89 protein-coding genes, 5 tRNA genes and 1 other RNA gene (2 of these 95 cut by a window edge) are annotated in these 115,343 nt (G+C 51.1%); 43 read left to right on the forward strand and 52 right to left on the reverse strand.

All coding sequences use genetic code 11. The features are described from left to right. The 11 genes from alaS to luxS form a co-directional block, all read left to right on the forward strand. Positions 1-2,498, forward strand: partial view of an alanine--tRNA ligase gene (gene alaS, locus ABIE10_RS20560; RefSeq protein WP_103766759.1) — the 3' portion only. It extends 130 nt beyond the left edge of the window; the window shows 2,498 of its 2,628 coding nt (coding positions 131-2,628); its start codon lies beyond the left edge, outside the window; it ends in the stop codon at positions 2,496-2,498. A 238-nt stretch (positions 2,499-2,736) separates the two neighbouring features. Then, positions 2,737-2,922, forward strand: a complete 186-nt coding sequence (csrA, locus tag ABIE10_RS20565) for a carbon storage regulator CsrA (RefSeq protein WP_000906486.1) — start codon at positions 2,737-2,739, stop codon at positions 2,920-2,922. Positions 2,923-3,258: 336 nt separating this feature from the next. Beyond that, a tRNA-Ser gene (locus tag ABIE10_RS20570) sits at positions 3,259-3,351 on the forward strand. A gap of 3 nt (positions 3,352-3,354) precedes the next feature. Continuing rightward, positions 3,355-3,431, forward strand: a tRNA-Arg gene (locus ABIE10_RS20575). Between the two features lie 91 nt (positions 3,432-3,522). After that, positions 3,523-3,599, forward strand: a tRNA-Arg gene (locus ABIE10_RS20580). 192 nt (positions 3,600-3,791) lie between these two features. Further along, a tRNA-Arg gene (locus tag ABIE10_RS20585) sits at positions 3,792-3,868 on the forward strand. Between the two features lie 192 nt (positions 3,869-4,060). After that, positions 4,061-4,137 (forward strand) — tRNA-Arg (locus ABIE10_RS20590). A gap of 148 nt (positions 4,138-4,285) precedes the next feature. Further along, on the forward strand, positions 4,286-4,852 hold the full coding sequence (gene yqaB, locus ABIE10_RS20595) for a fructose-1-phosphate/6-phosphogluconate phosphatase (protein ID WP_049270940.1): 567 nt from the start codon (positions 4,286-4,288) through the stop codon (positions 4,850-4,852). Further along, entirely contained in the window at positions 4,849-5,277 is a 429-nt protein-coding gene (locus tag ABIE10_RS20600) for a YqaA family protein (RefSeq protein WP_003839664.1), read from the forward strand. Before yqaB ends, ABIE10_RS20600 begins: the two co-directional genes overlap by 4 nt. Before the next feature lie 77 nt (positions 5,278-5,354). Further along, positions 5,355-6,911, forward strand: coding sequence for a glutamate--cysteine ligase (gene gshA, locus ABIE10_RS20605; RefSeq protein WP_016154161.1), 1,557 nt, complete (start codon positions 5,355-5,357; stop codon positions 6,909-6,911). 149 nt (positions 6,912-7,060) lie between these two features. Beyond that, entirely contained in the window at positions 7,061-7,576 is a 516-nt protein-coding gene (gene luxS / locus ABIE10_RS20610; protein WP_016154160.1) for an S-ribosylhomocysteine lyase, read from the forward strand. Between the two features lie 606 nt (positions 7,577-8,182). Here luxS and emrB read toward each other — a convergent pair. The 14 genes from emrB to ABIE10_RS20680 form a co-directional block, all read right to left on the reverse strand. After that, positions 8,183-9,721, reverse strand: coding sequence for a multidrug efflux MFS transporter permease subunit EmrB (gene emrB, locus ABIE10_RS20615; RefSeq protein WP_016154159.1), 1,539 nt, complete (start codon positions 9,719-9,721; stop codon positions 8,183-8,185). A gap of 16 nt (positions 9,722-9,737) precedes the next feature. Continuing rightward, on the reverse strand, positions 9,738-10,910 hold the full coding sequence (emrA, locus tag ABIE10_RS20620; protein ID WP_047499459.1) for a multidrug efflux MFS transporter periplasmic adaptor subunit EmrA: 1,173 nt from the start codon (positions 10,908-10,910) through the stop codon (positions 9,738-9,740). Positions 10,911-11,041: 131 nt separating this feature from the next. Beyond that, complete coding sequence (emrR, locus tag ABIE10_RS20625; protein ID WP_003037300.1) at positions 11,042-11,572, reverse strand: multidrug efflux transporter EmrAB transcriptional repressor EmrR; 531 nt, start codon at positions 11,570-11,572, stop codon at positions 11,042-11,044. Positions 11,573-11,662: 90 nt separating this feature from the next. Beyond that, positions 11,663-11,998, reverse strand: coding sequence for an L-valine transporter subunit YgaH (gene ygaH, locus ABIE10_RS20630; protein ID WP_016154157.1), 336 nt, complete (start codon positions 11,996-11,998; stop codon positions 11,663-11,665). Beyond that, a complete protein-coding gene (locus ABIE10_RS20635) occupies positions 11,988-12,725 on the reverse strand; it encodes an AzlC family ABC transporter permease (RefSeq protein ID WP_019077531.1) in 738 nt (245 codons plus the stop codon). The genes ygaH and ABIE10_RS20635 overlap by 11 nt, the downstream gene beginning before the upstream one ends. Before the next feature lie 122 nt (positions 12,726-12,847). Next, positions 12,848-14,032, reverse strand: a complete 1,185-nt coding sequence (locus ABIE10_RS20640; protein ID WP_429156902.1) for an MFS transporter — start codon at positions 14,030-14,032, stop codon at positions 12,848-12,850. A 179-nt stretch (positions 14,033-14,211) separates the two neighbouring features. Then, positions 14,212-15,207 (reverse strand): glycine betaine/L-proline ABC transporter substrate-binding protein ProX, encoded by a 996-nt coding sequence (gene proX, locus ABIE10_RS20645; protein ID WP_016154154.1) that lies wholly within the window; start codon positions 15,205-15,207, stop codon positions 14,212-14,214. A 68-nt stretch (positions 15,208-15,275) separates the two neighbouring features. Then, entirely contained in the window at positions 15,276-16,340 is a 1,065-nt protein-coding gene (gene proW, locus ABIE10_RS20650) for a glycine betaine/L-proline ABC transporter permease ProW (RefSeq protein WP_016157302.1), read from the reverse strand. Beyond that, entirely contained in the window at positions 16,333-17,535 is a 1,203-nt protein-coding gene (gene proV / locus ABIE10_RS20655) for a glycine betaine/L-proline ABC transporter ATP-binding protein ProV (RefSeq protein WP_016157301.1), read from the reverse strand. The genes proW and proV overlap by 8 nt, the downstream gene beginning before the upstream one ends. A 354-nt stretch (positions 17,536-17,889) precedes the next feature. Next, the gene (gene nrdF, locus ABIE10_RS20660) at positions 17,890-18,849 is read right to left on the reverse strand and encodes a class 1b ribonucleoside-diphosphate reductase subunit beta (RefSeq protein WP_019077528.1); all 960 of its coding nucleotides are present in this window, start codon (positions 18,847-18,849) and stop codon (positions 17,890-17,892) included. Between the two features lie 10 nt (positions 18,850-18,859). After that, positions 18,860-21,004 carry a class 1b ribonucleoside-diphosphate reductase subunit alpha gene (gene nrdE / locus ABIE10_RS20665; protein ID WP_103847968.1) on the reverse strand — a complete coding sequence of 715 codons (2,145 nt, stop codon included), beginning with the start codon at positions 21,002-21,004 and terminating at the stop codon, positions 18,860-18,862. Then, positions 20,977-21,387, reverse strand: a complete 411-nt coding sequence (gene nrdI / locus ABIE10_RS20670; RefSeq protein WP_016154149.1) for a class Ib ribonucleoside-diphosphate reductase assembly flavoprotein NrdI — start codon at positions 21,385-21,387, stop codon at positions 20,977-20,979. Before nrdI ends, nrdE begins: the two co-directional genes overlap by 28 nt. After that, positions 21,384-21,629 carry a glutaredoxin-like protein NrdH gene (gene nrdH / locus ABIE10_RS20675; protein ID WP_016154148.1) on the reverse strand — a complete coding sequence of 82 codons (246 nt, stop codon included), beginning with the start codon at positions 21,627-21,629 and terminating at the stop codon, positions 21,384-21,386. Before nrdH ends, nrdI begins: the two co-directional genes overlap by 4 nt. Before the next feature lie 225 nt (positions 21,630-21,854). Further along, the gene (locus ABIE10_RS20680; protein ID WP_016154147.1) at positions 21,855-22,286 is read right to left on the reverse strand and encodes a carboxymuconolactone decarboxylase family protein; all 432 of its coding nucleotides are present in this window, start codon (positions 22,284-22,286) and stop codon (positions 21,855-21,857) included. A gap of 90 nt (positions 22,287-22,376) precedes the next feature. Between ABIE10_RS20680 and ABIE10_RS20685 the strand changes: the two genes are divergently transcribed. Next, a complete protein-coding gene (locus tag ABIE10_RS20685) occupies positions 22,377-23,711 on the forward strand; it encodes a PLP-dependent aminotransferase family protein (protein ID WP_429156905.1) in 1,335 nt (444 codons plus the stop codon). Positions 23,712-23,835: 124 nt separating this feature from the next. Next, the gene (locus ABIE10_RS20690; RefSeq protein ID WP_016154145.1) at positions 23,836-24,186 is read left to right on the forward strand and encodes a DUF2002 family protein; all 351 of its coding nucleotides are present in this window, start codon (positions 23,836-23,838) and stop codon (positions 24,184-24,186) included. A 36-nt stretch (positions 24,187-24,222) separates the two neighbouring features. On the opposite strand, the gene alaE is transcribed toward ABIE10_RS20690, so the two are convergent. After that, the gene (gene alaE, locus ABIE10_RS20695) at positions 24,223-24,672 is read right to left on the reverse strand and encodes an L-alanine exporter AlaE (protein ID WP_016154144.1); all 450 of its coding nucleotides are present in this window, start codon (positions 24,670-24,672) and stop codon (positions 24,223-24,225) included. 557 nt (positions 24,673-25,229) lie between these two features. Between alaE and stpA the strand changes: the two genes are divergently transcribed. Beyond that, positions 25,230-25,631 (forward strand): DNA-binding protein StpA, encoded by a 402-nt coding sequence (stpA, locus tag ABIE10_RS20700; protein ID WP_019077523.1) that lies wholly within the window; start codon positions 25,230-25,232, stop codon positions 25,629-25,631. A gap of 36 nt (positions 25,632-25,667) precedes the next feature. Here the strand turns inward: stpA and ABIE10_RS20705 are convergent, their stop codons facing one another. The 3 genes from ABIE10_RS20705 to ABIE10_RS20715 form a co-directional block, all read right to left on the reverse strand. After that, a complete protein-coding gene (locus ABIE10_RS20705) occupies positions 25,668-25,847 on the reverse strand; it encodes a hypothetical protein (RefSeq protein ID WP_016154141.1) in 180 nt (59 codons plus the stop codon). An 80-nt stretch (positions 25,848-25,927) separates the two neighbouring features. Then, positions 25,928-26,455, reverse strand: a complete 528-nt coding sequence (locus ABIE10_RS20710; RefSeq protein ID WP_016154140.1) for a rhodanese family protein — start codon at positions 26,453-26,455, stop codon at positions 25,928-25,930. Between the two features lie 9 nt (positions 26,456-26,464). Further along, a complete protein-coding gene (locus ABIE10_RS20715) occupies positions 26,465-26,764 on the reverse strand; it encodes an ArsR/SmtB family transcription factor (protein WP_016154139.1) in 300 nt (99 codons plus the stop codon). 184 nt (positions 26,765-26,948) lie between these two features. Between ABIE10_RS20715 and ABIE10_RS20720 the strand changes: the two genes are divergently transcribed. Both ABIE10_RS20720 and lysM read left to right on the forward strand, forming a co-directional pair. After that, positions 26,949-27,107, forward strand: a complete 159-nt coding sequence (locus tag ABIE10_RS20720) for a YqaE/Pmp3 family membrane protein (protein ID WP_049270951.1) — start codon at positions 26,949-26,951, stop codon at positions 27,105-27,107. A 96-nt stretch (positions 27,108-27,203) separates the two neighbouring features. Next, entirely contained in the window at positions 27,204-27,653 is a 450-nt protein-coding gene (gene lysM, locus ABIE10_RS20725; RefSeq protein ID WP_016154138.1) for a peptidoglycan-binding protein LysM, read from the forward strand. Between the two features lie 12 nt (positions 27,654-27,665). Here the strand turns inward: lysM and csiR are convergent, their stop codons facing one another. The 7 genes from csiR to ABIE10_RS20760 form a co-directional block, all read right to left on the reverse strand. Then, positions 27,666-28,352, reverse strand: a complete 687-nt coding sequence (csiR, locus tag ABIE10_RS20730) for a DNA-binding transcriptional regulator CsiR (RefSeq protein WP_049270954.1) — start codon at positions 28,350-28,352, stop codon at positions 27,666-27,668. A gap of 45 nt (positions 28,353-28,397) precedes the next feature. Further along, positions 28,398-29,798: a GABA permease gene (gabP, locus tag ABIE10_RS20735; protein WP_016154136.1), complete on the reverse strand. Its 1,401-nt coding sequence runs from the start codon at positions 29,796-29,798 to the stop codon at positions 28,398-28,400. A 153-nt stretch (positions 29,799-29,951) separates the two neighbouring features. Next, positions 29,952-31,235, reverse strand: a complete 1,284-nt coding sequence (gabT, locus tag ABIE10_RS20740; RefSeq protein WP_101700153.1) for a 4-aminobutyrate--2-oxoglutarate transaminase — start codon at positions 31,233-31,235, stop codon at positions 29,952-29,954. 25 nt (positions 31,236-31,260) lie between these two features. Then, the gene (gene gabD / locus ABIE10_RS20745) at positions 31,261-32,709 is read right to left on the reverse strand and encodes an NADP-dependent succinate-semialdehyde dehydrogenase (protein WP_016154134.1); all 1,449 of its coding nucleotides are present in this window, start codon (positions 32,707-32,709) and stop codon (positions 31,261-31,263) included. 23 nt (positions 32,710-32,732) lie between these two features. Continuing rightward, on the reverse strand, positions 32,733-34,001 hold the full coding sequence (gene lhgO / locus ABIE10_RS20750; protein WP_016157289.1) for an L-2-hydroxyglutarate oxidase: 1,269 nt from the start codon (positions 33,999-34,001) through the stop codon (positions 32,733-32,735). Between the two features lie 19 nt (positions 34,002-34,020). Next, on the reverse strand, positions 34,021-34,998 hold the full coding sequence (gene glaH / locus ABIE10_RS20755; RefSeq protein ID WP_016154132.1) for a glutarate dioxygenase GlaH: 978 nt from the start codon (positions 34,996-34,998) through the stop codon (positions 34,021-34,023). Positions 34,999-35,257: 259 nt separating this feature from the next. Next, positions 35,258-35,860: a short chain dehydrogenase gene (locus ABIE10_RS20760; protein ID WP_016154131.1), complete on the reverse strand. Its 603-nt coding sequence runs from the start codon at positions 35,858-35,860 to the stop codon at positions 35,258-35,260. A 98-nt stretch (positions 35,861-35,958) separates the two neighbouring features. Between ABIE10_RS20760 and ABIE10_RS20765 the strand changes: the two genes are divergently transcribed. Then, a complete protein-coding gene (locus ABIE10_RS20765) occupies positions 35,959-36,849 on the forward strand; it encodes a LysR family transcriptional regulator (RefSeq protein ID WP_080859119.1) in 891 nt (296 codons plus the stop codon). Between the two features lie 43 nt (positions 36,850-36,892). Here ABIE10_RS20765 and ABIE10_RS20770 read toward each other — a convergent pair whose 3' ends face one another. The 3 genes from ABIE10_RS20770 to ABIE10_RS20780 are packed head-to-tail and all read right to left on the reverse strand — an operon-like array spanning position 36,893 to position 39,844. Then, a complete protein-coding gene (locus tag ABIE10_RS20770; RefSeq protein WP_016154129.1) occupies positions 36,893-38,407 on the reverse strand; it encodes a tripartite tricarboxylate transporter permease in 1,515 nt (504 codons plus the stop codon). Positions 38,408-38,417: 10 nt separating this feature from the next. After that, the gene (locus ABIE10_RS20775; protein WP_429156913.1) at positions 38,418-38,852 is read right to left on the reverse strand and encodes a tripartite tricarboxylate transporter TctB family protein; all 435 of its coding nucleotides are present in this window, start codon (positions 38,850-38,852) and stop codon (positions 38,418-38,420) included. Positions 38,853-38,866: 14 nt separating this feature from the next. Next, positions 38,867-39,844, reverse strand: coding sequence for a Bug family tripartite tricarboxylate transporter substrate binding protein (locus ABIE10_RS20780; RefSeq protein ID WP_080859118.1), 978 nt, complete (start codon positions 39,842-39,844; stop codon positions 38,867-38,869). A 153-nt stretch (positions 39,845-39,997) separates the two neighbouring features. On the opposite strand from ABIE10_RS20780, the gene tctD reads away from it, so the two are divergent. Then, positions 39,998-40,672, forward strand: coding sequence for a transcriptional regulator TctD (gene tctD / locus ABIE10_RS20785; RefSeq protein WP_049043323.1), 675 nt, complete (start codon positions 39,998-40,000; stop codon positions 40,670-40,672). Further along, entirely contained in the window at positions 40,659-42,110 is a 1,452-nt protein-coding gene (locus tag ABIE10_RS20790) for a sensor histidine kinase (protein WP_235117338.1), read from the forward strand. Before tctD ends, ABIE10_RS20790 begins: the two co-directional genes overlap by 14 nt. On the opposite strand, the gene ABIE10_RS20795 is transcribed toward ABIE10_RS20790, so the two are convergent. The 4 genes from ABIE10_RS20795 to ABIE10_RS20810 are packed head-to-tail and all read right to left on the reverse strand — an operon-like array spanning position 42,103 to position 47,060. Beyond that, a complete protein-coding gene (locus ABIE10_RS20795; protein WP_429156916.1) occupies positions 42,103-43,185 on the reverse strand; it encodes a fimbrial protein in 1,083 nt (360 codons plus the stop codon). The two genes, ABIE10_RS20790 and ABIE10_RS20795, sit on opposite strands and share 8 nt — an antisense overlap. A 10-nt stretch (positions 43,186-43,195) precedes the next feature. Next, complete coding sequence (locus ABIE10_RS20800; protein ID WP_429156918.1) at positions 43,196-45,748, reverse strand: fimbria/pilus outer membrane usher protein; 2,553 nt, start codon at positions 45,746-45,748, stop codon at positions 43,196-43,198. A gap of 13 nt (positions 45,749-45,761) precedes the next feature. Next, positions 45,762-46,433 carry a fimbrial biogenesis chaperone gene (locus ABIE10_RS20805; protein ID WP_047499484.1) on the reverse strand — a complete coding sequence of 224 codons (672 nt, stop codon included), beginning with the start codon at positions 46,431-46,433 and terminating at the stop codon, positions 45,762-45,764. Between the two features lie 54 nt (positions 46,434-46,487). Further along, complete coding sequence (locus ABIE10_RS20810) at positions 46,488-47,060, reverse strand: fimbrial protein (RefSeq protein WP_047499486.1); 573 nt, start codon at positions 47,058-47,060, stop codon at positions 46,488-46,490. A gap of 1,047 nt (positions 47,061-48,107) precedes the next feature. Between ABIE10_RS20810 and ABIE10_RS20815 the strand changes: the two genes are divergently transcribed. The 11 genes from ABIE10_RS20815 to ABIE10_RS20865 are packed head-to-tail and all read left to right on the forward strand — an operon-like array spanning position 48,108 to position 61,232. After that, on the forward strand, positions 48,108-49,523 hold the full coding sequence (locus ABIE10_RS20815; RefSeq protein WP_047499487.1) for an undecaprenyl-phosphate glucose phosphotransferase: 1,416 nt from the start codon (positions 48,108-48,110) through the stop codon (positions 49,521-49,523). Next, positions 49,513-50,799: an outer membrane beta-barrel protein gene (locus tag ABIE10_RS20820; protein ID WP_046274862.1), complete on the forward strand. Its 1,287-nt coding sequence runs from the start codon at positions 49,513-49,515 to the stop codon at positions 50,797-50,799. The genes ABIE10_RS20815 and ABIE10_RS20820 overlap by 11 nt, the downstream gene beginning before the upstream one ends. A 1-nt stretch (position 50,800) precedes the next feature. Continuing rightward, positions 50,801-51,358 (forward strand): polysaccharide biosynthesis/export family protein, encoded by a 558-nt coding sequence (locus tag ABIE10_RS20825; protein ID WP_016154118.1) that lies wholly within the window; start codon positions 50,801-50,803, stop codon positions 51,356-51,358. Between the two features lie 2 nt (positions 51,359-51,360). Next, the gene (locus ABIE10_RS20830) at positions 51,361-53,490 is read left to right on the forward strand and encodes a GumC family protein (protein WP_429156920.1); all 2,130 of its coding nucleotides are present in this window, start codon (positions 51,361-51,363) and stop codon (positions 53,488-53,490) included. Next, the gene (locus tag ABIE10_RS20835) at positions 53,487-54,698 is read left to right on the forward strand and encodes a lipopolysaccharide biosynthesis protein (protein ID WP_049282761.1); all 1,212 of its coding nucleotides are present in this window, start codon (positions 53,487-53,489) and stop codon (positions 54,696-54,698) included. Before ABIE10_RS20830 ends, ABIE10_RS20835 begins: the two co-directional genes overlap by 4 nt. After that, entirely contained in the window at positions 54,695-56,065 is a 1,371-nt protein-coding gene (locus ABIE10_RS20840; protein ID WP_235117333.1) for a capsular biosynthesis protein, read from the forward strand. Before ABIE10_RS20835 ends, ABIE10_RS20840 begins: the two co-directional genes overlap by 4 nt. Before the next feature lie 4 nt (positions 56,066-56,069). Further along, entirely contained in the window at positions 56,070-57,059 is a 990-nt protein-coding gene (locus ABIE10_RS20845) for a glycosyltransferase (protein WP_016154114.1), read from the forward strand. Positions 57,060-57,073: 14 nt separating this feature from the next. Further along, complete coding sequence (locus ABIE10_RS20850) at positions 57,074-58,285, forward strand: glycosyltransferase family 4 protein (protein ID WP_259688195.1); 1,212 nt, start codon at positions 57,074-57,076, stop codon at positions 58,283-58,285. 1 nt (position 58,286) lies between these two features. Beyond that, entirely contained in the window at positions 58,287-59,399 is a 1,113-nt protein-coding gene (locus ABIE10_RS20855; RefSeq protein WP_016157268.1) for a glycosyltransferase family 4 protein, read from the forward strand. Positions 59,400-59,401: 2 nt separating this feature from the next. After that, complete coding sequence (locus ABIE10_RS20860; protein WP_047358835.1) at positions 59,402-59,809, forward strand: hypothetical protein; 408 nt, start codon at positions 59,402-59,404, stop codon at positions 59,807-59,809. Positions 59,810-59,840: 31 nt separating this feature from the next. Beyond that, positions 59,841-61,232: a DUF4832 domain-containing protein gene (locus ABIE10_RS20865; RefSeq protein ID WP_429156926.1), complete on the forward strand. Its 1,392-nt coding sequence runs from the start codon at positions 59,841-59,843 to the stop codon at positions 61,230-61,232. 46 nt (positions 61,233-61,278) lie between these two features. Here ABIE10_RS20865 and galE read toward each other — a convergent pair whose 3' ends face one another. The 6 genes from galE to melR form a co-directional block, all read right to left on the reverse strand. Beyond that, positions 61,279-62,295 (reverse strand): UDP-glucose 4-epimerase GalE, encoded by a 1,017-nt coding sequence (gene galE, locus ABIE10_RS20870; RefSeq protein ID WP_016154109.1) that lies wholly within the window; start codon positions 62,293-62,295, stop codon positions 61,279-61,281. A 67-nt stretch (positions 62,296-62,362) separates the two neighbouring features. After that, complete coding sequence (locus tag ABIE10_RS20875; protein ID WP_429156928.1) at positions 62,363-63,301, reverse strand: glucosamine inositolphosphorylceramide transferase family protein; 939 nt, start codon at positions 63,299-63,301, stop codon at positions 62,363-62,365. Between the two features lie 258 nt (positions 63,302-63,559). After that, positions 63,560-64,195: a carbonic anhydrase gene (locus ABIE10_RS20880; RefSeq protein ID WP_016154107.1), complete on the reverse strand. Its 636-nt coding sequence runs from the start codon at positions 64,193-64,195 to the stop codon at positions 63,560-63,562. 154 nt (positions 64,196-64,349) lie between these two features. Then, positions 64,350-65,522 (reverse strand): MalY/PatB family protein, encoded by a 1,173-nt coding sequence (locus tag ABIE10_RS20885; RefSeq protein ID WP_429156930.1) that lies wholly within the window; start codon positions 65,520-65,522, stop codon positions 64,350-64,352. A gap of 124 nt (positions 65,523-65,646) precedes the next feature. Continuing rightward, entirely contained in the window at positions 65,647-67,107 is a 1,461-nt protein-coding gene (gene nhaC / locus ABIE10_RS20890) for a Na+/H+ antiporter NhaC (RefSeq protein ID WP_016154105.1), read from the reverse strand. Between the two features lie 193 nt (positions 67,108-67,300). Beyond that, positions 67,301-68,239: a transcriptional regulator MelR gene (gene melR / locus ABIE10_RS20895; protein ID WP_016154104.1), complete on the reverse strand. Its 939-nt coding sequence runs from the start codon at positions 68,237-68,239 to the stop codon at positions 67,301-67,303. Between the two features lie 309 nt (positions 68,240-68,548). Between melR and ABIE10_RS20900 the strand changes: the two genes are divergently transcribed. Beyond that, a complete protein-coding gene (locus tag ABIE10_RS20900; RefSeq protein WP_016154103.1) occupies positions 68,549-69,049 on the forward strand; it encodes an anti-virulence regulator CigR family protein in 501 nt (166 codons plus the stop codon). Between the two features lie 79 nt (positions 69,050-69,128). On the opposite strand, the gene ABIE10_RS20905 is transcribed toward ABIE10_RS20900, so the two are convergent. Continuing rightward, the gene (locus ABIE10_RS20905; protein WP_047499506.1) at positions 69,129-70,877 is read right to left on the reverse strand and encodes a sigma-54 interaction domain-containing protein; all 1,749 of its coding nucleotides are present in this window, start codon (positions 70,875-70,877) and stop codon (positions 69,129-69,131) included. 379 nt (positions 70,878-71,256) lie between these two features. Between ABIE10_RS20905 and dpaL the strand changes: the two genes are divergently transcribed. From dpaL to ABIE10_RS20935, 6 genes are all read left to right on the forward strand, one after another. Continuing rightward, positions 71,257-72,468 carry a diaminopropionate ammonia-lyase gene (gene dpaL / locus ABIE10_RS20910; RefSeq protein WP_429156961.1) on the forward strand — a complete coding sequence of 404 codons (1,212 nt, stop codon included), beginning with the start codon at positions 71,257-71,259 and terminating at the stop codon, positions 72,466-72,468. Positions 72,469-72,504: 36 nt separating this feature from the next. Then, a complete protein-coding gene (locus tag ABIE10_RS20915) occupies positions 72,505-73,689 on the forward strand; it encodes a YgeY family selenium metabolism-linked hydrolase (RefSeq protein WP_137366519.1) in 1,185 nt (394 codons plus the stop codon). Positions 73,690-73,756: 67 nt separating this feature from the next. Then, on the forward strand, positions 73,757-75,349 hold the full coding sequence (locus tag ABIE10_RS20920; protein WP_016157258.1) for an N-acyl-D-amino-acid deacylase family protein: 1,593 nt from the start codon (positions 73,757-73,759) through the stop codon (positions 75,347-75,349). Positions 75,350-75,427: 78 nt separating this feature from the next. Continuing rightward, positions 75,428-76,714: an MFS transporter gene (locus tag ABIE10_RS20925; protein WP_047358943.1), complete on the forward strand. Its 1,287-nt coding sequence runs from the start codon at positions 75,428-75,430 to the stop codon at positions 76,712-76,714. Between the two features lie 469 nt (positions 76,715-77,183). Beyond that, positions 77,184-77,798 carry an acid-sensing system DNA-binding response regulator EvgA gene (gene evgA, locus ABIE10_RS20930; RefSeq protein WP_016157256.1) on the forward strand — a complete coding sequence of 205 codons (615 nt, stop codon included), beginning with the start codon at positions 77,184-77,186 and terminating at the stop codon, positions 77,796-77,798. 4 nt (positions 77,799-77,802) lie between these two features. Then, positions 77,803-81,045 carry an ATP-binding protein gene (locus ABIE10_RS20935; RefSeq protein ID WP_429156934.1) on the forward strand — a complete coding sequence of 1,081 codons (3,243 nt, stop codon included), beginning with the start codon at positions 77,803-77,805 and terminating at the stop codon, positions 81,043-81,045. Between the two features lie 74 nt (positions 81,046-81,119). Here ABIE10_RS20935 and ABIE10_RS20940 read toward each other — a convergent pair whose 3' ends face one another. Continuing rightward, on the reverse strand, positions 81,120-81,746 hold the full coding sequence (locus ABIE10_RS20940) for a YfdX family protein (RefSeq protein WP_016154099.1): 627 nt from the start codon (positions 81,744-81,746) through the stop codon (positions 81,120-81,122). Between the two features lie 280 nt (positions 81,747-82,026). On the opposite strand from ABIE10_RS20940, the gene ABIE10_RS20945 reads away from it, so the two are divergent. Together ABIE10_RS20945 and ABIE10_RS20950 are read left to right on the forward strand one after the other, a co-directional pair. Beyond that, positions 82,027-82,623, forward strand: a complete 597-nt coding sequence (locus ABIE10_RS20945) for a DUF308 domain-containing protein (protein WP_049040331.1) — start codon at positions 82,027-82,029, stop codon at positions 82,621-82,623. Further along, the gene (locus ABIE10_RS20950; protein ID WP_429156936.1) at positions 82,623-82,970 is read left to right on the forward strand and encodes an HdeA/HdeB family chaperone; all 348 of its coding nucleotides are present in this window, start codon (positions 82,623-82,625) and stop codon (positions 82,968-82,970) included. Before ABIE10_RS20945 ends, ABIE10_RS20950 begins: the two co-directional genes overlap by 1 nt. 361 nt (positions 82,971-83,331) lie before the next feature. On the opposite strand, the gene ABIE10_RS20955 is transcribed toward ABIE10_RS20950, so the two are convergent. The 5 genes from ABIE10_RS20955 to ABIE10_RS20975 form a co-directional block, all read right to left on the reverse strand. After that, positions 83,332-86,448 carry an efflux RND transporter permease subunit gene (locus ABIE10_RS20955; protein ID WP_153690117.1) on the reverse strand — a complete coding sequence of 1,039 codons (3,117 nt, stop codon included), beginning with the start codon at positions 86,446-86,448 and terminating at the stop codon, positions 83,332-83,334. Positions 86,449-86,476: 28 nt separating this feature from the next. Continuing rightward, complete coding sequence (locus ABIE10_RS20960; RefSeq protein ID WP_047499514.1) at positions 86,477-87,634, reverse strand: efflux RND transporter periplasmic adaptor subunit; 1,158 nt, start codon at positions 87,632-87,634, stop codon at positions 86,477-86,479. Between the two features lie 278 nt (positions 87,635-87,912). Continuing rightward, entirely contained in the window at positions 87,913-88,479 is a 567-nt protein-coding gene (locus tag ABIE10_RS20965) for a Slp family lipoprotein (RefSeq protein WP_103847959.1), read from the reverse strand. A 264-nt stretch (positions 88,480-88,743) separates the two neighbouring features. Further along, positions 88,744-89,256, reverse strand: coding sequence for a hypothetical protein (locus ABIE10_RS20970; RefSeq protein WP_103847958.1), 513 nt, complete (start codon positions 89,254-89,256; stop codon positions 88,744-88,746). After that, on the reverse strand, positions 89,246-90,016 hold the full coding sequence (locus ABIE10_RS20975; RefSeq protein ID WP_103847957.1) for a winged helix-turn-helix domain-containing protein: 771 nt from the start codon (positions 90,014-90,016) through the stop codon (positions 89,246-89,248). The genes ABIE10_RS20970 and ABIE10_RS20975 overlap by 11 nt, the downstream gene beginning before the upstream one ends. A 998-nt stretch (positions 90,017-91,014) precedes the next feature. Here ABIE10_RS20975 and ABIE10_RS20980 point away from each other — a divergent pair. Together ABIE10_RS20980 and ABIE10_RS20985 are read left to right on the forward strand one after the other, a co-directional pair. Beyond that, a complete protein-coding gene (locus tag ABIE10_RS20980) occupies positions 91,015-97,929 on the forward strand; it encodes an autotransporter outer membrane beta-barrel domain-containing protein (RefSeq protein ID WP_429156962.1) in 6,915 nt (2,304 codons plus the stop codon). 117 nt (positions 97,930-98,046) lie between these two features. Then, the gene (locus ABIE10_RS20985) at positions 98,047-99,480 is read left to right on the forward strand and encodes an EAL domain-containing protein (protein WP_429156940.1); all 1,434 of its coding nucleotides are present in this window, start codon (positions 98,047-98,049) and stop codon (positions 99,478-99,480) included. Between the two features lie 58 nt (positions 99,481-99,538). Here ABIE10_RS20985 and ABIE10_RS20990 read toward each other — a convergent pair whose 3' ends face one another. Next, positions 99,539-99,895, reverse strand: a complete 357-nt coding sequence (locus ABIE10_RS20990) for a hypothetical protein (RefSeq protein ID WP_016157245.1) — start codon at positions 99,893-99,895, stop codon at positions 99,539-99,541. A 456-nt stretch (positions 99,896-100,351) separates the two neighbouring features. Here ABIE10_RS20990 and ABIE10_RS20995 point away from each other — a divergent pair, with 456 nt between their 5' ends. Both ABIE10_RS20995 and ABIE10_RS21000 read left to right on the forward strand, forming a co-directional pair. Further along, complete coding sequence (locus ABIE10_RS20995; protein WP_200079740.1) at positions 100,352-101,041, forward strand: helix-turn-helix transcriptional regulator; 690 nt, start codon at positions 100,352-100,354, stop codon at positions 101,039-101,041. A gap of 70 nt (positions 101,042-101,111) precedes the next feature. Continuing rightward, the gene (locus ABIE10_RS21000) at positions 101,112-101,858 is read left to right on the forward strand and encodes an SDR family NAD(P)-dependent oxidoreductase (RefSeq protein ID WP_429156943.1); all 747 of its coding nucleotides are present in this window, start codon (positions 101,112-101,114) and stop codon (positions 101,856-101,858) included. A 190-nt stretch (positions 101,859-102,048) separates the two neighbouring features. Here ABIE10_RS21000 and ABIE10_RS21005 read toward each other — a convergent pair whose 3' ends face one another. From ABIE10_RS21005 to ABIE10_RS21030, 6 genes are all read right to left on the reverse strand, one after another. After that, positions 102,049-102,231, reverse strand: a complete 183-nt coding sequence (locus ABIE10_RS21005) for a hypothetical protein (protein ID WP_259688182.1) — start codon at positions 102,229-102,231, stop codon at positions 102,049-102,051. A gap of 190 nt (positions 102,232-102,421) precedes the next feature. Continuing rightward, positions 102,422-102,785, reverse strand: a transfer-messenger RNA (tmRNA) gene (ssrA, locus tag ABIE10_RS21010). A 72-nt stretch (positions 102,786-102,857) separates the two neighbouring features. Continuing rightward, a complete protein-coding gene (locus ABIE10_RS21015; RefSeq protein WP_085951071.1) occupies positions 102,858-104,021 on the reverse strand; it encodes an HlyD family efflux transporter periplasmic adaptor subunit in 1,164 nt (387 codons plus the stop codon). Between the two features lie 7 nt (positions 104,022-104,028). Continuing rightward, positions 104,029-106,215: a type I secretion system permease/ATPase gene (locus ABIE10_RS21020; protein WP_429156945.1), complete on the reverse strand. Its 2,187-nt coding sequence runs from the start codon at positions 106,213-106,215 to the stop codon at positions 104,029-104,031. Then, entirely contained in the window at positions 106,212-107,621 is a 1,410-nt protein-coding gene (locus ABIE10_RS21025) for a TolC family outer membrane protein (protein ID WP_046275995.1), read from the reverse strand. Before ABIE10_RS21025 ends, ABIE10_RS21020 begins: the two co-directional genes overlap by 4 nt. Positions 107,622-107,721: 100 nt before the next feature. Further along, positions 107,722-115,343 carry the 3' portion of a BapA/Bap/LapF family large adhesin gene (locus tag ABIE10_RS21030; protein ID WP_429156947.1) on the reverse strand. The gene runs 3,667 nt beyond the window's last position, so only the last 7,622 of its 11,289 coding nucleotides appear in the window; its start codon lies off the right edge, out of view — the gene reads right to left on this strand; its stop codon occupies positions 107,722-107,724.

Raw genomic sequence — 115,343 nt, forward strand, 5'->3', positions numbered from 1 at the left:
TGAACCAGTTCAAGGATGTGTTCCTTGGCCTCGACAAGCGTAATTATTCCCGCGCAACCACCTCGCAGCGTTGCGTGCGTGCGGGCGGTAAGCACAACGACCTGGAAAACGTCGGTTACACTGCACGTCACCATACTTTCTTCGAAATGCTGGGCAACTTCAGCTTCGGCGATTATTTCAAACATGATGCTATTCAATACGCATGGGAACTGCTGACCGGTGAAAACTGGTTTGCCCTGCCAAAAGAGCGTCTGTGGGTCACCGTCTATGAAACTGACGATGAAGCCTATGAAATCTGGGAAAAAGAAGTCGGCATTCCGCGCGAACGTATCATCCGTATCGGTGATAACAAAGGCGCGGCTTATGCTTCCGACAACTTCTGGCAGATGGGTGATACCGGCCCTTGCGGTCCGTGCACCGAAATTTTCTACGACCATGGCGACCACATTTGGGGTGGCCCTCCGGGAAGCGCAGAAGAAGATGGCGATCGCTACATTGAGATCTGGAACATCGTCTTCATGCAGTTCAACCGTCAGGCTGACGGTACCATGGAACCGCTGCCGAAGCCGTCCGTGGATACCGGTATGGGCCTTGAGCGTATTGCGGCCGTGCTGCAACACGTTAACTCCAACTATGAAATCGACCTGTTCCGTTCACTGATTGAGTCCGTGGCGAAAGTCACTGGTGCGACCGATCTGAGCAACAAGTCGCTTCGCGTTATCGCTGACCATATCCGCTCCTGTGCATTCCTGATTGCCGATGGCGTTGTCCCGTCGAATGAAAACCGTGGTTATGTGCTGCGTCGTATCATTCGTCGCGCGGTACGTCATGGCAACATGCTGGGCGCGAAGGATACCTTCTTCTACAAGCTGGTTGGTCCGCTGGTGGACGTCATGGGCTCCGCAGGTGAAGAACTGAAGCGTCAGCAGGCTATGGTTGAGCAAGTTCTGAAAACCGAAGAAGAGCAGTTTGCGCGTACACTGGAGCGTGGTCTGGCGCTGCTGGATGAAGAACTGGCAAAACTGTCCGGTGATACACTGGATGGCGAAACCGCATTCCGTCTGTATGACACCTACGGTTTCCCGGTTGACCTGACGGCGGACGTTTGCCGCGAGCGCAACATTAAGGTTGACGAAGCGGGCTTTGAAGCCGCAATGGAAGAACAGCGCCGTCGCGCACGTGAAGCCAGCGGCTTTGGCGCAGACTACAATGCGATGATTCGTGTTGATGGCGCCTCTGAATTTAAAGGCTACGAACACCTGGAACTGAACGGCAAAGTGACCGCGCTGTTTGTTGATGGTAAAGCGGTAGACGCAATTAACGCAGGTCAGGACGCAGTTGTCGTACTGGATCAGACTCCGTTCTATGCGGAATCTGGTGGTCAGGTTGGCGACAAGGGTGAACTGAAAGGCGCAGGCTTCGCGTTTGCCGTGAGCGACACGCAGAAATATGGCCAGGCGATTGGTCACATTGGTAAGCTGTCTGCGGGTACTCTGAAAATTGGCGATGCAGTACAGGCTGATGTTGATGAAACTCGTCGTGCGCGCATTCGCTTGAACCACTCCGCAACGCACCTGATGCACGCGGCGCTGCGCCAGGTACTGGGCACGCATGTGGCACAGAAAGGCTCGTTGGTTAACGATAAAGTGCTGCGCTTCGACTTCTCTCATACTGAAGCTATGAAGCCTGCTGAAATCCGTGCCGTTGAAGATCTGGTGAATGCGCAAATTCGTCGCAATCTGCCGATTGAAACGAACATCATGGATCTCGAAGCGGCGAAAGCCAAAGGCGCAATGGCGCTGTTTGGCGAGAAATATGACGACCACGTGCGTGTTCTGAGCATGGGGGATTTCTCTACCGAACTGTGTGGTGGTACTCATGCCAGCCGTACGGGTGATATCGGTCTGTTCCGTATTGTGTCTGAGTCAGGCACTGCGGCGGGCGTTCGTCGTATCGAAGCTGTGACCGGTGAAGGCGCTATCCAAACCGTGCATGCTGAGAGCGATCGCTTAAGCGATATTGCGCAGCTGCTGAAAGGCGATAGCCAGAATATTGGTGACAAAGTTCGTTCCGTGCTGGAGCGTACGCGTCAACTCGAAAAAGAATTGCAGCAATTGAAGGAACAGGCTGCGGCGCAGGAGAGTGCAAATCTCTCCAGCAAAGCGGTTGATATCAATGGCGTGAAGCTGCTGGTCAGCGAACTCGCGGACGTTGAGCCGAAAATGTTGCGTACCATGGTTGATGATCTGAAAAATCAACTGGGGTCTACCGTTATCGTTCTGGCAACGGTAGTGGAAGGTAAGGTTTCTCTGATTGCGGGTGTGTCTAAGGACGTGACAGATCGCGTGAAAGCAGGGGAACTGGTTGGAATGGTCGCTCAGCAGGTAGGCGGTAAGGGTGGTGGTCGTCCGGACATGGCGCAAGCCGGTGGTACGGATGCTGCGGCTCTGCCAGCAGCGTTAGCCAGTGTGAAAGGCTGGGTCAGCGCAAAACTGTAATAATTATAAGCGTAAGTCGACGCTGCGGACTTCAATCCGCAGCGTTTGTATCAACGCTATCGACAACGATAAAGTCAGGTTGAAGTTGTGTATATCGGCTAAACTTAGGTTTAACAGAATGTGATGCCGTGACTGCTTACACTTAGGTGTTTGTCATCGCTTACTTTTTGGCGTTATATGATGGATAATGCCGGGATACAGAGAGACCCGACTCTTTTAATCTTTCAAGGAGCAAAGAATGCTGATTCTGACTCGTCGAGTTGGTGAGACCCTCATGATAGGCGATGAGGTCACCGTGACAGTTTTAGGGGTGAAGGGCAACCAGGTGCGCATTGGCGTAAACGCCCCGAAAGAAGTTTCTGTCCATCGTGAAGAGATCTACCAGCGTATCCAGGCTGAAAAATCCCAGCAGTCCAGTTACTAAGGTTTTCGCGTCTCACCTTTCTGGTGAGGCGCAACCTGATTGAATTATCCCTTTTCTTCTCTTTTCTTCTTCGTCTTCCTCATTTTTTCGATTCTCATCCGCGCATTGCCTTTCCCTGCGATTTTTCCGTTTGTTCATTGCCTCAGGAAATTGCCAATTTATCTGTTGATAAAACACTCTTTTTGCCGTTTTTGCAGACTAATTGCGCGTGAAATGTGCAAACGATAAAAGCGCTGGAAAAATTGTTTGACTTATAAGTCCCAGAAAGTAATATGTGCGCCACGCAGCGACGATGAGCAGAAACAAGTTCTTCGAAGCACTCGCAAGAGGCGTGTTGGTGAGGTGGCCGAGAGGCTGAAGGCGCTCCCCTGCTAAGGGAGTATGCGGTCAAAAGCTGCATCCGGGGTTCGAATCCCCGCCTCACCGCCATTTGCATCCGTAGCTCAGCTGGATAGAGTACTCGGCTACGAACCGAGCGGTCGGAGGTTCGAATCCTCCCGGATGCACCATCTTCTCTGCAATAGCGCATTAGCGTTGTTACAGAAAATCGATATCACTTTAGCAGTGATATCAAATCTGCAGTAAGTAAGTTTCCCTGATGCATCCGTAGCTCAGCTGGATAGAGTACTCGGCTACGAACCGAGCGGTCGGAGGTTCGAATCCTCCCGGATGCACCATCTTCTCCGAGATAACAGCACAACTGTTGTTTCATGGTCTGCGAGATAATCGCGAGCACCAGGGAGGATAACGTTGCTTCAGCAACGGCCCACAGGGCGAGGCGCAGCCGAGTAATCCTCCCGGATGCACCATCTCTTACTTGATATCGCTCATTACGATATCAATATCGGCAGTAAAGCAAGTTTCCCGATGCATCCGTAGCTCAGCTGGATAGAGTACTCGGCTACGAACCGAGCGGTCGGAGGTTCGAATCCTCCCGGATGCACCATCTTCTCCGAGATAACAGTAAAACTGTTGTTTCATGGTCTGCGAGATAATCGCAAGCACCAGGGAGGATAACGTTGCTTCAGTAACGGCCCGCAGGGCGAGGCGCAGCCGAGTAATCCTCCCGGATGCACCATCTTACTTGATAGCGCTTTAGCAGCGACATCAAGTCTGCAGTAAAGCAAGTTTCCCTGATGCATCCGTAGCTCAGCTGGATAGAGTACTCGGCTACGAACCGAGCGGTCGGAGGTTCGAATCCTCCCGGATGCACCATCTTCTCCGAGATAACTCCCGGATGCACCATCTTCTCTCCTTTGAATCATTTCCACATACTCCCGGAACACCCCTTAATTCGCTGTCAGCGACAAAATCAATCAATTACGATAAAATAACGTCTGGTCATTCGGCTTGTGAGAAGACGATGTACGAACGTTATGCGGGTTTGATTTTTGATATGGATGGCACCATCCTGGATACCGAGCCAACGCACCGTAAGGCGTGGCATGAGGTATTGGGGCATTATGGGTTACGTTTTGATGAACAAGCCATGGTCGCCCTCAATGGCTCCCCAACGTGGCGTATTGCTCAGTCGGTAATTGAATTGAATCATGCCGATCTTGACCCTCATGCCTTGGCGCGTGAAAAAACCGACAAGGTGAGAAGCATGCTGCTGGATAGCGTCCAGCCTTTGCCATTGGTTGACGTCGTGAAAGCCTGGCATGGTCGTCGTCCTATGTCGGTAGGTACGGGGAGTGAAAGCGCGATTGCGGAAGCTCTGCTCGCACACCTTGGGCTGCGTCGCTATTTTGATGCTGTAGTCGCAGCCGATCACGTACAACACCATAAACCTGCTCCTGATACGTTTTTGCTCTGTGCCGAACGTATGGGTGTTGCTCCGGCGCGCTGTGTCGTGTTTGAAGATGCCGATTTTGGACTGCAGGCGGCGCGTGCCGCAGGAATGGACGCGGTGGATGTCCGGTTATTGTGAGTGATGGACTATCGCTCCTGTCACTGTTTGCCAGCAGTTTTCTCAGCGCTACGCTATTACCCGGCAATTCTGAAGTTGTTTTAGTTGCTTTGCTGGTCTCTGGGATAAGTCATCCCTGGGTCTTAGTCTTAACAGCAACAATGGGTAATAGCCTTGGAGGGTTAACTAACGTTATCCTTGGGCGTTTCTTTCCATTGCGTAAAACATCGCGCTGGCAAGAAAAAGCCACTGGCTGGCTGCGGCGCTATGGCGCTGTCACACTATTATTAAGCTGGATGCCGGTTGTGGGTGATTTACTGTGCCTGTTAGCTGGATGGATGCGCATCTCGTGGGGTCCAGTACTTTTTTTCTTATGCCTTGGCAAGGCGCTGCGCTATGTAGTTGTCGCAGCGGTTACGACGCAAGGCATTATGTGGTGGCACTAATTGTGTTGTGAGATAGCCTTCAGGGTAACCAATACCATTATGCTAATTAAAACGATTTTGACAGGCGGGAGGTCAATTTGATCCCGGACGTATCACAGGCGCTGGCCTGGCTGGAAAACCATCCTCAGGCGTTAAAGGGGATTCAACGTGGGCTGGAGCGCGAAACGCTGCGCGTTAATGCAGATGGGTCATTAGCAACGACAGGCCATCCTGAGGTGTTAGGCTCAGCGCTAACGCATAAATGGATAACCACTGACTTTGCCGAAGCGCTGCTGGAGTTTATTACGCCTCCAGGCGACGACATTGAGAAAATGCTCACATTTATGCGCGACCTGCATCGGTATACCGCCAGGAACCTGGGCGACGAGCGTATGTGGCCGCTGAGCATGCCTTGCTATATTGCCGAAGGCCAGGATATCGAACTGGCACAGTACGGTACGTCGAATACCGGTCGTCTGAAAACGCTGTACCGTGAAGGCCTCAAAAACCGTTACGGCGCGCTGATGCAGACTATCTCCGGCGTACACTACAATTTCTCATTGCCGATGGCTTTCTGGCAGGCGAAATGTGGCGTAACGGACGGCGAAGATGCTAAAGAGAAGATCTCCGCGGGTTACTTCCGTCTGATCCGCAACTACTACCGTTTTGGTTGGGTGATCCCGTATCTGTTTGGCGCCTCTCCGGCCATTTGTTCCTCTTTCCTGCAAGGAAAACCGACAACCCTGCCGTTTGAAAAAACCGACTGTGGGATGTATTACCTGCCGTATGCGACGTCACTGCGCCTGAGTGATTTGGGCTATACCAATAAGTCGCAAAGCAATCTCGGAATTACGTTTAACGATTTGCATGAGTATGTGGCAGGATTAAAGCGCGCGATTAAAACCCCTTCCGAGGAGTACGCGGCGATCGGTCTGGAGAAGGACGGTAAGCGTCTGCAAATCAACAGCAACGTTCTGCAGATTGAAAATGAGCTGTATGCGCCTATTCGCCCGAAACGCGTCACTCGTCGTGGCGAAACGCCTTCTGACGCGCTTCTGCGTGGCGGTATTGAGTACATCGAAGTTCGCTCACTGGATATCAACCCGTTCTCACCGATCGGCGTGGACGAGCAGCAGGTGCGTTTCCTCGATCTGTTTATGGTCTGGTGTGCGCTGGCCGATGCCCCGGAAATGAGCAGCGATGAATTGCTGTGTACGCGTAAAAACTGGAATCGGGTGATTCTTGAAGGTCGTAAGCCTGGGTTGACGTTAGGTATTGGCTGTGAAACAGCCCAGTTCCCGCTGCCTAAGGTAGGGAAAGATCTGTTCCGCGATCTGAAACGCGTGGCACAAACGCTGGACAGCATCGATGGGGGAGAGGAGTATCAAAAGGTCTGTGATGAACTGGTTGCCTGTTTTGACAACCCAGAACTGACTTTCTCTGCCCGCATCCTACGGTCTATGATTGATGAAGGCATTGGCGGCACGGGTAAAGCGCTGGGTGAGGCTTACCGAAATCTGCTGCGTGAAGAGCCGTTAGAAATATTGCAGGAAGCGGAATTTATTGCTGAAACCGAGGCTTCAAAGCGTCGTCAGCAGGAGATCGAAGCGGCTGATACTGAGCCGTTTAGCGTGTGGCTGGAAAAGCACGCTTGATACAAAAGAAAAAGGCCACTCGGGAGTGGCCAAAATTTCATCTCTGAAAACAGGGATGATGATAACAAATGCGCGTCTTTCATATACTCAGACTCGCCCCGGAACAAAGAGTTCAGATTATTTTCAAAAAATTTATCGGAGGTGGCTAAATGCCGTTGTTAGATAGTTTTACTGTCGATCACACCCGGATGGAAGCTCCCGCGGTCCGGGTTGCAAAAACGATGAACACCCCGCATGGCGACGCAATCACCGTGTTTGATCTGCGTTTCTGCATTCCGAACAAAGAAGTGATGCCTGAGAAAGGTATCCACACGCTGGAACACCTGTTTGCAGGTTTTATGCGTAACCATCTCAACGGCAACGGCGTGGAGATTATCGATATCTCTCCGATGGGATGCCGCACTGGCTTTTACATGAGCCTGATTGGTACGCCAGACGAGCAGCGTGTTGCCGACGCGTGGAAAGCGGCGATGGCGGACGTGCTGAAAGTGCAGGATCAAAACCAGATCCCGGAGCTGAACGTTTACCAGTGTGGCACGTATCAGATGCACTCTCTTAGCGAAGCACAGGATATCGCACGTCATATTCTGGAGCATGATGTACGCGTTAACAGCAATGAAGAGCTGGCGCTGCCGAAAGAGAAACTGCAGGAACTGCATATTTAGTCATACTGATTAGTTGTTCCAGCATTTAAATTAACCCCGGCTTATAACCGGGGTTTTTTATTGTCCCTCTCCCCTAAACCACCTCCTTGGTAGGTAATGCCAGTCAGTTAAGCATTATGGAGAACATGTGATTTCGGCTCAGGGTTCCGTTCACCTCAGTGGCATCACTTTTCTGAAGCGCAGATACCCGTGAACGCGCAAGGGAGGCTCACCGCCGCCTCCCTTGCAACCCAGGCTCCCGGCGGGAAAATCGTCGCAGTGCGATTCATTCGTCTTATGCCGTCTGCCTGTCGGGTCGGGGCCGGGCCTGCGTCCCTGCAGGCCGTCCCCTCTGCCCGCATCCCTGCGGGCAGACCCGGTCAGCCGTCAACGCCTCATCGATTTTCCCGTCGGGAGCCGGGATTGTTAAGGGTACGGCGATAGTACCCTTAACACGTTCACAGGTCGTATTGCCTCAGAGAAGTGACAAACATAAGGTGAACGTAGCAATACGCCGGAGGCAACAGATTCATTACCTCTGTATGTGCCACTCATCCTCGTTAACTAACAAGCATTACTCCTAGGGGGCAATAAAAAAGGGATCCGCAGATCCCTTTTATCAGATATTTAGTGCGCGCCACCGCCGCCGCCGCCCGCACCGAAGGGTGGTTTGGCAAACCACACCAGGCCAAGCAAGACCAGGAAGATCCCCGCCGACATCCAGAAGATTTCGTTGGCGGAAATAATCAGCCCCTGATTGGTGATCTGCTGGGCTATCCAGCCTGACGCCTGCTGGTGCGTCATCCCTAAATCTTGCAGCTTATCGTACATTGCCTGCGCATTTGGATTGTAGGGATTAACGGATTCCGTTAACTGCGCATGGTGAAGTGACTCGCGGTTAGTCCACATCGTCGTCGTAATTGATGTGCCAATAGAGCCGGCCAGCGTTCGCGTAAAGTTCGACAAACTTGATGCCGCGGCCAGACGCTCAGGTGGTAAGCCGGACAGCGTGATAGTCGTCAGCGGCATAAAGAAGCAGGCTACCGCGAACCCCTGAATAAACTGTGGCCAGGCCGATGCGCCAAAGTCCATACCCGGTTCGAACGTCCACGCACGCCAGTAGAAACAGACGGCGTACATAATAAAACTGAACGTGACTAACCGACGCATATCAAGCTTGTGCGCGAAGCGGCCGATAATCGGCGATAAGATCACCGGAATCACCCCAACCGGCGCTGACGCCAGACCGGCCCAGGTTGCCGTATAGCCGTATACCTCCTGCAACAGCTGCGGCAGCAGGACGATTGCGCCGAAGTAGAGCATATAGGCCAGACTGATACACAGACAGCCGATGGTAAAGTTGCGCGACTTAAACAGTGAGAGGTCGACAATGGGGTGCTCGTCGGTAAGCTCCCAGACGATCAGGAAGCTGATGGCGACAACGGCGACCACCGTCAGGATGATAATCTCCTGAGAGGCGAACCAGTCCAGCTCTTTGCCGCGGTCGAGCATAATCTGCAAACTGCCGATACCAATGACCAGCAGGGCCAGACCAATGGCATCGATGCGCCGCTGCTCGGTTTTGGTTTCCCGACCGCGCAGGGTTTGCAGGGTCATTAATACCACCGCAGCACCGATTGGCACGTTGATGAAAAATATCCAGCCCCAGTGATAGTTGTCGCTGATATAGCCCCCAAGAATAGGGCCGCATATCGGGGCAACAATCACCGTCATCGACCATAGCGCCAGGGCGATGGAACGCTTGGCGGGAGGATAGTTATTCAACAACAAGCTTTGTGACAGCGGAATTAATGGACCGGCGACAATCCCCTGGATTACGCGGAAGAAAATCAGCATGTTCAGGCTGGTGGACATCCCGCATGCCCATGACGCAATGACGAAGGCGATAGTTGACCACATGAATAGCCTTACTTCGCCAAAACGCTTTGCCAGCCAGCCGGTGATCGGAATCGAGATAGCGTTCGCCACCCCGAATGAGGTGATCACCCAGGTTCCCTGGCTCAGTGAAGAGCCGAGGTTCCCGGCGATAGTGGGGATCGCCACGTTAGCAATGGTGGAGTCCAGCACCTGCATGAATGTCGCCAGGGACAGCGCGATCGTCATAATGACGAGCTGCGCGCCTTCCAGCGGTTTTTGCTGTTGCATCACACGCACCTTTGAATTAGCCCGCGTTGGCCTGCACGATCTCTTCGATCATCTTATTGACCGGAGCAAGGTTGATTTCCCGTGCATTACTTTCTGATACCGGCGTGGTGCGAACCTGGCTTGCCAGAATTTGTCCGTCACGATTTGAGGTATCTACCGTAACCAGCGTAGATAAACCGATACGCAGCGGATGCTGCGCCAGCTGCTGTGCATCCAGTTCAATACGCACCGGCAGACGCTGGACGACTTTGATCCAGTTACCCGTCGCGTTTTGTGCTGGCAGCAGGGAAAAGGCGCTGCCCGTACCCATATCCAGCCCGATAACCTTACCGGTATATTTCACGTCATCGCCGTAAATATCGCTGATCACGGTCGCCGGTTGACCGATACGCATGTGCGCGAGCTGTGTTTCTTTGAAGTTGGCATCCACCCACAGGTTCGTGGCTGGAACGACCGCCATCAGCGGCGTGGTCGGGCTAATTTGCGCTCCCGGCTGCACGGAACGACGGGAAACATAGCCAGTCATTGGGCTGACGATTCGGGTTCGTTCCAGCGCCAGCCAGGCATTGCGCACTTCAGTGGCCGCCTGTTGCACGGCGGGCTGGTCTTCCAGCTTACTGCCGAGAATCATCGCCTGGTTGGCATTATATTGTTGGATAGCAACATCAAGCTGAGCCTGAGCGCTGGCGACGGCATCACGCGCATGTTGCAGCTCTTCGCGGCCAATCAGGTTGGCGTTGCCCAGCGGGACACGGCGATTAAAGTCGCTTTGTGCCTGCGCCAGCGCGGTTCTCTGCACTTCAATGCTTGCCTGCAACTGCTTGCTGTTGATCATCAACTGGTGCGTCTGACGCACGCTGGAAGCCAGCGCAGTTTTGGCTTTTTCAAATGCCTGCTTTGCGTCCGTCTGGTCGAGGGTGACCAGCACATCGCCTTGTTTTACAAAGTCAGTGTTATCAGCCCAGACTTTCGTCACGCTGCCTGATACCTGCGCCATGATTTGAACCTGGTTCCCTGCCACGTACGCATCGTCTGTCTCTTCGACATGACGCAGTACTAAAAACCAATAAATCCCATATGCCACGGCAATGATAATAAAGAGCAAGGTCAGAAGGAGCAGCATACTTTTACGTTTGCCATTCTTCTTGACCGGTTGCTGCGGGGTTTGAGTCTCCGCATTTGCGCTCATGTTGTTCTCCACGATCTTCTTTTTTTTTCACATCGGCTGAGCCGACCTGTTTATCAGACAGGCCAGCAGTATGCGTGCTGGCCTGTCGGTTTTTTCATTTATAAATCTGGATTTCTGAGCGAGTCGGCGCGTTAGCGCAACGCTTCTAATACCGCGCCATCCTGCTCCATCTGGTCAAGACGGGTCAGAAGTTTACGGGTAATTTGCTCAAGCTGATCTTTTTCGGTGGTGCTGAGAGATGACCAAAGCTGATGCAGGCAGTTATGCTGAGGCGGTAACACCTCTTGCAAAAATGCGTGGCCTTTCTCGGTCAATTGCAGATGCAGACAGCGGCGATCGTTATCGCTTTCACGACGTTCGATCCAGCCACGTTTTTCTAACTCATCCGCAATGCGGGTTGCGTTAGTGCGTGACGAGCCAAGCGCGCAACTCAGTTCAGAAGGCTGAATACTGTGGTTTTCCTGAGACTCCAGCGTAATCAACGCCATAAACAATGTCTCGTTAATCCCTTGAGCTTTCAGCATCTTATTGCGGTTTTCCAGCAGCTTGCCCTGCATGTGCATGCATAGACGAGTCAGAAGCACTTCCTGATAAGGGAACTCTTCGTAGCGGCTGGCGCGAAATTTTAGCATTTGTTCAATGGGCGTAAACGAACTATCCATTTGGGTATAACCTCATTAATTTCAGCCGATATAGTAACGACAGTGACAAATAAAGTAAATGTATTATTTATTTAAAATGATTGTTTTTATCTATAAGACAATCAGCATTTTCCAGGCTAATCCATAGCCCAGAGCACTCAGTAAGGTTGGAATGATGATGCTGCGGGTCTTATAGAAGCTTGCGCCCAGTATGACAAACCCCACCAGCGTAGGCACGAACCGACGAGAGTCGTGCATCACTTCTGGCGCGGTAGACACCACCAACAGGGCGCAAATTGATGCAATGCCAATGGTGTCGAGTAATATGCCCGTCGCGCCGCGCTTCGTCGGGCGAACATTCCCCACTCCAAGACGGAGCGGCAAATAACGAAAACAGTAGTTAACGCAGCCGACCAACAGGCCAAGCAGCAGGACCTCATAGCTCATCGGGACCTCCCTGCCAAAATGACTGGATAAGAGCCGTCAGACATCCGCAGACAATGCCTGCAAGGATGGCGGCAGGAATGGAAAACAGCATGACGCCAGCCAGCGCGCCGGCCAGTGCTGCAGTTACACAAAGTGCTTGTTGACGTTGGAAAGAGGCGAGCAGGAAGCTCATGAACAGCGCCGGGAGCATGAAGCCCAACGCCGCTTCAACTGCCGGGTAATCCTTGAGTAAACCACTGCCGGAAAACGCGCCGATCACCGTGCCAAACACCCAGGAGGCCCAGGAGCATAGCGCAATGCCGATCATCCAGTTTTCACTCCAGCGCCGGTTATCCCGTACCAGCTTCGCCGTGGCGGCGGCAAAGACTTCATCGGTGAGGCCAAAGGCCCACAGCGCGCTTTTGGGTTTGCTCAGTCGCTGGGCGATTCGGCTACGCAGGGAAGGTCCGTACAAAACATGGCGTACATCCATGGCCATGACGGTCAGTGCGGCGACCCACAAAGAACTGCCTGCGGCGAGCATTGTGGTGATGACAAACTGGCTGGCTCCCGCATAGATAATGCAGGAGAAAAACACGCTTTCAACCGGAGTAAAGCCAAGGCGAGTGGCATTAAGACCAAATGCAAAAGCGACCGGAATATAGCTGATGACTATTGGCAGGCTGTCTTTGAATCCTTCAGTTAGCGTTGCAGAACTGGGTTCAGACTGGGATATCGGGCTTTCCATAGGGTTATAGGTTTCATTACCGAAATTAATATAAATTGGTTCAATGAGTTATAACCTTAGCAGACTGATGGGCTCCTTAACACCCTGCGGAGCCCAATCAGCGGTAAACATACGCTATATGCTTAATTTACGGCTTCCTGACGGTGATATCCTCGCCACCAGACCAACAGGTTGAGTAGGGCAACGGTCGTACCGGCCAGACAAACGCCAGCCCAACCGGCATGCTGCCAGGCGGAGGCCGAAATCAGCGAACCTGCCGCCCCGCCAATAAAATAGCTGGTCATGTATCCGGCGGTCAGGCGATTACGCGCGTCCGGATGAATGCGATAGATAACCGTCTGGTTGGTGATATGTACACCCTGAACGGTGAGGTCCAGGACCAGGATACCGATAATCAGCATTGGCACGGAACTATGCCCTAACCAGATAGCCCACCAGGAGAGCAGCAGTAATAACAGACCTGTGGTCGTGGTGAGATGTGATTTTCCCTTATCGGCAAAACCACCTGCCGGACGCGCGCCTAACGCCCCTGCGGCCCCTGCCAGGCCAAACAGCCCGATCGTTCCTTCGGAGTAGTTAAACGGCGGCGCGGCGAGCAAAAACGCCATAGAGGTCCAGAGAATACTGAAATTGGCAAAGGTCAGGCAGCCCAACATCGCGCGGGTACGCAGCAATTTATCATGGATAAACAGGCTGAATACGGAGCCTAACAGTTGCGGATAGTTGAGATGAGTATCTGATTTCATCTTCGGCAGACCGCGCCACAGCGCAATCGCCATCAGCGCCATTAATATCGATGCGACCCAAAATACGGTGCGCCAGCCGCCAAGATTGGCCAGTAATCCCGCCACGGTGCGCGCCAGCAGGATACCCAGCAGCAGGCCGCTCATAATGGTGCCGACAACTTTACCGCGCTTATCCGGCGTGGCAAGCGTCGCCGCCAGCGGAACCAGAATCTGTGCCACTACCGAGAACAATCCGGTAAGGGCGGTGCCGAGGATCAGCATGCCCAGCGACTGGCTGCTGGCGGTAATAAGCATGCCGCCTGCCGCTAACAGCGTCATGGAGACGATCAGCATCCGACGTTCAAACATATCGCCAAGCGGTACTAAAAACAGCAGGCCGGCGGCATAGCCGAGCTGGGCCGCGGTGATGATAAAGCCAGCGGTACTGGCCGATAGCGAAAAGTTACGTGCGATGGTGTCGAGCAGCGGCTGCGCGTAATAGTTACTGGCGACGGCGAGGCCGGTGGCGATAGACATTAACAGGATCAGCGAAGGGCTAAGTCCCTGAGTGGTTTTCGTCATGGTTTTCAACTGAAAAATGGGTTGCAGAAAACAATCATAACGTAAGTGATTAAATGTTGCTGATTTGTTGGGTGATGGATTGTGCGGTTGGGAGGAGGGCGTGTAGGCCGGATAAGGCGCATCGCGCCACCATCCGGCATTGGTGTGATGGCGCTACGCTTATCAGGCCTACGAGGGGGTTATTTCTGCGCAGCCAGCGCTTCTTTCACCCAGCCATCAAACTGTTGCTGGTGGGCTTTGATCCAGCCGTCAACGTGACCCTGCACGTCGGCTTCAGATGCTTTCCCGTCGTGCATCATCGCGTTCTGCGCGTTGATATCCGCCAGCGGCAGCTTCATGACGGCAAACAGTTTCGCCGCAGCCGGGTTTTTCTCCGCCCAGGCTTTGTTGGCGACGATATGCATAGTGTTCACCGGGAAGCCGTAGTTGGCGCCGTTTGGCAGCTTGGTATCAATGTCTTTCTGCTCGCCTGGCAGGGAAGAGAACGGCACCTGCAGCCAGACCACATCTTTACCCGGTTTCATTACGTCGCTCACCCAGTACGGTGTCCAGGTGTAGTAAAGAATGGGTTTGCCTTCTTTAAAGCGGGTAATGGTGTCAGCCATCATTGCCGCATAGTTACCGTGGCTGACCTCGACGGTTTTTTCCAGATCGAAGGCTTTGTTCTGGTGGTTGATCACCGCTTCGCAGCCCCAGCCCGGCGAGCAGCCCATCATGTCTGCTTTTCCGTCGCCGTTGGTGTCAAAGATTTTGGCGATCTTCGGATCTTTTAACTGGGCAATGTTGGTGATTTTATACTGCTCAGCGGTTTTTTTATCGATCAGATAACCTTGCGCGGCACCCGTAACGAATACCCCCTCGCGATAGAACTTTTTGTCTCCGCCCGCTGCGGCATACATATCATCATGCAGCGGCTGCCAGTTCACAGCGGTAAAAGTTGCATCGCCAGAGGCAATGGAGGTATAGCCGACGTTGTAGTCAACTTCGCTTGTTTTGTTAACGGTATAACCCAGTTTCTCCAGCGCACGGGCGACCAGTTGCGTCTGGAAGGATTCTTCAGAGATAGTGCTCTGGATTGGCTGTACAGTGATGCCTTTGCCTGGCAGATCGGCAGCGAAAGTGCTGGTGGAGACAAGGGTGGCAAACGCTGTGGCAATAATGACGTTCTGTCGCATCGTTGTTCCTTAATTATTGGAGGGACGTATAGGCCCGGTAAGCAATACGCCACCGGGCAGCGGGTGAATTACTTCGTGAATGGGCGAGTGATAAGCCCAACGGGACCGGTGGTGTACCAGCGACGGTTGCCACGGCTACGGGCGTCGCGACCGACAGCCTGCGTCAGGCGGTCGAGAATGATGGCGAGGATCACGATCCCAACCCCGCCGACGGTGGCAAGCCCCATATCCAGACGACCGATTCCGCGCAGAACCATCTGACCCAGTCCGCCGACGGCGATCATCGACGCGATGACGACCATTGAGAGCGCCAGCATCAGCGTCTGGTTGACCCCGGCCATAATGGTAGGCATCGCCAGCGGGAGCTGGACTTTAAACAGCATCTGACGCGGGCTGGCGCCAAATGAGCGCGAGGCTTCAATCAAGTCGGCTGGCACCTGGTTAATCCCCAGAATGGTCAGACGCACGATTGGCGGCAGGGCGAAGATAATCGTCACCACCACGCCCGGGACGTTGCCGATACCAAACAGCATGACGATCGGCACCAGATAGACGAACGCAGGTGTGGTTTGCATGGCGTCCAGCAGCGGACGAACAATTTTTGCTGCCCGTGGACTGCGCGCCAACCAGATCCCCATCGGTAGACCGATCACCACGCAGAACAGCAGCGCGGTAAGTACCAGCGCCAGGGTGATCATGGCCTGCGACCACGCGCCGATGGCCCCGATTGCAATCAATGAAATCAGCGTAGCAACGCCCATTCCAACGCCGGAAATCTGCCAGGCAATCAGAGCGAACAGGATAATCGCCACCGGGGCTGGCATACCCAACAGAAGCTGCTGGAAGCCGTTGAGAATATAATCCACCGGGACTCGAATGCCCTGGAAGACCGGACGGAAATGGGTAACGACCCAGTCGATCCCTTCTGTGACCCAGCTATCCAGCGGGATCAGCGTTTTATGGAACGGATCCATAATATTGAAATGCTCTGGCGCCGGCGCGGGTGCGCTGGTCAGCCAGTCTGCGCCACCGCCGTCAGCTGGCGCGCCTGATGGCGTACTCCAGGCATCGGCGGTTTGTGCGGCACTGTCGGCCGCTGGTGTGGTATCCCACGGATTGGTTTGATCAGCCATTGTTTGCCCCCTCACGATCTAAAGCCTGTAACAGCATGCGTTTTGAAATGATGCCCACATACTGTTGTTCCTCATCAACAACCGGCACCGCGCACGGGGCCTGGCCGACATGAGAAAGCAACTCGCTGAGAGGAGTTTGTGCATCCACGGCTAACGGCTCATCGATCAATGCTGCTTCAATACCTTGCGCCTGACTTAATGCTGTTTTTAAAGAGTCGATAGAGACAACGCCGACGAATTTATTGCCGCGCTCGATCACGTAACCATATTCGCGATCTTTGTCCTGCAATAATTGCAGCGCTGAACGTGGACCGACCCCGGGCGTTTTACGAATTAAACCTTCAGGGCTACGACGTGAAATATCCTTGGCACTAAAGACCTGGCTAATATCAACGCCGCGGAAGAAGGTGCGTACATAATCATTGGCCGGATTATTCAGGATTTCATCTGGCGTGCCGACCTGGACCACTTCACCGTTTTGCATAATGGCAATTCTGTCGCCAATACGCATAGCTTCGTCGAGATCGTGGGAAATAAAGACCACGGTACGTTGATGTTTCGCCTGTAGTTTTACCAGTTCATCCTGCATCTCGGTACGAATTAACGGATCGAGGGCAGAAAAGGCCTCATCCATTAATAAGATGTCAGGGTTAATGGCTAATGCACGGGCGAGGCCCACACGCTGGCGCATCCCTCCGGAAAGTTCATCCGGGTATCCGTGAGCATAATTCTCCAGACCAACCTGACGCAGCGCATCTAACGCTTTTTCACGACGTTCATCCGCGCCAACACCGGCTAATTCCATGCCGAATGCCGTATTGTCCAGGACCGTCATGTGCGGCATCAGGGCAAAGGACTGGAAAACCATCGCAATCTTTTTTCTGCGCACCTCGCGAAGCTCAGCATCGGATATCCGGGCGATGTCTACGCCGTCAATCAATACTTGCCCGCGGGTGGGTTCAATCAGGCGATTGAGAAGGCGTACCATTGTGGATTTACCCGAACCGGATAATCCCATGATGACAAATATCTCGCCTTCTTCAATGGCCAGACTGGCGTTCTTAACGCCAAGCGATAGCCCTGTTTTATCCAGAATCTGCTCTTTTGAAAGTCCTTTTTCAATATATTTGAAGGCTCTCTGCGGATGCTCTCCAAATATCTTATAGAGATTTTTAACTTCTAATTTAATTGCCATGCAATAGAATGATTCCTGTTATTTGTTTATATCGATATATTACCTGATGGAAATAGTGACCTTTTTCTACCCTAACATACTGAGAATCTGAGACAACCCTGAATTTGTTTGTGGCACGAATATTGCCGAAGGCCATGTGGCGGGACTTCCCGTGATATAAGGGCTGAGCGCGAATGTGAATGGGGTAATATTTTTTGTAAATGGCAATGAAAAGTCGCCTGAATTGCTGAAATGCAGGCGAATAATGCGTCTGATATTGAGTGTAGATCACACAATTATATTTGCACGACAAAAGTGTGATCCTGTTAAAATATTTCCGCGAAAAATGTACGGTATTTCCCGCGGAAATGAGTGCTAGAAATTCCAGTCGTCGTCTTCGGTTTCGACAGCTTTTCCCATCACGTATGATGAGCCGGAACCCGAGAAGAAATCGTGGTTTTCGTCAGCGTTGGGCGACAGCGCAGCAAGGATTGCCGGGTTAACCTCCGCCATTTCTGGCGGGAATAATGCCTCATACCCCAAATTCATTAATGCCTTATTGGCGTTGTAGCAAAGGAAGGCTTTGACGTCATCCACCCAGCCGGTTTCTGCATACAATTCTTCCGTATAACGCGCTTCGTTATCATACAATTCCATCAGCAGATCGAGGGCAAAATTCTTTAACTCCTCGCGTGCGGATTCAGAAATGTGCTCCAGACCTTTTTGATATTTATAACCAATGTAATACCCGTGAACGGCTTCATCACGAATGATCAGACGAATGAGATCGGCGGTATTGGTCAGTTTTCCTCGGCTGGAGAAATACATTGGCAACCAGAAGCCGGAATAGAACAGGAAGGATTCCAGAAATACGCTGGCAATTTTTTTCTTCAACGGTTCGTCGCTGGCGTAATGTGTCAAAACGATCTGTGCCTTGCGCTGGAGTGGGGTATTTTCTTCACTCCACGCGTAAGCCGCATCCACGTCTTTGGTCTGGCAAAGAGTGGAGAAAATTGAGCTGTACGAACGGGCGTGCACCGCTTCCATAAAGCTGATATTCGATAGCACCGCCTCTTCATGCGGCGTTAACGAATCGGCCATCAATGCTGGCGCACCGGCTATGTTCTGAATAGTGTCGAGCAGCGTCAGCCCGGTAAAAACGCGGATAGTCAGCTGCTGTTCGGCGGCGTTCAACGTTTGCCAGGCCGGGATATCGTTGGAGAGCGGGACCTTTTCCGGTAACCAGAAGTTACTGGTCAGGCGATTCCAAACCTCGAGATCTTTATCATCCTCAATCTTGTTCCAGTTGATGGCACTCACGCGGGATAATGTCATGTTGTCCTCCTTACAGCGCGCATGACACGCAACCTTCGATTTCGGTTCCTTCCAGCGCCAACTGGCGTAGTCGGATGTAATACAGCGATTTGATGCCTTTACGCCAGGCGTAAATTTGCGCTTTGTTGATATCGCGAGTGGTGGCGGTATCGGGGAAAAAGAGCGTCAGTGAAAGCCCCTGATCGACATGCCGCGTTGCTTCAGCGTAGGTATCAATGATTTTTTGTGGACCAATCTCGTAGGCATCCTGATACAAGGCCAGATTCTCATTGGTCATAAACGGGGCAGGGTAGTAAACGCGCCCGGTTTTGCCCTCTTTGCGAATCTCCACTTTTGACACGATCGGGTGAATGCTTGATGTCGCATGGTTGATGTAGGAGATAGAACCCGTTGGCGGAACCGCTTGTAAATTCTGGTTATAAATGCCGTAGCGCATGACATCTTCACGCAGCTGCGACCACATTTCGCGCGTTGGCAGCGTAATGCCGCTGGCGGCAAACAGTGTGCGAACCTTGGCAGTTTTTGGCTGCCAGTCGCCCTGCAGATACTGGTTAAAATACTCACCGCTGGCGTAGCGGGACTGTCTGAATCCGGCAAAGGTTTTGCCGCGTTCCCGGGCGAGCTTCATCGACGTATTCAGCGCATGCCAGGTGATGGTGTAGAAATAGAGATTGGTGAAATCCAGCCCTTCAGGTGAGCCGTAGGCGATACCTTCCCGCGCCAGATACCCGTGCAGGTTCATCTGCCCAAGACCGATAGCGTGCGATGCGCTGTTCCCGGCCTCAATTGAGGGTACGCTGCGGATATGGCTCATGTCCGAAACGGCCGTTAAACCGCGAACCGCCGTTTCCACGGTGCGTCCAAAGTCTGGCGAATCCATGGTATGAGCGATATTCAACGAGCCGAGGTTGCAGGATATATCGTGCCCTGTTTGTGCGTAATTGAGGTTTTCATCGTAGGTGGAAGCGCTATTAACCTGCAAAATCTCCGAGCACAGGTTGCTCATATTGATTCGACCGGCAATCGGATTGGCGCTATTCACCGTGTCTTCAAACATGATGTAAGGGTAGCCGGACTCGAACTGGATCTCGGCCAGCCGCTGGAAGAAATCGCGGGCGTTAATGTATTTTTTGCGCACTCGTTTGTCGGCAACCAGTTCGTCATACCGTTCAGTTACGGCGATATCACCGAATGGTTTGCCGTAAATTCGTTCCACGTCATACGGTGAAAACAGCGCCATTTGGGCATTTTCTTTGGCTAACTGGAAGGTGACATCCGGGATCACCACTCCAAGCGAGAGCGTTTTGATACGGATTTTCTCGTCGGCGTTTTCACGTTTGGTATCGAGAAAACGCAAAATATCCGGATGATGCGCGTGCAGATACACCGCGCCCGCACCCTGACGCGCCCCTAATTGATTCGCATAAGAAAACGCATCCTCCAGCATTTTCATTACCGGGATCACCCCAGAGGACTGGTTCTCAATGCGCTTAATGGGCGCACCCGCCTCACGCAGGTTAGAGAGCAAAAATGCCACGCCGCCGCCGCGTTTGGAGAGTTGCAGCGCCGAGTTGACCGCCCGTCCAATTGACTCCATGTTGTCTTCAATGCGTAACAGGAAGCAGGAAACCAGCTCGCCGCGTTGCTGTTTACCGCAGTTTAAAAAGGTTGGCGTGGCGGGTTGAAAACGCCCGGAGAGCATTTCATCGGTCAGTTGCAGAGCGAGCGCTTCATCGCCCTGCGCCAGCGTGAGCGCCACCATCGTTACGCGATCCTCAAAGTCTTCGAGATAGCGCTTCCCGTCGAACGTTTTCAGCGTATAGCTGGTGTAGAACTTCCATGCGCCGAGGAACGTCTGGAAACGGAATCCGCTGGCGTGGGCGTGGGCGAATAGCTTCAGCACAAACGCGCGATCGTAGCGGGCTAACACGCTGGCATCGTAATAGCCTTCATCCACCAACGTGTCCAGACGCGCCTGCTGGCTGGCAAACGCCACCGAGTTGGGGCGGACGTGGGCGGTAAAGAATGCCTCCACCGCCTGATGGTCTTTGTCGAACTGAATGCGCCCGGCCTTATCGTACAGATTCAGCATGGCGTTCAGGGCGTGATAATCCAGCGTCTGCTGTTCTACACGTTCTGCAGTTGTCGTTGCCAAAATTCGCTCACTCCTTTTTGCACGTTGTCGATATCGCTTTGGGTGCCCATCAGCTCAAAGCGATAGAGCCACGGCACGCCGCATTTTTGTGAGATGACATCACCCGCGCGACCGTAGGCGTCTCCGAAATTGCGATTGCCGGAGGCGATCACTCCACGGATTAACGCCCGGTTGTGCGTATCGTTTAAAAAGCGGATCACCTGTCTCGGGACCGCGCCAGCTGTACCGCCGCCACCGTAGGAGGGCACGATTAAAATGTAAGGTTCGTCTACCCGGATCCGCTCGCGTTCGTTAAGCGGAATGCGGATGGCAGGCAGCCCCAGACGCTGCATGAAGCGGTGCGTATTTTCGGAGCTGCTGGAAAAGTAGACGAGCTGACTCATGCGCTGGCCACTTGAGGGGCCGAGCGCAGACGGTTGATCATGTCCGGGCGAAATCCTGACCAACTGGTTTCCCCTGCGACCACGACCGGTAACTGACGAAAGCCTTGATCGCGCAGGCGATCAGCCATATCGGGGTGTAAATCGACGTTTACCATCTCAAAGTCAAACCCGCGGCTTTCCATCGCCCGCTTAGTAGCGTGGCACTGAACACAGTTGTTACGAGTGTAAATAACAATGCGCATGATTCGTATTTCCATCTAAAAGTAAAAGAATGACGCGATAGAGGGCGTCAGGTTGTGTGTGTCTTGATAGAGGAGATACTAGATGTAGTTTTAAAAAGATTCAACCATACAAGATATGGTAATTTTAGATTGATGAGGGCATGGGTGATGAGCCTGACGGAGGAAGTGATAGGAACTATGGCAGGTTGCCGGATGGCGTTTATGTCGCCATCCGGCAGCGCAGAATCACATGCGCATCCCTACCGCCAGACGGTTAAAGCAGTTCATCAGGCTAATAGCAAACGTCAGATCGCTAATCTCTTTCGCGCTAAAATGGTCGAGCAGCGGCAGATAAACGTCATCTTCGGCATGGGTGCTGGCTATATGGGTGACGGATTCGGCCCACGCCAGCGCCGCACGCTCCTGCTCGCTGAAGTGATGACTCACCCGCCAGCCTGCCAGCGCGTCCAGTTTGGCCTGCGCAACACCGGATTTGCGCAGCGCCTTACTGTGCATTTCCAGGCAAAAGGCGCAGCCGTTGATTTGCGAGACTCGCAGGTAAATCAGTTCCGTCAGCGTAGGTTCCAGCGCGCAGTTTTCCAGCGCTTTGCTGGCCTGAACCAAAGCGTTATAGATTTCAGGACTGAGTTCATAATAGGGCTGGCGTAACATTGTCATGGTATTTCTCCTCGTTTGGATGACCCGCAATGTAGCACTATAATGGACTGCTACAGAGAGCCATATTGTTGCCAAAAAAGCAGACCATAAATGCCACGCTATCAGCAAATCGCCCGTCAGTTAAAAAACGCCATTGAGAAAGGTGAACTAAAGCCAGGCACAAGATTGCCCTCCAGTCGGACCTGGGCCCAGGAGCTGGGGGTATCACGTTCGACGGTGGAAAATGCCTATGCAGATCTGGTGGCGCAGGGCTGGCTCGCGCGACGCGGGCAGGCAGGAACATTTGTCAGTGAGCAACTGCGACCGGAAAACGCACCTGTGTCTCCCGCCATCTTCGCCGGAGAAAACCCCAGGCCGCAGCCTTTTCAGATGGGATTACCCGCACTCGATCTCTTCCCGCGGGACGTCTGGGCGCGGGTGATGGGGCGGCGTTTACGCACCCAAACGCGTTTTGACCTGGCCGTGGGCGATGTTTGCGGCGAACGGGTTTTACGTCAGGCGATTGTCGATTACCTGCGCGTCTCACGCAGTATTGAGTGCCAGCCGGAGCAGATTTTTATTACTTCAGGCTACGCGGCATCAATGACGTTAACCCTGCGCGCTCTGTCTCAACCCGGTGAGGGGATGTGGGTCGAAGCTCCTGGCTTTCCGTTGATTCACCCTGTGGTGGCTCAGGAGCGCATTGAGCTGATGCCGGTGGCAGTTGATGCCGATGGCCTGGATGTCTGCGCTGGGATCCGTGACTACCCGCAGGCGCGTTTTGTGCTGCTCACACCCGCACACCAAAGTCCGCTGGGCGTCGCCCTGTCATTAGACCGTCGCCACCAACTGCTTGAATGGGCGACTCGGGCACAGGCGTGGATCATTGAAGATGATTACGACAGTGAATTTCGCTATCACGGTAAACCGTTGCCGCCGCTAAAAAGTCTGGATGCGCCCCAGCGGGTGATTTATGCCGGAACGTTCAGCAAATCGATGTTTCCGGCTTTGCGCACGGCATGGCTGGTGGTACCCCTGACTCAGGTCGAACATTTTCGTCAGCAGGCGGCGCTAACGGCCTGTAGCGTTCCGGTTTTATGGCAGCAAACGCTGGCGGATTTTATGCAAGATGGCCACTTCTGGCGCCACTTAAAACGTATGCGCCAGAATTATGCCCTGCGACGTCAATGGATGGAAAACGCGCTGAGCGAACAAGGATTTAACGTCATTCCTCAGGAAGGAGGGATTCAGTTGGTGATAACTGTCGACGGAGATGATGTTGCGCTAGTGCGCAAAGCGAATCAGGCCGGGCTGGCGGTTCAGGCGTTAAGCCGCTGGCGAATAACTTCAGCAGGAAAGGGGGGAATATTGCTGTCGTTTACCAACATCAGCTCGGTGGAAATGGCGCAGCAGGCGGCGTATCAACTGCGGATGTCGCTGACATAATTCTGCGCGGTTCTTAAGATATTCGTCCCACCATCGCCACTCGTTTATGGACTTTTCTGAAAGCGTTGCTAATGCTGAATCAGGTAAGGTAAGCCCGCAGTAAAAAAGATAACGAGGAAAATATATGTATTTACGACCTGATGAGGTGGCGCGCGTACTTGAAAAAGTGGGCTTTACCGTCGATGTAGTGACGCAAAAAACGTACGGCTATCGTCGTGGCGAAAATTATGTGTACGTTAACCGTGAAGCACGTATGGGACGTACCGCATTAGTTATCCATCCCACGCTAAAAGAGCGCAGCTCTTCGCTGGCGGAACCTGCGACGGATATTAAAACCTGCGATCACTACCAGCAATTCCCGCTATATTTAGCCGGAGAGACTCACGAACATTATGGTATTCCGCACGGCTTCAGTTCGCGAATTGCGCTTGAGCGTTATCTGAGTGGGTTGTTTGGCGACGTTAGTTCAAACTAATAATGCGACTGGCAGGGCCAGTCGCGAAGAGATCTGTCAGGCTTTAGCCTGGTGATAGCTGCTGACCTTAAACAGGCGGCGGCAATAATCAAGAAAGTAGCCATAGACTGCGCCCATCAGCATTGATACCACGATGTTCGAACTTACTGCAGCCGTAATCTGGTGCCAGTCGGCGCCAACCGTCAAAAGAATAATCACATACACTGGTGACTGGAAGGTGACATAAGCCAGCACGTCCGCCAGGTTTTTCCCCCATCCTGCTTGCGTGGCTTTACGCGCTGCGCGCATAAACAAATCGCGATACATGCCGTATGGCCACGCGATCAGTATGTTGACGGGGATAGCCACCAGTCTGGAGTACAGAGACTGTTCGAAGCTCATTCCAGAAAGGAATATTTCGATCAACATGTTCACGACAGAACAATAAACAACCATCGCGAACGTGTCTGCTACTGCATGACGCAAGCGTGACTGCGGAGAGAACATGTTAATGCTCCTTGTAATAAGGGAAAAAAAGGTTTTGAATACCTTCTTGCTAGTGATTTGTCTTGCTGCTTTCGCGTTTGAATAGGATATCTGCCTGGATAATAACTAGCAACTAGCTTAAAATTTTTATTTATTACTTTTTTGTCGATAAAATGCTCTGTGGTGGTTTGTTTTTTGTTCGTTTTGGTATTTTCGTTGCTTATTTAATTAAAGGCATTTTAGATCAATGGGTTATGGGAATTTGTTTTTCTGAATTTTTTGCGCTCCTTTTCTCAATGTTGACTAATGTGCAATATGTATACGCACCGGTTCCGCGCGATGTTGTGGCCTGTTTCTCGAGTGATACCCTGAGACTCCTTGCAAGTATATTTATAGCGACTAGCAGAGGAATAGAATATATCGCATAGGCGATATCAAAATGGATGCGATAAATACACGAATTAGCTTTTTTGATTAGTAATATGCGAATAAATTAGACTGGAAATATAATAAGCAGTTGCATACAATATTTAGGGTAATACCGTTTTTATGTTTTACGTTAAAGAGGTTTTGTTAATATGAGTTCAATGTTAAAAAACTTAAATAATATCCGCTCGCTGCGTGCAATGGCTCGTGAATTTTCCGTTGACGTGCTGGAAGATATGCTTGAAAAATTCAGGGTAGTGACCAAAGAACGCCGCGATGAAGAAGAGCAACTACAGCGCCAACGTGCAGAACAGCAGGAAAAAATTAATACTTTGCTGGCGCTGATGCAGGCAGACGGGATCAATCCGGAAGAGCTACTGAGCATGACGCCTGCGACGGCACGTTCAGTTAAAAAACGTCAGCCGCGCCCGGCGAAATATCGTTTTACCGATCTCAATGGTGAAACAAAAACATGGACCGGACAAGGTCGCACACCGAAGCCAATTGCCCAGGCACTGGCTGCCGGTAAATCTCTTGATGACTTTTTGATCTGATTATTAATGCGGTGAGGGCGACCTCACCGCTTATTTTCAGCAAACGCCAAAATCACCCTCTTCGGTATATCGCGTCACGTCAGCTGCTTTTAGCGTGAATTTTTCGCCGCTTTCATTACTGGCGTGTACCGCCACAATGTGATCGCCATTGACTTCGACAACTTTCAGTTTAGGTCCACCCATGCGTGGTTGAACCAGATCGCCAGGTTTAAACATATTGCTCTCCTTTATTTATCGCAGAACTCACCATAGATCACGTCAATCAGCGGGTACAGCGCAGTTTCAATGATTACCGCTTAATGAGTACGTCGGTTCCAGGGCATGATATCCAGCAATCGCGCCATGCCGCAAAAGCCGGTCACGCCAGCGAGTATTAGCCCGGCGCCCACGAAACCGCTCAGCAGGAAGAAGGCGCTGCTAACGGTGTAGCCCAGAATGACGCCGAGTAAGGCAAGGCTGCCGGCGGCTATCTGCACCTGGCGCATCAGCGGTAACGGTTGTGAACGATCTTTTGCCACCGGAAAACCTGCGGCTTTCCAGCCGTCAATACCACCTTCCAACAACCAGACCTGCGCAGGCGCGGCAATAGCGTTCAGTTTTGTCGCCGCGTTTTGTGTACGTTTGCCTGACTGGCAGTGAAAAATCACCTGCCCGGCGCGTAAATTCGCAGGCAGCGATCCCTGCTCTAGCGTAGGTAATGGCGCCAGATGCGCCTCCGGAATATGCTCGTACAGATACTCGTCAGCATCGCGGATATCAATCAGTTTTGCGCCTTGTGCGACCAGCGTCTGCGCCTCGCGCGGGGAAATCGTCCCAATGGTCATGATGGCTCCTTATGGGCAATACAGTGTTTTTAATGTGGCGATCAGTGAATTCACGGCCGCATTTTTGATGGAGTACAGGATGCGCTGGGCATCGCGTTGGCTGTCTATCAGGCCCTCTTCACGCATACGCGCCAGATGCTGCGAAGTGGCGGAAGGACTCAGGCCGGTAACACGGGCTAATTCGCCCGCGCTGGTACCGGGTGAGCCGCAGAGCATGCACAAAATCAGCAACCTTTTCGGGTTACTCATCGCTTTTAGCAGGGCGGCAGCCTGCTCAGCGCTGGCCTGGAGTTGTTCAAGTTCAGTCATATGTATTTAAGCATGTTCTAAATTAAGCTTATTCTAAAATAAACGGTCAACGTACGCCAGCGTAAAGAGCGTAAAGGAGGGTAAAACAGCAGGGGAAGGCTGGCAGAGTTAGGTACACTGACTATGCTTAGAGATAAAATCTCTTTTTAAACAATGAGTAACTTTTTGCTTGTATGGAGTGTGTATGGGTTTCTGGAGAATCGTTTTTACTATTATTCTGCCCCCGCTTGGCGTGCTGCTGGGGAAGGGCTTCGGCTGGGCATTTATCCTCAATATTGTTCTGACGCTGCTGGGCTACATCCCGGGTCTGATCCACGCCTTCTGGATACAAACGCGTAGCTAATTACCTTTCTACTACGGCGCTCTGGCGCCGTTTTCTTTGCGCTTCTTTCTCCTCTGCTACACTTCCTGGTGTTGATTGTTAACTACCGAGGTGGATATGGGACTCTTTAATTTTGTAAAAGATGCGGGTGAAAAACTGTGGGATGCGGTTACTGGCAACCATGACACTGCCGATCTGGCAAAAAAGGTACAGGAACACCTGAACAAAACGGGCATCCCGGATGCGGATAAAGTGAACGTCCAAATTAACGAAGGTAAAGCCACCGTTTCTGGCGATGGATTAAGTCAGGAAGCGAAAGAAAAAATCCTGATTGCGATTGGTAATATCTCTGGTATTGCCAGCGTCGACGATCAGGTAAAAACTTCTGCACCGGCGAGTGAAAGCCAGTTTTATACCGTAAAATCAGGAGATACCCTGAGCGCTATTGCCAAACAGGTATACGGTAACGCCAACCTGTATAACCAGATATTTGAAGCGAATAAACCGATGCTTAAAAGCCCGGATAAAATTTATCCAGGGCAGGTTTTGCGTATTCCAGAACAATAAGAATGTTCAGGCTTATTGCGTCAGCAATTTGCCGGACATCGCTTGTTGAATAATCGGAATGGGCGTCAGCAGGTGCTGGCGCATTAATTCGCTGGCACGTGCAGCATCGCGTGCCAGAATTGCTTCGGTCAGCGTTTGGTGCTGATCGTGTTTATCTTCCAACATCTCCACCGACAGCACCGTCTTTCGCAGCCAGATAAACCGGTAGCGCGCCGCCAAATCGAATAGCCGTTCGCGCATTTGCAGCAGATACTGTGAACCGCAGCCAGCGACAATTGCCGAATGAAAAGCCTGATGGCGCTGATCCCACTCGTCGAGCATCTGTTCACTGGCGTCAACGGCTTCAAGCTTGCCGAGCATATGCGCCCGCGCCAGAATTTCAGCTTCCCAGGCGTCGTCGCCGCGTTCAATGGCCAGCGCGACCAGCATGGCTTCCATATTGGCGCGGGCATCGAAAATATCGAGCAACTCCTGTTCGGACATTGGGGCGACACGATACCCTTTCTGATTGACCACCGTGACCAGCCGCTCGGCAACCAACTGCGAAAGCGCTTCGCGTAGCGGTCCCACGCCAAGCTCATAGCGTGAGGTCAGCAGGCTCATACGCAGTTTTTCATCAGGCTGATACACACCGCGGATGATGTCGTTTTTCAGCCAGCGGTATCCATCAATGGCCGTCGGTTGGGGAATGGCGGTCATGGTCTTACTCCTGAACGGTTTTCCCGGCCTGCGCCGGGAAAAGGTTTAATGCGTATTTTGCAACGGTGCTTTTTGCCACGATAGCAGTTTTTTCCAGCGTGACATAATAGGCACGGTGCAAATAATTCCTATGGCTAACAACCCGGTAGAGATAACTTCCAGTTGTTGAGCCGGGCGAAAGAGCATCACCACCAGCACAAAGATAATAAAGGCGATTACCAGCCAGGTAAGCCACGGATAGAGCCACATTTTCAGTTTAATTTCACCGCCTCGCGCCAGCAGGATTTTGCGCATCCGCAGTTGGGAAATTGCAATCACCAGATAAACCAGCAGGGCGATGGCACCGGAGCTGTCGATCAGGAATTTGAACACCTTGGCCGGGGCGTAATAGTTGACCACCACGGTGAGGAACGCGGCACCCGTAGACAGCAGCACCGCCACATAAGGCGTTTTACTCCGGTTCGTTTTACCCATAAAGGCGGGAGCATCGCCACGACGGCTCAGGGAGTAAAGCATACGCGAGGACGTATACAGCGCGGAGTTCAGACAACTGGTTACCGACAGCAATATGACACAGTCCATGATCAGCTTCGCGTGTGGGATATGCAGTAACTCCAGCACCGAGCGGTAAGAGCCCACCTCTTTCAGTCCCGGCATGTTCCACGGAATCAGCGCGACGACCACGAAAATAGAGCACAGATAGAAGATGGAGATACGCCAGATAACCGAGTTGGTGGCGCGGACGATGTGCTTATCCGGGGTATCGGACTCGGCGGCGGCGATGGTAACAATCTCTGCGCCCATAAAGGAGAACATGGTGATTAGCATCGCGCTGATCACCGCGCCAAAGCCGTTGGGCATGAAGCCGCCCTGATCCCACAGGCGCGAAACTCCGCTGACCTCGGCATAGGGGTAGAAACCGCTAATCGCCACCGCGCCGAGAGTGATAAACGCCAGTATGGCAATCACTTTGCACAGCGCCAGCCAGAACTCGAACTCACCGTAATTTTTGACGCTCAGCAAATTACTGCCGGTTAATGCCAACGTGATAACCAGAGAAAACAGCCAGATAGGAATGCCTGGAACCCAGGAGTGCAGAATGATGGCGGCGATATTCGCTTCCAGCGGGATAACCAACACCCAGAACCACCAGTACAGCCAGCCGATGGTATAACCCGCCCACGGCCCGATGGCCTTATCGGCGTAGGTGGAAAAGGAACCGGTATCCGGGGTGGCAACGGCCATTTCGGCCAGCATGCGCATAATCATCACCACCAGCAATCCGGCGAACAGATAGGCCAGTAATACTGCGGGACCGGCTTCTGCAATCGCCACGCTTGAACCCACAAACAAACTTGCGCCGATAACCCCGGCAATAGACAGCATGGTGACGTGGCGTGATTTCAGCCCGCCCCCTAAATCATGTGATTGTGACACTTGCCCCATCTTTTAAACCTCTCGAAAGTATTTCACTTGGGAGAGCACCCCGGCATTCCCGCGCCGGGGCACGCGTATTTATTGTTATTGACCCTGTCTGCCGGATGGCGGCTCCGCCTTATCCGGCCTGAGGATTGCGTTTTTTATTGGTCGAATGCGGTGTTAACCCTGCTTCGCTTCGGCAAAACACTGAGCGATAATGTCCAGCCCCTGGCGGATTTGGGCATCTTCAATGGTCAGTGGGACAAGAATGCGCAGTACGTTGTAGTAAGGTCCGCAGGAGAGCAGAATCAGCCCTTTATCGCGCGCACGCGCGACGATTTCCGCGGTCAGTTTGGCGTCTGGTTTCGTGTGATCGCCGTCTTCAAACAGTTCGATTGCGATCATCGCTCCCAGCCCGCGTACATCGCCAATCTCGCGGTGGGTTTCCGCGATAGCCAGCAGGCCTTCGCGCAGGGTTTGCCCCAGCTCGTTGGCTTTTTGCAGCAGATTTTCCTGTTCGAAAATATTCAGTACCGCCAGTGCGGCGGCACAGGCAATCGGGTTACCGGCATAGGTACCGCCCAGACCGCCCGGTGGGATTGCGTCCATGACTTCGGCGCGTCCGGTCACTCCCGCCAGCGGGAAGCCACCGGCGATAGATTTGGCGAAGGTGGTGAGATCGGGCGCAACGCCCATCTGCTCCATAGCGAACAGCGTACCGGTACGGCCCGCGCCGCTCTGTACTTCATCGGCAATCAGCATGATGCCGTGCTCGTCACAAATGGCGCGTAGACGTTGCATAAAAGCAGGAGAGGCGGCGTAAAAACCACCTTCGCCCTGGACGGGCTCAATCACGATGGCGGCAACGTCTTCCGGAGCGGCATCATTTTTGAAGATACGGTGAATGCTGGCGATAGCATCGTCTTCACTGATGCCGTGCAGCGGGCAAGGATAAAGCGCACGATACACGTGGCCCGGCATTAACCCCATTCCTGCAGAGTACGGGTTTACTTTCCCGGTCAGCGACAGGGTGTAGTGGGTTCGACCGTGGTAAGCGCCGCTGAAGGCGATAGTGCCGGTTCGTTTGGTGGCGGCGCGGGCGATTTTCACCGCGTTTTCCACCGCTTCCGAGCCGGTTGTCACCAGCAGGGTTTTTTTGGCGAAATCGCCCGGCACTTTCTTATTCATGATTTCGCACAGCTCCAGGTACGGCTCATAGGCCAGCACCTGGAAACAGGTATGGGACAGCTTTTTCAACTGTGCTTCTACCGCAGAGACGATCTGCGGGTGCAGGTGGCCGGTGTTCAGCACCGCAATACCGCCAGCAAAATCGAGGAATTCACGGCCTTCAACGTCCCAGACTCGACAGTTTTCTGCACGCTCGGCAAAAATAGGGTGGATTTGTCCTACGCCACGGGGAACGGCGTTGCTGCGACGTTGCATAAGTTCTTTGTTGGTGCTCATCAGGTGTTCTCCAGTATTTATTTTATTAAAGGCCGATGCACATATATTTGATTTCTAAGTAGTCTTCGATGCCGTATTTCGATCCTTCACGGCCAAGACCGGAGGCTTTGATTCCCCCAAACGGGGCGACTTCGTTGGAGATAATGCCGGTGTTAATCCCGACAATGCCGTATTCCAGCGCTTCGCCAACGCGAAAGACGCGGCTCAAATCACGGGCGTAGAAATAGGCGGCCAGACCAAACTCGGTGTCATTGGCCTGAGCGATGACGTCAGCCTCGTCCTTAAACCGGAACAGCGGAGCCAGCGGGCCGAATGTCTCTTCTTTGGCGACCTTCGCGTTATCAGGCACATCCACCAAAATGGTGGGCTGGAAGAAGTTGCCGCCGAGTGCGTGAGGTTTGCCACCCGCGATAATGCGCGCGCCTTTATCCAGAGCATCGGCGATGTGTTCCTGCACTTTGGCTACCGCTTTCTCGTCGATCAGCGGCCCGGTAGTGACGTCAGGCTGCAGACCATCACCGAGGTGCAGTTTGCTCACTGCCTGCTGGAGTTTTTCGGCAAAACGGTCATACACGCCGTCCTGCACGTACAGGCGGTTGGCGCAGACACAGGTTTGGCCAGCGTTACGGAACTTCGATGCCAGTGCGCCTTCTACGGCTTTATCGAGATCGGCATCGTCAAAGACGATAAACGGCGCATTGCCGCCCAGCTCCAGCGACACTTTTTTGATGTCTTTGGCGCACTGCTGCATTAACTGACGGCCAATTTCGGTTGAGCCGGTAAATGACAGCTTGCGTACCAGCGGGTTGCCGGTCAGCTCGTTGCCGACTGCGCTCGCTGAACCGGTCACCACGCTGAAAACGCCTGCCGGGATCCCGGCGCGATTGGCAAGCTCTGCCAGCGCCAGTGCGGAGTAGGGGGTCTGGCTGGCCGGTTTAAGCACCATTGTGCAACCAGCCGCCAGCGCCGGACCGGCTTTGCGGGTAATCATCGCCGCGGGGAAGTTCCACGGCGTAATCGCGGCGGTAACGCCGATCGGCTGTTTGATGACGATTAGGCGTTTGTCGGCCTGGTGGCCGGGGATCGTATCGCCATAGATACGTTTGCCCTCTTCGGCAAACCACTCAATAAAGGAAGCGGCATAGGTGATTTCACCTTTGGCTTCTGCCAGCGGTTTACCCTGTTCCAGGGTCATCAGACGGGCGAGATCGTCCTGATGCTCAATCATCAGGTTGAACCAGCGGCGCAGGATGTTGGCCCGCTCTTTGGCGGTCAGCGCACGCCAGGCGGGCAGAGCGCGGTTAGCGGCGTTAATCGCTTCGCGGGTTTCATCCGCCCCCATTTTCGGTACGCTACCTAATTGCTGACCGTTGGCGGGGTTGGTCACCGCGATGGTCTCGCCGCTGTTGGCGTCACGCCAGTTGCCGTCGATCAGTGCTTGCTGGCGAAATAAGGTTGGATCGTTAAGTTGCATAATTGCGTCCTGTCTAAATCGTTTTAACGGGTGAATGCGGCGTGTAATGTTTCCACGCTACGTGCCGCACGCAGCGTGCGTCCGGGATTACTCTGGTTCTCCAGCAGCGCATGAACTTTGCTGACAATATGCGCGCCGATAGGGATCGCCGACGTTGCTGCCGGAGAAGGCGCGTTACAGGTGTGAATTGAGCGTGGCGTGGTGACAAACAGGAAATCGTCGATTAGCTTGCCGTCCGGCGACACAGCCTGTGCCCGCACGCCTGCAGGCCAGGGCTGCAGATCCTTGAGCGTCAGACTCGGGCAGTACTTTTGTACCAGCCGCAGATAACCGCTTTTGCACAGCGAATTCTTCATTTCGCCAAGTCCTGAGCGCAGGTTGTTTTGCAGCACGCGACGAATGCCGGAAGAGCTGAGGATCTCCAGCGTATCGCTGAGCGAGAAGTCGCGTTTACGGTAGCCTTCACGTTTAAATGCCAGTACCGCGTTGGGGCCCACGGTGACGCTGCCGTCAATCATCCGGGTCAGATGAACGCCGAGAAACGGCATCGCCGGGTCGGGGATGGGGTAGATCAGATGGTTGACTATCTGGTTATGTTCTGACGCCAGACGGAAATATTCGCCACGGAACGGACAGATGATAAAGCCGGGTTCAACGCCGAGCATTTTCACTAGTCGGTCCGCCATCAGGCCAGAGCAGCTGATCAGCGTCGCTCCCTCAAATTCCTGACCCTGACGGGTATGTACGACAACGCCCGCAGCGTGCTCTTTTAGCGCGCTGACCTCAGCGTTGTAGATAATCTCACCGCCTTTGGCCTGAAATATCTTCGCCATCGCAGCGGTGACTTCGCGGTAGCTGACGATCCCGCTCGACGGAACAAAAATACCGCCCAGCCCGGTGATGTTGGGTTCACGCTCGCGAAGCTCCTGCGCATTCAGCCATTCGCGCTCAAGGCCGTTAGCGGCGGTGCGATCCCACAGCGCGCGCATGCGCTCCATTTCCAGTTCGGAGGTGGCAACCAGCATTTTTCCGCAGACGTCGTAGCGGATGCCGTTTTGATCGCAAAAGGCTTTTGTGGCGCGATTTCCGGCCAGGCAAAACTGCGCCTTCAGGCTGCCGGGGGTGTAATAGACCCCGGCATGAATTACGCCGCTGTTGTGGCCCGTCTGATGACAGGCCGGGCCGGACTCTTTTTCCAGCAGCGCGATTCTGGCGTCCGGATAGACATCAATCAGCTGCATGGCGGTCGACATGCCGATAATGCCGCCGCCAATAATCACAAAATCATACATCCGCTTTATTCCTTCGCGCTTACTGATGGGTCTGGTAGTGGTTTGTCGCGTAAGCGAAATAACCACGCTGGCGCATCAGTTCGCGGCGCAGGTCAGGATGCGAGGTGAAGCGATCGCGACCGTGCAACCAGAACAGGTTGTTGATTAACAGGAATTTACCGACTGAAACCGGAACGGAAATAATGGCCTTGCTGGTTTCCAACGCATCGGACAAATCGCTCAGCCAGACGCCTTCTTCATAATCTTTTGGCTGGACGAACTGGTCGATGTAGCGCATCACCGGGCGGCCCTGCTGGTCAACGTCAAACACCGGATGGAACACTTCCTGGCTGACGTTTTTGCTTGGCGGTGCGGCAAAGCGCATGGCGCGACGCGCCAGCGGGTGGGTAAAGTACTGATCCAGATGTTCCCAGTCGTCGAGGTGCAGCAGCAGCGAGTTACCGCCGGTCATGTTCTGCTCGTCAATCTTCATCATCAGCACATAGTCGGTGATTTCTTCGAGGTAGGTTCCGTCGTTATGCAGCTCCATTACACGGTGCGGCTGGCGCAGATAGCTGTCTGAGTTATCAACGTTTTTCACCACAAAACGGGCATAGTATTGACCGCTCATCGCATCAAAATTGGAGCGCCCGATAAGATGCGCTACCGCCGTCGCCAGCTTGACCATCTCTTCAGCCTGTGCCACATCATCCACGCCAACGGCGTTGATCAGTAGTGCGCCTTCGGCACGATCGAGCAACGTTTTCAGCAGCAAAGGCTGCAACTGATTACCGCACAGGTCGTCGAGGATCTTGCCCACTTTGAAGCGCAGGAAGGATTTGTATTCCAGTGCCTGCACCGGCCACTGCGCTACGGCTTTCAGAAATTGCTCAGTGGTCTCAGCGGAAAAAGTCAGCTCCAGCAGGCGTGGGGACTGGGCTGATGGTTTCAACGTGAAACCGCTGTAGTGCTGGGCTGGATCATCAGCGTTCGGTTTTACGGCAGTCAGTGCGTTCATCAAATCGTTCCTCTCAGTAGATTGTCAGGGAGATATGGCGCAGCTCGTTTCGTAGCCATAAATTAAAAATATCTACATTTTTGAAAAACGCGCACAGAATGGGCTTATTTGTTTATTATTTGTGATCAAAAACAACAATTATTTAACATTATAAAAAGTGAGGTTAAGTGCGGGGAGGAGAAGGGATGACAGGTAATGTTATTTTAAAACAAAGAGTTAATTATGCGCCGCTGAGGGTAACTCAACGGCAGCAGCAAAGTCAGTAACCGACTTTATAAATGCGTCCGGTTTGGATGCCTTCCACGCTGCGGCGATAGGCGTTGGCAACGGTAGCGGCGGGGACGCTTTCAAAGCCTGGGAAGAAACCATCGTATGCTTCGGCGGATTCACTGAGTACGGTTGGGCTTATCAGGTTTATGCGCTGACCACGACCTAGCTCACAGGCAGCAGCGCGCACAAATCCTTCCAGCCCGGCATTGATCGTTGCCGCATTCGCCCCTTGTGCGATGGGTTCATGGGCGATAATGCCGCTAATTAGCGTAATCGAGCCGCCATCATTGAGGAAATGTTGCCCGGTTAATGCCAGACGTATCTGGCCTAACAGCTTATCCTGTAATCCCTGATTAAAGTCCTCGTCGGTCATTGTCGACAGCGGGCCAAAGAACAGGTTGCCGGTGGCGGAAACGATCGCATCTACCCGACCGACTTTTTCAAACAATGCCCCGACACTCTCCTGCGAGGTGATATCGACCTGGTAATCTCCCTGCGTGCGACCTACGCGGATCACCTCATGTTTACGGCTTAACGTTTCTGTGACTGCGCGCCCCACTGTACCGCTGGCACCAATAATGACGATTTTCATAACCACCTCCAGAATAGTGTGAGCCACTATTCTTTAATGAAAATGAAATCGGATAAACTGGCTATAAGTTAGATGATTACTAACCAGGGGTTTGTAATATGGATAAGCTGCGCGGCATGGAAACGTTTATCGCCGTGGTGGAGAGCGGAAGCTTTACCTCTGCGGCAACAAGACTCGAGATGTCTGCGGTGATGGTGGGAAAATATATCACCCAACTGGAAGCACAGCTTGGCACGCGTCTGCTGGAGCGCAATACTCGCCGCCAGAGCCTGACCGATGCCGGGCGTGTCTATTTTGAAGAAGCCCGCCGCGTGCTGGAGCAGGTGTCGATAGCCGAGCGTTCGGTAGAGCGTCTGCGGCTGGCCCCTGCGGGGACGCTGCGCATTAGCGCGCCTACTTCTTTTGGCGCTTGCGTTATCTCGCCGCTGGCCGCTGCGTTTTTACAGGCATGGCCGGAAGTGCGCATTGAGCTGGATCTGACCAACCGGATGGTTGATCTGGTGAATGAAGGCGTCGACCTGGCGATCCGTATTGGCGATATCCATCAGACTGATGTGGTGGCGAAATACCTGTGCCCTTACCGTATGGCGATCTGTGCATCAAAGGATTATCTTGCCCGTCATGGCACGCCCCTTACGCCAGCGGATCTGGTTGATCATCTGTGCCTGTCCCATACCGTGTGGACGGCTCGCAACGAATGGATACTGCCTGGCGTGACGGGTGAAGTCAGATGGAAGCGTGATGCGATCCTGCGCTGTAACGATGGTCATGGCCTGCGTATGGCGGCGGTAGCGGGGGCCGGACTGTTATTGCAACCGGAGGTGCTGCTGGCGCAAGAGTTGGCTACCGGGAAACTGGTTCGGATACTGGAAAAGTTTACGCCGCAGCCGCGGCCGATTCATCTACTGTGGCGACAAGATTTGCGTCCGCTGCCTAAGCTGACGCGGTTTGTTGAGCACGTACTCAGTGCCGTTCAGGAATTAAGATGAAAATGCCGGATAAGACGCGTCAGCGCCGTTATCCGGCATATTATTAGCTGATATCCACCTGTGGTTTGCTGTTACGTTTACGAATCAGGCGTAGCACTGGCGGGACCACGATAACCAGTACCGCCATCACCAGCAGCACTTTCGCCACGCCGCTGGCCCACAGAATATCCATATTACCGTTACTGATAGACAGCGCCCGACGCAGGTTCTGCTCCAGCATTTCCCCCAGAACGAAGCCTAAAATCAACGGCGACATCGGGAAGTGCATTTTGCGCAATATGTAGCCCAGCACGCCGAGGGCAACCATCAGCACCAGATCGAAAGTGGTGCTGTGGACGGCATACACGCCCACCGCGGAGACTGCCGCGATAGCCGGTACCAAAAACCACAAGGGGATGGTCAGCATACGGGTAAACAGGCCGATCAACGGGATGTTCATCACCAGCAGCATCACGTTAGCAATCAGCAGCGCCGCAATCAGCCCCCAGACGATGTCCGGCTGTTCGGTGAACATGGCCGGACCCGGGGTGATATTGTACAGCGTCAGCGCGCCCATCATCACCGCCGTGGTGCCGGAGCCCGGTACGCCGAGCGTCAGCATCGGGATAAAGGAGCCACAGGCCGAGGCGTTGTTGGCGGCTTCGGGGGCCGCCACGCCGCGTATATCCCCTTTGCCGAAGCTGTCGCTATTGCCGCTGAGCTTTTTCTCGGTCATATAGGTGATAGCGCTGGCAATGGTTGCGCCCGCGCCAGGCAGGACGCCGACGAAAAAGCCAATCACCGATGAACGCAGGGTTGCGCCAACGCACTGCGCACCTTCTTTGGCGTTAAATAACATGCGGCCCGTTTTACGCACCAGCGTCTGGCCACTGCTGGTATGTTCCAGCATTAACAGTATTTCAGAGACTGAGAACAGCCCAATCACTACCACGATAAACTGCACACCGTCGGAGAGATGAACGCTGTCAAAGGTAAAGCGATAAACCCCGGTATTGGCGTCTACGCCGACGGTCGCAAGGCCGAGACCGATAAGCGCTGCCAGAAATGATTTCAGCGGGTTTTGCGCCATCATGCTGCCGAGGCAGGCAATGGCGAAAACCATTAAGGCAAAGTATTCCGCCGGACCGAAGGCCAGCGACCATTGGGCTAACGCCGGGGCAAACAGAATGATGCCGCCAATAGCGATAAGCGAACCAATGAAAGAGCTGACCGCCGAGATAGAGAGCGCAACGCCGCCGCGGCCTTGCTGCGCCATCGGGTAGCCATCCAGCGCGGTCATAATCGCCGCCGCATCGCCGGGAACATTCAGCAAGATGGAGGAGATACGTCCGCCGTATTCGCAACCTATGTAGACCGTAGCTAGCAGGATCAGCGCAGATTCTGCTGGCAGATGCAAAGCGAAGGCCAGAGGCAGCAGGATCGCCACGCCGTTAATGGGTCCAAGACCAGGCAACAGCCCGACAATGGTACCGACAAAACAGCCAATCAGGGCGATGACCAGGTTTTCCGGCGTCATGGCCACCGCGAAACCCTGAGAAAGATAAATCCAGGTATCCATCGTTTCTCCGTTAACCCAGCCAGGCGCCGAGTGGTAAGGTGACGTCAAGCAGCCGGTCAAAGGCATACCACAGCAGAATGCCGAGTACCGCGCCGGAAATCCCCGCAGCCGGAATCGTTGCGCCGAACAGCATGCCAATCACCACGGTGAGAATGGCGGTGGCGATGGGAAAACCGAGCCATTCGAAACCCCAGGCGTACATCAACAGAACAATCACCATCGTCAGCAGCTTTTGCAGCACGTGACGGCGGGGCCAACTGATGGTGTCGGGATGGCGCAACAGCAGCGCCACGGCGCATACCAGCATCAGGCTGATAATGCCAAGCGGAAAGGGACGCGGCCCAACCGGCTCATAGCTGTATTCGCTGGTGATTTGCCAGGCCACGAACAGCCCGGCTATACAGAGCAACAGCCAGATACTTGCAAAAATACGATCGCTCATCATCTTTGCCTCTGCGCTTATTTCGCCAGACCGAAGGCTTTCGCCTGCTCACGGTAATCCGTGACCTGCTTTTTCACGTATTCGTCGAGCTGCTTACCGCTCATGTTGAATTCAAACAGGCCGCGCAGATCGCGCTGCTTTTTAAACTCATCGGTCTGCTGGAGTTTGTTAAAGGCATCAACCCACCACTGATACTCGGCGTCGCTGACTTTTGGTCCAACGTAGAAGCCACGAATGATGGGCCACACGAGGTCGTAACCCTGCTCTTTGGCGGTTGGTACGTTAGCTAACTGGCCTGGCAGACGTTCATCAGAGAACACGGCGAGCACGCGGATTTTGTCGCCGCTAAGATAAGGCACCATCTCGCTGAGATCGCCGGAAACCACCTGTACGTGATTCCCCATCAGCGCGGTGACCGGTTCGCCGCCGCCCTCAAAGGCCACATAGCGCATCTTGTGTGGATCGACGTTGGCTTTTTGCGCCAGCAGCGCCGACTTCATCCAGTCCTGACTACCGATAGAGGCGCCTGCGCCAATGACCACGCTGTTAGGATCTTTCTCCATTGCCGTCAGCAGATCTTTCAGCGTTTTCCATGGTGAGTCCTGGCGTACGGCAATCATGCCGTAGTCAGTGCCCACACTTGCCAGCCAGCGGACATCATCAACGCCGTAGCGACCAAACTTCCCTTGTGACAGGTTCAGCAGCGAGCCGCCGGAGAATGCCACTACGGTACCCGCTTCAGCCGGACGTTGCGCGACGATCGCGTTATAGGCCACGGCGCCAACGCCACCGGGCATGTAGGTAACGCGCATCGGTTTTTCGATAGCGCCGGTTTCCATCATGCTCACTTGAATCAACTTACAGGTGAGATCGAAACCACCGCCAGGTTTAGCAGGGGCGATACATTCTGTGCGCGATGGCGCTTGTTCCGCCAGAACAGAGGTACTCATCAGTAAAATGCTTGCAGTAAGGGTACGAAGTAACTGTTTTTTCATTGTTTATCCTCACGCCGGAAAACCGGATTTTCGGGTACGGAAGAAGATTTTTGTGATTATGTGAGCCGATGTGTAGCAGTTCGGTTGCATGATTGTTAAAACATTAACCTTTCAATTCCCTTTCAATGCGGCAGAAACTTTACAGGATGTGATATGCGTCTCTTATTAGCGGAAGATAACCGTGAGTTAGCTCACTGGCTGGAGAAAGCGCTGGTGCAAAACGGTTTTGCCGTCGACTGCGTTTTTGATGGGCTGGCGGCCGACCATCTTTTACAGAGCGAAACGTACGCGCTGGCGGTGCTGGATATCAATATGCCGGGACTGGATGGTCTTGACGTCGTTCAGCGCCTGCGCAAACGCGGGCAGACGCTTCCTGTGCTGCTGCTGACGGCGCGCAGCGCGGTGGCCGATCGGGTGAAAGGATTGAACGTCGGGGCCGATGATTATCTGGCAAAACCGTTTGAAATCGAGGAGCTGGATGCGCGGCTGAGGGCTTTGCTACGCCGCAGCGCGGGGCAGGTGCAGGGCATACAGCAACTGGGCGAACTGGCGTTTCACGATGAGGGCTATTTTCTGTTGCAGGGGCAGCCGCTGGCGCTCACGCCGCGCGAACAGGCATTGCTGACGGTGCTGATGTACCGTCGATTGCGACCGGTTTCGCGTCAACAGTTGTTTGAACAGGTCTTCAGTCTAAACGATGAGGTCAGCCCCGAAAGCATTGAATTGTACATCCATCGTCTGCGTAAAAAGCTACAGGGAAGCGATGTGCGCATCGCCACGCTACGCGGGCTGGGCTATGTGCTGGAGCGTAGCGATGAAGTGGGTTAAACCCCAATCGTTGTACCTGCAACTGCTGATGTTTCTGGGTTTGCCGCTCATGTTGTTGTGGGGACTGTCGGCATTTAACAGCTATGTCAGCGCGCTACAGGCGGCGACGCAGGCGTATGACCGGACGCTGCTCTCGTCTGCCAGAACCGTCTCCGAGCGACTGGTGGTGCACAACAAACAGCTGGAAGTGAATGTGCCGTGGGTGGTGCTGGACAGCTTTGAACTGAATATGAACGACAGGTTGTATTACAAGGTGGTCGATCCGGCGGGGAAGGTTATCTCAGGTTATGACGATTTGCCTGCGATGCCGCCTGCGACATCGCGTACGCGGCTTTATCCGGCGCTGGCGTGGTTTTATCACACTGAATATCGCGGGGAGGCAATTCGCGTGGCGCGTCTGCTGCAGCCCGTCAACGAGGGCTGCATTATCGGCATGGCCGAGATTTATGTCGCCGAAACGCTGCAATCGCGACGTTACCTGGCGCGACAGCTGCTGTTTTCCTCGTGGGTTTCGCAAGGGCTGCTGGTGCTGCTCACGCTGGTACTGGTCGGCTGGCTGCTGCGTCGGGTGTTACGCCCGATGCGCCAGTTGTCATCGCTGATGGTGCGTCGCGAGCCTGGGCTGCTGACGCCGTTGCCGGAGCTGCTGCCGTGGTCGGAAACCCGTCTGTTGATTGTGGCATTCAACCGTTATCTGGACCGACTTCGCGGCCTGATCTCTCGCCAGGAACGCTTCAGCGCGGATGCTTCCCATCAGCTTAAAACGCCGCTGGCGGTGCTAAAAACTCAGGCGGCGGTGGCCCTCGCCAGCCAGCAGCCGCAGCAATGGTATGAGAGTCTGCAAGCCATGAGCTCCACGCTGGACAACACCATTCAACTGACGGAAAGGCTGTTACAGCTGTCGGCTGTGAAGCGCAAAGAGCAAGGAGAAAGGCACTTCTCGCCGGTTAATTTGTATGAGGTGGTGCAAAGCAGTTGTTTCACGCGACTGGCGCAGGCGCGCAGTAAAGGGATCGATCTGGGCTATGAAGGGGAACAGAATGCGGTGTGGATTGAGGGCGATGAAGTCCTGCTTGGCGAACTGTGCGGGAATCTGCTGGATAACGCACTGAAATACACGCCGCCGCATGGTGTGGTAACCGCCCGTCTGCTGCGAAAAGGAGAGGCGGTGGTGCTGGTGGTTGAAGATAGCGGGCCGGGCATCGATGAGCAGATGGTGCACCAGGCGCTGCTACCGTTTCACCGCCTTGATAACGTCGGTAATGTCCCTGGCGCCGGGATAGGCCTGGCGCTGGTCAACGACATTGCTCGTCTGCACCGCACGCACCCTCAGCTATCACGGAGTGAAACATTAGGCGGGTTAAGCGTACGACTGCGGTTTTTATGCCTGGTGCGAGACGCGCAGGACGATCAGCATCGTCCTGCGCCTGTTATTTAAAGGTCACCGTTGCATTGACAGGGATACTAAATGTGCCGGGTTGGGGAGGATTTTTCAACCAGAACAGGGTTGCCATGAACTCTTTGCGTCGGCTGTCGCTCTGGTTGGTAAACGCGCTGCTGGCAAAATCGATACGGTTGCCGCTGATAATGTCCCCGGAGCCGGGGTGTGCAGCATCCTGGAGCGTAACGCCGATATCTGGCGTCCCCTGACCGGTAAAAACTGCGCCGCTGTTGCTCGTGGTGCCGGTAAACGTTACCGCGTAGTTGATGCCGCGACATTCATGCTTCCCGGCGGCTTCTGCGGCAATAACGGCAAACTGTTTACTGTGGCTGTTATCTTTTCCCACTTTTGCTTCGGTAATGCTGATCCTGCCAAACTCGACGGTATCCGTTCCTTTGTCAGAGCTGATAGAGACGATCGGTTCGCAGTTGATATAACTGATGTTATTCAGGCCATTAAGCGCGGGGCCAAAGTTTTTTGCCGGATTGCTGGTGGAGCAATGCGAACCGCAGGCGTTAATGCTGCCAATACCGTCGACGACGAAAACTTTGTTGATGGTGCGACCGGCCAGCGCAGGCAAAGGATCCGGGAGTTTTCCGGTAGCGACCAGACTGAGGTTAAAGGTGAAAGAAAATGTTTGTGGGCGCGCCTGGCAGTCACTGGCATGGCTGTGGTTATTACTGCTGCAGTAGTTGTCTGAACGTGTTCGAGGCAACGTTGCCTGATATTGGGTGGTGACGGCCTGGGCGCTTTGATCGTAGGGGCGACCATCAATGCTCACCACCAGTTTCATATTGGTTCCCTGCAGAAAATGCGCAAACTCATGATCAGGGTCGATGTAGATTCTGGCGGCTTCGCCGTGGGGCATATAATCTGTGTCGCGGCAAGTGACGCTAACGGTTTGCGGATTGGACACCCAAACGGTGTCCCCAGCGGTGGTACTGTGGCTGATTTTAATGGGATCAACGTGTACGGAGACGCTGTTTGCTGTACAGGTAACCGCATAGCTTGCACTACTGAACATCGGCAAACAAAGCAGCACCACGAGTTTAACTATTTTTAACGGATTCATTGATTGCACCTTACGAGCCGACGCACTGGGCGGTAATTTGTGTATATCCGATTTTCTTCACCGGCTGGTTATGGTTATCCGGCATTTGAATAAAGCAGTGTTCATTTGCATGGGAGCCCCAGCGCACTTCCAGGCGAGAATTGTCTTCCACGCCGCTGGCATACAGTGCGCCATGCATACCGACCAGACCGTGACTACGACCTTTGGTATCTCGTACGTTCGCGCCGACCGGGGGGGCAATATTGCCGGGCATGACGGCATTGACCAGATAGTTGCGGCCGCTGAAGGTTTCAAACACCACTTTGCCGATGGCTTTCTCTGTTGGAACAATTTTTTTCTGTGCCTGCGGAATATCCAGCCCGGCACCAATATCAGCGGTATTCAGACTCACCACGTTGTAATGCCATGCGTCTGCGGCGGTAAGGACCGCATAGCCGTTACCGTCAATGGCCACGCCATTTTGTTGCTGAATATGGACACCGTCGGCATTTTTGGCCTCGACCAACACCATGGTATCGCCAGGAGAGTGCATGAGCGTCACGCCGCCTGCGTGCAGCATTGCCCCGCCGCTGATGCCCATATTCATATTCTGGTAGTTGCGTCCTGCGCTGTAGCCCCCCTGAACATTCATCTTATCGCCTTGCCAGGCGGCGTTAACCCCGGCAGAGGAATCCTGTCGATCGGTGGTACTGCCCTGAACGCCCCAGCTCAGACGATCGTCAAATGCTGTATTGCTGTAGCTGGTGGAGTAGCTGTCGCCATTCTGCTGGCTATGCATGATGTTGGTGGAGACAAAGCCGCGGCTATCCATGAAATCGAATGGAATGGAAAGCGTCAGGTTGATACTGCGGTCCTGGTAGTCGTACTGGTTACGGGTATCCTGTACATAAACGCTCCAGTTGATTTTCCCCAGTGTATCGTTGTAACCCAGCTGTATCGTGCGGTCGTGACTCCCGTTGTGCCAGTAGTTTTGCTGGCTGGCGCTGACGTAAAGAGAGGCGTTATCCCACAAACGCTGGTTAACAGAGACCTCAAAACGTTGGCGGCGATTATTGTAGTTAGTGGTGTAGTAATGCTTTTTGTTGTGCTCTTCGCCAGGGAAACGCAGCTGTTGATTCGGGTCGTCATAGGCGATGTCGTAATAGCCCGAGGACCAGCTGTTATGCTCGTTAATGGTGTCGCTAAAGCTGTAATAACCGGAGGTATTGTAGCGGTAGCCTACCAGACGGAAATCCGTACCGTACTGGTTCAGCGATTTGGAGTATAAGAAACGGTAACTTTGTCCTGTGGACGCATCTCCACTGGCAAGCTGCGCTCTGGCGGTAGTGATATCGAAAGAGATCGCGCCGAACTGGTGCAGATCCTGAGCGATCCCGGTGGCAATCGCATTATAGCTTTCTGCGGTCAGGAAACCACCGTACAACGTGGAGCCAAAGCTGAGACCATAACTCAATGTGCCTTGAACAAAGCGGGGCCGCCAGCCGCCGCTGTAACCGTCGCGGTATTCCCCTGCCGTAAACTGAAAGCGGTTGTTACCTGCACGCAGCATGTTCGGGACCGCTGAATAAGGCACACTGAAATTACGCCGACTGCCATCGGCTTCAATAACGCTGACGTTCAGGTCGCCGCTTTGGTTGCTGGGGTTGATATCGTCAATGTCAAACGCGCCTGGCGCGACGTTTTTGCTGTAAATCAGATAGCCATTTTGACGGATTTCGATTGTGGCATTGCTATTGGCGACGCCGCGAACGACTGGCGCAAAATCGCGTTGGCTATCAGGCAACATGTTTTCATCGCTGGTGAGCTGTGCCCCGGTAAACTGGATGCTGTCAAACACATCGTCGTCCGTATAGGTTTGCCCGAAGCGCAAGCGGCTACGCAGCGCAATAATATTACGTTCCACCCACGTGGAAACCGCCTGCCATTGACGGCCTGAACCGCTGGCATAGCTGAAAGTAGACTGGTTGCGAAAATGCCATCCCGCCAGGTTTATACCGTTGGCAAAACTGGCAAAAACAGAGTCATGATCCTGGCCCTGTTCAATCAGGTGCGTCGTATTGGCGTTGTAGCCGACAAAAGCGGCATTAATCCCATCGTCATAGGCCGATTCAGGCACGGCGTCATGCGCAGTCGAAAGCAGAAACGCTTCTGGCACTGAAATATCAATGCGCTGGTAGTTTGCATCTGCCGTCAGGCGACTGTTTGCGATCAGAGCCGTGAGCTCCACGCAGGTATCGGCGTTACCCTCGGGGATTTTAATCCCGTATTTGCGGAGATCGTCCGCGCTCAGGCAAGGTTGCGGCTTGCCTTGTGGTTGACGTCTTTTAAAGTCAACATTGCGCGTTTCGACGAAGCTATGGTCAAGATATATATCGTATTCAAACGTGCCTTCGCTAAGTCCGTCATTACGGGCTATTTGCACTACGGAGGTAATATTTTGCGTACCATGTACAAAACGGGTATTAAACTGCGGCGTGCTGCTGGCGTATGCAGGTATGCACACGGCCAGCGTTGACAGCGTAAAGAGGGAGTACCGTTGCGGGTGCTTATTTTTTTTCATCATGTGCAACCCCAGCTTAATTGCAAGATACCGGGACGTTATTAACCGCGTTAGTGCCGCCGTAATCATCTACCCAGCTAAAACCGATATGGCTGACTTTTTGCTGTGACAACGCAAACGTGCGTTCGCCATGCGGATTAATCATGTCGGCATCAATGTTTTGGCCGTTAATATGTAATTGCGTCAGGGAGATATGTAACGGCGTCGCATTGACCGCCCGCAGAGTATGACCGTGGCACTGCCACTGTAATTTCTCAACGGCTTCAGGTAGCGTCATATTCAGCCCAACAGGGCGATAAAATAGTTTGATGCGAATACGCTGCGCCAGCTGTAAGGTATTTTCTTCATTCTCGATGGTGGGGATTTCCTGCACATTAATCCACACTACAGATTCAACATCCTCAGGAAAGCCGTTGCCCTGATAAATAGCTCGCAACACGGCTGATTTATGGCCGTCAAGTTTCAGGATCGGAGGCGTAATTAACATTGGCAGATTGGCTGGCGTCTCATCCGGATTACCATTATCCAGCCACGTCTGTACCATATATGGCTTGTCTGTATTATTGTTGACGTCAAACATCGCCGCTTTATCGTTCTCATTATAAATAACGCGTGTTTGACCCAAATTAATTGCGCTGTGAGCGGTGCTAACCACACACAGCAACAGGTAAAAGAATATTTTATTCATCAGGTGCACTTTCCAGGTTCAGGGAAGAGTGCCATCCATAGCAATCAACGTCCGTTATTTATAAATGACGGTGTAATTCATATCCGCAGTGATCGTGCCAGCCGCAGGCAGCGTTGCGCCAATTTGCTGATATTTGGCGACCAGATCGATTTGTGCATCGCCATTTTGATCTGCTTTTAAGCTCACCTCATTACTACCGGAAGCGAAATCGAGGGCATGACCCGCTTGATCCACTTCGATGCCAACATCGGTGGCAGAAGCCGAGCCACGTTTCGCTTCCAGAAGTGCTGTGTTACTGCCAGGGGTTTTACCAGTAAAGACCACCACATAGCCGCTTCCTCCAGTTACCCCACTACAGCCGCTAAACTGCAACGTAAACGGAGTATCGCCGGTGCTAGAGCCCGCGCCGCTAAATAGCTGGTTGGTAACTTGTGGCAATGCCACTGTTTTACCTGGCTGGTTTGCTGTGCTCACCACGCAGGTACTGGCAACAATTTCACCGGTAAAATGGACCGTCGCGGTGGCTTTAGAACCTGTTGCGGCAGTGGTAACGTAATTCGCTGCTGCGCCAGCATTAGCGGCAAACAAAGCGACCAGTACACTGCTGGTAAGTGCAGTTTTCATCATCATAACTCCGTTAAATTTATTATTTACCCAGAAAAGTACTTGTCAGAGGCACAGATTCAGCTGGAGTTCATCAACGTCAAAAAATGATGTAGGACTTCATTTGAAAGAAATGATTAACGTGCGTAAATTGCTCAACAAGTAATCCGGCGCGGATATTATTTATTTGCGAAAAATAAGTAAACAAAATTTTTTGGCATCATTGAATGGCTTTGGAAGGTGTTTTTATATATATCTTAACAAAAGTGTATACATTGTTATCAATAATTCGTTGGGGCGATTCACGCTGCTTTTAACAAAATTTTAATGCTGTCATTTATTCTCTTCTCTTTATTTTAAATCGATATGTTGGTAAGCGCTGAAAATTCTGATGTTAAAGGTGTGTTCATGCAGAATGTTGACATTAGTAATATGTAACACGCATTTTCTCAATGATTGGCTATCGTTTTAATTGAAGTCATGCTTGCCGCTTCATCTCCTCGGATTTGCTACAATTATTTAAACTAAATTTTTTTTATTATTCTTTTTTTTTGAATTTTGAGCGTGAAAATGAAAGCAATCCCATACTCCTCGTAAAGTACCTTATTTATAATAAGGTTGCTAATCATTGCTTTGTAAATGTGTTACTCAGTTATTTTTATGGTGGGAATTATAAATAGACTTATTGATTTCTTCTGTCGCTCTCCAGGACTCTCATCACTGACCGTAGCGCAACGAGGTTTGGACAAAGTATTGCTTTTTGTAAGGTTAACCCGTTGTCAGGCGCTCATCATGTGATTCTAGCCACTAGTAGCTTATGAATTGTGATCTGTCAATGACGTTTATGTTGCAATTAATCATGTTTTTCAAGGATGAAATTAAAAAATATTACCAATAAATAATCATCTAAATCATTGGGTTGCATTTGTATGGTGCGAAACCCATCACATTGTATTACATTGTTTTTTACATTTACTGACAGTGTGCCATTGCGTTTTTAAGACTTGTGATATAATTAGCAACATAAATGAGAAAAAAACAATTAAAGATCAATAAATAATGGGCTGAGATATGCTTAAAAAATCGCTAAAGATTAGCAGCCAGGGATATCCAGTCTTTTTAAAACTGGTCGATTTCATTGTAATCAATGCGACGTTAATTTTTAGCGCCCATCTGTTAGGTCTGGCACCATTTAACACCATTGCCATTCTGAGTATTCTCTTCTCAGTCTTTTTCTTACTGTTTGCTGAATACATTAAAATGTATCAACAAAAGATTAAGACGATCGGTTTACGTAATCAAAAACGGTTGGTTTTTTGTACGCTACTGGCAATTTTTCTGAACGAACTGGTCAGCATGACGGTGGCTGAACCCGAGTCTCTCGGCTACTTAGACAAACTGCCTTCCCCCTTTTATTCAGCGATTATTTACTGGTACTTCATCCCATTACCTTTTCTTTATTACATTCGCTTTTTCATTTTTAAATATTCAACGAAAAAGAGTATGCGCGTGGCGATTATTGGTCTGACTGACAATGGTCTGGCGGCAGAAAACGCGTTAATGGATGAATACGCTAATATCACATTGGATCTGGCTTTTTATGATGAGCGCGCCTTATCCCGCTGTGGCGATATCGTCGATAAGGTTAAAAGCCCCTTTCGTGGGCCGGTGATCAATCTGGTTGAGGAAGCCCGGCAGGGAAATATAGACGAAATCTACATCGCTTTACCGATGGTAGCTTTACAACGCATTCGTCATTTTTTGGCGATGATGTCAGACACCACCGTAGATACGTATATTGTTCCTGACTTCTACACCTACAGTAACAACATGTCCAAGCTGCGCTCCATTCACAACCTGCAAACTATTGGCATTTTTAGTTCGCCGTTTGAAGGGGCGGGGTCGTTTATCAAGCGGGCGGAAGATTTGGTGCTTGGCAGCATCATTATGGTGATGATTTCTTCGCTGATGTTGGCCATTGCCATTGGAATCAAACTCACTTCCCGCGGGCCAGTCTTTTTCAAACAAGATCGGTATGGTCTTAGCGGGCAAAAAATTAAGGTCTGGAAGTTTCGCTCGATGCGCGTTATGGAGAACGCCGATACGGTTATTCAGGCCACTAAAAACGATCCGCGGGTAACCAAGTTTGGTAGTTTCTTACGCCGCACCTCACTGGATGAACTGCCGCAATTTATCAATGTATTGCAGGGAAGTATGTCGATTGTCGGTCCCAGACCTCATGCGGTTACGCATAATGAGCAGTACCGTAAACAGGTCGAAAATTACATGATCCGCCATAAAGTTAAGCCTGGGATCACCGGGCTTGCGCAGATCAACGGTTTCCGCGGGGAAATCGATGCGCTTTATAAGATGGAAAAAAGGGTTCAGTACGATATTGAGTACATTCAAAACTGGTCTTTATGGTTGGATATAAAAATTATTATTAAAACTATTTTCAAAGGATTTATCGGTAAGAATGCATACTAAATTACTCGTGATTACCGGAATCGTGATATCGCAGCCCGTATGGGCTGATTTAACACCGAAATCACACATTGGCTTTGCGGGGATCGACTTCCAGGGCAAGGTCGCTGTGGACTATGGTTATAATGATAACGTGTCTTATCAGCCACATAGCAGAGATGCTATCGGTTCCTCGTTTCAGAGCGCAGCGCCCGTTTTGAGTATGATCGGAGAGCGCGGTCAGGATAAGTATTTACTGATGTACTCCGGTGATTATCGTAACTACTCAAGCGATTCCGCTGATAACTATAACGATCATTTTTTCCGTTTTAACGGTGCCTGGCGCTATGGGCTCAAGCACGGCTTAACACTCAATCTGGAGGATACGCTTGGGCACGAATCCCGCGGTCGAGGGATCACTGAGGGGTTTCTACCGGGTCAATTCGAGCAGTATGGGATTAAATCTCCGCTGACGACGAATTTTATTAACAGTGAATTGCGCTACAGCTATGGCGCGCCGGATGGGCGCGGGAAAGCGGAACTGGCGTTGTTATACAAAAAACTGACGTTCGGTAATACGTCCGACGCCCAGGAGAGTAGTGAAGATTTCTACAATTACATTCAGGAACAGGAATGGCACGAAAATAGCCTGGTGGCAGAAATTTTTGACCAATACACATCCAGAACGCGTTTTCGCTATAGCTTTATTACTAACCAGCGTCACTATGATAACAACTCAGAAAAAGACACTAATGAGTATTATTTACTGTATGGCCTGAAGTCACAGTTGACGGGGAAAACCAATGTCGACATGAATATTTCATGGTTGTACAAGACATTTGAAAACAACGCAAACTCGCATGATTTTAATGGTCTAAACTGGGATATAAAAGGGGAGTGGAAGCCGTTACAGCAGTCTGTTTTCACGGTGCACTCAGCACAAAGCATTAAAGACCCATCGGAAGTTGGGGGATATATTTTAGTCACCCAGTATGGTCTTTCTTACCAGCACTTCTGGTTAGGCAACCGTTTCTCTACCTTGCTGGATTACTCATACACTTCAGAAGACTATAAAAAACAGAATAAAGATCGGCATGATAAAGATGGGGTATTTAGCGTAACCATGAGCTATGACTACACGCCGTCGGTCAATTTTGAGATTAAATATCAAATAGATACGTTGAATTCGAATAAGGATACTGATTCGTTTTATATCGGTCCCAACGACAATCAGGAAGTCATCAGAACGTTGGGTTATGATAATTCTATGATTATGCTTAAAGCTAAGGTTCAGATCTAAAATGAAAATAATAGAACTGTGCGCGGTTTTGCTATTCAGTATCCTGATGGTCGGATGCACAACGTCCAGCCCGAGATTAATGGACGATCCTGCTACTGTTCAGCAGGATTATCGACTTGGGGCAGGGGATACTGTCAATATCGCTGTTCATGGTCAACCCGATATGACGATGCGGTTTATTTTGGATAAGAGTGGGGAGATTAATTTCCCGTTTGTTGGTGCTCTTATATTAAAAGATAAAACTGTTGAGCAGGTGACTAACGAATTAACTCAACGCCTGACTGGAGATTATTTTACTACTCCGATGGTGACGGTGAGTATTGCCGAGTTCCGTAAATACTATGTTTCTGGCGAGGTGAAAAGTCCGAATGGATTCGCTTATGAGCCAGGACTTACCGTCGAGAAATCTATTGCGCAGGCGGGGGGATTTACAGATCGTGCTGACCGTCAAGATATCAACATTCGCCTGTCAGGTAGCAATCAGCTACTTGAGAATGTTGATTTAACGCACTCTGTTCATCCTGGGGATGTCGTGATTATTGGCATGGGGTTCTTCTGACGATGAAACTATCAATAGTGGAAAACGGCAAAAAACGAGAAAGCACTGTTGAATTCTCCCGCTTTGCCAAAGCGCTGAAAAAGAACGCCTGGAAAATCGCGCTGGCCGGTATCGTTGCCGGGGTCGTGGCTTATCCGTTAATCAGCATGATGTCCTCAAAGTATGTATCAACGGCGACGGTGCTGATTAAGGCGCAGGCCGATAACGTTTCTCCGTTCCCACAGGTTGATGGTTTCGATTCAACGCGCAGTGGTTACTACGAAACGCAATATGCGTTGATGCATTCACGAATTGTGCTCGAGCAAGCCGTTCGCGATATGAAGCTGGATGAAAACCCGGCATTTACCGGGGAAAAAGCCGATGCTCAGGGCGCTGATAGCAGTGAAAGTCGGCAACTGAGAATGGAGCTGGCGCTGAAAACGTTGTCGAAAAACCTGAATGTCATCGGTATTCGGACAACTAACCTCGCCTCTATTACCTATGAATCGACTTCGCCCCAGGTTGCGGCTGATATCGCCAACGGCGTCGCGCAGGCTTTCATCAACTATACGCTGGAGCAAAAGCGTCAGAAAGTAGAGAAAGCCCGCGAACTGAATTATGAAAAAATGGAAGAGATTCAGAAGTCGATAGCGAAGCAAAAAGAAGAGATGGAAAGCTATCTGAAAAATGCCGGGCTGTTGACCTTTCGCGGTATCGATGGTTTTGAAACCGAGCAGTTAAGTATCGTGACCAATCGTCTGGCCGACGCCACCCAACGTCGTGTTGCCGCTGAATCCGTTTATAACGAAGTGAATGGAGCTGGGAAGTCCGCCGAGAGCGTTATCTCGCTGCCTTGGGTCTCTAACCACGCTCAGATTCAGGATCTGCGCATTGCGCTGATTCAGGCGCAGCGTACGTTGTCTGAACTGCGCAAAGTTTATGGGCCAAAAAACCCCGCCATTTTAAAAGCAGAGGCCGATGTTCAGTCGATCCAAAGCCAAACAGGACGGGTGTTGGGTGAGCTGAAAGTCGGCTTACGTCAGCAATATCTGGCGGCGCTGGCGGATGAAAAGAACTATCAGCAACAGGTGGAACAGCAGAAAGAGATCTTCCAGAAAATGGCGTCAAAACGGGATGCCTGGAACGGCCAAAAACTGTCGTTAGATAAAATGGAAGACCTGTATAAATCGCTCTATCAGCGTACTCAGGAGCTGTCGCTGTCCGGCGTGAATGCCGATGCGGTGTTATACGATCCCGCAGTTCCCGCATTAAAACCGGCGAAGCCGAATAAATCACTGCTGTTGGTGATGGTGGTCATGCTGGTGGTCGTGTTCAGCATCATGTATTTCATTGTCAAAGCGGCGATGGATAACTCAATCGCCAGCCTGAGTCGCATGAAAAAGCGCCTCAACGTTACCCCGCTGGGCGAAATCCGTCGTTTTAGTGGAACCTCAGAGCGTGCGCAAGTGCGGGACATGATCCTGAAGAACCCGCTGAATGCCGATATTGTGCACGGTATCCGTACCCGGATTATGCTGGATAATCGTCCATTACAGACGCTCGCCGTGGCATCGACGGAACACGGTGATGGGCGTTCTTTGTTGGCGAATCTGTTAGCGAACTCCTTTAGTTTTGACCAGAAAACGCTGCTTATTGATGCAGATTTCTTTAATACGGGCGGGCTTTCTTCTGAACTGGCATCACCTACATCCGCAGGCCTGGCTGAGCTGCTGCGCGGAGAGACTCAGCTGGAACAGGCGCGGATCACGCTCAGTGATAATCTCGACTTTATTGCGCACGGCAAGAGCACCATCTCTTCTTTACTGATGTTGTCGTCGGAGCATGTTGAACCCTTAATGCGCGAACTGAAATCGCATTATCAGCGCATCATTATTGATGTTGCTGCTGTGAATCAGAGTCAGGATGTTCAACTGATCAAACGTGCCGTCGATGGGGTTGTTTTCATTGTGAAAGCCGGGGTGGAGTCGGCGGGACACATCGCCAGCGCGCTGGATAAGATTGAGGAAAATAACGGCGTGGTGATTGGCGCGGTACTCAATGCGGTTGAAGAAAAAGATCTTGAAACCCAGGAGGGTCTGCGTTCACTTAACTTCAGTACCGATCAACTGATGACGACGCCAGGCCGGGTATGAGTCTACTGAAGAGCGCTTCCACGATAGCCGGTTCATCAGTCATCTCGCAGTTGATTGGTGCGCTGTCTATCTGGTTGATTTCACACAAGTACGATATGGCTGAGGTGGGGCTTTATGCGCTCAATTACAGCATCGCCGTAGTGGGCGCGCAGGTGTGTACCTTTGCATCGCAGCTTTTAATTCCAAAACAGCACGACGACGAACTGGTACAAAACGTCGTTTTTTGCCTGATCCAAAGCACGATCATTGCCTTACCGTACGCCGTACTGACAGCGTGGCTGTTTCACCAGAACATCCTGTTCCTCTATTTGCTGACGCTGGCGACGGCGTGGGTTTTAATCTCGGAAAACCTGTCGCTGCGCACGGCCAATTTTCGTTTTCTGATTTTCCAGCGCATCTCTGTCTCTGTGGTGGTATTACTTTCGGTTCTGGTTACGCATCAGGTGCAACTGTTTTATTGGTCATGGGCCTGCGCGACGATGGTGCTGACCATAAGCTGTATTTTACATTCGTTTGATATTCGTTCCGTGGCGGCCAGACATTTGCGACCTGCCAGTAACTGGCATTTTTTCAAACAAAATATCCATCACATTACCAAAGTCGGTAGTGCGGAAGTGCTGGCGATGGCCAGCAGCAATTTGCCGATTATGTTGATTAACTTTTGGTTCTCGGCGCTGACGGCAGGTTATTTTTCCGTGGTTAGCCGCTTTTGCCTGGCGCCGGTGGTGATCATCGGCAATGCAGTGCGCAATACTATTTTTTCCAAGTGGTCTATCGACTTCAGAAATAACACCTTTAATTATCAGGAATATACCAGGGTACGGTTGCTACTGTTGGTTCTGGGGGTTATCTGTACTCTCGGGGTGTTTATTTTCTATCCAATAGTGATGCGTCTGGGCTTTAGCGAAGACTGGATTAACTCCATTGAGACGTCGCGCTACATGTTGCCCTATTTATTCCCGGCGCTGGCGATAAGCCCTCTGACGGTGATTGAGCTTATTTTTGGTTCCCACCGCTATTTTCTGCGTATCCAACTGGAACAGCTGGCGATTGTGTTATTCGCATTTGTCGTCATTCCCTATTTTCATAAAGATTATGCTACGTCGGTTATCCTGTTTTCTTCACTGACATTTATTCGCTACGCCTTCATTTATCTGAAAATGAATAAGCGAGCCAATCTTCTGAAAGACAAGCCGGTGATACTATGACGCTGAATACCGGATACTATTTACAGGTTTTTAGCTTTATCACGCTGATCCTGTGTGGCCTGGTGCAATACTTTACCGGCATGCAGTCGGTGCTGTGGATCCCCTTTTTCCTGACCCTGTTGATGGTGGGATTATTGGTGATGCAGACGCGTGATGGCTCGCTGCAGCTGGATGCGCAGGAGACGATTGTCCTGGCGTTGTATTTTTCGTTCCTGATACTGGCCGGAACATCGACGCTGATTCAGGGCGGGATCACCGTCGCGATTGTGGCATTTAAAAATGAAATCGCATTGTCACTGGTGATGATCTGTTTGCTGCTTGGATTTTGCCGGGAGTCGCAGATTTACCGTGCAACGCGCTATCTGTACTGGGTGTTTTACGCGCAAATCCCGGTAATGATTTATCAGGTTTTACTGGTCGTTCCCCAGCGCGTTGCGGTGCGTGGCGAAGATGAGAAATGGGACTCCGTGGTTGGTACGTTTGGCGGTGACCCCATGGGGGGCGGTAACACTGCTGCGATGGGCCTGTTTTGCCTGTTGATTATGTTGTTAAAAGTCTCTGAGTATAAGCACGGGTTGACCTCGTTCAAGTCCATGGCGTTGCACATTGTTCTTGGGATCGGGCTATGTATTATTGGTGAAGTGAAGTTCGTCATTCTGCTGTCACCTCTGTTCCTCGCGTGGGTGTGGATCTCACCGAGCTACGTCAAAGACGTCAGTAAGGTTAATCTGAAAACGCTGTTGGTTATTGTGGCGGGCATGCTGCTGCTTATTAGCCTGTCGATAGTGATCCTCGCGTACTATTATTCTTCCGCGTTTGGCGGCGATCCGTCGAAAAGCTCGTTAAGCATTTTCATCGACTCCTTAAGCTATATTTTTGACCCGAACTACATCATGTCTACCGGGGAGTTAGGGCGTTTTACGACGTTCCTGTTCTGGTTGAAAAATAACGATCTGTGGGGGCTTTCAGGAACGTTATTTGGTTATGGGCTCAACGCCACTAACAGCGGGAGTACGGTGTCGCCGGGCTTTTTGAATATCATTTATAACTTAATTCTCGACTCGACTTCCCTGAGTATGCTGCTGTGGGAAGTCGGGGTGATCGGCACGTTACTTTTTATTAGCTTATTCATTTATATCCTGAAAGTTTGTCAGCCAAAGCCATTACTGACGCTTGAACAACTGGACCAGCAGGATCTTCAGTTGCTGAGCTTTGCACCGGCGTTTAACGCTTTTGCTATCAGTTGCTTAATTAGCTTACCTTACAGCCAGATACTGATGATTACACCGATGTTACAATTCCTGTTCTATTTATCACTAGGATCAAGTTTAGTGATTCGTCGAACCGTCCTTCGCTGTGTAGGGTAATTGTATGGACCAAAAACCGTTTATTTCAGTGAGTATTAAAACACTCAATGAATCTGAATGTATTGAGAAAACGATAGACAGTATCCGCAGGCAGCTTGTTGATTATCCACATAAAATTATAGTGGCAGATAGCCTGTCAACGGATAACACCCAACAGCTTGCGATCGATAAAGGGGTGACCGTGGTCTCTTTAACTGACCCAGGCGATCGCTGCTGCGGCGTCGGGCATCAGTTAGGTTATCTGTATAGTGAAGGGGAATATCTGTTGCTGATGGACGGCGACATGGAGCTGGAAGAGGGCTTTGTGGATCAGGCTGTCGCTTTTTTGCAGGCTGAGCCGGAATATGCAGGTGTCGCGGGAACCGTTGAAATGGACGATGCCGTTAACTATGAATTTAAATCGCGTAAGCAGCGTATTAGTAAAATCTATCCGCTTGGAGATAGCGACCATTTAGGCGGTGGTGGGTTATATCGCCGCTCTGCGATTGAGAAAATTGGTTATCTCACCAACCGTAATTTGCACGCTTATGAAGAAGCCGAACTTGGCCTGCGTTTGCTCGATGCGGGTTATAAACTACGCCGTCTGAATATTCCGTATTTTATTCATACTTCGCATACCATGCCGACCTTTCAGATGCTGAAGCACCGCTGGAAAAGTGGATACTATCAGGCACCGGGCGAGCTTTTACGTTGTGCATGGGGAAAACCTTATTTCGGCAAAGCGTTAAAAATGGTTAAGAACGAGGCGATTTTTTCTGTGTATCTGATTGCCTTGTTTATTGCGGCGGTGACCTTCAATCTCGAACTTTTCGATATTGCATTTCTACCCTTGCTTGCCTTTATTATCTTGAAAACCGTGCAGAATCGATCGTTATTGAACGGATTGCAGAGCGTAATGAACCTGGCCGTGCTTTCTGCGGGACTTGTTAAAGGGTTGACTAAACCAGTACGCGATCCGTTGACTCCGCCTGACAGTAAAATCATTCATGAATAACTAAGGCTGGCGCAATGAAAGTTTTATTAGTGAATAAGTTTTTTTTCATTAAAGGCGGCGCGGAAACCGTTTATTTTCAAGAGCGCGAGATGCTGAAACAGGCCGGAGTACAGGTTATTGATTTCTCGATGCAGCATGAGAACAATTTCCCTTCGGACTATGCGGATTATTTCGTCAGCAATGTGGACTACCACCAAGAGCGCAATCTGCTGGGCGGGCTCAAAACGGCGGTTAACTTTATTCATAATTCGCAGGCCTGCAAAAAGATGCTGGCGCTACTACAAAAAGAGCGTCCGGATATCGTCCACTTCCATAACATTTACCATCAGTTAACGCCGGCGTTGATTAAAGTGGCCCGCAATTTTGGCTGCAAAACGGTGCTGACCGCGCATGACTATAAAATCGTCTGTCCTGCCTATTCCATGCTGCGCGACGGTAAAGTGTGTGATTCCTGTATTACCGGGACGGTTTTCAATGCCTTCAGGTATCGTTGCCAGGAAGGCTCTGCTTCAAAAAGCCTCCTGCTCTCTTTAGAGGCGACCTGGCAGTATATTGCGCAAAATTACCAGGCGCTGGATGTGATCGTTTCGCCGAGCGTCTTTTTACGCGGCGTATTGTTGCGTACGCTGCCGAATTCGCGCATTGATGTCATCGTCAATGGCGTTGATGACAGCCGTCCTCTGGGGGAGTTAAGCGATGCGGGCTATATGCTGTACTTCGGTCGCCTGAGCCGTGAAAAGGGCGTGGCAACGTTATTGGCGGCGCATGAGAAAATGCAGAACAAAGCGCCGCTGAAAATTGTAGGGCATGGTCCACTGCACGATGAATTAGTCGCCCAATACCCGGACGTTGAGTTTTTAGGTTATGTGCAACAAGGGGAAGCTCTCGATAACCTTATTAAGCATGCGCGGGCAGTGATCCTTCCTTCAGAATGCTATGAAAACTGTTCTATGGCGATATTAGAGGCGATGTCCTTAGGCAAGCCGGTGATCGGATCGCGCATCGGCGGCATCCCGGAACAAATTCGTGACGGTATCGAAGGGATTTTATTCGAACCTGGCAATGCGCAGGAGTTAGCAAATGCGCTGGATGCACTGGCCGACTCGCCAGAGAAGGCGCGGGTCATGGGCTTACAGGGTCGTGCGCGATTGAGTGAAAAATATGCGCTGAGTAAACATATGGATACTCTACTGGCGCTCTATAAAGAACTGCTGAGCAGGCCATAGTATGAGTAAAAAAATAACGGTTTTTGGTACGCGTGGTATTCCCGATGTATTGGGCGGGGTGGAGACACACTGTCAGAATCTATATCCTGCCATTAAGCAGCAGTTGGACGTTGATATTTGCGTGATTGCACGCTCGCCGTATGTAAATTACAAACGATCGTTATATAAGAAAGTTGAAACCTACGCGCTGTGGGCACCCAAAAAGCGCTCGCTGGAAGCGATTGTCCATTCCGTTTTAGCGGCATTTAGGACAAGTATCGACCATTCAGATATTGTGCATGTCCATGCTATCGGGCCTGGGCTTGTGATCCCATTATTACGCATGTTAGGGAAGAAGGTGGTGTTCACCCACCATGGACCTGATTACGATCGTCAAAAATGGGGATTCGTTGCTAAAAAAATATTGCTGCTGGGTGAGCGTTGGGCTGTGAGATATGCCAACGAAGTGATTGTGATTTCTGAGGTTATTAATCAACTGATCCAGAAAAAACACGCTCGCTATGATGCGCATTTAATTCACAATGGCGTCAACGAGCCGCGGTCGTTATCTGCGCTGACCATCGACAATACGCTCTCCCGCTTTGGGCTGCAGCCGAAAAACTACCTCGTGGTGGTTGGGCGATTTGTGGAAGAAAAAGGGATGCATGATGCCATCGCCGCCTATCAGCGCAGCGGTTTAACTATGCCGTTAGTGTTAATTGGCGATGCGGATCATCCGACCGAATACAGCATTCGCCTCAAAAAGCTTGCCGCGGACACCCCTGGCGTTGTGATGACGGGGTTCTTGCGTGGTGATGAGCTTCAGGCGGTGTTTTCCCAGGCACAGCTGTTTGTGATGCCTTCATACCATGAAGGATTGCCCATTGCGCTGCTGGAAGCGATGTCATTTTCTCTTCCTGCCGTCGTCAGTGATATTCCGGCTAACCTCGAAGTTCAACTGCCGTCCGAGGCCTATTTTAAGGTGGGGGATGTGACCAGCCTGGCCGAAAAATTAACCGAATGGGCGGCAACCAATAGCGTGGACTATCGTGTATATTTGCAAAACTACAACTGGCATGAAATCGCCAAAAAGACGATAAACGTCTATCACTCAATTGATAAAGATATAGGTTAATTTTGACCAGTCCTCAAAATCGTCCTCCCGTCATCGAACGATTTTATGCTCATCTTGACGAGCCGATTGCGCAAGAGTTGACCCCTGAACAAAAAGAAGGGGTGGAAAAAGCGATCCTGGCTTCGACTCTGACTTCTCGGCATCAGATCGATATTCGCCGAAGCTTTCCCTTTTTCAGTAAACGCTATTATCTGGTTTTTTTGTTTGGCAGAGATTTGCGTCGGCAGCATCGTCAGGAATCGACCCTGTCGAGAATATTGCTCACTTTCTTGCTGCTGATAGCCGTGTTGTTCGTTACCTGCTGCGTATTGCTGACGCTGTATATGATCAAATCAGCATTAGGTATTGATGTGTTCCAAAATTTTCATGTGGGTATATGGGACTGGTGGTTAAGCCTGAAAAACCGCTAGCGTAAACAAACCTGTGGAGGGCGTCACTGCGATGAAGTGTAAATGGGTTTCTGCGCTGTTGTTGATGTCCTTTCCGTTGGCGGTTATGTCCGCATTAACGACCGTAACCCCCAAAGCATTAACGGGCCCGCTAACCAATCCGGGGATTGGAGTGGCAAGTTTTCATCAGGGGTACGGTGAAACGCTGGGTCTGGCGGACTATCCCAATACCGGATTTGAATACGAGCGATTTTACTGGCGAGAGCTGGAGCCTGTTGAAGGTCAGTATAATTTTGCGCTGGTGGATGATGCCTTCAAATACGCGGCAGCGCATCGTCCCGCGATGAATGTCGGGCTGCGCTTTATGGTGCTTGCCGATCCGGGGGATGGCACAAAAATTCCCGATTGGCTGATTAAAAAAGGCGTGAAAGGCAGCTGGACGCCCGATAATAAAACATTTATTCCGGATTTAAGCGACCCGCTGTTTATTGAGTACAGCCAGCGTCTGCTGAATGCATTTGGAAAACGCTACGACGGTAATGAGAATCTCGCTTTTGTGGATATCGGCATGGTGGGGGCCTGGGGGGAATGGCATAACAGCAATTTCCCTGATCTGAAACCACTGTTGGAGCAGTACACCACCGCGCAGTTAGACCGCTACGTCGCAATGCACTTTTCTGCCTTCCCTTCGACGCCGAAAATGATGTTGATGAGCGGTGGGCAAAGCCTGGCGAATGCGGTGGCGCGAGGGGCTGGATGGCGGGCGGATTGCTGGGGTGACCTACGCGTATTTTCGGACTCCTGGAGCCATATGGCCGAAGATTACCCGCAGCGATTACTGGCAGCACAGCAGAGCTATTCAGGGTTTAACGATGCCTGGAAACGTGCGCCGGTCAGTCTGGAAATCTGTTCATATATGCAGGACTGGAAGAACACCTTCCACTATACGCGTGCCGAAGTGCAGGGCATCTTTGACTGGGCGGTCAAGCAGCACGCCAGCACGATCAACCTGAAATCGAGAGCGATACCCAGCGATTATCGACCGATTGTTGACGACGCGCTGACCAAACTGGGCTATCGGTTTCGCTTAGCGTCTCTGAGCCATGAGTCCGTGTGGGACGGCGGACAAACGTTGAGGTTGAACAGTACCTGGTATAACGAAGGTATCGCACCAATATATCTACCCTACACGCTGGCATTTCGTGTGGTGGATAGCGCCAATCAGGTGGTGGCGCAGGGGAATACGGCGGATGATATACGACGTTGGCTCCCGGGCGTTTATCAGGTTAGCTACGCATTGCCCATGCCGGGCCGACTGGCGAAAGGGCAATACGCCATTGAGGTTTCGATGCTGGATAAATCCGGGGCGGCAAGAATTAACTTTGCCAACGAAGGAAAGCAAAGCAGCGGTTGGTATCGCGTATCAACGATAACGGCACGCTAACCCGTCACGGCAACGAGCCTGAGGCTCAGGCTCGTTGCCGTGTACATCAGATGTTATAACCATTCGGGTTGTTTTTTTGCCAGTTCCAGGTGTCACGCATCATTTCATCAAGGTTGTAGATGGCCTTCCAGCCTAACTCTTTGTATGCCAGTGACGGGTCAGACCAACATTCGGCAATGTCGCCGGGCCTTCTGTCGACAAACTGATAGCTTATTTTTTTCTGCGCCGCTTTTTCAAACGCCTCTATCAGATTAATCACGGAATAACCGACCCCGGTACCGAGATTAATCACCTTATAGGCAGCGCCTTTGTTCTGGCTATCCAGCGCGGCTAAATGGCCGGTCGCCAAATCCATGACGTGGATATAATCACGAACGCCGGTGCCGTCGGGGGTTGGATAGTCATTACCGTACACCGACACGGTTTTCAGCTTACCAATCGCAACCTGGGAGATGTACGGCACCAGGTTATTGGGGATACCGTTGGGATCCTCACCAATCCGACCCGATGGATGGGCGCCGACTGGGTTAAAATAGCGCAGGCAGGTAATGCGGAAATCGGGCTGCGCGCGGGAGAAATCGGCCAGAATCTGTTCGACCATTAATTTAGAGGTACCGTACGGATTGGTGGTACCCCCCGTACGCGATTGCTCGCTCAGCGGCACGCTTTCCGGATTACCGTATACCGTAGCTGATGAGCTAAAAATGAATCGATTAACGCCTGCGGCCAGCATCTCATCCAGTAAAACCAGCGTTCCAGTGACGTTGTTTTCGTAGTAAGCAAGGGGTTCTTTTATCGACTCGGAAACCGATTTGAGGCCCGCAAAATGAATGACATCGGTGATGTTATGGTTGGCGAAAATGTTTTTTAATGCCTGCCTGTCGAGAACATCAGCGATATAGACAATGGGTTCCCTTCCTGTGAGTTCCGCGACCCTGTCCAGCGAGATACGGCTGGCGTTTGCCAGATTATCGATGACAACGACATCATCGCCTCTTTCCAGTAGCGTTAAAACAGTATGTGAACCAATATAACCTGCACCACCAGTGACAAGAATAGCCATACAGACTCCAGAAAAATGCTAAAAACCCGAGCGATTTTCCACCAATACCACCCAAGGATCCAGTGGATCAGTTATTTTGCCGGGAAAGGTATACGTTTCTATATTTTATCATACACTTATAGGATATTTTTTTAAAGATTGCCAACAGACTGAACTTATTTATTTTTGTATCATAGGCAATATAGTTACTTGAGAAATTTAGCGTGTGAACGCCGTCACTGTGGTTGATCGACGAATTGATTTGTTCGATCAGATTCTCATCAAAAGTAGCGTCATTCAGTGTGACTAATTCTTTGATGTAGATAGATTTTCCATATGTTTCAGGTGTGCATTCCTGGGTTAAGAAATACATTTTGTTATCGACAAGATAAGGCGCACCCGCTCCCCGATGATGATGATTGCTCACCTTCAATGCAGGAGTAATTCTCTGCCACTGTCCGTGAAGATGCTCTGCCGAATGAATAATTATTTTATTATCCATGGTGGTCGATATAAGATAGCAGGTCTCATTCATTGAAAGAAAAATGTTATCTGTCACTTCGGTGTCAGAGATTAGAACTTTAATTTTCTTCCAGCGTGTAGGAAACTCTACTGACTGAAACAGTATCACTTCTTTTCTTTCTGATGATTCAGGAATCATGAAGAGCTGATCGTTAATATTGATCAGGAACGGAAATGACAAATGACACATCAGGTGGTCAAAACCTTCAAGTTTCACGTCATCAATTTCAACCAGTTCACGATCAAGAATACGGCATCGGAGCGTGCCTTTCGAGTTGCGAAAGCTAAAAGCTTCATAAAAGACAAACAGTTTATCATCTTTTTCAATAAGAAAAGGATCAGCCTGAAACGTATATTTCTTTTTTAACTGCTGTGCAGCGGATTTATTTAATATATCCAGTGTGTTATTTGGAAATTGGTGTGTACCATGATCCTTAATAATCATGATATCCCATGATTCATGATAGAATAACATGTTTATCATTCGTTTTAATTTCGCTTGCATTTGCGTCAGCTCCTTTTTATCGCCTGCACCATTATCAGAATTGATATCGCTGCTAGATAATTTTGATAAAACACTCAGGTGAAAAGCTGTTTTAACTCTAAATTCATGCAATCTGTTGCAATACTGAATGGATGAGCTAAGGCCAATGCAAAAGCAAAACATCAACGGCTATTTAAAAACTAGCTGCAAGTGCGTTTTTTGTCTATAGCACAAAAGTAGGTAAAAGCTCTCCAGAGCATCCTTGCTCCAGTGGACGATTTACTCGAAATGCACCTGCGGGTTATCAGCAAGGGAAACGTAGGTTTTGCTGTTTTTATCCAGGGTACGGATTTCACCGCTTTCGATGTCATATACCCAGCCGTGCAGACGAAGCGCATTATTTCGCAGCCCAACCGCGACGCAAGGATGCGTTTTAATATTATTGAGCTGTGCGATAACGTTTTCTTCCACCATGGCGTTAACTTTATCGATTGGGTTATCCCAGGTTTTCTTCTCAACCACGGCTTTCGCGGCATCGGCATAGTGCAACCAGTGAGCCACAGCGGGCATCGGATCCAGAGGCTGGCTATCAGCAATGGCTTTCATCGCGCCGCAGTTGGAGTGTCCGCAGATGACGATATCCGTCACGCCAAGTGCGACAACCGCGTATTCAATCGTAGCAGATACGCCACCGGGTTCCGGTCCAAAAGACGGAACGATATTACCGGCGTTGCGGATAACGAAAAGCTGTCCGGGCTCTTGTTGAGTAACGAGTTCTGGCACCAGGCGGCTATCGGAACAGGAGATGAAAAGCGCTTTGGGATTCTGGCTGGATGCCAGGCTGCGAAAGAGTTCCTTACGTTGAGGGAAAATCTCTTTTTGGAAGTTGAGGAAGCCCTCAATGATATGTTGCATAGCAGTGTCTCTTTTCTCTGTTTAAGCAGGTTATGATGAAGATCACACTTTCCAGTTTAACACCAGCCGACAGAACGGAAAAACTTTATAGCAGTTCTGCAACATCTTTATATAGTTTTGCCCCACCGTGGCGGGGCAAAGAGTGTGATGCGCGCTACACGTTCTGTCGTTTTTGGTACGCCGCTTTCAGTCGGTTCATCGCTTCTACCAGTACCGAGCGCGGGCACCCAACGTTGAGTCTCATGTGACCCTCTCCGCCGGGGCCATATTGCGCGCCTGGTGACAGACCCAGTTTTGCTTCCTGCACAAAAAATGCGCTTAGCTGTTCATCGCTAAGATTCATATTTTCCGCGTTCAGAAACAGAAGATACGATGCGCCGCCATACACAATGGAGATTAAGGGACAGTGCTTTTCAATTTCACTTTTAACAAACGCCACATTGTCGGCCAGGTAGGCTAATAATTTTTGGTGCCAGTCGCCACAATGGGTAAAGGCGCTGTAAATGGCCGCCTGCTGTAATGAATGTGTCTCGGCCAGGTAGCAGTTATCCAGGAAACCATAGAACTGATGGCGTAATTCATCATTTTTAATAATGGCAATTCCGCCCTGGATCGCCGCCGTGTTGAAGGTTTTACTGATTGAGGTCAGCACGATTGACTGACTCCCTGTCGCTTCGTCTAAAGTAAAAAACGGCAGATGGCGCTTGCCTGGCAGGGTTAAATCACTATGCACTTCATCTGAGAGAATAATGACGCCAGCTTGCTGACAATAGTGACTTACTTTTTCCAGCGTTTCCCGCGACCACACCATACCGCCCGGATTATGCGGCGAAGGGAAAAGAAACATTTTGCACTGCTTGAGTTTTTCGCTGAAATCATGCCAGTCAAATTCGTAATGACCATCTTTCTCAATGAGGCGCGTTTGAATCAAATTCCTGCCGCTGGTATTTACCAGATTAGGGTAGGGGTCATATATTGGCGTACAGGTTAAAATATTATCACCTGGTCGGGTAAACACCATCAGAGAGAGCACGATAGTTTTTATGACGCCGGGAATAAAATGCAACCAGTGTGGCTTTATGTCGACTTCATACTGTTGCGCATACCAATGAATAACGGACTCTTTCCATTGCGGATAATCCAGGTTGTAGCCTTGTACTGGCTGCGATACCACTGAACGCAGTGTGCTCATGATTGGCTCTGGCGTCACAAAATCCATATCTGCAATCCACAGCGGTAATACATCGGTGGTGCCGTACATCTGTTGTAATTGACCGTATTTACGGCAATTAACATCCCTTATGACAATATCATCAAACAAAGACATTGCTGACTCCTGGACAGTCTCTGAAAAATAGTTTAAGCAACGCAACAGTGAAGAATATTTCTGTATATCTAATCGATATATTAAATTTACCCTGGTGGTAGCCAATATTTAGCTATTTATTAGCCTATGATTTTTGCTCAACCATATGCTCTGTAGCTTCATTTGGTTCATATTTAGCAATACCAATACCGGTGGCAGCCCACAGCAGGGCAAAGATGATGCCGCTGTAGCAGAGGATTGCCCATGGCAAATAATCAAGCGTCGCCACGCCCAGCATCGTGGCGCAATAAACGCCCGAGGCAGACCAGGGGATAATCGGTTCGACAACGGTTCCGGCATCTTCGGTAGTACGCGAGAGGTTCTTTGTCGCAAGCCCTCGTTTTTTATATTCTTCTTTAAAGGCATCGCCGCACAGCAGCAGTGGCAAGGTTCCATTTGCCGTACAGGCACAGATGGTGAACGTCGTCACAATCGTGGTGGCCACCAGGCGGAATGTGGATTTAACGCCTTTCGTGAGCGCGTTTATCACGGTGTGCAAAGAGCCTGTCGCACTCATTGCGCCGGCAAAGCTGAAGGCGCTGAAGACGGTGACGAAGCTGCTAAACATTGAAATGGCGCCGCCTCGTTCCAGTAAGCGCGAAACATCTGATGACAGTGTTGGCAGGTTATCTCCGGTGAGCATCGCGAGCTTAAAACCGCTAACCACGGATTCGCCAACCGATGATGCGGTAAATTGCTGAAAGGCTAATGCCAGAATCATCGAGACTATTGTGGATAAAAAGAGCATCGGGATTGGCGGTCTTTTTGACAGTGAGCCATACAAAACGATGATCGGTGGCAACAGTAGCAGAATGTTAAAGTGATAAATCTGGCCGATAGCGTTCATCAAGTTGGTGATATTGGCTGGCGCGCTGGATGAGGCATCAATGCCCATGCCCATATAGCTGTATACGACGCAGCAAATAATAAATCCCGGGCCGGTGGTCCACAGCAGATGGCCGATATGCGAGTACAGGTTTACACCGGCAGCCAGCGCCGCCATGTTGGTTGAGTCAGAAACCGGAGAAAGCTTATCACCAAACCAGCAGCCGGAGACAATAGCGCCAGCAGCAATGGGCAGCGAAACATTCAGACCAATCGCTACGCCAATCATGGCGATCCCGACGGTTCCGATAGATCCCCAGGAGGTGCCGGTACAGACTGAGATCAGCGCTCCCAGCATAAATGCTGAAATATAGAAATACTGCGGGTTAATCCACTTCAGACCATAATAAATCATCATTGGAATAGTGCCTGACACCATCCATGCGCCAATTAAGAAACCGATACTGGCGACGATTAATATGACAGGAAGCGCTTCAGATATTTTATTGCAAATAGATTGTAGAATGTCATCCCATGTGTAGCCGTGAGCGATGGCGATAAACGAGGCGGTTGCGGTTCCCATGAGGATCATGGGTTCAGCTCGAATATTGAAGATAAAATATCCGATGCTAATGCCACCCAGCATGACTATCATGGGTAAAACTGACCAAAAGAAAGACAATGGCTTTCTGTTGTTGGCGGTGCAGCTATTTAATTCCATAATTCCATCCCAATCGTTAATGGTTGAACACGTCAAATAAATACCTGCTACAGGTCACCCATAACTGGGTAACATAGTTGCCAGAGTTCATGGCTGAACCCTATTTTATTAACTGCTGCAGATTATCTATTTTGACCTGCTATTCTGATGCTTATATTTTGGTTGTAAGGTAAGAGTGAGTTTGACGAATAAATTACCCCTCGGCATAAGGTGAATGATTTCGGCGCTGTTGGCTCAGTTTGCGATACTGCTGCGGCGGCATGCCGACGTATTTATGAAATGAGCTATAAAAACGGCTGCTGGATCGGAAACCTGCAATTGTAGCGATATCCAGAATTGTTTTATCCGTATCGCTGAGCAAAGCCCGCACATGGTTGATGCGCATTGCGGTAATATACTGTTTCATGGTTAGTTGCATCACGCGATGAAAAATGCCCATCGCATAATTTGGGTTGAGTTTAACGTGTTCGGCAATAGCATCGACCGTAAGCTGTTTGTCGCAGTTTGCGGCAATAAACTCCAGCATCTGGCTGACGTAAAACTGTGAATGCCGTGAAATACTGTTTTTCTGGGTGCGCGATGTTTTGTTACCCAGCACTGGCCGCCAGCCAGCGAGGCTAAATCGCTTGAGCATCAGGGCAATCTCATCAATGGCTAATTGACGAATTTGCTCATTGTCGCTGTTGAGTTCACTCTGCCAACGCTGCACTTCAAAAGCGCTCAGCTGCTGCGAGGCAAGCGACGTAATCACCATCCCATGCGTCACGTGGTTAATCAGTTCCCTGTCCAGCGGCCAGGACAAAAACAGATGCATCGGTAAGTTGAAGATGGCCATCTGTTTACAGTGCCCGGCATCCGTCAACTGATGGGGTGTGCAGGCCCAGAACAGCGTGATAAAGCCCTGTTTGCTTTTCACCACTTCGTCATTGAAAAGGTACTCCACATCGCCATCAAACGGCACATTCACTTCAACCTGACCGTGCCAGTGGCTGTAGGTCATGGCCAGCGGAGCCCGCAGCTCGACGTCCATCCGCTGATACTCTGAGTAGAGCGCCAGCGGACTTCGCGACTTTTTTTCATAGCTGCGACACATATGTGGGTCGAGCGGCAGCTGCGGGGTACTTTTTGCCATTATGGGTGGGTTCCTGAATAGTGAATCTGACCATGGGTAGCGCCAAAGCATGAACATAGCTTAACCGAAAAAAAACGCCGTTTTCTCTCCATTTTCGCGAAGTTATTCCCAAAAGCTCAGATCCTGTGCCTGTCGCTTGCCGATCTGAGTTAACGGGAATGGCGGTTTTTAATTTAAAAAACGGTCAATCAAAGCTGCTCACTTTGCAAAGCGACAGCGTTTTTCTGCCAATAAATCGGATTCATAGCGATAGCCAATATTCACGCAATACCATACATTTTGTATGTATCCATATCTTAAGGAATCATCATGTCCAGGCTCCGTACTTTAGCAACGGCTTTAGTTGCCGTTGCCGCGATGTCGATGTGCGCTATCCCCGTTTCGGCTAACCCCGGTAATGGCAACGGAAATGGTAATAGCGGCAACCATGGTAATAGTGGGAATAAGGGTAACAGCAGTCATAGCCAGAAAGGAAACCCAGGCCCAAAAAACAACTCGCAATCGGAACAGCGTAAAAATTATGGCAAGCCGGACCATGTTGATAGTGATATTAGCTATAACGTGGCCAGGCAGTATGCCGTCAGATATGGTTTGACGGGATATAAGTCACTGCCTCCGGGCATCGCCAAAAATCTGGCGCGAGGAAAACCACTTCCTCCGGGGATCGCTAAGAAAAGTGTCCCATCCTCGATGCTGAATCAACTGCCATATTACCCGGGTTATGAATGGCAGGTTGTTGGCGACAATCTGGTGTTGATTGCACTGAGCACGGCAATTGTCACCGCTGTTATCAATGGTGTGTTTGATTAAGTATCCCTGTACTTAATTTGCTCTGTTGTACCCACCACAAGCCCGCGCTACGCGGGCTTAATTGTTAAAAAAGTGGGGCTCACAAACCATACAGTTTTATTTTTCGATAGAGCGTGGCAATACTGACTCCCAGTTCTGATGCAGCCTGTTTTTTGCCCTCCACGCTTGAACCAAATCGCTGGATGGCATTTTCGATGGCGTCCCTTTCCGCTTGTTTTCCTTGGTTCGCCAGCTGTCGGGGTTGTGCGGTCATCGTGGTTTTCCTGCTGTCCCCCGAGGAGAGTAAATAAGGGGGCAGATGGCTGGCGTTGATCCCGGCGGCTTCTCCGCGCATCACAAAAATGTATTCGATGACGTTGCGTAATTCACGAATGTTCCCCGGCCAGTGCCAGGCATAAAGGCGATTAATAACGTCATCGGGCAGTTTTTGCGGTGCACGTTGGTAACTGACCGAAAACTCATCGGCAAAGTATTGTGCGAGGACGGCGATATCAGCCCTGCGTTCACGCAGGGAAGGAAGCACCAGAGGGACGACATTCAGGCGATAGAAAAGGTCTTCGCGAAACTGATTATTCTCCACCATCGCGCTAATATTTTTGTTGGTCGCGGCAATAATGCGCACATCAATATTAATGATGTTATTAGAACCCACGCGGGTGATCGCTTTTTCCTGCAACACCCTGAGCAGCTTGGCCTGCAGGTGCAGCGGCATATCGCCGATCTCATCCAGAAACAGGCTGCCGCCGTTGGCCAGTTCAAATTTCCCCATTCGTCCTTTGGGATCTGCACCGCTAAATGCACCGCGTACATAGCCAAACAGTTCGCTTTCCAGTAGTTGCTCAGGGATTGCCGCGCAGTTGATTGTCACGAAAGGGGCGGCTTTACGGGGGCTGTTTTGGTGAATGGCAAATGCCACGACCTCTTTACCCGAGCCGCTTTCCCCGGTGATGAGCACGCTGGCGTAGCTGTTGGCAATTTTGCTAATGGTGCTTCTGAGCTGCTCCATTGAGGAAGAGTGACCAATCAGCCGCACCTGCGTGTCAGACTCGTAAGGGGATGGAGTAAGGTTACTCAGGTAGTCGTGCGCATCACGAAAGATGACCATCGTTAAGCGATCGTTATCCAGCGAGGAGAGCGAAATTTGTTTGCACAGTACATGGTGTTTCTGGCCTTCAAGCGTCAGCCATGCTTCTTCATCGCCATACAAACTGTCCCCGGTTGTTTCAATGGTCAGCGGTAATCCCTGAACTTCGCGGTTGAGAATGCGATCGGCTGAATGATTGGCATGCCAGATAAGACCATTGCCATCAATTGCTACAACGCCGCGGTCCATGGCATCGATCAGACGCCGAAATGCGCCGAGGGTTTCCTGCGCGCGTAAACGCTCCAGACATTCAAAGACCTTACTGGAGATCATCACCGCGATTTGCTCAATAAAAGTGACAAATTTATCAATCTGGCTCAATAACGCGTCACGCTGCGCCTGGGTTGAGCAAATAATTCCGATCACGCCAATCACACGATTGTTGAGAAAAATTGGTGCGTTCAAATCCAGCATTTCAGAACAGTAGTGGTGTTTTTCACATAACTGACACAGCGGATGTTCGCCGGGGTTTTTGATAAGAACCGTTTCTCGGACCTGCAAAACGTGGTGGTAGATGTAGCCATTTTTTGCCACGTTTTCATTGAGCATATGTCGGTATTTACCGGTGCCAGCGATGCGCATTAAGGATTCATCGATGATTTCAACATCCGTTCCGGTTATGCCAGAAATAGCGTCGGCATAATTGCAGATATCATCCTGAATATTGCTGAGTACTGAAATCATGGTACTTCTCCGGCAGCGAGTGGCATTTCTCAAGGGAGATGATAAATATGCGAAGCAATGCAAAAATGATTTGCGAAAAATCAATCTACTGCTCTGTTTTTGGATGTTTTTTTTATTTTATCTTCCGCGATCACACTATTTATCAATTGTGAGAATTTATCAAACGAGGCGATAAACTAACGCTGTGGTATTTTTCAGCGCCCATCTCGGTTTCTTTTTAATTATTTGAAAATAAAGCCTTTATTAAAATATTTATAAGGTTTTACTCGATTAATAAAAAACTGGTAAGCATTTTGCTCTATTGGCAATACCGATAGCGTAAATATCTCTGTATACGTCTATTACAGGGAGTGAAATACCAGAACAATGAGGTTTTATGATGCAGGAAAACTTATCATTTTTTATCAACCAGACGCCGTTTACCGAACATCCAAACGCGCCGCTGGCACCGTTTAGTCGCCAGGAACTGGTAAAAGCGTTGAATTTTCATCGGTCTATTCCGGGTTATGCGCCGACGCCGTTATATACGCTGCCGGCTCTTGCAAAAAAGCTGGGTGTTAAAAATATCTATCTCAAGGATGAGTCTCAGCGTTTTGGCCTGAAAGCCTTCAAAGCGTTGGGCGGCTCCTATGCGATGGCGTGCCATATCGCGGAATTAATCGGCAAGGATATCAGTGAACTGCCGTTTGACGTGATGACCAGCGAAGAGGTACGCCGCGATCTCCAAACCGTCACGTTTGCCACCACCACCGATGGCAACCACGGTCGCGGTGTGGCGTGGATGGCGCGCCAGCTGAAGCAAAACGCCGTGGTTTATATGCCGAAGGGCTCTTCGCAGCAGCGTTTGACCTCCATCCGTAATGAAGGCGCTACCGCTGAAATCGTCGATATGAACTATGACGATGCGGTTCGCATGACCGCTGAACAGGCACAAAAGCATGGCTGGATTGTGGTGCAGGATACCGCCTGGGAAGGGTATGAAAAAATCCCGCAGTGGATTATGCAGGGCTACGGCACGCTGATGCTGGAGGCGATAGACCAGCTGCATCAGGTTGCGCCGACGCATATTTTTGTTCAGGCAGGCGTTGGCTCGTTTGCCGGAATGGTGCAGGGAATGGTGACGGCAGCCTGGGGGGAACACCGCCCGAAAGTGATCGTCGCTGAAGCGTTAATTGCCGATTGTCTTTACCGCTCTGCCCGCTCTAAAGAGGGGGATGCAATTGCGGTGGGCGGCGATTTGCAAACCGTGATGGCTGGTCTCGCCTGCGGTGAGGCGAACAGCATCGGCTGGAAACTGCTACGTGATTATGCCAACGCATTTGCCTCCTGCCCTGATGAAGTCGCAGCGCTGGGCATGCGCATGCTGGGTAATCCGTTGGCGGGCGATCCGCAGATCGTATCCGGTGAGTCCGGCGCGGTCACTTCCGGTCTGCTGGCGCTGCTGATGACCTCACCTGAACTGGCGCAAACGCGTAAACAACTGGGGCTGGATGCGCATTCCCGCGTGCTGTTGGTCAGTACCGAAGGCGACACCGACCCGCAACAATATCTGGATATTGTCTGGGGCGGTCAGTACCCGGGCATCAAATAACACATTTCCTGATTGAGAGAAATAACGGAGAAACCCATGTTATCTGCAAAACGTATTGATGAAGTCATTAAAAACTGTCAGGCGCTGATCCAACAAAAAAGTTATTCCGGTCAGGAAGGGGAAGTGGTTAATGCCATAAAAAAAATGATGCAGCATTACCAGTTCGATGACATCCACGTTGATAAGTACGGCAACATTGTGGGCGGCATTGTCGGCAATCAGCCGGGGAAAACGCTGGTTCTCGATGGACATATCGATACCGTGCCGGTCAACGAAGAGAAGTGGAGCCGCAACCCGTACGGCGGCGATATCGACGATGGCAAAATTTATGGTCGCGGTACAACCGATATGAAAGGTGCCGTGGCGGCGATGATTTCCGCCGTGGGTTTTTTCGGCCAGGACAATCAGCGTAATTTTGCCGGCAAAATCTACGTTGCCTGCATCGTGCATGAGGAGTGCTTTGAAGGTATTGCTGCCCGGCTGGTCAGCGAGCGCTATAAGCCGGACTACGTGATCATCGGTGAAGCTTCCGAGTTAAACCTGAAAATTGGTCAGCGTGGCCGCGCTGAAATTGTGGTCGAAACGTTTGGTAAACCCGCGCACTCCGCCAACCCGCAGGCAGGCATTAACGCGGTGTACAAAATGGCGCAATTGATCGACAAAATTCGCACAATTACTCCGCCAACGCACCCGGTACTGGGGCTTGGCATTCTGGAGCTTACCGACATTAAATCTTCGCCATACCCAGGAGCTTCGGTAGTGCCGGATTATTGTCGCGCAACCTACGATCGTCGTTTGCTGGTGGGTGAAACCAAAGAAAGTGTTATTGCCCCACTGGAAAATGCGCTTGCGGAACTTACCGCACAGGATCCGCAGTTTAAGGCCCGTGTCTCCTACGCGGTAGGTCAGGAGTCTTGCTATACCGGTGCCACGATTGAGGGCGAGCGCTTCTTCCCGGGCTGGGTGTATGACGAGTCTGACGAATTCGTGCAGGCCGCTCTGGCTGGCGTTCGCGAGGCCGGGTTTAATCCAACCATCACACAGTACTCATTTTGCACCAACGGCAGCCACTATGCGGGCGAAGCGGGAATTAAAACTATCGGCTTCGGACCTTCACGCGAAAACCTGGCCCACACCATCGATGAATATATCGAGATTGATCAGTTAACCGGCTCGGCCAGCGGCTATTACAGCATCATTCAGACACTCTATCGCCAATAAAAATAAAGATAACAACCTCTTACCTTACAAGTGGTGTCGTGAAGCGACACCGCTATGGAGAATAACGATGAAAACCATTTTCAAAAACGGAAATGTAATCGATGGAACGGGCAGTGAAGGCAGAATTGCCGATGTGATGGTTGACGAAGGACGCATTGTCGCAATCGGACAAATTGACGTTGGCGTTAATGAGCAGGTTATTGACGCAACGGGAAAAATTATTTGTCCTGGTTTTATTGATACCCATACGCACTCTGACCTGTCGGCCATTATTAACCCCGCGCTGTCGGCAAAAATTCGTCAGGGTATTACCACCGAGCTGTTAGGGCAGGATGGTGTCGCCCTGGCACCGTTGCCTGAAGAATATATTCCGGCCTGGCGTAAAAATATCGCCGGACTGGATGGCGATACCGACAAAATAGACTGGAAATATAAAAACACAGACGGCTACCTCAATCTGCTGGCATCGCGTCATCCGGCGACAAACCTCGCGTATTTAGTTCCGCATGGCAACGTACGCATGGAAGCCATGGGCCTGGATGGGCGCCCCTCTACTCGCGAGGATGTGGCGAAGATGTGCGAAATCCTTGAGCGGGAGTTACAAGCGGGGGCGTTTGGTCTTTCCACTGGGCTCATCTACATGCCTTGCGCCTTTGGCGATACCGCCGAAATGATTGAACTGTGCAAAGTGACGGCGAAATATGACGGGATCTTTGTGGTGCATCAGCGCAGTGAAGCGGACGATATTATCAACTCAACGCAGGAACTGATTGATATCGCCACCGCCACCGGTGTCTGGCTGCATATTTCACATATGAAGGTTTGCGGTAAGAAAAACTGGGGGCTGATTGACCAGATGCTGGGCATGTTGGAACAGGCGCAGGAAGAGGGGATTCGTATCTCTTTCGACCAGTATCCGTATGTGGCGGGCAGCACGATGCTCGGCGTGATCCTGCCGCCGTGGGTCCACTCCGGTGGCACTGACAAATTACTTGAGCGGCTGGCCTCGCCTGAACTGCGCGCCAAAATGATCGACGATATTCAGCAGGGCATTCCTGGCTGGGATAACTTTATCGATTTTGCCGGGCTGGACCAGATTTTTGTCACCAGCGTGAAAACGACAAAAAACCAGGATGCCGTCGGTCTTAACCTCGTTCAGTTGGGCGAGCTACGCGGAAAAGATCCGTACAACGCCACCTTCGATCTGCTGTTTGAAGAAGAAAACGCCGTTGGGATGGTCGACTTTTACGGTACTGAAGAGCATGTGATTAAGTTCCTTTGCCGTCCTGAGCAAAACGTCTGTACCGACGGTTTAATGGGGGCTGGCAAACCGCACCCGCGCGTGTTTGGCGCATTCCCTCGTGTGCTCGGTAAATATGTGCGTGAAGAGGGATGTCTGAGCTGGGAAGCGGCAATCCGTAAGATGACTGGCAAACCCGCTGAGGTATTAGGCCTGCAGGATCGTGGGCTGCTGAAAGTGGGTTATGCGGCGGATATTGTGATGTTCGATCCTAACACCATTGCCGATAAGGGCACTTTTGTTGAACCCAATCAATATCCGGAAGGGATTGAAATTGTCATGGTTAATGGGCGCATTGCCTTAATCAATGGCACTGAAAGTTATGCCTGTAGCGGTACGGTTATTAGAAAACAATATTAATAAATAACGCTAAACACGCATTGATTTATCGCGACCATTTATGGCCGCGGTAGATCACTACACCCTAAGGACATCACAATGAACCTACAAACGTCTTTACCTTCAGGTAAACCAAAGACCTGGAAAGCAAGGTATACCGTCCTGACATTGATCTGGCTGGCGTGGCTGCTCTCTTTTCTCGACAGAATGGTGATGAGCGTTTCGCTCCCTTATATCGGCAAAGATTTAAATCTGGATACGACCCAACAAGGGTTAATTATTAGCGCCTTTTTTATTGGTTATGCCGCGTTTCAAATTCCCGGCGGTTTACTGGCGGATAAGTTTGGTTCGCGCAAAATCATGGCCATCGGTATTGCCTGGTGGTCTGTTTTCACCAGCTTAACCGGCGCCGTGTTGACGCTGCCGCTAATGCTGGCCGTTCGCTTCTTCTTTGGTGTTGGTGAAGGTTGTTTCCCGTCGGCTTCCTGGAAGATGATATCAACCTATTTCCCGTCGAAAGAGCGTGGCCGCGCCACGGCGATTCAGTCAACGGTAAACACCTTAGGCCCGGCGCTGGCGGTAGTGGTAGCTGCAAGCATAATCGGAGCCTTTGGCTGGCACATGGTCTTTATCGTGCTAGGTATTCCGGGTCTGTTTATCGCGGCGGGGATCTACTTATTTACCCGTGACAATCCGAAAGATCACCCCGCAATTACGCAGCAGGATCTGGCGGAACTGGCTGCTGACGAGCAGGGAAGCCTGCAAAACACCAGCGGCATCGCGTTTAAAGACGTCCTCAAAATGCCGGTGCTCTGGCAAATGGCAAGTATCTGGTTTTTGTTTGATATCACCTTCTGGGGCTTTTCAACCTGGCTGCCAAGCTACCTGATCACCGTTCGTGAGTTTTCTCTGGCAAAAACCGGCGTTATGGCGGCCATTCCCTTCCTGTTTGGCGCAGGCGGAACGTTGTTAGGCGGCTATTGCTCAGATAAATTTAAACCCCAGCGTAAAACGTTGTATGTCGTGACCTCCGTTATTGCCGCGGGTTTCCTGTACCTGACCTTCAGCGTGAGCAGTGCAGATATGGCGGTGGTTTATCAGTGTATTTCAGCCCTGTTCATGTTCTTCGCCATGGCGACATTTTGGGGCATTCTGATGGACACCATTCCCAGCAACATCATGGGGCGGGCATCCGGGATCGTTAACTTTGGCGGTCAGATGGCGGGAGTCGTTTCTGCACCTATCATCGGCTGGCTGATTCAAAGCAGTGGTGGAAGTTATAACAGCGCCTTTATCTTTATGATTGCCGCGCTGTTGTGTTCTGCCGTCGTTACGCTGACCGTGAAAAGCTCCCATGCTATTGGGGCGTTGCCCAGTAAAGCCTGATTCATGACTGACTCCTGTGGCTCTGCTGTTTCCTGAGCCACAGGGCGTTTTACTATCAAATCAGCAGGTTTATTATCTTTTTCTCCAGATTTGACCTGGTATAAAAATGATTCTTAGATAGCTATTCTGCATATACACCTTTGCCGTTGTGATGAAAACTCCCCCTGGTTATATGACCCCGGCCATTAAGAATGAATCATAATAAATGAGGGATTTATCCTACGCATGTAGGAATATTCCTTTTGGTTGTGTTAATGGTTTGATATTTAGATAGGCTCAAGGTTTAAAATTTGTAAAATGCAGTGTTGCATTTATGCCTTATTCTTCGTTTTTATAAAAAACTAATAAATATACGTGTGAATGTGTTAGGATTTACCTGATAACGCCTTATTTTTATAAATTATAATGCTTAAGGCTCACCTGCTCGATAGCCATCGCCTCTCTTTATTTATCGGGATTCTTATACGCAATGAACGCGATAATCGTTGATGATCACCCATTAGCTCGCATAGCCATCCGCAACTTACTCGATACTAATGGTATTACCGTAACCACCGAGCTCGACAGCGGAGAGCATGTGGTCCAAACCGTTGAAAAAACTAAGCCGGAGCTACTGATTATTGATGTGGATATTCCGGGCATCAGCGGCATCGAAGTGCTGGAGCAACTGCGAAAGCGGCACTATGCTGGTGTAATCATTATCATTTCAGCCAAAAATGAATTTTTTTACGGCAAACGTAGCGCCGAATACGGTGCCAACGGATTTGTGAGTAAAAAAGAGGGTATGAATAATATTCTTGCCGCAATCGAAGCTGCAAAAAATGGGTATAGCTATTTTCCCTTTTCCCTTGAGCATTTTACTGGCTCATCTGTCAGCGAACAGGATAAGCTTGATACGTTGTCGACCCAGGAAATGAGAGTGTTGCGTTATATTCTTAACGGTATGGATTACAGCACTATTGCCAGCAAAATGAACATCAGTAATAAAACGGTAAGCACCTATAAAAGCCGTTTGATGGAGAAATTAGATTGCTCGTCATTAATGGAAATTTATGATTATGCGCAAAGAAATAAAATAGGATAGAGTAATGCTGGAACGCTTGTTTATTTTTTTGATGGTCATATTTACCATCGGGTTTTCTACGGGTGTAAGCTCAGCCCGGCAAGTTGAGCTAAAAAGTAACTATAATACCTCAGTACAACATATCGGCTTGAACAGGGAAGAAACAAACTGGTTAGCGCATAAAAAAACCTTGGTTGTTGGCACCTGGTTACCGGAAGTCTCCCCCATTGTTTATCAAAATAGCGGTGAATATTATCGGGGCGTCAACGCGGATTATCTTGCGCTAATGCAAAAGAATCTCAATATAAAAATTGTTATAAAGCAGTATGATAATGAGCAAGAAGCGCTGACCGCACTTGCCAGTAACGATGTAGATACATTGATAACACAGCTGTCCCGGCGACAAGATGTCGGCGGCCATTTATTGCGCACTTCGGCATTACTGACGACGTGGCCGACGCTTGTGACCTCGCTAAAAAACACCATGCTGCCGCTGACCTCGGAGCATCCGGTTAGCGTCGCGTGTGTGCGAGATTGTCCTTTTCTTGATGTTATCCAGGATGCTTTTCCTGAAGCTAAAGTCTCATTTTACGACGACGAGTATCAGGCCATGGCATCGGTAGTGAACGGTGATAACCAATATTATATTGGGAACAATATCACCAGCAGTCATTGTGTCTCCCGATATTTTTCGCAATCACTGGTTATTACGCACTACTTTGATAAACAAGAGCAATATAATTATTTTGTGGTGAAGGACGACCAGCCGGTATTAAGAAATATTCTTGATGGTTTCATTACGTCAATCAGTAATGAAACTCATATGCAGGTCATGCAGAACTGGCTGAACCGCGGTAACCTTGCTTTTCTGAATGCGCCTATTCCTTTTACCGATCAGGAAAAAGCGTGGCTGAAGAAGAAACATACTATTCGCATTCTTATCAATCCAGATTATCCGCCTTACACGCTTGTCGATCGCAGCGGTGAGTTACGTGGAATTCTTGGCGATTTGCTGAATATTATTCATCTGCAAACGGGGATTGATTTTGAGCCGGTTTTGGCCAACACCAAAAGTGAACAGACCAAACAAATAAGCGGCGAACGATGGGATATGTATCCCACTATCACCCTGACAAATCAAAATCAGCACAATTCGACCTTTAGCGATCCGCTGATGAATGTGGCGTTTGTGATTATCACTTCCCGCGATGAAACGGCCGACTCGTTACTGAATACACCGATCCGTATTGCGTTGCCCGCCGGACATGTTTTGGAAAGTGACTTGAAACAACGCTACCCGCAGGCCACCTGGGTGGATGCTGATACTGGCAGCGTCGCGATGACTATGCTCAGGGATGGCAAGGTTGACGCGGCAATTGCTACCGAATTGTCGGCAAGGTTCATGGTCGATCATGACTACCAGAAAAATATGCACTTTTTTAGGCTACCGGATATGCCTGGCGCGTCGGTGAGCTTTGCGGTTTCTCCCCACGAGCCCATGTTGAAGTCCGTAATGGATAAAGCGCTGCAGGCGATACCGCCGCGTGAGATTTTGCAGATGACGGAGAAGTGGTCGAAAATTTCTAATACGCAGGTCGATCTCTGGAGTCGGTATAGCAAACAGTTCTATCAACTGGTGGTGTTTGCGCTGTTGCTGATAGCAATTAGCCTGATCTGGGGGATCTCACTCTCCCGTGAGGTAAATAAAAGAAAACAATCACAGCGGCAGCTGGAAGAGCAGCTTCATCTCAAAGAGGCATTGTCTCAAGAACTGGAAACCGAAAAAAATAAAGCGATTGAAGCAACCAAGGCCAAAAGTCGCTTTCTTGCGAGCATGAGCCATGAATTACGTACCCCTGTCAGCTCGATTGTGGGCTTTCTGGAATTACTGTCGAGCTCAGAACTCAGCCCGGCACAACGAAAAGAGGCGATTGCTCTTACCGCAGCGACAGCCCAGTCATTGCTTGGGCTGATCGGTAAGATTCTGGACGTTGATAAGATTGAGTCTGGTAAATATCAGGTTGTTCCTCAATGGACGGATCTCTCGCAGCTCATTGAATTGCAGTGTCACTCTTTTGATGCCTTAGCCAGACAGAAAGGCGTTACGCTTGCTTGCGTAAGCCAGTTGCCGGCAAACGAGCGGGTGTTTGTCGATCAACAAGCTTTGCGGCAAATTCTCACCAACCTGGTGGGCAATGCGCTGAAGTTTACCGAGCAGGGTAGCATTCATGTGATGGCCCGTTTAACACCTGACGGGGAGAATCACGGTACCCTGACCATCGCCATTAGCGATACCGGTTGCGGGATTAGCAAAGAGGAGCAGGCCGGGCTGTTTCGTCGCTACGCTCAGGGGCGCTGTGGGCGTCAACAAACGGGGTCTGGTCTGGGATTATTTATCTGCAAAGAGCTGGTGACGCTGATGGGCGGTACGCTGGAGCTGATGAGCGTTCCGGCGCAAGGAACTACGTTTACCATAACGCTGCCGGTTGAGACTGCCCGCCAGTCAGTTGTACCGGATAGCAACACGCCGGGGGCGCTGTTGCCGCTGCCGTGTCTGTCTATTTTGATAGCAGATGACAACCCGACCAATCGCCTGTTGCTTAAGCGACAGTTGAACGCCATTGGTTACAGCGTGGATGAAGCGTGTGATGGTGAGGAAGCCGAAGCCAAACTGGCTAAAAAATCATACGACCTGTTGATTACCGATGTGAATATGCCGAAGAAGGACGGGTTTGATCTTGCGGCTTCGTTACGTCGTCAGCAGCCTCATTTACAAATATGGGGACTGACGGCCAGCGCGCTCCCACAGTCACGTGACAGGTGTCTGCAAAACGGCATGAATTTGTGTCTGTTTAAGCCCGTGTCGATTCAGACACTGACGCATGAATTAAGCAAAATTGAAACCGGTTATTCGTCTCCATGTGCAATCCGGCATTTGAAATTCAATGTCTTGACGGAAAATACCGGCGGCGATCGCGCATTAATGAACGAGATACTCGAAACATTCCGCGAGGCAACGTTTAGCGATTTACAGGCGGCTGAGAAAGCCGTTGAGCAAGACGAACCCCAGCTGTTTTTGCGAGCCCTTCACCGGTTGCATGGTTCGGCGCAAATTCTGGGCATTACTGCTCTTCAGACGCTATGCGAACCTTTTGAATCGATGCGACATGACGATCTTCCTCTGGCAGTACGCCAGGAAGCATTACAGAAGATTGTTGCCGTCATGCGGGAAATTGAGATTGAGATTAACAGTCTGATTAGCCATTAACCCCCCTGATCGGGTTGCCGTAGCAACCCGATCAGGAGAGAAAGTCCTGGTTCAACACTCCGTAGTGCTGAGTATTACTGGCCTGCGCCCAGCATCTCGCTATCGATCACAATGCCTTCTTCAGCACCCTTTAACACAAGGTTTGCTTCATAGTATTTACCTGAAGACAGCAGTTTTTGAGCGCTGGCAACGGCTTTACGCGTCTGATTCAGGGGCATCAGGTATTGGGTCTGAAGCACGCTGATACCCGCCAGTTGCAAGGTATCCACAGCACCTTTCCAGTCGCCTTTAGCCATTTTGCCATTCGCTGTATTGATAGCAGATTCTTTAGCTGGGGTGGCAATATAGTCTTCTGACAGCGCAATCGTAGCGTTAATAATCACGTACTGATCGTCAATCATCTTGGCTTTAGGAGCAGCTTTTACAAATTTCGCCCAGTCGTGACTGTCACCTGCAAGTAGGGAAGCGGCGTCATCGGTTAACTTTTTAGCACTGTCAGGCTGTCCATGAAACAGGGCCAGACGGGCAAGCTGAATATCACGCATCGCGTTTGCACCTTGTACTGCGACCTGCATAATATCGGCAGCTTCTTTTTGTACATTGGCGGTAGCAGTTTGTGCCGGCGTGGTAGTGGTAGCTGCCAGTACCGGGGCTGAGCCCATCATGGTTGCAAGCAGACCTGCAAGAATAATCTTTTTCATTACTTTCTCCTGAATAAATTTGGTATATCTCACCAAACGAAATAAGCATATTAAATAACTTCGAAGAGTGGAATCAGAGCCAGGATAGAATAATGAGCGTTTAATCTTACAGGTGTCAGACGTCTGACACGTGTAGGATTATACGGATAATGACATTCCTTTATTCTTATATACGAATTCGGAGTGAAAGTCTTATCATCCCATTGTAAGTGATATGTATTAAGTGAATATTACTCTTTTATTAGTAGGTTACATTGCGTTTCTATGTAACGGAGGATGTATGTTTGTTTTTAATCAGCAAAGCCTGAAAGCATTTAATGAAAAAACACTATTTCATTATAAAAGACACGCCACAATCATGGCCGTGCTGTTGTTGGTTTGCGGCATCTGCTGCTTAATCTATCCAATCGCTGCAGGTGTTTACTTAAGCTATGCAACAGGTTTTATGTTCCTGGTGTGCGGCTTCTATTCTATTTACAGCCTGTTTTCCTCGGGTAAAAAGCAGTTGAAAGCCAAATTTACCTATGCCTTTTTTGCTATCGCATGGTTGCTGCTGGGATACTGTTTCCTCGAAAATCCTGTGATAGGTATGAATTCATTGGCAATGGTTTTTTGCTGCCTGTTTATTCTTGGCGGGATTTTTCGTGTTGCTTCCGGCGTCAAAATGTTCCGCAGTCCGGGCTATGGATGGAATATTTTTATCGGTATTTTTGACCTGCTTATTGCAGCCGTGTGGCTGAATATGGATCCCGACCGCTCTTATGTGTTTACCTCCATCTTTATAGGCGTTGAGATGATCTTTAGTTCTTTGGCTTTTATCAGTCTGCGCAGAAATGCGTCGTTGGTACAAACTGAAAAACTCGCCGATAAAAATTAATGCTACTTCTGGAGCGCATTGTGAATATTAAATTGATTGTCTCTGCAGCTATTCTTATGACCTCTATTATGGCGCCGATGAGCCGTGCTTTTGCTACACAGGCAACGGAAGCGGCGCCACAAGATATGACCTGTAAAGAATTCGTTGATATGAGTCGGCAATACATGACAGCAATTGCCTTTGTGATTGTTAATAAAAATTCGGACTTTAAAGGCGATGATTATGTTCCCCTGCATGAGGTGGAAACTGTCGCTGTACCGAAGATGATTAAAATGTGTCATCGACACCCTGATACTAAATTGGGCGAGCTGGCCGTAAATCTGAAGGGTTCCGGTCTGCACTATTGATTACCCGTTTTGATAGCCTGGCATGAGTCAGAATTGACAACCTCTGTACCTACCTTAGTTGTTACCCTACAAGAAAAAATCCCCGTAATGTTTACCCTGCTATCCGCGAGAAATTCGCTGGATAGCAGGGCCCGCTAACAACCGTAGACCTGATACGCGAAGCGCCACCGGGCATTGATTACCCGCAGAGCAGAGGGACTCAAGTGTGGTGGAGAATGCCACTCTTAACGTAGTCACAGTATCGTCACTGTAATGAAATGAAGAACTTAAGGTGAACGGAACCCTTTCTCTGAGAGAGCATTGAGAATCCCTGGGATTTAATAAACTTATCCCAGGGATAATCACGTACGAGGGCAGGGAATCAGCGCCGTGTTTTGAATCGCGCCAGCATGTTTTCTACGAGAACAAAGAACAGCGGAACAAAGTAGATCGCCAGCACTGTTGCGGCCAGCATCCCACCAATAACACCCGTACCGACGGCATTTTGCGCGCCAGAGCCCGCGCCGTTGCTTATTGCCAGAGGGATAACCCCTAAGATAAAGGCCAGTGACGTCATCAAAATAGGGCGTAAGCGCATTTGCGCGGCCTCTACTGCGGCTTCAAGCGGCGTTTTTCCTTCCTTTTGCATGATCTCGACGGCGAACTCGACGATCAGAATGGCGTTTTTAGCCGAGAGCCCCATGGTGGTGAGCAGGCCGACCTGGAAGTAAACATCATTGCTCAGGCCGCGCAAGTCGGTCGCCAGCAAAGCGCCGACCACCCCGATTGGCACAACCAGCATTACCGAGAACGGTATCGACCAGCTTTCATACAGTGCCGCCAGTGCCAGAAACACGACGATCAGCGAAATGCCGTACAGCATTGGTGCCTGGTTTGTGGACAGCGCCTCCTGATAAGACAGACCGGTCCAGGCATAGCCGACGCCCGCAGGCAGTTTATTTATCAGCGATGCCATAAATTTCATCGCATCGCCGCTGCTTTTCCCTTCGACCGGCTGGCCCAGAATTTCCATTGCAGGCTGACCGTTGTAGCGTTCAAGGCGGGGAGAACCGTAGGTCCACTCGGTGGATGAGTAGGCCGAAAGCGGCGTCATAGCGCCGGAGGCATTACGTACGTACCAGTGATTAATATTATCCGGCAACATACGGAACGGCGTATCGGCCTGGACATACACTTTTTTAACGCGTCCCTGATTCAGGAAATCATTGACATAGCGACTACCGAACGCCGTAGAAATGGTCTGATTGATATCCGATAATGCAACGCCCATGGCTTCCGCCTTCGTGGCGTTGACATGAATGCGGAACATCGGTGTATCTTCCAGACCATTCGGGCGCACCCCGTCGACCTCACCGGACGACTGGTTGGCCAGCGCCAGAAGCTCGTTTCGGGCCTGCATCATTTTTTCATGCCCAAGGTTACCGTTATCCAGCAGCTCCATGTCAAACCCTGAAGCCGTTCCCAGTTCTGCAACAGCGGGTAAATTAAACGGATAAACGACGGCATTATTGATGGTGCTTAAGGCCATCATCGCCCGTCGAATAATGGCGGTAACTGAGTTTTCTTCACCAACGCGTTCTGACCACGGTTTCAGGCTGATAAACGCCAGACCGTTGTTTTGCCCCTGGCCGCTGAAACCAAATCCGCCTACGGTGAAAACCGAAGCGACATTTTTCTGTTCTTTCGTCAGGTAGTAATCCGTTATTTCCCCGAGCACTTTGCTGGTGTTCACCATCGTCGAGCCCGAAGGCAATTGCGCGGTGGTCATGAATACCCCCTGGTCTTCTTCAGGCAAAAAGGAGGTCGGGGTACGTAGAAACAGCACAATCATGCCCGCGCCAATCACTAAGTACACGACCATATAACGGCCTGTGCAACGTAGCAGTTTACGGGTGCTGTCCGTGTAGTGCTGAGTACATTTCTCCATAAAGTGATTGAAACGGGTAAACAGAATATGTGTGTTTGCTTTTTCTCCCTCGTGGGATTTCAACAGCATGGCGCAGAGTGCTGGCGTCAGGCTCATCGCCACAAACACCGACAGCAGCATGGAGGAGATTAAAGTGATAGAAAACTGACGGAAAATTTCACCGGTTGCTCCGCTCATAAATGCCATCGGCATAAATACGGCGGATAACACAACGGCAATACCGACCAGCGCTCTCTGCAACTGGCCCATCGCTTTGTGGGTCGCCGCTTTTGGTGACAAGTGTTCTTCGGCAATAATGCGTTCTACGTTCTCAACCACCACGATGGCATCATCGACTAACAACCCTATCGCCAGCACCATGCCAAACATCGTGAGCGTATTAATCGAAAAACCCGCGATGTCGAGTATCGCAAAGGTGCCAAGGATAACTACCGGAACGGCGATTGTGGGAATAAGCGTTGCGCGGAAACTTTGCAAAAACAGATACATGACGAGGAATACCAGAATGATTGCCTCAATCAAAGTATGAAAAACCCCCTGAATCGAAATTTCGATAAACGGAGTGGTGTCATAGGGATAAACGGTTTTCATGCTGGCCGGAAACCAGGCCGATAATCTGTTCAGCTCCTGTTTGACTGCCTGGGATGTTTCCAGGGCATTCGCGCCAGCGGCAAGTTTAATCGCAATCCCGGCGGCGGGTTTTCCGTTGTAGCGTGCAACCGTTGCATAATTTTCCGCACCCAGCTCAATTCGCGCGACATCGCGCAGCAGAACCTGGGAACCATCTTGCTGAACTTTAAGGAAGATCTTGCCAAATTCATCAGTAGTTTGCAGGCGCGTCTGGACGATTATCGACGCATTTAGCTGCTGATCGGCTGACTGAGGCATGCCTCCCAACTGCCCACCCGATATCTGATTGTTCTGAACTTTGAGTTGGGTAATGACGTCCTGAGGTGTGAGGTTATACTTGTCGAGCTTTTGCGGATCCAGCCAGATACGCATGGCGTATTGCGAACCGAATAACTGTACGCTCCCCACCCCGGCAGTGCGGCTTATTGGGTCTTTGATGTTCGAGGCCACATAGTCGGCAATATCATATTGGCTCAGGCTGTTATTATCAGAGATAAAGCCGGCGACCATCAAAATATTGCTGCTGGATTTATCAACACTGATCCCTTGCTGCTGTACTTCCTGCGGTAAAGAAGGCATCGCCAGCTGCAGTTTATTCTGTACCTGAACCTGCGCAATATCGGGTGACGTGCCCGTTTTGAAGGTCAGGATAATCGACGCATTACCTGCCGCATCGCTGGTGGATGACATATACATCAGGCCATCAAGACCATTCATATTCTGTTCAATCACCTGAGTTACGGAGTCTTCAACGGTCTTTGCGTCTGCCCCTGGGTAGGCAGCGCTGATGGTAATGGTTGGGGGAGCAATTTGTGGATACTGGGCGATCGGCAGGTTCATTATCGCGATACCGCCCGTAAACATCATGATAATGGCGAGCACCCAGGCGAAAACCGGGCGCTCAATAAAAAAGTTGGCCATGAAGAAAGTGTCCTTAATACCTGAAATATTACTGTTCAGTTCCCGCGTCAGGAGTGGTCAGTTTTGAAGGGAGGACCCGGGCTTTGATTCCCGGACGAATTCTTTGTAATCCGGACACAATGACCCGATCGCCGGGGCGTAATCCTGCGGTCACCAGCCATTGATTGCCAACAGCCTTCACGGCGTTTATTTCGCGCAGTTGCACCACGTTTTGCTGGTCAAGGATCAGTGCGGTGGCTTTTCCTTGTTCGTTATGCGTAATCCCTTGTTGGGGGACCATCAAAACGTTCTGCTGGCTGCCTTCGTCCAGCAACGCCGTGACATACATGCCGGGTAAAATTTCACCTTCAGGATTGGGGAACACGGCGCGCAAAGTCACCGATCCGGTGGTCTCATCGACGGCGGGATCGGAAAACTCAAGCGTACCGGTATGGCGATAGGGTTTGCCGTTTTCCAGCATCAGCTCAACTGGAATTTTGCCTTGTTGCTGGGCAATTTTGCCGTTGGCTTTCTCTTCTTTCAGGCGTAAGAAATCTTGTACTGACTGTGTTAAATCAACATAAATCGGATCCAGCCGCTGAACGGTGACCAGCGCGTTTTCCTGATTTGCGGTGACCAGGGCACCCACGGTTACGGAGGATTTACCGCTGATGCCATCAATCGGTGAGGTGACATTAGCGTAATGAAGGTTGATGGTGGCCTGCTCAAGATCCGCTTTGGCGACGGCGACATTGGCTTCTGCTTCATTAAGCTGTGAGCGTGTCGTGTCGTAGTCCTGGCGGCTGACGTAATTGGATTTTATTAACGCTGACTGCCGATTTAATGTCAGACGCACATTATTGGCCGTCGCCAGTGCCTTTGCCAGCGCGCCTTTGGCTGAATCCAGTCGTGCCTGCAGCGGGGCAGGATCAATTTGATACAGTGACTCTCCTTTGCTGACTTTATCACCTTCAATAAAGTTGCGTTTTATGATGATCCCACCAACCTGAGGGCGGATTTCGGCGATCTCGAATGAAACCGCGCGCCCTGGAAGTTCACTTTTAATATTCACTGAAGAGGGCGCTAAGGTAACAACGCCGACCTCGGGCTCCATCGCGGTGGTTTTTACTGCAGGTTTATTATCGCAGGCGGTGATGATGACGCTACTAAAAAATAATGGTATCAACAGTAAGCATTTTCTGTTCATAGTAATCCCTGAATAAATCGTAAACACCAATTTTCTTTTATTACAGGCAGGGTGGGAGAGTTATCGGTAAATAACAAAAGATGCTCAGGCATGAGATGGCTAAAGCCCATTTTTTCGCTCAAGTGTTAGCGGGTAAAATTATATGTAACAGGAAGAATGCGTGCTAAGCGAAGGATCTCATAAAGCAGGATGGCGCAATAAGGCTAACGCGGGGTGATGTGGTGGGCGTTTGTCAGTACCCGACTCCGGTATATATTCGCGCCATCTTACTACAGAGATTATTTCACTAGCTCCGGAGTTACCTGAGTTACTGTATTAGCGTAATAGGGGGCGCCCCACATGGGTTCAGGCCAGAACGCGCCATAGCCGTAATCCCACATATTATAGGTGGTGTTGACTGACTCCGTTAAATGCCAAACCTGAATACCTTGTAAATCAACTTTAACAAAGTTGTACGGGATTTTGTTGATGAATCCTGGTTCATCTCCTTGAATTGTCCCCAAAATAGTAACGAAATGGTTTCTGTAGTTTACCGGATCGAGAAAACCTTTCTGCTGGGCAATAATACGCCCCTGATAGCTCGCGTCTATTTGCGGTTTAGCATAGTTGTTCAGTGGCAGAACGGCGATTTCCAGTAATGTATCCGTTTTGGTGTTAATCACATTGATGACTTTACCCCCAAAGCGGGCCTGCTGACCGGTATATAATCCCGGTTGGTTATGCACGGAGATAAAGTTTTTTTGTATATCTGGTTGATTATTACCTTTGATATTCTCAGGAATTGAAGCACATGACGCCAGGGTGAAAGCAAGGGCAACAATTACCAACCCTTTTGTTTTTTTCATTTTACTTTCCTGCTAAAAAAAAGACAGGCCTATAGTAACCCTTTGCTCATTATTGTCAGCAAACGTGCCGTTGATTATCTAAAATTAATATTATTGTAGCTTATGGTAATAACGGACTGTATTTTCTCTGGTCGCTGGATGAGGGCGAAAGTGTGTGGCGACAGGGAGAGCGATTTACTGTCGCCACACGTGGAGTCAGGTCCAATGCGTTACCGTGCCCTGGTTTAGCCAGGCGGGTAGGCAATCCTGGATTACGGCTTATTACTACGATTTACTAACGCAGACGTTCGTTGGCGAAAAGGTATTGCCTAACAGGTAGGCATTATCAATTTTATATATTTGCGCACGCTTACTGGGTGTGAACGGGTCATAGATATTATGGATAAACATCTCATCCGACACGTTATCCAGACTGTGTTTACTCATTTTCACGTCTTGCAGAAAAACGATGCCTTTATCTTTTATCCGATAATTAAAACTGACGGAGCGTTGCAGGATAAGGCGACGTCCTGGGCGGTTGTCTGCCAGTGGGGTTGTGGTAATAATCCCTGAGAAATCAATGACGCCAGTGTTATCTGTTTGCAACTGGATCATCAGGCTACCATCGTATTTCCCACCCCCGGGCAGTTCGGGTAGTGAAAGTGTGGAGACGCAATGCACGCTTATTCCCTGATTGACTGGAATGAGGGTGATTCCATTCGCGCTTAACAAGGCGCTGACAGCGACCAGAACGGCCGCTCCTGCAAGTAATATCTTGGTTTTATATTTAGTATTCATGGATATAAAGGTCCTTGCATCCAGCAAACTTTGTTTTTTCTGCATTATTGAAAGTACAGCGGGATAAAAATATGCGACCTTTTTCACCGTAGACGTACAGATCGTCAGGCTGGAAAATAAACAATGCGCCAGCCAGACACTTCAGGTGTAAATCAGCCATTTTTTTGGCTTTTTCAAGTTTCGCAGTTGCCACTTCTCGTGAGCTTTCAAAAACGGTATAGACCGGACAGAGGTCGATATTGCCAAGTTTATACAACTGCACGACGGGAAGGTGGTTTTGAGTGCTGTTAAACAATGTGTTGACTGGGTAAAGAAGCATGAATAACGAGACACCCCCAGCTGCAAGCAGCATCATTTTTACGCGTTTTGACAGGGAAGGTGTGGCTTTTGCGGGAGTGAGGGACGCCGCGGAAACCAAAGGCGATTCCTCTATGGTGGTTACCAATCCTTCAGCGATGAAAAAGCCGACCCGTGGTACTGTTTGAATAATCTCGTGTTCACAACCGAGCTCCTGTAATCCTTTACGAATCAAAGAAATATACTGGCTTAATGAGTTGTTTGAGGCTTGCAGACCATTTTTGTCCCAGACATTCGTAAACATCTCTTCTCTCGAGACTACTTTCCCTTCCTGCTCGAGGAGATAGGTGAAGATCCTGTTTGCGGTAATAGACAGGGTGAGTGAGTTGTCCGACGGGCTCAGACTCGCCAAAACGCCATCATCAGTCCTAAATGTAACTTCATTGTTAATTAGATATTTCATTTTTTCATCATTAACAGGGTATTACGTAATTATAAACCATAGTGGTATTTCTTCTTCACTACAGTATCGTGAGAGGTGTCAGGGCCGATGCAGGAGGAGGGGGGCATTTTAGCATTGTAAAATATCCCCTCTGGCATAAAAAACTATGAAATTGTTCATTTTAAGTATAAATGCCTACTTCACGCTGATTAAATTATAAGAGTGCTACTATTTTCAGATAGACCATTATAATCATTCGCCGGTTTGAGAACTGCGTAGTTCTGAGTCTCTGGTTGATTTACAAATTGTCAGTAACTTTAGTAAGTGGCATTTTTATAATGAGTAAACGAAAAGTTACTTAAGTAAAATAATCTAAAAATAGTATGGTATCAAGCGTCTTAAACAATAATTAGAAAGGCTTTGATATTTTTTACTTATTACATTCAACCCCTGGCGGTACAGATGGCCGCGGAACTTGCTTATCGCGAGGTGTGTATTCGACAGAATGTAACCCCTGTTTCTCGCAGTTATAATTTAAGTAACTCAAATGGGTTATGTTTTTCAATATAACCCATGCAATAAGATTTCTCTTATAAGTTGTTTGTTGTTTAAGAGCTGTGATTATAAATGTTTTTTACGGGGTATGAAATAAATTAATATGCGTTTTATTTAATTTGAAATGTTTGTTTATTGTGTAGAAAATTAGGTCGTCATATTACATTGTTTATGCAATTCATTAACAGTTGCTTATGTGTTCCTGTGATGACATCGATACTTAAATCTATAATCACTTATCTTTTTAGATAAAACATCTATAAATTGCAAATTTATCAGTATAAATAGATTGGTTGTTGATGCGGTAATACCATTCGTCATGTACAGATCGCTCAATGTTTCAGCGGAAAAAACTCCAGAGAAGAGGTATCTGACCGCTGGGTAACTATGAGCATCCCATAATGCTATGTGACCACGAATTTTTCCCAGGAAGGGTATTCGTGGAATTATTCGGAATGGTAATGATGAACAAGATTTTTAAAGTGGTATGGAGTGTTTCGCACTCTTGCGCGGTTGTTGTTTCTGAACTGGCAAAACGTTGTGGTGCTTCTGTGGAAACCAATAGTTCTGCTCGCATTGAATCTGGAACGCATAAATTTAATATTTCAAGAATTGCGCTAAGTATAATAGGTGCCGTACTGGCTACGCATTCAATATATGCTTTTGCCGCTGACTACGTCTTGCCTGATTACTTACCGTCGACTAACGCTAATGGCGCAGGGCAACTTGTTGTCGGTGACGGTGAAAACATGAATATTATCACCGGTACTAAAGGATATGGCAGCATTGCCTCTGGTGCATCGGGCTTTAAAACGATGACTATTCAGCAGGCAATGGATAATGGTTATATTTCGTCAGGTAGTGAAAATATAAATCTGACGCAGACGACTTTAGGTGGTCGTACCCACAGCATTCAATACGTTGACCCCATCACCGGGGCTTCGCGTACAGTCCAGGTGTATGACAGCGATAATTTTGCCTCTACCAGCGTTGGCGATCTGACGACTTATCTGGGGGTCAGCGTCGGTGATGGGCAGTATGTGAATATGAAGCTGGCGACAGTGACATCAGGCGGCACGCTTGATGTGAATGTTGGTTCAACGGAAAGCGGCTGGGCATCGAACTCGGCAAATATCTTCAATGCTGTCACCAAGGTCTCTGGAGTTTATAACGTTGAGAGCAGCGCCAGTGACACTAAAGACGCGGTACTGAATTACAACGCCAAAACCATCGTACAAAGCGGTAGCGTTGGTAATGTCGCGAAAAATACCGGTAAAGATTATAACTTTGATACCGCAACCTATAACGGCACCTTCTCCAGCGCGCTTGGCGAGTATACGGTTAATAATCTTGATGATTTAAAAAACTACAATGATGCTCTGGTGAAAGCCGTAGAGGCTGGGCAACTTTCGCCCACGGACTACGAAGCTGAGCTTCATAAAGCCTATACCACGGAACAGAAAAACATTCACTTCGACACCAATATCCCGGATGGCGATGCGGTGTTGCAGGCTGCGAATCGTGATGTGAACAGTTTTATTAAAGCTTCCGGTGCGCGCTCTGTCGTCAATATTTCTGCTGATGCCAATATTCAGGCGGTTTTTAGCGATACCTCCGTGGTGACGCTGACCGACGGAGCCACCCTCAATAACAACGGCACACTGGGGGTTGCCGCCGGTGCATCCGGTGGTGATTATGTCGTTTCAGCGCGTGATAGCATCGTAAATAACAATGGAATTATTGATGCGGGTACCAGTCTTGATGTGAAAAATGCGTGGGTTGGCGCCCATACCGGGATTCTCGCGACCGGGACGACAAAGGTACAGAACGACGGCGTCATCAACCTTGCCTCGCATCAGGATATCTATAACGCCTATGGCGTGCTGATGAATGACACGGCGACCTTTATTAATAACGGAGTAATGAATATTGCCACCGGAGGTGAGCCTGCGAAATCTGCCGATGGTGTCTATACCTACGGCGTGTTTGTTCAACGTAATGCAGTGGCTACTAATAACGGGACGCTCTACATCGGACGCACTGCACAAGCGGTAAAAGATGAGGCGACCAGTGACGTTCAGGTTACTCTTCCAGCCATTGGTATGTTTGTGAAGAGTGGAACCATCAATAACACCGGGAACATCACGATCGGAGAAAAAGTCGAGAATGCTGTTGCCATTCAGGCAAACGGCAGTGCGTCTCCTGGTGCAATCAACGTTACCCAGGACGGCGTCATTGACATCAATGGCATCGGCTCAGCGCAAAATATTGGCCTGATGGGGATTAACGGTGCAAAAGGGCTGGTAAACAGCGGCACGATTAACCTCAATGGGTACAGCGCCAGCGGTTTTGAACTGCAGGGAGGGAGTCAGGCGCTTCATTCGGGTACGATAAATATCACCAATGGTAGTACCACGGATAATACATTAAAAAATATTGGTGCCTGGGTCGAGGGGACCGGGTCTCAACTTACGATGAGTGGGAGTGTGAATCTTGCTGCTGATAACGCCATTGGTCTGCACGTTCGTGACGGCGGCGTTATCGATATTACCGATACGGGCAAAGTCTCATTTACCAGTGGCAAAAACCAGATTGGCTATTTTATTTATGGTGAAGGTTCAAAAGTAAACGCCTCCTCTACCAATACGCAAGATGTCTCGACTGAAGGGTCAACATTATATCGCATAGAAGGTGGTGCGACTTTTGATGGCAGCGGGTCGTCTGGTACGACAATGACGGCATCAGGCACCGACAGCACTATTCTGCAGGTGACCGGGACGGGGAGCCATTTTGATTCCGGCTCGCAATCGCTGAGTATCACGGGTGACGGCGCGACCGGGATTCGGGTTGAAGGCGGAGCGGATGGGGTTATCACCAAAGACGCGGTGATCGTGAAACTTTCCGGTAAAGACACCACCGCCGGGATTGTGGACGGTAATTATTATGACTTGTCCGGGAATGTCGATGAGAATCAGAAAGGTGACTCAATCCTGACCAGTTACGCCACGCTGAATACCAGTAATACGGCGGATGGTGCTTTCGGCTACATCGCCCGCAACGGCGGTACGCTCAACCATAAAGGCAGCATCGACTTTGACCAGGCGGGCAGCACAGGCGTGCTGGTTTCCGGTGGTACGTTGAATAACGACGGCGACATCAAGGTAAATGGCGTGGCGGTCAGCATCGAAGGCGCTGATTCCGTTGTGAACAACAATGCGACGGTTACCGCGACGGATGGCACCGCAGCCTATCTCGTGGGCAATGATGCGTCATTAAGTTTGACGGGTTCGGGAGAAACCAAAGCATCGGGAGACGCGCACGGTATCTTGTTGGCCGCCGGTGCGAAAGGTCTGCTGGTCGATGGAGCCATCATCACGATGGACAGTACGGGTAAAGGAAGCTCGATTGAAAACGTCGCCAACATTGCGGGTATCCAGCTAAAAGATACAACTATCAGTGTGGGGAATGGAATCGGTATTCATACCGGAGCATCCCTGGCGCAGACCAACTCCGGAACGATTAATGTAACGGGGAGCGGTACGGGGATCCTGTTTGAAAATATCGACGGCAGCGAAACGAATCAAACGCTGGATATGTCTGACTCGCGCGATCTGGTTATCAATGTTGAGCAGGCTGCGGGTAAAGGGATCGTCACCAATGCGTCAACCGACCTGAAAACGGGCGTCAGCGTTAACGTACTCGACGCTAACGGTGGTGAAGCGTTGATTGTCGGTGGTACGACCAAAAATGTTGAACAGGCTGGTGAGTTGACATCGAAATCGACCAGCCACGCGGTGGTGAATGTTAATAACGGTTCCCTGGAAACGTTTATCAATAAAGGCGTTATTAAAGCGCTGGATGCGTCGCAAAAAGCGGTAGAAATGCTCTCGGGGGCAGGCATCGCGTTTACTAACGCGGCGGGTGCCAGCATTGTTGGTCAGGTTAACCTGATGAGCGGTGATAACACCGTTACGCTGGAGTCTGGCAGTACCGCAACCGACATCAAGACGGGCAGCGGTAACGATCTGTACCTACTGAAAGATGTCAAAGAGACAGAAACCTCGCTGTTTACCAGCCTCAATGGTGGTGATGGGGAGGATACACTTCAGTTGAATAACGCACAGTACATCCTCAATCACGCCGATGCTATTACCGGCATGGAGCATATCGATCTGACTGCTGGTTCAGTATTTACCGTTAATAATGTTGATTTTGCGTTGGGTGATAACCAAAACGATGCGACCGGTACGGGTTACAACATTGATACGACCAGCACCTTGTCGCTGAATTCTGACGCTGCGCTGGCTTTTAATAGCCATCTGGCGGGAACCGGAACTGTCGCCGTTGATGTCAGCGGTAATGCGTTTGATTTTACCAGCAACAATGCGGCAGATGGATTCAACGGTACGCTGGCGCTAACGAACAGCACCTTTGAGCTGGCTGGATTAAATACTCAGGCGCTGAGCCAGGCAACATTAAATGTAGGCGAGGGGAACGTCACCCACGTGGGGTCCGGTGAGCAAAATATCGGAGGCCTGGCGTTTAACGGCGGCACCGTCAGCTTTGACGGGGTGACGCCGGGGCAGAGCAGTTCCGAAGGAACAATTCATGCTGGCGCGATGGATCTCTCCGGACGTGGAACCGTGCAGGTTGATACCGGCACGATTACGAACGATCGTCCGCTGGCTGATACCACGCTATCACTTCTTGAGCAGGACGATGCGCAGTCCCTGATTCAACTGGCAACGTCTGATTCTTCCGTCACCGGCGGTGCGGGCAATCTGACGCTGACCGATAGCAATGGCAATATCATCAGCGATGGGGTTGAAGCCGGTATCAGCCAAAATGGCGAGATTGTTGCGAATGGAACCTATGATTATCGCCTCACCGGAGGGGATAACGATGATGGACTGTACATTAGCTATGGTCTGACACAAGTCGAACTGCTCGCATCCGGAGACAATGCACTGGTCCTGGATGCGAACGGAAAAACCGGTAATGCTGCAGATCTGAGCGCTCGCGTGACTGGCAGTGGCGATCTGGCGTTTGACAGCGCCAAAGGCCAGACGGTATCGCTGTCGAATATGGATAACGATTACACCGGTATCACCGATGTGCGCAGCGGCAACCTGCTGATGAAAAACGATAATGTTCTGGGACAGACCGGTGAACTACGTCTGGCCGCCGATACCGGTTTTGACATGAATGGTCATAGCCAGACTGTCGGTAAGCTGACGGCGGGGGCTGACTCACTGCTGAACATCAATGGCGGTAGCCTGACCCTGGAGCAGGGCGGAACAGCCGATGGAATATTGACCGGAAGCGGCACGCTAAACATCAATAGCGATACGCTGACCATCACCGGTGAAAACAGCACGCTGACGGCAAAAACGACCATTGCAGAAGGCGCACGCGTGCTGATGAACACGACGCTGGGTCTCGGCACGGGCGATATTGTGGCGGCGGGAACGCTGACGATGAATAAGGCGGCAGGTGTACTTTACAACAGCATCAGCGATGCCGGACGGATTGAACTTACCGAAAGCGATGTCGCGCTGGTGGGCAATAATAGTGCCTTTACGGGACAATTTGCTATTGATGCGGATTCCCGGCTCACCGCGTTCACCGCAGAAAATCTGGGCAGCGCAGAGGTGCACAATAGCGGTTCACTGGTGCTGGACAGTCATACCGACTGGCAGCTTAATAACGACGTTTATGGTAGCGGCGACGTGACCAAGCTGGGAGCCGGATCCATTACTGTCGGTGATAACGCCGCCTGGACGGGGAAAACGGATATTGAGCAGGGCGGCCTGGTTCTGGGGGACGGCACATCTCCCGTCACGCTTGCCAGTACCGAGGTCAACATAGCTACGGCGGGGATGCTCTCGGGCGTAGGGGGCGTCGCAGGTAATGTGAATAACGCCGGTGTGCTGCAGGTGGGTACCGGGACCGGTGACAACCTCCTGTTCACTGTAGAGGGAAACCTGGTTAACAGCGGTATCCTCGCAACCGGTGTGAATGGTCAGCAGGCCGGTAATCAACTGGTGGTCAATGGCAATTACACGGGTAATGATGGTCATCTTTCCTTAAACACCGCGTTGGGGGATGACAATTCCGTTACGGATAAGCTGGTGGTGAAAGGTGATACCAGTGGCACTACTTCTGTCAGCGTCACTAACGCCGGTGGGAAAGGTGCCGCAACGATTGATGGTATCGAAGTTATCCATGTTGATGGCGTATCGGATGGTGAGTTTATTCAAGCTGGCCGTATTGTGGCGGGGGCATATGACTACAGCCTTGGACGTGGTCAGGATGAAAACAGCGGCAACTGGTATCTGACCAGCGGTAAAACCAACCCCGATCCGCAGCCAAACCCGGATCCGGATCCCGATAAAGATCTGCGTCCGGAAGGCGGCAGCTACACGGCTAACCTGGCGGCAGCCAACAACATGTTCGTCACCCGTTTGCACGATCGTCTGGGCGAAACGCAGTATATCGATGCCCTGACCGGCGAGCAGAAAGTCACCAGCATGTGGATGCGCCACGTCGGTGGGCACAACAACTGGCGTGACGGTAGCGGCCAGTTGAAAACCCAGAGCAACCGTTACGTATTGCAACTGGGGGGCGACATTGCGCAATGGAGCCAGAGTGGGCTTGATCGCTGGCACCTTGGCGTGATGGCGGGCTACGGTAACGATCACAGCAATACCCAGTCTTCACGCACGGGCTATCGTTCAAAAGGCTCAGTGAATGGCTACAGCACCGGCGTTTATGCCACGTGGTATGCCAATGATGCGTCGCATAACGGCGCCTGGCTGGACAGCTGGGCTCAGTACAGCTGGTTTGATAACAATGTTAAAGGCGATGACCTGCAAGGCGAATCGTACAAATCGAAAGGGGTTACCGCTTCGCTGGAAATGGGATATGCCCAAAAAATGGGCGAGTTTGCCGGCAGTCACGGAACGCTGAACGAATGGTACATACAACCTCAGGCGCAGGCAGTCTGGATGGGAGTGAAGGCGAACGACCATCGTGAAAGTAACGGTACCCGTATCACCAGCAACGGTAATGGTAATGTGCAGACCAGACTGGGCCTGAAAACCTGGATTAAGAGCCATCACCAGATGGATAACGCTAAAGAGCGTGAATTCCAGCCGTTTGCCGAGCTGAACTGGCTGCACAATTCACGCGATTTCAGTACGACCATGGATGGCGTGAATGTGCGCCAGGATGGAGCGAAAAATATAGCCGAGGTAAAAGTGGGTGTGGAGGGACAGGTGAGTCCTCGTCTTAATCTGTGGGGCAATATCGGGGTTCAGGCTGGCGACAAAGGGTATAACGACAGCGCTGCGATGGTAGGTGTGAAATGGAACTTCTAAGCTGATTCTACCGGGCAAGTTCAGCCAGACTGGCGCATGTCAGTCTGGCCATTTCCTCCTGAAATAATCTCAAAAAAGCGTCCTTCGGGGCGCTCTGTTCAACAACACGAGTTAATCATGTCTGTAACCAAGAAAATCACACCCATCATGCTGGTGTTGCTTTTTCTTCTGGCCGGTGTGCTGACGTCATGGCAGCAATGGGATAGAGAGGGACAACTTGTCAGAGAACACGCGATAAATAGCCTGGTCGAAGAAATCGATACGATATTTGACGACGTAAATACACTGGCTGTGTTAGCCAGCGCACATATACAAGAGAATTGCACTGACGATCTGCTACGAAAATTGCGTCTTCTTACGGCGTCTGGCGAGAAGATTCGTTCAGTCAGTATCATCAGGAACGGTGAGTGGAACTGCTCTTCTCTTGAAGGCCGAGAATTGCCGGGGATTATTTCCAATGGAACGACTACACACTCACTGATGATTGAACAGATTTATCGGCTGAACACGGAGATGTATATAATCTATTTTCCGTTTCAGGGGCAGGTGGTGGCTGTTGCAGTATATAAAGCGGCGATCGAAAAAATTCTTATGGATTTTGCCCGTAAAGAAAAAATTGATGTGCATTTTTTATTGTATCCAGAAAAACATCCTTTCGTGCAGATGGCCTCGCAAAACTATCCTTTCTGGATTGTGACGGATTCACAGGATGACATTGCGGATTATGTGCGGGATAATCATTATCTTCTTATTTTATTTGTGGTTCTGTCTTTGCTGTTATATTTCCACTTACGCCGGGCGCAGCGGATATCACCGATAAAAATACTGCAGCGTGCGATTAATAATGATGAATTTATTCCGTTTTATCAGCCCGTCGTTGAACTCGCTTGCGGAAAAATCGTCGGGGCTGAAGTGCTTGTTCGCTGGAATCACCCTGAGCAGGGAATTATTCCCCCTAACGAATTTATCCACACGGCTGAACATAGCGGCTTGATCAATGCGCTGACGCTGAAATTGTTGACGCAGGTAGAGGTTGATATGCGGTGCCTTAGGGCTCAGTGTGATATACCATTTCATATCGGTATTAACGTACCTCCACTTTCACTGGAGGATAATGAATTTACCGATGCCACTATCGCTTTTATTCAGCGGATGAACTTGTTTCATATTGGCGTAATGCTGGAAATCACCGAACGGCAGCAGAATCTGATCCGTGAAAGTGTTCTGAGGCGCTTGAAAGAGGCAGGCGCTGCGCTAGCCTTGGATGACTTTGGGACCGGATATTCTAACTATGCTGCGCTGCAACGTATTTCGCCGCGGTTCTTGAAAGTTGATAAGATGTTTATCGACTCACTGGGTAAAGGCGGCGTGAGTGATACTATCATCAGCAATATTGTTCACCTGTCTGAACTGGCCAGGATCCCACTGGTGGCGGAAGGAATAGAAAGTGAAGAACAGATGGAGAGGCTGCGACGGATTAACGTTAGCTTTGGGCAGGGGTATCTGTTCAGTAAACCAATACCCTTTAATGCGTTTCTACGTTTATTATAAGGATTGCTAATAATAAAAAACCGCGAAAGCGGTTTTTTATTATTGAATGGCTGGAAGATTACTCGCTGACTTTTTTCTCAACGGAGGCAGCACCTTCTTTGGTCTTATTCCAGCCTTTCTCGGTACCTTCTTTTGTTGCATTCCAACCTTTTTCAGTACCTTCTTTGGTTGTATTCCAGGCTTTTTGTGAGCCTTCACTCACTTTACTGCTCAGGTCATCTTGTTTACCTTCAGCAGCATGTTTTGCTTTTAACTGTTGCTCTTCGCCCTGATTCTGCGCCTGATGCAGTTTTTCTTTTGCGGTATTGGCATTTTCGTGTGCGGCGGCTACATCATTATCAGTTGCGTGTGTCGTCGCGGCAATAACGGGAGAAGCCAGCAGAATTGCAGATAATGCGATAATTGTCTTTTTCATAATATCCTCGCTTAGCGTTATAAGTTATTAGCGTGATTAAGCATGGCACACGAACGAAGCGCTGGCTTTAGGAAAAAACTGTAAGTGCTGATGACGGTATTTATCCATTTTGTGCAGCTGTGAGCGATCAATACGGTAATTTTGTGGTGGGTCAAAAAGCCGCATTCAGTGTTAGGTTAAATAATAAGTGGTTGTCGTTATTAAGCATGGACATATTAAGTATGTGTAAGTCTCCCCGCAAAACGAACCATCAACTTTTAGAGCGTCTCTGGCATACAGCGGACAGGCTAACTGGGCTAAAGGTCTTCTATGAGGTGTGAGTTCAACGGGTTGATGCAACGCTATCCTTAATCCAGGGGGAAGTTCAACTTAAGCGTGTACGCTTACTTTGTACTAAGATACTTATCGAACAGATGCTTTAAGATTTTGTCTCAGAATCAAGATGGATTTATCAACATGACCAGAACAGAAAGGCTTCTCGAACTACTACAGATATTAAGGGCGCAAAGATATCCGATCACTGCATCCACTCTCTCTGAAAAATTAGGAATAAGTGTGCGCTCCCTTTACAGAGATATAAAAACGCTACAGCATCAAGGCGTGTGCATTGAAGGTGGTGCTGGAATTGGTTATATCATTAAGTCTGACTTTCATTTGCCACCCTTAAACCTTTCTCATGAAGAAATCAATGCTATTACGCTTGGGTTAAATTGGGTATCTCATAATACGGATTATGATTTTAAAAATACCGCAAGGAATGCACTTGCCAAAATCCACGCTGTCATTCCCGGTGAATTAAAAAATCTTATTGAGAGTCAATCTTATCTGATCGGTCCTTCAGAAAATAATGAGGTGTTTTTTGAAGACATCCGCAATGCTATTAAAAATCGCAAGAGAATCAAAATAAAGTATTGTGACAAGAAAGATACTTACTCTTCTCGAGCCATATGGCCCATCGGATTGGTATATATGGAGTCATGCTGGCTTTTGGTTGCATGGTGTGAGATGAGAAATGATTTTCGTCATTTTAGAACTGACAAGATTGAAGAGATAGTACAACTGGGTTCCATATATAGAGAAAGCAGGACAGTTTTATTGAAAAAATGGAGAATAAAAGAAGGAATCAGCGAGGAGAAAGAGTACTGACAAAAACTGTCACAGCTAATTTGTATACTAACCCAGATGAAAGACTCAATTCGACTTCATAGGGTGAATTATGAATTTCCAGAATAAAGTTGCTGTCATAACAGGAAGTACTGCAGGTATAGGTGAGGCAGTCGCAGAGCAATTACACAAACATGGAGCTAAGATCGTTATTGTCTCCCGCTCGTCAGAGCAGGCTAAACAAAAAGCGAAACGATTATCTTCACAGGGACAACAAGCGCTGGGGATCGGATGTGATGTGTCTCAGCCCGAACAAGTACGGCAAATGATAGATGAAGTTATCAAAAATTTCGGCAGACTTGATTGTGCTGTAAATAACGCAGGCTTAACAGGTGAACATGGTAAAAACATAACCGAGCAGACGGTTGAAAACTGGGATAAGGTCATTGCCACCTCATTGAGCGGCGTTTTTTACTGCCTAAAATATGAAATACCTGAGATGATGAAATTTGGTGGCTCTATAGTTAATTTATCTGCAGTAAATGGTCTGGTTGGCATTCCTGGATTAGCACCTTACACCGTGGCTAAGCATGGTATAATCGGTTTAACCAAAACCGCAGCGCTAGAGTTTGCATGTCAAGGCATTCGAATCAATGCAGTCGCTCCGGGCTATGTCCAAACCCCACGAATGAGTGAATTTCCAGAAAATATCGTACGTAGTTTCGCAAATAGCCACCCTATGAAAAGGATGGCAAAAATGCAAGAAATAGCAGACTTCATTCTGTTTTTGCTGTCAGACAATTCAGGGTTCTGTACCGGAGGAGTATATCCAATCGATGGTGGTTATTTAGCAGAGTAAAATTCCTCTATAGCGTCAGAATATAGAGTTAACTCTTGTGTTGTAGGGCTAGTGATAACAATATTTCCAGTCTGGATTAACAAAAGTATAGATGATCGGCTCTCCATTGGTCCATTCATCATGCTATTAATAACTTCCGCTGCTGGCACGTAGTGGCCGGTCCGTTACGTGAGGGTCACCTCGGAGATTGTCACGCTGATTCTGCCAGTTGTCGCTGCAGGAGCTGCAGGCTGGTTCCCTCCCATGCTGCAGCCGAGCCGACCACATACAGGTTTTTCTTGGCGCGTGAGGCGGCTACATTGATTATGTTTGGCAGATTCGATTTCCTTAACGGAGAGAGGTTTAGTTTGTCTTGCCATTGTCGGGTTTCCATAGTTTTAGGCACCTCAAAAACAATAAAGCTTTATGAGGTGCCTAACAAGGTGCCTAAAAGGTTCGGATTTAATTAGTTGGCATCAGATTTCGTGGGACAAATTGAGGGCACAAAAAAGCCCGCAGGGCTTGCGCCGTGCGGGCTCTTAGGACTTCATCGGATGACTCTGGTAATCACCGATGGAGAATTTTGGTGGAGCTGGCGGGAGTTGAACCCGCGTCCGAAATTCCTACATCCTCGGTACTACATGCTTAGTCAGTCTTTACATTCGCCTGGCACCTGCGGACAGACACGCCACTACCAGACTAGCCTGATTAGATTTAACGCTTCAACCCCAGGCAGGGCCTCCACGCGATCTCTTTTGGGTTTGACCTCTCTTTGATCCCCGTCTTAAGAGCGGAAGCTAGGGAGAGAGGGCTCAGAGCAGGTTATTAAGCTGCTAAAGCGTAGTTTTCGTCGTTTGCGACTATTTTTTTGCGGCTTTTTACGAGGCCAACCGCCCCTCGGCATGCACCTTGGGTTTCGCGAATCCCGTCGAATCCAGAATCAGCCCCAATGTGTTAGAGCAAGTATAACAGACTTGTGACACGCGTGACCAGCCCCCGCAACCCCTAATCCTCAAGGATTTACCGCTCGCGCAGCGCTTCTTTTGCGCGATTAAACGGTTTGATTAAATAGTCGACGATGGTTTTTTCACCTGTTTTTATATCCACTGTGGCAATCATTCCCGGTACGATGGAGAAATGGCGTCCCAGTTTGTTCTGTAAGAAGTCCTGATGGGTGCGGATAAACACGCGGTAGTAGAATATCTCCGGTTTCACTTTGTCTTGAATAGTATCCGGGGAAATAGTTTCGACTACGCCTTCCAGACCGCCGTAAATCGCGTAGTCATAAGCGGTTATTTTCACCAGCGCCCGTTGGCCGGGGTGGATGAACGCGATATCGCGCGGAGACAGGCGGGTTTCTATCAGCAGATGATCGTCCAGCGGTACAATCTCCATCATCTCGCCATTGGGCGGGATAACGCCGCCAATGGTAGTGACCTGGATGTTTTTCACAATACCGCGCATCGGCGCGCGCACGGTCAGGCGGGTGACGGAATCCTCGCGTCCTTTCAAAATAGCTGCCAGCATATCCACTTCGGCATTGGCTTTTGACAGCGCTTCCCGCGCCTGCACGAAGTATTGTGAGCGCAGATCGGTGATTTTTAATCCTAAATCGCTTTTTTGTCGTTGCAGACGTAGCACTTCAACGTGGCTGGCGGCACCACTTTTTTCCAGCCGTTGGGTTATGGCCAGCTCTTTATTTACCGAGACCAGCGCATCCTGCAGTTCTGCCATAGAATCAGCGAGCTGCGCGCGGCGACTTTTATACAAGCGCGTTTCGGAGGCGATGAGATCCGGCCAGGCGCGTAGTGAAGCGGGAAACACGAGCGGCAGATCGTTAACTTCGGCATTGAGCCTTGCGCTGGAAGCCAGTGAGGCGCGATAGCGGGCGGCGCTCTCCCCAACGTTGGACTCAGAGCGAGTGGGGTCGAGGCGCGCGACAATCTGATTAGCCTGTACTTTATCTCCCTCGCGTACCGTAAGCTCGGCGAGAATGCCGCCATCCAGCGACTGCAAGACCTGCTCGCGCGAGCTGGGGATTACCTTCCCGCTGCCGGTCGAGACTTCATCCAGCTTGCCGAAATACGCCCAGATACCCAGGACGGCAAACAGCAGCGTGCTGAGCAGAATAATACGGCTGGCCCCGGAGAAACGGTGCTCGCGGCGGATATCGAGGTCGTCCATGGCAGCGTCATGCGGATTGGTTTTCATTTTTCCACTCCCGACCGTGAGTAGGGGCTGGTGCCCGGCTCGCATTCAGCGCTTGCGCTTTCGGGGCATCCATGACCAGTTGACCTTCTTTTAACACCACTACGCGCTCGACCAGCTCCAGAACCGGTACACGATGGGTGGCGACAATCAATGTTCGGTTGCCCAGCCATTGGTTCAGGCGCTGAATAAACTCTCGTTCGGTATGTTCATCCAGCGAGGCGCTGGGTTCGTCGAGCAGCACGATATTGGGCGATCGCAGCAGCATTCTTGCCAGCAGGATCGACTGCCGTTGTCCACCGGACAGACCGTTGCCGCCCTCCATAATGGGGTGCGCCAGCCCTTTGGCGAGTTGTTTAACGAAAGCCGCCGCGCCGCTCACCTCCAGCGCTTCGAAGATCTGCGCGTCGCTGGCATGCGGTGCGCCGAGGGTCAGGTTCTCGCGCAGGGTGCCGAAAAACAGCCGCGCATTCTGACTGAGAAAACCGATATTGCGGCGTAAATCGGCCATATCGATCTGCGCCAGGCTCAGGTTATCGAGTCGGACATCGCCCTGGATAATCTCTACGCCACCCGCCATGGCCTGTAGCAGTGTTGATTTCCCGGCGCCGTTACGCCCGAGGATCGCCACCCGTTCGCCGGGCATGACCTCCAGACGCGAGATGCGCAGCGGAACGCGTTGATCGTCGCTGTGGTAGCGAAAGTGCGCGTTTTCAAACAGATAATGGCCGTGAAAAATCTCCTGATGCACCCGGTCTTCATCGTACTGCGTTTCGGTGGGAAGCTGCATGATGCTATCTAATCCCATCTTCGCCGCCTTGACCTGTTGCCAGCGGGCCAGCACGCCACACAGGTTCGCCATCGGGGCAATCATTCTGGAACCGAGCATCGACGCGGCCACCACCGCCCCGGTGGTCATTGTGCCTTCAATGACCATCGGCGCGCCGAACATAATGATGGCGGCGTAGACCAGGCTTTGTACCGACATGCCCCAGCCAATCAGCCCCTGAGTCAGCTTGCGCGTGCGCAGTCCGGACTCTCCGGTAATACGGATGTAGCTGTTCCACTGTTGTAAAAAGCGGTTTTCCGCCTGCATCAGCTTGATATCTTCCAGCCCCTGAACGCTCTCAACCAGCACCGCGTTGCGCAGGGTGGATTCATGCGCTGCCTGGTTGGCGAGCACCGCCAGTTTCTTCTGTAACAGCAAACCAGGCAGGATCATCAGCAGGGCCGCGACGGGGGCTATCCACGCCAGCGGCGGGGCGATAAAGGCCAGCACCACGATAAACAAAAAGAAAAACGGTAGATCGACAATCGTCGACAGGGTCGAGGAGGTGATCATCTCGCGAACCTGTTCCAGCTCGCGCAGTTGAGAAATAAAGCTCCCCGTCGAGCGGGGGACGGCGCTGTTGCGCAGCCGCAATGCGTGGCTGAACACGCGATCGGAAATGCGCATATCAGCGCGTTTGCCGAGCAGGTCCATTATGTGGGTACGCGCTTCGCGCAGCAAAAAGCCAAACAGCACCGCCACCAGAACGCCGGTGGAGAGAACATACAGCGTTGGATAAGACTGGGCGGGGATCACCCGATCATAGACCTGCATCGAAAAGATAATCCCGGCAAGCGACAGGACGTTAATCAGAAAGGCGGCAACCATGACCGGCAGGTAAGGGCGGATGTCCTGTAACACCAGTTCGCGCATCCAGTCGGGCCTGAAGCGCGAAATATAGCGGTCTACCCGACTGTCCTTCAGCGCTGACAGCGGGCGCAGTGCGGTAATGCTCACGATCTCCGGCAGAAGTTCTGCAACTGTGAGTCGGTTACGCTGGCCCTCTTCGGCGATGATAAAAACATCCAACGCATCTTCACCGTTGAAATGTTCTATCACCATCAGTTGGCCGTCGCGCAGTTCCGCCACCACCGGCAGACGCCACTGGCCGAACGCCTGCGTGGCGGTATCCAGCGCATGAAATGACAGCCCTGCCTGACGCGCCAGCTGCGACAGGGCCATGACTCGGCTTTTTCCCGCAAACCACGGGGCGTTGGCCTGGATTGCGCCGGGCGAACAGGCAACGCGATAGTGGCTGGCAATATGCGTCATCGCCAGCGCCCACAGGCTCAGGGCGTGTTCGCCAATCGCATCTTCCGCATGTGTATCGACGTCGCTCATAGCTTTATCTCCACCGATTGAATACTGCGGTTATTTAAGGCGAACGCCTGGCGAAGCGATCCGGTGTTATAGAGGCAGTTCAACTGGAGCTGGCGCAGCTGGTTTTGAGTCTGGAGTTCAGCAAAACGGGCCTGATATACCTCCTGCTCGGCGTTAAGCACGTCGAGCAGTGGGCGTGACCCGAGGTCCAGATACTGCTGTTGATACAGCTCGCGCGTTTGTTCACTCAGCCGTTGCTGGCGACGCAGGATCTGCAGGGCAGTGGCGAGGCTCATCGCCTGGCTGCGGGATTCCAGTAATTTCTGCCGTACTTCAAGTCGGGTACGCTGGATGGAGTACTGTGCAGACTCCACCGCGTGACTGGCGGCGTTGCGTCTGGCGGTGAGTCCGCCCCCCTGATACAGCGGCATCTCGACTTTTACCCACGTGGAGTACTGGGTTTTGTCGAGCACCTCATGGCTGGGGTATTTGTCGTTGAGATAGTGCTGAACCGACGGCTCGAGGGAGATAGTGGGCGTCATCTGCGCGTTGGCGTAATCGAGATTTGCCTGTGCCACATTCGCCTGCGCCCATGCCGCCAGCACCGCAGGAACCAGCTTATCGTCCGGTTTGACCACATCACAACTGCTGTCCAGTTTGACCGGAAATTCGTTGCTGATGCCGTTAAGCGAATTCCAGCCGAGGAAGCTCATCAGCGTTGCCTTGCTGCTGTCGAGATTGGCCTGATACTGCGCCAACTGAGAACGTGCAGACTCGATACGCGCATCGGTTTGCACCACGTCGGATAGCGAGGTTGCCCCTTCATCATTGCGTTGACGGGTCAGCCGACCAATACCGTTCAAGGCGCTGAGCTGCTCTTCGGCGGCGTCCACCATTTGCTGCCACGTCTGCACCTGGACTATCGCGTTGGCGGTTGCGTGGGCGATGGTATCAATACTGAGTAACACATTCGCCTGCTGTTGTGCGGATCCGGCGGTTTCAGCACGGACCTGGCTTGCCACTTTGCCGAAGTCGTACAGCATTTGCGACACTGAAATAACCAGGGCCGGGCTAAAGCCGTGATCGGTGTAAGTATTGCTGTAACCGTTGTTCATCCCGGCAGAAACCTGCGGGTAATATTTTGATTTCGCCACGTCGATCTGCTCATTTTGTGAGAGCAGTTTGCCGATGGATTCACGAATAGAAGGATGCCAGCTCACGGCGCGACTCACCGCGTCGTTGAGCGTCAGGCTGCCGGGGGCGGCGGCGCTCAGCGGCAGATCGGCAACCGCGCCGTCCAGCGAGGGCAGCATCTGGCTGGTGGCCAGGCCTTCCGGCGTAATAATTTGCGGTTCATCTTCGGCATTCACCCGCAGGGTACAGAGCGTTAATGCCAGCAGTAAGGCAACAGGCGCGACATTTCTCATGGTTTATCCCTTACAAAATACGGCAGCGACGACTGTTATTGCCCCGGACGTCATGGCATCCGGGGCTGTAGTTATGGCGCTTTAACGTTATGCGTTAGCTTCAGGGCACAATGTGATTTTGTTGCACCAGCTCATCGAGCGTGGTGTGTACGTTCTCCAGCGTTATGAGATTGGTTGAGTGATAAGTGTTGCCCGTACCGTCGCGGTCGATAGCAATCACCGTGTTGTTACCGCTGGTGGTCACGGTGAGGTAGTTGCCGAGCGTAGCGTTCTGCTCGTTCCAGCCCACCAGCAGGTCGCCGATATCGATTTTGTCGCCCTGGGCCAGCGAGAAGTTGGTCCAGTTGTCGGTAGCGCCATTGCTAATGTTGCCGCCGGTAGCGTCGTTGGCGTTGAGCAGGTGATAAATCAGCGTATCGCCGTAGACCGATCCGGTGATCACCTCATGCTGTGCGGTGCTTACCATCTGCGGATTCATATTGATGGTCAGCGTAGCGGTGTCCGTATGCCCGTTTTGGTCGTTAAGCGTATAGGTAAAGGTCTCTTTGCTGGTGATCGATGCTACGGTTGCACCCGGCTTCAGCGTGTAGATGTATGAGCCATCCAGGTTCATGGTCAGTGATCCATAATGACCCTGAATTATTGCGCTACTGGCGCTGCTGGCCGGATTGAGGGTGGCAGTACTGCCGTTAAAGCCGGTGACGGTGAGCTGGGTATGGACGGTTGAGAGCTGATCGTGCGCGCCGGCGGCATCACTGCCATCAAAAATATTGCCATTCACCGTGGTGGCGTTAACGTCATAGGTATTGAGGTGCCATGTCGTGCCCGTGACGTTTGGCGTAATGCTGACGTTGCCAACTGCTAGTCCTCCCATTGTTCCGGTGAAGCTGATGTTGTAATGGCCTGCGGCCAGCTCGGCATTACCCAGCGAGATGGCAATTGAACTGCCTAACAGGCTGATGGAACTGGCGGGTACAGAGCCAGAAAGCGAGAATCCGTCGGGACCGGTGATTGTCCAGGCAATGCCCAGCGTACCGACGGTGATAAGCGTGCCGATGTTGAAGTTGAGCGTGGCGCTTTTCAGTACGTCATTTGTCGCGATATCAAACGAACCTGTACCGGTTGCTTTGTTCCCAAGCGTCGGAATTGTCGCTGTTCCCAGCGCGCCGCTTCCGTATGCAGCAGAATCCTGAACGGTACTTACCGCCATTGTGCTGCTGACGTCATTTACGGCGTCCAGCGGCTGCGGCGTTGGTTTGATATTCAGCGAGGCGCTGCCGGTATCGCCGTTTGGTGCTCTGACCTTATACACGAAGCTGTCCGGGGTGTTGATACCGTCTGCACCCAGTCCGCTTCTTAGCGTGTAGGTGTAGTTCCCCTTCGCATCGATAGTCAGCGTGCCGTACTGCCCATTAATAGTGGTAGTGCCCGTCCCGTTAACGACGATACCGTTTACTTCGGTGATAACGGTATTGGCCGGAGCCGAGTCGTTGACCAGCAGATTGCCATTGGTTGTCGCACTCAGGCTGTCGACGGCGTAGGTGTGATCGGCCTGAATATTCAGGGTATAGCTGGTCAGCAGCGTCAGGCCGCCGGAAGCGTTAAGCAGGAACAGATAATCGCCACCCGGTAGCGTAATGGTATACGCTGACGAACTTCCGCCCAGTAGGGCAGTGACCCAGTTTGGCTGTACCCGGTACTGCTCATACTGCTGAATTGACTCGTTGAAGCGATAAACATAGAGATCGAAGCCGCCAAGCGTCACGCCGAGAACATTCGCCTGTACGGTCAGCGTGCGGGTTGCGCCATCGTCAACGTTGAACTTAATCGGGTTAGTCAGACCGTTGACCAGACTGACGTCCAGCACATTGCCGAGTCCGACGCTGGCGAGCGTGAAGCCGGTTTGTTGTGATGGCAAGTGGTCAACCGCGATGACCTGCGTTCCGTAAGTCAGCACTGCTGCATCGTCTGCCGCGGTTACCGTGCTGGTGGTTGGAGCCTGACCGAGCGTTACCACCAGTTTTGCCGAGGAGTGATCGCTGCCATGCGTTAGCGTGTAGGTGAAGCTTTCGGAGCGCCCATACACCGAGATTGACGTATTGGTCAGGGTATAGGTGTAGCTACCGTTCTGATTGATATGCAGGATGCCGTATTTCCCCTGCACATCAATGCCGCCCGCCGGGATATTCACGACGTTGCCGTTACCGTCGGTGATGGAAGTGACCAACGTGCCGGAAGGCGCATTATCCTGCCCATTGGCGGGATCGGTATCCGTGATGATGTTCCCGGATTCCGTGGTACCGCCGATGATGGTCCCTGCGCTGGCTTTCACCACCGAGACATCAAGGCTGGTGTATGCGCCGGTCGCCAGCAGGTTGGTGTTGTAACTGACCACGCGGTAATCACCGCCAGTCAGCCCGCCGTAATTGAGCGTTACGCCCGAGGCGCCCAGGGTGAGCAAGCTGGCAAAGTCTGATTTACCGGTATCCACCACCGTTACCCAGGCATTCAGCGAGGTGTCAAAGCGTTGGATGACGATCTCCAGCGTGTTTAACAGCGACAGCACCACGCCGGTCGCGGCGGCATTGATCGTAATGGACCCACTGCCGCCAGAAGCGATGCTGAAATTAACGCTTGCCGTATCGTTCCCCAGCACGTTGGCGACATTCCCCAACGCATTAACCAGCAGGAAACCATAATCGCTTTGATGATCGGTGCTGACGATAACATCGGTTTGCAGCGGCAGACTGGTGACGTTGTCTTCAGCCAGCAGTGGCAATACCGGTGCGATAGCGCTTGTCGGCGATGAGGTATTGCCCGCCGCATCGGTCGCCGTGGCGGACAGCGACTGGCCTTCAATCTGGCGAACCGGCAGGTTGACGCTGTAGACACCGCTGCTGTTGGCGATTGCCGTCACGCTGGTGCCGCCGGGCAGGGAGATAGTGACCGTGCTTCCCGCTTCGGCGACGCCGCTGACGGTGCCGCCATCGGCGCTGATCAGTATCGTTGGCGCGGTCGGTGGCGTGGTGTCCACAATCACGCTGAACGAGCTGGACAATCCGCTTGCGCCGTTGGCGTTTGTTGCAGTGGCGGTAAACGCGTGGTTACCTTCGCTGAGCGCCCCGGATGGGGTAAAGCTCCAGATCCCGTTACCGTCTGCGGTTGTGGTGCCCATTAGCACGCCGTTGTTGTACAGGCTGACGACGGCGTTAGCCTGCGCCGTTCCGTTGAGCGTTGGCAGCGTATCATTGGTGGTTTTGCCCGCCGCGACGGGCCCCGTGATCGTACCGACGTCATCGAGAACGGTGGCAATAACCGGCGCAGGCGGTACGCCAGTAAACGGTGCCAGAACGTTACCCGCCGTGCCGATGTTGCCTGCGGCATCCTGGGCGCTGACCTGCAGCGTTTGCCCACTGATTTGCGGTGGGTTCAGCGTGAAGGTGAAATTACCGGAGGCGTTGGCGGTTGCCGTGCCGAGCACCGTTCCACCGCTGGAGGTAATAATGACCGTGCTGTTTGGCTCGGCAACGCCGGTGAGCGTGGTACCGTTGGTGTTTACCGCCAGCCCTGTAGGAATGCCCGGGGCGACGGTATCGACCACGATCGCTGCCGCAGACGATATGCCACTGGTATTACCCGCACTGTCCGTTGCGGTGATGGTAAAGGAGTGGGTACCTTGTGCCAGCGCGGTGGTTGGGGTGTAACTCCAGTTGCCGCTGCCGTCCGCCGTCACGCTGATGACAAAGCTGCCGTTATCGTAAATATCGACACGCGCGTTGGCTTCTGTGGTGCCGTTTAACGTTGGGCGTGCGTCGTTGGTTGGCTGATTAGCGCCAATCGCCCCGGTGTTTGGCCCGACGTCGTCAATAATGCTGCTGATTGAAGGCTGCGTCGGCGCTGTGGTGTCGACCACCACGCTAAAGCCTGCCGTCGCACTGCTGGTGTTGCCCGCCGCATCTGTCGCGGTGACGGTGAAGGTGTGCGATCCATTCGTCAGCGGCGTAGTTGGGGTAAACGACCAACTGTTATTACTTTGCACCAGCGCCGTACCCAGCAGGGTGCTTCCATCATAGATGCTGACGGTGCTACCTGCCTCGGCGGTACCGTTCAGCGTCGGGCGCGCATCGTTGGTCAGTTGTCCGTTGCTGAGTGCCGCATTGAACACGCCGCCAGCGATATCATCCACCACTGAGACCAGCAGCGGGGCGGATGGCGCAATGGTGTCGACATTAATAATAAACCCGCCGGAGGTGGGACTTACGTTTCCGGCGGCATCGGTGGCGATAGCGGTAAACACATGCTGACCGTTACCCAGCGCGGCAGGCAGATATTCCCAGGTGCCGTCTATCGCCGCAGTTACCGTTGCCAGCAGCGTGCCATTATCGTAGATGGCTACTCGGGCACCGGCTTCCGCCGAGCCGTTGAGTACGGGACGGGTGTCGTTGGTAAAGGCCCCGCTCGACAGCGTTCCGGTTCCCGGTAGCACGTCATCAAAAGCCTGGATAATCGTTGGCGCAAGCGGGGCGGCGGTATCAACAACGATGTTAAATCCAGCGGACGTGAGGCTGACGTTTCCGGCAGCGTCGGTGGCTGTCACCGTCAGCGCGTGGTTACCGTTGCCAAGCTCGGTTCCTGGCGTGAAGCTCCAGGCGCCCGTGCCATCCGCTGAGGTAAAGCCGATAAACGATCCGTTATCGTAAACTCTTACCGTGGCATTGGCTTCAGCCGTGCCGCTAAGCGTCGGGAGTGGATCGTTCGTGGCCTGACCGTTGTTCAGATTACCGATCAGCGGGCCGACATCATCTGCAACCTGAGTAATTGCTGGCGTACCAGGCAACACGGTATCCACGATAAGCGTGAAGCTATTGGATGGCTGGCTGGTATTACCGGCGCTGTCGGTGGCGGTGACGGTCAGCGTATGCGGGCCGTTACTGAGTGCATCCGTTGGGGTTAAGCTCCAGGTGCCGTTTGCCCCAACGGTGGTGGTGCCGATGGGCTGACCATCGCTCAGGACGGTAATGGTCGCGCCAATTTCACCGGTGCCGCTCAGGGCCGGACGTGATTCATTCGTGGTCTGCCCGTTGGTTATCGGGCCTGTTGTCGGTGCGGTGCTGTCCTGAACTGAGCTGATGACCGGGATTGACGGGGCAACAGAGTCCAGCTCAATAGTAAACGATGATGATACTCCGCCGGAGTTACCTGCCTGATCGGTGGCAACGGTGGTGAATATATGTTGTCCCTGTCCCAGCGGTGCATCTGGTGTGAAGCGCCAGTTGCCTGACTCGTCCACCTGCGCTGTACCGATGCCGACGCCGTTATCACGGATCGTGATGATGGCGCCGATCTCGCCTTTGCCGTTCAGCGTAGGTTGCGCATCGTTCGTCAACTGTCCGTTGGTCAGCGCTGTATTGCCAGGCTGATCGTCAATTACGGAGGTAATGGTCGGTGCCGCTGGCGGCAGCGTGTCGACGACAACCACAAACGGTGGCGTTGCCGGGCTGATATTGCCCGCGCCATCTGTGACAGTGGCAGTCAGCGAGTGGCTGCCTTCACCGAGAGCAGGCGCAGGCGTAAAGCTCCAGTTGCCGTTTTCATCGCTGATGGTTGTGCCGATGACCGCCCCGTTATCGCGGATGGTAACAAGCGAATCCGCCTCGGTAACGCCAGCAAGCGTTGGGGTATTATCGTTGGTCAACTGCCCGGAGGTCAGGATTTGGGTTGTACCAACGTTGTCTGTGACTGTCACAATAGAGGGGGCATTCGGCACCAGGGTATCGACAATGATCTGGAAATCACCGGATGGATCTCCCTGGTTGCCTGCGGCATCTGTTGCGCGAGCGGTAAAGATATGGTCGCCTTCTCCCAGCGGAGCGGTCGGGGTAAAACTCCAGAATCCGTTGCTGTTTACCGTGGTAGTGGCATAAGCGATGCCATTATCGTAAAGGGTGATGGTTGCCCCCGCTTCGCCGGTTCCGTTAAACGTCGGGCGTGAATCGTTGGTAATTTGCCCTTTATCCAACGATCCGGTGCCGGGGGCAATATCGTCAATAATGCTGGTGATAGTTGGCACCTGCGGGGGCGTGGTGTCGATGGTGATTGCGTAGTTGGGTGACAGACCACTTGGGGTTCCGCCCACCGTTTGTGAAACCGTGAAGTTATAGGTAATGCCGTTAGTCAGCGCAGTGGGTAGCTGATAACTCCATGCGCCAGACACGGCATCGGCGGTTACCGTGGCGATGGATGCGCCATTTTGATAGATAGTCACCGATGCCCCAGCAGTGGCGGTCCCTTGCAGCAGCGGTAAGGTGTCGTTGGTGGTTTTACCGTTGCCAATCACCCCCATGATGGGCGCGATGTCATCAACGATCTCAAGAGTCGGTGGATGCGGAACGCTGGAGGTAGCGGCGTTAAACGTTGTCGGATCGCTTTGATTTCCGGCGGGGTCCTGAGCGATGGCGTTGAGCGCCTGACCGGTTGTTTGCGCTGGCGAAATGGTGACAGCAAAGTTACCAGAACCGTCTGCCATCCCCTGGCCGAGAATGGTGTTACCGCTGCGAATAATCACGGTGCTGCCGGCATCGGCCGTACCGCTTACCAGCGTCCCGTTAGGATCTACGCTGGTAACCGTAGGCGTTGCAGGCGGCAGGGTATCGACAATCACCGTCAGCGGGTTATCTGCAGCCAGTGAGTTACCTGCGGCATCCACGGCGCCGAACGTCAGTGAGTGAGTGACGTTCGGCGTGAGGGGTACATCCACACTCCAGGTGCCGTTAGCAGCAACCGTAGCCGTAGCAATTGCGACGGGATTATTGCCATCGAAAATTAACACCGTACTGCCCGGTGTGCCGGTCCCGCTAATGGTCGGGGTGGTATCGTCCGTGACGCTGCCACTGGTTAGCGAACCGGTAAAGATTCCAACGTTATCCTGGATATCCGTTACCTGCGGCAACGTCAGCTTCGTGTTGTTAACCGTAAACGAAATACTATTTGAATTGCTGCTGATGTTACCTGCCGGATCGGTTGCGGTGGCGCTTAATGTGTAGCTTCCGTTCGCCAGCGCAGTCCCTGGCGTAATACTCCAGGTTCCACCAGCCACCGTTGTAGTACCGATCACCGTCCCCCCGTTATACAGGGTGATGGTATCCCCGTCTGTGCCAGTACCGCGAATGGTTGGCGTGGTGTCATCAGTCACGGCATCTGTCGCAAGGTCGCCCGTGACATCACCGACATTATCGTTGGCGGCGATGATCACCGGTGGTGCAGACGGCGTCGTGTCGATGTTCAGTGTTATGGCGTTAGATGGCAGGCTGACGTTGCCTGCTGGATCGGTTGCGGTGAGAGTTACCTGATAACTACCAGGAGCAACCGGTGCTGACGGAGTGAAGCTCCAGGTACCGTCTGCACCTACTGTTGCTGTTCCCTGCAATGGGGGAGTACCAGCAAGATAGAGGGTAATCAGATCCCCGACGTTCCCCGTGCCGCTAAAGGTTGGCGTGGTGTCATTGGTGTTGCCATTAGTGACCACTCCCGTTACCGGAGCCACATCGTCGGTAATGATTGGCGCGGCTGGTTGTGCGGGAGGCGTATTGTCTACTGTCAGAGTAAAGCTTGCCGACGGGATCCCCGTGTTGCCCGCGACGTCGGTCGCCGTGGCGGTAAATTTATGCGGCCCGTCGGCGAGTGAGGTTGGGGTAAATGTCCAGGTGCCGTCTGGCTGTACGG

Origin of the sequence: Citrobacter sp. 506, from assembly GCF_050434985.1 — a bacterium.
Taxonomy (GTDB): domain Bacteria; phylum Pseudomonadota; class Gammaproteobacteria; order Enterobacterales; family Enterobacteriaceae; genus Citrobacter; species Citrobacter braakii.

Bases quoted from the DNA above. Each gene is read 5' to 3' on its own strand.
- csrA (WP_000906486.1), top strand. From the start codon at position 2,737: ATGCTGATTCTGACTCGTCGAGTTGGTGAGACCCTCATGATAGGCGAT.
- yqaB (WP_049270940.1), top strand. From the start codon at position 4,286: ATGTACGAACGTTATGCGGGTTTGATTTTTGATATGGATGGCACCATC.
- luxS (WP_016154160.1), top strand. From the start codon at position 7,061: ATGCCGTTGTTAGATAGTTTTACTGTCGATCACACCCGGATGGAAGCT.
- emrB (WP_016154159.1), bottom strand. From the start codon at position 9,721: ATGCAACAGCAAAAACCGCTGGAAGGCGCGCAGCTCGTCATTATGACG.
- emrA (WP_047499459.1), bottom strand. From the start codon at position 10,910: ATGAGCGCAAATGCGGAGACTCAAACCCCGCAGCAACCGGTCAAGAAG.
- emrR (WP_003037300.1), bottom strand. From the start codon at position 11,572: ATGGATAGTTCGTTTACGCCCATTGAACAAATGCTAAAATTTCGCGCC.
- ygaH (WP_016154157.1), bottom strand. From the start codon at position 11,998: ATGAGCTATGAGGTCCTGCTGCTTGGCCTGTTGGTCGGCTGCGTTAAC.
- ABIE10_RS20635 (WP_019077531.1), bottom strand. From the start codon at position 12,725: ATGGAAAGCCCGATATCCCAGTCTGAACCCAGTTCTGCAACGCTAACT.
- ABIE10_RS20640 (WP_429156902.1), bottom strand. From the start codon at position 14,032: ATGACGAAAACCACTCAGGGACTTAGCCCTTCGCTGATCCTGTTAATG.
- proX (WP_016154154.1), bottom strand. From the start codon at position 15,207: ATGCGACAGAACGTCATTATTGCCACAGCGTTTGCCACCCTTGTCTCC.
- proW (WP_016157302.1), bottom strand. From the start codon at position 16,340: ATGGCTGATCAAACCAATCCGTGGGATACCACACCAGCGGCCGACAGT.
- proV (WP_016157301.1), bottom strand. From the start codon at position 17,535: ATGGCAATTAAATTAGAAGTTAAAAATCTCTATAAGATATTTGGAGAG.
- nrdF (WP_019077528.1), bottom strand. From the start codon at position 18,849: ATGACATTATCCCGCGTGAGTGCCATCAACTGGAACAAGATTGAGGAT.
- nrdI (WP_016154149.1), bottom strand. From the start codon at position 21,387: ATGAGTCAGCTCGTCTACTTTTCCAGCAGCTCCGAAAATACGCACCGC.
- nrdH (WP_016154148.1), bottom strand. From the start codon at position 21,629: ATGCGCATTGTTATTTACACTCGTAACAACTGTGTTCAGTGCCACGCT.
- ABIE10_RS20680 (WP_016154147.1), bottom strand. From the start codon at position 22,286: ATGACAATGTTACGCCAGCCCTATTATGAACTCAGTCCTGAAATCTAT.
- ABIE10_RS20685 (WP_429156905.1), top strand. From the start codon at position 22,377: ATGCCACGCTATCAGCAAATCGCCCGTCAGTTAAAAAACGCCATTGAG.
- ABIE10_RS20690 (WP_016154145.1), top strand. From the start codon at position 23,836: ATGTATTTACGACCTGATGAGGTGGCGCGCGTACTTGAAAAAGTGGGC.
- alaE (WP_016154144.1), bottom strand. From the start codon at position 24,672: ATGTTCTCTCCGCAGTCACGCTTGCGTCATGCAGTAGCAGACACGTTC.
- stpA (WP_019077523.1), top strand. From the start codon at position 25,230: ATGAGTTCAATGTTAAAAAACTTAAATAATATCCGCTCGCTGCGTGCA.
- ABIE10_RS20705 (WP_016154141.1), bottom strand. From the start codon at position 25,847: ATGTTTAAACCTGGCGATCTGGTTCAACCACGCATGGGTGGACCTAAA.
- ABIE10_RS20710 (WP_016154140.1), bottom strand. From the start codon at position 26,455: ATGACCATTGGGACGATTTCCCCGCGCGAGGCGCAGACGCTGGTCGCA.
- ABIE10_RS20715 (WP_016154139.1), bottom strand. From the start codon at position 26,764: ATGACTGAACTTGAACAACTCCAGGCCAGCGCTGAGCAGGCTGCCGCC.
- ABIE10_RS20720 (WP_049270951.1), top strand. From the start codon at position 26,949: ATGGGTTTCTGGAGAATCGTTTTTACTATTATTCTGCCCCCGCTTGGC.
- lysM (WP_016154138.1), top strand. From the start codon at position 27,204: ATGGGACTCTTTAATTTTGTAAAAGATGCGGGTGAAAAACTGTGGGAT.
- csiR (WP_049270954.1), bottom strand. From the start codon at position 28,352: ATGACCGCCATTCCCCAACCGACGGCCATTGATGGATACCGCTGGCTG.
- gabP (WP_016154136.1), bottom strand. From the start codon at position 29,798: ATGGGGCAAGTGTCACAATCACATGATTTAGGGGGCGGGCTGAAATCA.
- gabT (WP_101700153.1), bottom strand. From the start codon at position 31,235: ATGAGCACCAACAAAGAACTTATGCAACGTCGCAGCAACGCCGTTCCC.
- gabD (WP_016154134.1), bottom strand. From the start codon at position 32,709: ATGCAACTTAACGATCCAACCTTATTTCGCCAGCAAGCACTGATCGAC.
- lhgO (WP_016157289.1), bottom strand. From the start codon at position 34,001: ATGTATGATTTTGTGATTATTGGCGGCGGCATTATCGGCATGTCGACC.
- glaH (WP_016154132.1), bottom strand. From the start codon at position 34,998: ATGAACGCACTGACTGCCGTAAAACCGAACGCTGATGATCCAGCCCAG.
- ABIE10_RS20760 (WP_016154131.1), bottom strand. From the start codon at position 35,860: ATGAAAATCGTCATTATTGGTGCCAGCGGTACAGTGGGGCGCGCAGTC.
- ABIE10_RS20765 (WP_080859119.1), top strand. From the start codon at position 35,959: ATGGATAAGCTGCGCGGCATGGAAACGTTTATCGCCGTGGTGGAGAGC.
- ABIE10_RS20770 (WP_016154129.1), bottom strand. From the start codon at position 38,407: ATGGATACCTGGATTTATCTTTCTCAGGGTTTCGCGGTGGCCATGACG.
- ABIE10_RS20775 (WP_429156913.1), bottom strand. From the start codon at position 38,852: ATGATGAGCGATCGTATTTTTGCAAGTATCTGGCTGTTGCTCTGTATA.
- ABIE10_RS20780 (WP_080859118.1), bottom strand. From the start codon at position 39,844: ATGAAAAAACAGTTACTTCGTACCCTTACTGCAAGCATTTTACTGATG.
- tctD (WP_049043323.1), top strand. From the start codon at position 39,998: ATGCGTCTCTTATTAGCGGAAGATAACCGTGAGTTAGCTCACTGGCTG.
- ABIE10_RS20790 (WP_235117338.1), top strand. From the start codon at position 40,659: ATGAAGTGGGTTAAACCCCAATCGTTGTACCTGCAACTGCTGATGTTT.
- ABIE10_RS20795 (WP_429156916.1), bottom strand. From the start codon at position 43,185: ATGAATCCGTTAAAAATAGTTAAACTCGTGGTGCTGCTTTGTTTGCCG.
- ABIE10_RS20800 (WP_429156918.1), bottom strand. From the start codon at position 45,748: ATGATGAAAAAAAATAAGCACCCGCAACGGTACTCCCTCTTTACGCTG.
- ABIE10_RS20805 (WP_047499484.1), bottom strand. From the start codon at position 46,433: ATGAATAAAATATTCTTTTACCTGTTGCTGTGTGTGGTTAGCACCGCT.
- ABIE10_RS20810 (WP_047499486.1), bottom strand. From the start codon at position 47,060: ATGATGAAAACTGCACTTACCAGCAGTGTACTGGTCGCTTTGTTTGCC.
- ABIE10_RS20815 (WP_047499487.1), top strand. From the start codon at position 48,108: ATGCTTAAAAAATCGCTAAAGATTAGCAGCCAGGGATATCCAGTCTTT.
- ABIE10_RS20820 (WP_046274862.1), top strand. From the start codon at position 49,513: ATGCATACTAAATTACTCGTGATTACCGGAATCGTGATATCGCAGCCC.
- ABIE10_RS20825 (WP_016154118.1), top strand. From the start codon at position 50,801: ATGAAAATAATAGAACTGTGCGCGGTTTTGCTATTCAGTATCCTGATG.
- ABIE10_RS20830 (WP_429156920.1), top strand. From the start codon at position 51,361: ATGAAACTATCAATAGTGGAAAACGGCAAAAAACGAGAAAGCACTGTT.
- ABIE10_RS20835 (WP_049282761.1), top strand. From the start codon at position 53,487: ATGAGTCTACTGAAGAGCGCTTCCACGATAGCCGGTTCATCAGTCATC.
- ABIE10_RS20840 (WP_235117333.1), top strand. From the start codon at position 54,695: ATGACGCTGAATACCGGATACTATTTACAGGTTTTTAGCTTTATCACG.
- ABIE10_RS20845 (WP_016154114.1), top strand. From the start codon at position 56,070: ATGGACCAAAAACCGTTTATTTCAGTGAGTATTAAAACACTCAATGAA.
- ABIE10_RS20850 (WP_259688195.1), top strand. From the start codon at position 57,074: ATGAAAGTTTTATTAGTGAATAAGTTTTTTTTCATTAAAGGCGGCGCG.
- ABIE10_RS20855 (WP_016157268.1), top strand. From the start codon at position 58,287: ATGAGTAAAAAAATAACGGTTTTTGGTACGCGTGGTATTCCCGATGTA.
- ABIE10_RS20865 (WP_429156926.1), top strand. From the start codon at position 59,841: ATGAAGTGTAAATGGGTTTCTGCGCTGTTGTTGATGTCCTTTCCGTTG.
- galE (WP_016154109.1), bottom strand. From the start codon at position 62,295: ATGGCTATTCTTGTCACTGGTGGTGCAGGTTATATTGGTTCACATACT.
- ABIE10_RS20875 (WP_429156928.1), bottom strand. From the start codon at position 63,301: ATGCAAGCGAAATTAAAACGAATGATAAACATGTTATTCTATCATGAA.
- ABIE10_RS20880 (WP_016154107.1), bottom strand. From the start codon at position 64,195: ATGCAACATATCATTGAGGGCTTCCTCAACTTCCAAAAAGAGATTTTC.
- ABIE10_RS20885 (WP_429156930.1), bottom strand. From the start codon at position 65,522: ATGTCTTTGTTTGATGATATTGTCATAAGGGATGTTAATTGCCGTAAA.
- nhaC (WP_016154105.1), bottom strand. From the start codon at position 67,107: ATGGAATTAAATAGCTGCACCGCCAACAACAGAAAGCCATTGTCTTTC.
- melR (WP_016154104.1), bottom strand. From the start codon at position 68,239: ATGGCAAAAAGTACCCCGCAGCTGCCGCTCGACCCACATATGTGTCGC.
- ABIE10_RS20900 (WP_016154103.1), top strand. From the start codon at position 68,549: ATGTCCAGGCTCCGTACTTTAGCAACGGCTTTAGTTGCCGTTGCCGCG.
- ABIE10_RS20905 (WP_047499506.1), bottom strand. From the start codon at position 70,877: ATGATTTCAGTACTCAGCAATATTCAGGATGATATCTGCAATTATGCC.
- dpaL (WP_429156961.1), top strand. From the start codon at position 71,257: ATGCAGGAAAACTTATCATTTTTTATCAACCAGACGCCGTTTACCGAA.
- ABIE10_RS20915 (WP_137366519.1), top strand. From the start codon at position 72,505: ATGTTATCTGCAAAACGTATTGATGAAGTCATTAAAAACTGTCAGGCG.
- ABIE10_RS20920 (WP_016157258.1), top strand. From the start codon at position 73,757: ATGAAAACCATTTTCAAAAACGGAAATGTAATCGATGGAACGGGCAGT.
- ABIE10_RS20925 (WP_047358943.1), top strand. From the start codon at position 75,428: ATGAACCTACAAACGTCTTTACCTTCAGGTAAACCAAAGACCTGGAAA.
- evgA (WP_016157256.1), top strand. From the start codon at position 77,184: ATGAACGCGATAATCGTTGATGATCACCCATTAGCTCGCATAGCCATC.
- ABIE10_RS20935 (WP_429156934.1), top strand. From the start codon at position 77,803: ATGCTGGAACGCTTGTTTATTTTTTTGATGGTCATATTTACCATCGGG.
- ABIE10_RS20940 (WP_016154099.1), bottom strand. From the start codon at position 81,746: ATGAAAAAGATTATTCTTGCAGGTCTGCTTGCAACCATGATGGGCTCA.
- ABIE10_RS20945 (WP_049040331.1), top strand. From the start codon at position 82,027: ATGTTTGTTTTTAATCAGCAAAGCCTGAAAGCATTTAATGAAAAAACA.
- ABIE10_RS20950 (WP_429156936.1), top strand. From the start codon at position 82,623: ATGCTACTTCTGGAGCGCATTGTGAATATTAAATTGATTGTCTCTGCA.
- ABIE10_RS20955 (WP_153690117.1), bottom strand. From the start codon at position 86,448: ATGGCCAACTTTTTTATTGAGCGCCCGGTTTTCGCCTGGGTGCTCGCC.
- ABIE10_RS20960 (WP_047499514.1), bottom strand. From the start codon at position 87,634: ATGAACAGAAAATGCTTACTGTTGATACCATTATTTTTTAGTAGCGTC.
- ABIE10_RS20965 (WP_103847959.1), bottom strand. From the start codon at position 88,479: ATGAAAAAAACAAAAGGGTTGGTAATTGTTGCCCTTGCTTTCACCCTG.
- ABIE10_RS20970 (WP_103847958.1), bottom strand. From the start codon at position 89,256: ATGAATACTAAATATAAAACCAAGATATTACTTGCAGGAGCGGCCGTT.
- ABIE10_RS20975 (WP_103847957.1), bottom strand. From the start codon at position 90,016: ATGAAATATCTAATTAACAATGAAGTTACATTTAGGACTGATGATGGC.
- ABIE10_RS20980 (WP_429156962.1), top strand. From the start codon at position 91,015: ATGAACAAGATTTTTAAAGTGGTATGGAGTGTTTCGCACTCTTGCGCG.
- ABIE10_RS20985 (WP_429156940.1), top strand. From the start codon at position 98,047: ATGTCTGTAACCAAGAAAATCACACCCATCATGCTGGTGTTGCTTTTT.
- ABIE10_RS20990 (WP_016157245.1), bottom strand. From the start codon at position 99,895: ATGAAAAAGACAATTATCGCATTATCTGCAATTCTGCTGGCTTCTCCC.
- ABIE10_RS20995 (WP_200079740.1), top strand. From the start codon at position 100,352: ATGACCAGAACAGAAAGGCTTCTCGAACTACTACAGATATTAAGGGCG.
- ABIE10_RS21000 (WP_429156943.1), top strand. From the start codon at position 101,112: ATGAATTTCCAGAATAAAGTTGCTGTCATAACAGGAAGTACTGCAGGT.
- ABIE10_RS21005 (WP_259688182.1), bottom strand. From the start codon at position 102,231: ATGGAAACCCGACAATGGCAAGACAAACTAAACCTCTCTCCGTTAAGG.
- ABIE10_RS21015 (WP_085951071.1), bottom strand. From the start codon at position 104,021: ATGGACGACCTCGATATCCGCCGCGAGCACCGTTTCTCCGGGGCCAGC.
- ABIE10_RS21020 (WP_429156945.1), bottom strand. From the start codon at position 106,215: ATGAGCGACGTCGATACACATGCGGAAGATGCGATTGGCGAACACGCC.
- ABIE10_RS21025 (WP_046275995.1), bottom strand. From the start codon at position 107,621: ATGAGAAATGTCGCGCCTGTTGCCTTACTGCTGGCATTAACGCTCTGT.